A 115,343-nucleotide genomic window follows, 5' to 3' on the forward strand; every position below is an offset into this window, starting at 1 on the left:
CAGTCGTTTCCAACTGTTGTCCCCCACCTCAAGGCATGTTCCCAAGCATTACTCACCCGTCCGCCGCTCGTCAGCAAAGTAGCAAGCTACTTTCTGTTACCGCTCGACTTGCATGTGTTAGGCCTGCCGCCAGCGTTCAATCTGAGCCATGATCAAACTCTTCAATTAAAAAGTTTTATGTCTTTCGACAGCTCAATGAATTCTGAATTTATTTAATATCTTTCGATATTGAATTGACTGTGCTGAATAACTACCTAAGTAATTATTCTGTTGGTCACTCAGTTTCAATTGAGACTCTAATTTGTTTGCCTCGCTACCTAAGTAGCTTGGCTGTTAGAACTCAATCTGTACGAGTGCCCACACAGATGATTGCTTTATATTGTTAAAGAACGTTGCGATTAAAGCGTTAAACTTTATCTCGCTAGGGCTGCGCATATTACGCTTTCCTATTTTTTTGTCAATACTTAATTTTGTTAAACTTGAAAGTTTTCAGAACTAAGTTTTACTCGACTCACTAAGTGGTTTGCTTGCCTCGCTAAGCGTTGCCTGCTCTGCCGTCTCAGTGGGGTCGCATTATAGGGAGATCCGAAAACAGATCAACCCTTTTTTGAAGAAAACCTGAAATAAATGACTGTTCGCGCAATTTTACATCGAAGTGGTTACTTTTAACACTAAAAAGGCCCTTTCGGGCCTTTTATACTAGTTAACTATGAGTTTCCAACCGAGTCTACTTTGTTGTTTAGACTCTTGTTGTAGCTCACTTGCCATCAATGGATGATCTTTTAACCAATTACTTTCAAACTTAAGGTCTAAGACTTCATTTTTAGCAATTAACTCAATTTTAGGTAATACGTCGTCTTGGCGACGCATTGATAGAATTACAGCAATACGAAGTAATCGCACTAAATACTGCGCAAGTATGCTGTTAGCCCCTAGCGAATCAAAGCACCCTTTTTGGATATCTGAACGATGCGCATTAGCTACTGCTGCAATAACTTTATGCTCTGATTGTGAAAAGCCAGGCATATCTGTGTTTTCTAAAATATAGGCTGTGTGTTTATGGTACTGCTTATACTCTATTAGCAATCCAATTTCGTGAAGTTCAGCCACCGCTTTTAACAAGGGCAATCCATTTAAGCTTTCTATGGGCCAGCTTTGGTTAATTTTACCCGCTAACTGCATTGCAAGACTCGAAACACGATATGCTTGCTTTTGATCAACATGGTAACGATCCATAAAGCCATCGATAGTGCGTTTGCGAATATCGTTATTGTGAAGCTCTGGCACCATACTGTACAAAACACCTTCTCGAAGTGCTCCGCCTGCAAGGCCCATTTTTTCTATTTCAAGTGATTCAAATAACGCAATTAGAATGGCAAGCCCAGATACAAACACAAGCCTACGCTCTTCACTTAAACCTGGTAGGTCTAGTGCTGCAATAGTGCTAAACGCAATAGATTGCTCTTTAATAGTGTAAAGCTTTTCGAGAGTAAGGAGATCATCAAGATTTTGAGCGACCATAATCTCTTGGATAGCTTGCACAGTACCCGAAGCACCAGAAGCAACTTGCCATCCCGTTGCTTTATATTCATCGGCAATATCATCTATTACATCTCGCGCCGCTTTGATTGCTGCATCAAAGTTGCTAGTACTTAGCTTGCAGTCTTTAAAATAGCGCTCTAAATAAGTAACACATCCCATATTTAAGCTTTTATAGTGCAGTGCTTCAAAGCCCTTTCCTATAACCACTTCCGTACTTGCACCACCGATATCTATAACCAGCTGCTTACCATTACATGATGATGTATGGGCTACGCCCTTATAAATAGTTCTCGCCTCTAGCTCACCACTAATAACATTAATAGTGTGGCCTAGTATTTTTTCGGCTTGAGTTTTAAATACATCGGCATTAGTTGCCAAACGCAGTGTAGCGGTTGCCACTATGGTGATATTTTGCTTTGGAATGTCTTGCAGACGCTCAGCAAAAAGAGCAAGGCATTCCCAGCCTCGCTGCATTGCTTCAGTGCTTAATACGTTATCTTTATCAAGCCCTGCTGCTAATCTTACTTTGCGTTTTACGCGACCTATTGTTTGTAGGCCGCCAGCAATTGATTTGGCAATAAGCATATGAAAGCTGTTTGAGCCCAAATCAATAACTGCATACACATTTTTTTGCGGTATAAGTTGCCCCACCGTTCAAAAACCTCTAGTTACTACTACTTATAGTAACGGCCGAATTACGACCGTCCTTTTTGGTAACTATTATTTGGGCGACGTCCGTTGTTATTACTACGATTACGTGGGCCTGAAGAATAGTTGCGCTTTCTTTGAATAGTAGGCTTTGTTAAATCATCTAGCAATGCTGTTTTATCATAATGTGATAAAGGAATGCTGTGCTCTATATACTCTTCAATTTCATGCAAGTTATAAGCATATTGCTCACAAGCAAAACTAATTGCATGGCCAGAGGCACCTGCGCGACCGGTACGGCCAATTCGATGAACGTAATCTTCACAATCATCAGGTAGATCAAAGTTAAACACATGACTTACTTCAGGAATATGCAAACCACGTGCTGCAACATCAGTTGCTACTAAAAAGTCTAATTCACCTTTAGTGAATTGAGCTAAAATAGACTGACGTTTTTTCTGATTAACATCGCCAGTTAGCATACCTACGCGGTGCCCGTCAGCTTTTAGCCACGCATAAACTGTTTCACAGCTGTGCTTTGTATTAGCAAATACAATGGCTTTATCTGGCCATTCTTCCTCAATTAAGGTTAATAACAGCTTAATTTTGTCTTCTTGCGAAGGATGGAATAGCTCTTCTTTAATACGCTTGCCTGTTTTTACGTCTGGTTCAATTTGCACGTGTTCAGGGTTAGTCATATGTTCGAACGCGAGTTCTTGCACGCGATAAGAAAGCGTTGCAGAAAATAACAGGTTCAATCTTTGCGCTGTATCAGGCATACGACGGAACATATAACGAATATCTTTTATAAAGCCTAAATCGAACATACGATCGGCTTCATCTAGCACGACTACCTCAATTTCATTAAGGGTGTAACAGCCTTGCTTATACAGATCGATAAGGCGACCTGTAGTACCAATTAAAATATCAACGCCTTTTTCTAATTGTGCACGTTGTTTTTCGTAATCTTCGCCACCATATACTAAACCTAAGTTAAGATTACAGTGCGGCGCTAAAATTTTTGCATCTTTGTGTATCTGAATCGCAAGCTCCCGAGTTGGGGCCATGATCAGGGCTCTTGGATGTTTACTAGGTGCTTTGCTAGATTGTAATAACCGATGGCACGTAGCTGTTAAAAAAGCTAACGTTTTGCCTGTACCAGTTTGAGCTTGGCCCGCAATATCGCGGCCATCACAAATAAAAGGTAGGCATTTTGCTTGAATAGGTGTGCAATATTCAAACCCATTCTCGGTTAAACCGGCAACCACTTCCGGTGCGATAGCAAAGTCTGAAAACTTTTTATCGGTTAAATGTGTCTTAGTCATAGCGTTTAAGCATAACGTTTAAACTTGCAATAAGAAACAAGAGTGTTTAAATACGCACTAAATATTTCGCCTAACTAAATCGGAGAGCGCAATGAGCGAGAAAATTATCCAAATTACTGACGATAGCTTTGAAGCTGACGTATTACAATCAGACAAACCAGTACTAGTAGATTTCTGGGCTGAATGGTGTGGACCTTGTAAAATGATCGCCCCTATTCTTCATGAAGTTGCTGATGAATACGACAGCCGTGTGACTGTTGCTAAACTAAATATTGACCAAAATGCTGGTACACCACCAAAATTTGGTATTCGTGGTATCCCAACATTGCTTCTTTTTAAAGATGGCCAAGTTGCTGCAACGAAAGTTGGTGCACTTTCTAAAACTCAACTAATTGAGTTTTTAGAAAACAATATCTAGGTTAAAACCATAAAAAAGGGCTTTTTGCCCTTTTTTTGTGTTTATTTTGTATAAAGACTGGACGCTATGCCAGTGAACTGCTAGTTTATAAAGCCAACTAATCCTTAGTTATATTCAACAAACCTCACTCAACTATCAAAGCGATTTTGAGTATGACAATTGTAATAAAGAACCCACCAATATGCATTTACGCGAATTAAAAGACAAGTCTATAAAAGAACTTGTAAACTTAGCTGAGTCCATGGGGCTCGAAAACGTAGCCCGCTTAAGAAAGCAAGATATTATTTTTGCCATTCTTAAAGCCCACGCCAAAGGCGGAGAGAATATCTTCGGCGGCGGTGTATTAGAGATTTTACAAGATGGTTTCGGCTTTTTAAGATCATCAGAAGCCTCTTACTTAGCTGGCCCAGATGACATTTATGTTTCACCTAGCCAAATTCGCCGTTTCAGCATGCGTACTGGCGATTCTATCTCAGGCCTTATCCGCCCACCTAAAGATGGCGAACGTTACTTTGCTTTATTAAAAGTAAACGAAGTTAACTTTGATAAACCTGAAAACTCTCGCACTAAAATTCTTTTTGAAAACCTTACCCCACTACACGCAAACGAACGTTTTCGTATGGAACGTGGTAACGGCAGTAAAGAAGATATTACCGCCCGTGTACTTGATTTAGCATCTCCAATTGGCCGCGGCCAACGTGGTTTGTTAGTAGCACCGCCTAAAGCGGGTAAAACAATGCTACTGCAAAACATTGCACAATCAATCACTCATAATCACCCTGATGTTACATTAATGGTTTTACTTATTGATGAACGTCCGGAAGAAGTTACTGAGATGCAACGCCTAGTTAAAGGTGAAGTAATTGCATCAACATTTGATGAACCAGCTTCTCGCCACGTGCAAGTTGCCGAAATGGTTATCGAAAAAGCAAAACGTTTAGTTGAGCACAAAAAAGATGTCGTTATCTTATTGGATTCAATTACACGTTTAGCACGTGCTTATAACACAGTTATTCCTTCATCAGGTAAAGTACTTACAGGTGGTGTTGATGCTAATGCACTTCACAAACCTAAGCGCTTCTTTGGTGCTGCACGTAACGTTGAGGAAGGCGGTAGTTTAACTATTATCGCAACAGCGCTTATCGATACTGGCTCTAAAATGGATGAAGTTATCTACGAAGAGTTTAAAGGTACAGGTAATATGGAACTACACTTAAATCGTAAGATTGCTGAAAAACGTGTATTCCCTGCTATCGACTTTAACCGCTCAGGTACTCGTCGTGAAGAATTACTTACTAAACCAGATGAGCTACAAAAGCTTTGGATTTTACGTAAGATTGTTCATGAAATGTCAGAGATTGATGCGATGGAATTTTTAATCGATAAACTATCGATGAGTAAAACCAACGATGAATTCTTTGATTCAATGAGACGCCAATAAGCGTGTTTTAGTTGAATAAAAAAAGCGCCTAGGGCGCTTTTTTTATGTGTAAATTATACCGCTTATGTTTACCAGCAAGCTTATTTAAATCAGCAAAGCATTTAACTTTCATTATATTTTTTAAGCACACTTTGTAGTGCATCAACCAGTATTTTAAAGTCGTTTGCGGTGTTGCTTTTCACTTTATTTAATAATGCTCTATCTAGATCTTTAGCCGCTTGGGCAATTTCATCTAAGCCAAACATTTGTGCAGCCCCTAAAATACGGTGGCTATCTTTTTGTAATGCCTCTAAGTCTTCACTAATAAAGTGCTGAGTAATTGTTTCGCTCTCTAAAGCAAAGCTTTGTTTAAAGCTAATAACCAAATCACTCATATCAACTTCACTGTGTTTAAGTGAAGGTTGATTATTACTGTCTAAATGTGCGCTTAGCGCTTTATAGAATAAGTCTTTATCAATAGGCTTGCCTAAGTAACCAGTAAAGCCTAGTGCTAGGTACTCATCTATTTCGTGGCTCATCGCATTAGCGGTTAATGCAAATATAGGCTGCTCAAAACCGCACTTCTTAAGGAGCTGAAAAGCAGCTCGCCCATCCATTACTGGCATTTGAATATCTAACAATACTAAGTCAGGATACTCTTGTAAGCACTGCTCTACTGCTTGCTCACCATTTTCAACCGCAATCACCTGAAGCCCTAAAGAGCGTAGGTAACGACTTATAAGTCGTCTATTATCAGGATGATCTTCAGCTAGGACAATGCGACCAGATAATTGTTTTTTAACTTTAGCAGATGTGTTTGTTTCGACCATGCTTTGTGATTTATCAACTTCGGCGCACGGTAAAAAGAACGAGAACTGGCTCCCTTTTTTGTATTCGCTTTGCACACTTATATAGCCGCCCATCATTGACGCAAGTTGTTGCGATAAGCTCAAACCTAAACCCGTGCCTCCAAACCGGCGGCTAATGCTGTTATCGGCTTGACTAAAGCATTCAAAAATAAGTTTTAACTGCTTTGAACTCATACCAATACCAGTATCTTTTATAATGATAACCAGCCCTTGCTCTGTTTTATTTAAGGCGATAATAATTTGCCCAGAATGAGTAAACTTAATAGCGTTAGCACATAAATTGATAAGAATTTGCTTAACACGAATAAGATCGAGCTTAGTGTAGAACTCATTACCCACTTGGTTATCTAAAATAAGCTGTAAGCTCTTAGCTTTAGCTTGAGTATAAAACATAGCGTGTACATCGTTTATAAGCTCAACAATATCGAAGCACGAAATATTTAGCTCTAAACGGTTAGCTTCTATTTTACTTAAATCAAGTACATCGTTAATTAAGCTTTTTAAATGATCGCTATGGCGCTGGATCACTCTAAGCTCATCTTTAAGTGATTCTGGCTCGTACAACTCATTAATTAAGGCATCTGTTTGCCCTAAAATAGCCGTTAATGGTGTGCGGATCTCGTGGCTAATATTAGCTAAAAATTGGCTTTTAACATCATTAGCCTCTCTCAGCTCTTGCGCCGTAGCTTGTAGCTCTGCAGTACGCTGTGCCACTTGTTCCGTTAAGTGTTGCTTAGCACGTTTTTCAGCCCCTCGTCGTGAAAGAGCTATGCCTGTAACAACAACTAAAAGTAATAGCAAAAATATAAACAAAGTAAGCTGAGAGCGCTGCGACATTTTAAGTTCTTGTACTCTGCGATCTTGCTTAAGTTTTTCTATTTCTTGATTTAATTGGGTGGCTTTGAATTGATGCTGTAAAACAGCTAGTGCATTTATAATTGAGGTACTTCTGAGCTTACGCTGCTCACTAATATACTTTTGCTGTTGAATCATTGCACTTGAAAAATCACCTTTACTCGCATCTAGTAGGGCTTTTGTTCCATAGCTGTCTCTAATTATGCGCTCACTGCCATATTCCTGAGCGAGTAAAATAGCTCTTTCTAAGCTTACCTGCGCTTGTTCTAAATCCCCTTTTACAAATTGAATTTTGGCTAGTGCATGAAGCGCATTCAATTCTAAATTATGGTTATCTATTTTAAGCGCATAGAACTCTCCTAATTTAGCTTGCTCGTATGCCTCATCTGCTTTTTCTAAAATAAGATTAGCATTTGCTAAATTAGTGTATTGTGTAGACAGCTTATTGTAATCATTAGCTGAAATATAATAACTCAACGCTAATTGATAGTAGTGAAGCGCTAAGTCAAATTGATTACTCTCTCTATAAGCAACGCCCATATTATTATAAACTTGCGCTATTCCACTTTTATCACCCAAGCGCTTATAAACTTTAAGCACCTCTTGGTATAAACTAAATGCACTGTCATAGCGCGATAAACGAATATAAACACCCGCTATATTGAGTAAAATATCCGTCTGGTCTTGCTCGCTGCCATGCTCTTCATAAATTGCTTTAGCTTTTAAATAATACTCTAGTGTTTCACCTAATTTATTCATATTAAAATAAGCTAAACCAATGTTATTAAATAGATTAGCTTGCTCTAATAGTTGTTCGTTTTTTTCAGCTAAGGCAAGAGTGCGAGTATATTCAATAATCGCTTTTTGAAATAATCCTTGATAAAAAAGCACAACGCCTTGCATTTTAATGGCGCGAAAATGCTCTTCAGGAAAAAAAGTATCTGACGTGTACTGCTCAAGTAATTTAAAGTAACGTAAAGAGTCTTTAAAATTGTCGTTCGATAACGCAGTATTACCTAACGCAGAGTAAACAGCTACACGCTGTTTTTTAGATAGGCTTTGATCAGAAAGTAAGGTATTAGCTAGTTGTAATTTTGGCTCCCACTGCTCTTCGCTTTTGAATTGTTCAAATAGTGAGTCGGCATTTTGGGCATAGCTTGAAGCCATTAGTACACAGCATATAGTAAATAAGAGGCACTTAAACTTGCCCAGCATAATTTTAATCCTTCAAACCGTTACTTATATCAGTGTAATCTTTATTGAAGATACACCAATTACTAGGCCCTAAACAATGCTTAACCCACTGATTGATGAGATTTTTGAGCTAATATTAACAAAGCAAGTTTGGCAAGTTCATACTTTAGCCGCGCAGTTGTCCTATCAAGGAGCCGTAGCAACGCTTGATCAAAGCCCTGAGCGCGATTTATTTAAGCGTAACTTTTTAATTATGAACGCACTGTACCAACTGCAGGCACAACTAAAGCCGCAAAACCTAATTATTTCAACTTTACATATCGAGCTATTAGAAAAAGAGATTAAGCACTTACTCGTAACTAGTAATAATTTACGAGATTACTATTTAGATTGGAATAATTACGATACGAGTGAGCAGCAAGTAGAAGAGTTATTAAATAGTTTTTGGCGTCGTTTTAAAGCAACACCTAAGCAGCATGCATTAACAAATCAAAAATACAACGAGCTGATTTTAAAGTGGGATTTACCTGAGGATTTTACACTTAAGGCCTTGCAAAAGCGCTGGCGACAACTTGCGCTGCAAAACCACCCTGACAAACTAAATGGCTGTGCGGAAAAATTTAAAAAAATAAAGTTGCAATACGAGCAGCTTAAAACAGCTGCTCGTTAAACTGTTAATTTAGCCGTTTAAATTAACGCGTAAGACGACGAGCGCGAATTTTACGGCCCTTAATGTTACCTTCGGTTAGCTTACGTAACGCAGGCTTAGACGAATTACGCTCCACGGCAACAAATGCAACGTTATCAAGCACATTAATTTTACCTACTTGGCGACCTGCAATACCATCTTTACCCGTTAAGGCACCTAAAATATCACCAGCGCGCACTTTTTGTTTCTTCCCTGAGTCAATCATTAGCGTAACCATTTCAGGGCGGTACGGTGGTTTATCTAACAAGTTAAATGATGGCATTTGTTCTGGCGTGATATCACGCTCGTAATGATCGCCTATTTGCGCAACTTTAAATGCTTCAGCTTCACCATAAATAGAGCATGCTATGCCCTTTTTACCGGCACGACCAGTACGCCCTACTCGGTGTACATGAGTTTGCGTGTCGTGTGCTAAATGGTAGTTAATTACCATATCCATATCATCAATATCTAAACCACGGGCAGCTACATCCGTTGCCACTAATATAGATGCACTTTTATTAGCAAAGTGAATAAGTGTACGCTCACGATCGCGCTGCTCTAAATCACCATGAAGCGCAACTGCACTAAAGCCTTCGTCGGCTAAATCGTCACATACTTGTTGAGTTTCTACCTTGGTATTACAAAACACAACACAGCTTTGCGGTGTAAATTTAAGTAATAATAATTTAAGAGTTGGGTAACGCTGTTTATTGTTATCCATTTTGTAGAAGTATTGTTTGATAGTACTTTTTGCTTGCTCTTCTTCTACTTTAATCATTTCTGGATTTTTTAGTACACGCTTTGCTATAGCTTCTATTGCACTGGGGAACGTAGCGCTAAATAGTAAGGTTTGGCGATTTTGCGGAATACGTTCAATAATGGCATCAAGGGTATCTTGAAAACCCATGTCTAACATTTGATCGGCTTCGTCAAGTACTAGCGTTTCAACATCATCTAAACGTAACGTGCCTTTTCTAATGTGGTCATCAACACGCCCTGGCGTACCAACAATAATGTGTGCGCCATGTTCTAGCGAGCCAATTTGTGGACCAATTGATACACCACCACATAACGTTAATATTTTAATGTTATGAATACCGCGCGCAAGTTTACGCATTTCTACTGCAACTTGCTCAGCAAGCTCACGGGTTGGACACAAAACTAACGACTGAATACGAAAACGTTTAACGTTTAATTTAGCTAATACACCTAAGCTAAACGCAGCCGTTTTACCTGAACCGGTTTTTGCTTGCGCAATAATGTCTTTACCTTCAAGTACAGGTGGCAGGCTTTGCGCTTGCACAGGTGTCATTTGCGAATAGCCGAGTGTTGATAAGTTATCAACTAAACCAGCAGGTAAAGCCAAAGATGAAAATGCAGTAGAAGTCACAGTTAGTTCCAAAATAATAAAAACAACACAGGGCATAGCCCACAAATATGGTTCATATAATAGCAGAATTCATATTGGGCAACCATTAATACCCAATTTTCAGATAGCTTGTTAAACCTTGTTAATAAAGATGTTGAAAATGATACTAGTTTTCATTAAGATCCATGAAAAATTAACACAATGACATTGGATGTAACGAATGAAACTGAACTCTTTATACCTAGCACTTGTAGCTGCAAGCTCAAGCGTTTTTGCTGCCCCCGCCGATATAGAGCGAATTCAAGTTAAAGGTAGCTACTTCAACGACTACAAAGTCGATAACGCTAATGGTGCTATGAGAACATCAGCTTCATTATTAGAAACAGCCCAATCAGTAACTGTTATTAGCGATACAATAATTAGCGAGCAATTAGCAACCACGCTTGGCGAAGTGCTTACTAACGATGCAAGTTTAACGGCAGGATCACAGCAACGTAACCGCGAAGTATTTAACCTTCGTGGTTTTGAGTTAAGCTCAGGTACCGGCTATCTACGTGATGGACACCAGCATTGGTCGCACTATCAACAACCAATCGAAATCCTTCAACAAGTTGAAGTTATTAAAGGTCCTTCAAGCATCTTATATGGTCAATCAGGTCCTGGTGGCTTGGTGAATATGGTAACAAAAAAACCAACAGCGAAAACGTTACTAAACGCCTCAGCTGATGTTGACCAGCATGGTTCAACTCGCTTTATGGTTGATGCTGGCGGCGCACTAACAGAAGCTGAAGATTTACGTGCACGCGGCATATTAGTAAAGCAAGATGTAGACTACTGGCGTGAATATCAAAATGGTGAAAACCGTGAGCGAGACCGCTTTTTAGGTGCTGTAGTCGTTGATTATGATATTAGCGATAATGCACTTGTACGTGTTCATTATGACCGTACAGATGACAAAGCAGGCCTAGATACGGGTGCATGGATTGATGATAACGCCAATGTTATTGGCGACGATAAAACTATTCGTGATATGTCATGGGCATTTACTGATATCACTGTAGAAAACGTAGGTATCGATTTTAACGTATTCTTATCTGACAACTGGAAAGTAAAGCTAGGTTATAATGAGCAGACTTTTGAGCGCCAACGCTTTGAGTCATCTCCTAGTCGCAACTCTTACGACACTCAAACTAACACTTACACTTCGAACCCATACGATCGTTTTGATGATTGGCAATTCACCACTGCATTTATTGATTTTATTGGTGAATTTGAAACGGCTGGCATACAACACCAATTTCTAATTGGTGCTAATTCGCTTGACTACTATTATGGTCAACTACGCACATCTGCTGATTCATTTAGTTTTACAGCAGGCCAAAATGAACCTGCACGCCCAGATGTCAGCTATAAAACTGATCTCACTAAAAGCGAAACTGAATATGACTACTACGGTGTATACGCCCAAGATTTAATTACTTTTTCACCACAATGGCAAGTGTCTGTTGGCGGCCGCTTTGATAAGCAAACACGTGAAGGACAAAATAACGAGTCGTTTTTGCCTAAATTCGGCGTACTTTATCACCCGAATGCATCTGCAACTATTTATGCCAGTTATACAGAAGGTTTTGAGCCACAAAACGAAACCATTACTGACGAAGAAGATATCAACTTTGGTATGAAAATAGATGCTGTCACCTCTGAACAAAGAGAGCTTGGTATTAAATGGCAGCTATTTGATGAGCGTTTAATGCTTAGCGGTGCTATTTTCGATATAAGTAAAAATGGAACCTTAGTTACAGAACAACTTGAAACACCTATCGGTTCAATTACCTCTGAAACAAACCAAGTTGGTGAACAGCGCCATAAAGGTTTTGAAATGGCAGCACAAGGTGCAGCAACTGACCGCTTATTTGTTATGGCATCAACTATGTATTTAGATGCTAACTATGAAAGAGCGAACGAAAACCTACAAGGTAAACGCCCTGTAGATGCCCCTAAATGGTCAGCATCTCTGTGGACTCGTTATGAGTTAAATGATGCAATTGCTTTTAATGCGGGTGCCTTTTATGAAGGTGAACGCTTTGCTGATAGCGATAACTCTATTACCAAAGATGCCTATACACGTGTAGATGTAGGTGCAACTTATAAATTTATTATGAGTAATACTGATATAAATCTTCGCCTTAACGTTGAAAACCTATTTGATACTGATTACTTAGGTGGCGGCGGCAATGGTAATGTAACTATTGGCGAAGGCACTAACTTACGCCTAGCGGCACAATTTAATTTTTAAGATTAAATACGTTAAAAAAGCCCGCACTTTGTAAAAAAGTGTGGGCTTTTTGTATTTTGTCTCATTGTATTTTTTAGCCAAGGTATTTAATGGTTTAATAGCTATTTAGTTTCTTACAAGCCAAGGTTAACAATGAATAAAATAATTACAACAATACTGCTCGCCAGCAGTTTTTTAGCCAGTGCCGCTGAGCCCGAATTTAGCACTGAGCAATTAAAACAAGTGACGCAGGTTCGAACAACTGCTCTTAATAGCAGTTTGAGCTATGAACTGCTTGAGTCTTTGACTACTGAAGTTGGCCCGCGCTTACCCGGTACAGACAACGATAAAAAAGCAGTGGCATGGGCCAAAGCAAAATTTAACCAACTTGGTTTTGATAAAGTATGGCTTGAAGAAGCAACCTTTCCTGAGTGGCGTCGATACAGCGAAAGCGGAAAAATACTAACCCCAAGCGAGCAGCCGCTTCATTTAACTGCACTTGGTAACAGTATTAGCACACCAAAAGAGGGAATTACTGCACCCGTTGTTTTGTTTGAAACACTTGACGAACTAATCGCTGCACCGGCTAATAGCTTAAAAGGTAAAATTGCCTATATTAATTACCGAATGAATCGCGATATAGACGGTAATGGTTACGGCCCTGCGGTAAAAGCACGCGCAACGGGCGCTATAGAGGCATCTAAAAAAGGCGCTGTTGCCTACATGATGCGCTCAGTAAGCACCGGCCATCATCGTTTTGCTCATACTGGCGGTAGTTACTATAAAGACGGCGTTAAAAAAATACCTAACGTGACGATTGCCAACCCTGATGCGGATCAAATTGCCCGCTTAGTAGCCTTAGGCAAAGACGTGTCAGTAAACATTAACGTGCAAACCGAAAATTTAGGTGAAGGCACAGGCTATAACGTAATAGGCCAGTTTAACGGTACTGAAAACCCTGAACAATATGTATTAATTGGCGGCCATTTAGATTCTTGGGATTTAGGCACTGGCGCATTAGATGATGGTGCTGGCGTAGCACTAACTATGGCAGCTGCTAAACATATTAGCGATGTAAAACGCCCTAAGCGCAGTATTCGCGTTGTGCTTTTTGCAGCAGAAGAACTTGGCCTTTGGGGAGCAAAAGCTTATTTTGCAAAACATAAAAACGATTTACACAACATAGTTGCAGCTGCTGAGTCTGATTTTGGCGCAGATGTAGTATACGGGTTTGAATCGAATGTAGATGCGGCATCACTCCCTGTTGTACGTGCTATAGCAAAAGAACTGGCGTCATTAAATGTTGAGTATATTGGTAAAAATCAAGCCAATGGCGGACCTGATTTGATTCCGCTTAAAAAGGCAACATCGGCACCTATATTTGAACTTGCCCAAGATGGTACCGACTACTTTGATTACCACCACACAGCAGATGATACGCTTGATAAAGTAACGCCTGCAAAGCTGCGCCAAAATACAGCTGCTTACGCGGTATTTGCTTTAATGGCAGCAGATGCAAAAACAACAATTAAACCAAAAACTCAAAATAAGTAATAACAGACATACTTGCTTACAGTTTGCAGCTTTAATTAACACGCCCCTTGATTTACCTTTATATAAATTAATTAGGTAAAACAAGGAGTGTGTTTGTATGTTACTTTTCAATACGAGTCAATCTTTCCCTCACTTTACACAAACACAGTGCTGCCCTAGCTGTAATAGCGATGCATATCACTTGGTAAATCAAAGTCGTTTTTTACGCTTTACTATTATTCCTGTACTACCTTTAAAACTAAGCTATAAACGCGAATGTTATCAATGCGGCCATAGTGAGCCAATACAGCTAAAACAACTGCCTTTAATAGAAAAACTCAGCATACCTAAATACTTTATTGGGATTTTTTTAATAGTTTTAGTTATTTGTTTTTTTTATCAACAGTATTTAGATGCACAAACGCAAAAACTAGGGTATTTAAATAACCCAAAAGCCTTCGATACCTACTTGGTTCAAGCAGACAAATTCACACACGAACCCTTAACGCTAACCAACTTAAAAGTGGCGCAAGTTTTAAGTTTTGACGAGCAGTTTATTACTTTTCAGATAAGTAACTACAGCTATAAACGTAATAACGGCATTACTACAGCACTGCGTACCAGCCTATTAGTACAAAGAGGTTACTTCTCGAAAGACAAAATTACGTTGCCTCGTAGCGAAGTAAAAAGGCTTTATAACGACGATGTGATTTACGACGTGCTACGCCCATCAGCAAATAGTTTATATGGTGGGTTTGTTATGTTTCCGCCTAAACCAAAGCCCCTATATAAAGGTTTAAAGCTCGACAAAAATAACCAACAAGGCATTACGTATTTTAAAAACGCACAATATAAAGAGGCACTTGAGAGTTTTACTATTGCAGCAAATGCAGGCTCGCAATGGGGGCAATTAAATCTTGCACAAATGTACCGAGATGGGCAAGGCGTAACTAAAAATGTGCAAACAGCAAAGCATTGGTATGAGCAGGCAATAGCACAAGGTAATAGCAAAGCTAAATATGAGCTAGAACAGCTTTGTGAAATGGTAAAATGCTAAAAATACAGCCAGCCAATAGCTGGCTGTAAAAACTTTAAAATTTCATATGTTTTTCTAAAAAACTAACCAATTTATTATAATACTTCAATTGATGTTCAGGCTTGTAAAAACCATGCCCTTCATCTTCTAACAACTCCAACTCATAAGGGTGATTTGCTTTTTTTAAGGCTGCGATTAATGATTCTGCTTGCTCAATAGGAGCTCGCTTGTCTTCACCACCGTGCACTATAAGTACTGCGGCTTTAAGCTTGTCTATATTATAACTAGGCGAATAGCTTTTAAGTTGTACTTCATTACTACCGATCACACTTTTTAAGTAACGTTGACCGCTATTGCGCTCAGAAATATCACCCTCTTCAAACATTAGTGGTAAATCATAAATTCCAACAACGCCTACCGCACATTTAAACATATCAGGCTCTAAAATAGCGCTTTGTAAAGCGGAGTAACCTCCAAAACTTGCTCCCACAGTACAAATATTATTTTTGTCAGCGATCCCTTTTGCGATTAAATGTTTAACGCCATCTATAATATCGAACTGTATTTCAGCTCCCCACTTTTTGTGTCCAGCATGCTCAAAGTTACGTCCGAATCCACCCGAACCCCTAAAGTTAACTTTAAGTACAGCAATACCGCGACTTGCAAGTAATTGCGAGTCAGGATCAAACCCCCACCAATCTCTAGGTCCATGAGGCCCCCCATGAGGCATTACAACCAAAGGTAAGTTTTTCTCGTCTGTATCATTAGGTATGGTTAAATATCCGTATATTGTTAAGCCATCTCGAGTTTTATAATGGATAGGTTTCGTAATTGCCATTTCTTCAGGCTTCAACCAACCTCTTGAGGCAAACAAGTATTTAAGCTCATTTTTAGATGCATCATATAAGTAATAACGTCCAGGATTAGTATCGCTGGAGGCATATATAATATTTGCATTGCCGTCTGCTGTGCTACTAATTAGCTGAACTTGATCACCTTTCAACGCCTCAATTAAAGCCTTTAAACGCTCACTTTTTTTAGAACCTGTATCAATAAATGAATAATTCGGGTATTGCAGTTCTGTCTCTATAGCAAAAAGCTCTTTTGATGCTTCATCAACCCAAACCCGCTTTGGAGAAACAAACTCATCTTGAAATATTAACTTAACTTCTTTTTTCGCTATATTTAATTTATACAACCCTTCGGCTTCGCCTGATTTAGAAGCGGTCATATAGATATTATTACCGTGCTTATCAAATGCTTTTAAACTAATATCCGAATAATTCTCGTTGCCTAAAGAAAGTTCTTCCCAATCATCACCGGACTTATTTTTAATGTGTATTTCGGCGTTAATATAATTATCAGTAGATACAGCAACGCGAACATTACCCTCATGATCAGTTAGAAACTGTGCCATACGCGAAGGTGATAAAGTGACCCTTTTTCTTTTTCCTGTATAAACATCAACTTCATAAACCACTGTATGCGGCTCATTGCTAGAAGTCCAAGGAATGGTCATCACCAGCATTTTTCGTTTATTTTTAATTAGGGGATCGAGTATGAAAGAAGTCCCGTAAAGAGGTGTTTGTTTTTTTATTCTGCTTCCTATCTGTTGCTCACCTAAGTAACCAATCAAGTATTTACTTTTTTTTCCATCGACGTTTACACCATAAATTTCACCATAATATTCAGGGTGATCTTTCCAACCTCTCAAGTACTCTTTGGCAATAGCGACTCTTTCATTATTAACCCAGTGGTAATCGCCTACCTGGGCATCTCCTCTGAATGATACAGCATGAAGTGTCTTAAATGTTTGAGCATCAAGTATCACTAAAACATTTTTACCTTTTACTTTATTAACTACAGCCAAATACTCACCACTTGGTGAAATAGTAACTTGGCTGTACTCGGTGTCTTTACTAAAACTCTCTATAGGTATTCGGGCACTATTTGCATGAGTATAAGAGCTAAAAAGACTAAGCAGTAAAAGTGAAAATATAGCCAAGGGCTTGTTCATTTAAATTTCTTTTATTTATTATCAATGACTTTTAGCTTACATAGCTTTAACGTTAATAAACATCATCTTTTTTATATTTTATGTAAACAAGCGTAAACTCAAGCCCTATAATCTAATGCCTACTTTTAGTAATCTTACTCCATATAATGTGTAGTACAACAACACATAAACCAGCTATCACACCTAGCAAACCATCAAAAATTAGGGGAGCTAAAACCTCTCCAGTGCCATTAAATAAAGATTTACCAGTGCTAGTGACTTCTAGCTGCCAATGATGAAGTAACTCAATACCGTGAGATAAAATACCACCGCCCACTAAAAACATAGCAACTGTGCCAGCAAATGCTAAAAACTGCATTAACCTAGGTGCCGCTGCTAGCAAGCCTTTTCCAAGTAGCTCTTTAAACTTATTTGCCGACTCTTTAGATTGGTTAAGTAAATATAATCCCGCATCATCAAGCTTTACAATACCTGCCACTAAACCATAAACGCCTATGGTCATTATAATTGCGATTACGCAAAGTACTAATGCTTGATTAACTAAAGTAGCTCCGGCAACAGTGCCTAAAGTAATGACTATAATTTCGGCTGAAAGAATAAAGTCCGTGCGTATAGCTCCCTTTACTTTTTGTTTTTCATACTCAACTAAATCAAGTTGCTCACCTTCGTTTGTTACTTCTTCATGATGAGGTAAAAACTTAGCAAATACTTTTTCAGCACCTTCAAAACATAAAAATAATCCACCAATCATTAAAAGCGGTGTTATTAACCATGGCAACCACACGCTAATTAATAGCGCTGCGGGTACCAAAATAGCTTTATTTAAAAACGAGCCTTTAGCGACAGCCCACACTACTGGTAACTCTCGCTCTGCAGCCACGCCCGTTACTTGTTGTGCATTGAGGGCTAAGTCGTCACCTAATACACCGGCTGTTTTTTTTGTGGCAACTTTACTCATTGTTGCTATGTCATCAAGTAAGGTCGTTATATCGTCTAATAAAGTTAAAAGGTTTATACCTGCCATGTTGCTTCCTAGCTAAAAAATAATGCTATCAACATAGCTTAATCAGACATTTTCACCAACGGTTAATTTAGCTTTGTTATGCTGATAAAAAAGCAGTAATAGCTTGTGACAAACTTAAACAGGGAGATATTAATGAAAGCACTTGCGGTTATTTTAATAGGTATGTTTTTTTTATCTGCCTGTGACAACGAGTCTACGAGTACCCGCTATTTATGTAATAACCACGCTGTAGAGCTAACAACTCAAAATGAGGCTGCAACTCTCACCTTAAATAAGCAGACCTATTCGTTAACAAAAGAGCCCAGCGCTTCTGGAGTAAAGTACATTAGTGAACGCGTGTTGTTTTGGTCAAAGGCGAATGAAGCCATGTTATTTGTATCTGGCAATAAATACCGCTGCAAACTAACAAACGCTAACTTGTAATAGCGTGATGCTGCCTATAAAAGTCTTATTGTACTAATCTTTTTCTTATTAACCTGCGTAATACTAGCCGAACTTTAACCATCGCCCTTGCTAAATAACTGCGCATGCATTTGCTATTTAGTTGGGTATAATACTTTAACTTTTTGCATAATAGCGGCCCACAATGAAATACAAAGATTTACGTGATTTTATCGATTTGCTTGAAAAAAAAGGCGAGCTTAAACGTATCACCCAAGAAATCGACCCGTATCTTGAAATGACCGAAATAGCCGACCGTACTTTACGCGCTAAAGGCCCGGCTCTACTGTTCGAAAATCCTAAAGGACACAGTATTCCGGTACTTGCTAATTTATTTGGTACCCCGCAACGCGTTGCTATGGGAATGGGCCAAAAAGATGTGAGCGAATTACGTGAAGTGGGTAAGCTTTTAGCTTTTTTAAAAGAGCCTGAGCCACCAAAAGGTATTAAAGAAGCACTAGGGCAATTACCAGTATTTAAGCAAGTACTTAATATGCCAGCTAAAGAAGTTAAAAAAGCGCCTTGTCAGCAAGTGATTTTAGAGGGCGACGAGGTTGATTTAACTAAACTGCCTATTCAGCACTGTTGGCCAGGGGATGCTGCTCCACTTATTACATGGGGCCTAACCGTTACTAAAGGGCCTTATAAAAAACGCCAAAACCTAGGTATTTATCGTCAGCAGCTATTAGGTAAAAACAAAATTATTATGCGCTGGTTGTCACACCGTGGTGGCGCGCTTGATTTTCAAGAATGGTGTAAAGAATATCCAGGCGAGCCGTATCCGGTATCGGTTGCATTAGGCGCTGATCCTGCCACTATTTTAGGTGCAGTTACACCCGTGCCAGACACATTAAGCGAATATGCGTTTGCAGGCTTATTACGTGGTAGTAAAACAGAAGTAGTAAAGTCTATATCTAACGATTTACAAGTGCCCGCCAGTGCTGAAATAGTACTTGAAGGCTACATAATGCCTGGTGAAATGGCACCAGAAGGACCGTACGGCGATCACACTGGTTACTACAACGAAGTTGATGACTTTCCTGTAATGACGGTAACTCACTTAACTCACCGTAAAGATCCCATTTATCATAGTACTTTTACTGGCCGTCCGCCTGATGAACCTGCAATTTTAGGCGTGGCACTAAACGAAGTGTTCGTGCCTATATTACAAAAACAGTTCCCTGAAATAGTCGACTTTTACTTACCGCCGGAAGGATGTTCGTACCGTATGGCTGTTGTAACTATGAAAAAACAATACCCAGGCCACGCCAAACGCGTAATGATGGGTGTTTGGTCTTTCTTACGTCAATTCATGTATACAAAGTTTGTTATTGTTTGTGATGACGACGTAAATGCACGTGATTGGGAAGATGTTATTTGGGCTATTACTACTCGTATGGACCCTGCACGTGACACCACATTAATAGAAAACACCCCTATTGATTACCTCGACTTTGCATCACCGGTATCAGGGCTCGGTTCAAAAATGGGGATGGATGCTACCAATAAATGGCCTGGCGAGACCACTCGAGAATGGGGTGAGCCGATTGTTATGGATAAAGCCACTAAAGATCGTGTAGATGATATTTGGCAAAGCTTGAATATTCTGTAAACGTTTATATGTAAGTACATAACAGGCTATAAAGTAACCCTGCAGATATGCTAGAATCGATGCATTCTATTGCGTATCTGCTGTTAAAAGCGCTGCTAAAAGGTAAAAAATGCAAACATTAAAAGCTGAAGTTGTAGCTATCAGCCCACTTACAGAATTTGTACATAAAGTAATTTTAAAGCCTCAACAACCTGTTACGTTTGAAGCAGGCCAATACATGCAATTAGTATTAGGCGAAAAAGACAAACGTGCGTTTTCTATTGCTAGCCGCCCTTCACAATGTGACGAAATTGAATTACACATTGGTGCCTCAGGTGCAGACTCATATGCTATGCAATCGCTTGAACATCTTCGTAGTGCCTATACTAATAATACCCCGGTAGATATTGAAGCAGGCCTTGGTGTATCGCAATTACGCCTTCAGTGCGAACGCCCTATTATTTTACTAGCCGGTGGTACTGGTTTCTCTTACGCAAAATCAATGGCTGATCATTTAGCTGAAATTAATTGCGATCGCCCGGTATTATTCTACTGGGGTGTAAAAGAAGAATCGGCTTTATATGCACACACTGAAATGCAAACCTGGGCAGACAGTAACGAAAACTTTAAGTTTATTCCTGTTGTAGAAAACCCATCTGCTAATTGGCAAGGCCATACTGGCTACGTACATAAAGCAGTAATGCAAGATATTGTGTCGCTTGAACCTTACGATATTTACATGGCGGGTCGCTTTGACATGATAGGTATTGTTCGTGATGACTTTATTACTCATGGTGCAGTACGCGAAAACATGTTTGCTGATGCATTTGCTTTTATAAAGTAAGTAAAGCACAACACATTAAAAAACAGGCACCTAGAAGGTGCCTTTTTTATTTGTAAATTTTAGATAGTTAATTGGTTAAATCTATCAACCTTATCAATATAAACAATTTCCTAAAAACAAATCTATAAACCATACTTTGTATAGAACATCAGCGGGAGAGACCCAAATGCTAAATACAAAAGTAAAAGACTTTATGCAACGCAAGTTGCCAAACATAACACCCGATACAGAAATGACGAGTGCCATTGCAGAGCTACAAAAATTTAAATTACTTGGCGCCCCTGTATTTGACGAGCACAAATCACTGGTAGGATTTATATCTGAGCAAGAACTACTTAAACCGCTTACGCAAAGCAGCTATTTTTGTGATGGCGTAGTTAAGGTATCTCAGCTTATGCAAACTAATGTGGTCACCGTTAGTGGTGATACAAATATTATTGAACTAGCAGAGCAAATGAAAACAGGTAAACCTAAAAATTACCCTGTGGTAGACGGCTTTAAAGTGATAGGCATGATCAGCCGAGCTGATGTACTTAAAGCACTTTACGATAACTACATTAGCTGCCAAACACACTAAATAACAGTTAAAAAAATGCCGCTTTAAAGCGGCATTTTTAATATTCTTAAATTAACGTGCACAAACGAGTGCTGAGAGTGCTTTTTTATCACCGTCACTTAAAAAGGCGATTTCTAGCGCGTTTGCTTGGGCTTTTTCCATATCGGCTTGCGATAGGCCTGCTTTTGGGGCTGCTACTAAGTACTCATGCTCAATTTCAATTCCTTCAACCGCAGGATCATCGGTGTTGATACACGCTAAAATCCCATGATCTAAAAATTGTTTAAGCGGATGCTTAGTTAAATCGTCTACCGTACTTGTTTGAATATTACTTGTTAAGCACGACTCAATACCAATTCGGTTATCGCGTAAATAATCCATTAATTTAGGATCTTCGATTGCTTTAACGCCGTGGCCTATTCTGCTTGCACCTAGCTCATTAATTGCTTGCCAAATACTTGGCGCACCTAGCGCTTCACCCGCGTGTATAGTGGAAGCTAAATAAGCATCGCGAACTTGCTTAAAGTGTTCAATAAATAGCTCCCCCGGAAAACCAATTTCGTCACCCGCTAAATCGACTGCAACTAAATCGTTTTTAAACGCTAAGAGGGCATCAAGTTCATACTGGCATGTTTTTACGCCATAAGTACGCGATAAAATGCCAATTAAATTAGCTTTAATATTCTTACCATGTGTTGCTGATTTAATACCGTCAACAACAGCCTCTACAACGCCCTGAGGGTGCAGACCTTGGCTTTGTGCCATGTAGTAAGGGCTAAAGCGAAGCTCAACATAATCTAAGCCCTGTGCCTGAGCATCTTCAATGTTTTCAATTGCTATGCGTCTACATGCATCGTAATCACCTAAAACCGTAACGCCCCAATCTAGTTTTTGTAAGAAAGCCATTAAGTTTGGTTCAGGATCAATTACTTGTACGTGAGGAATAAGCGCCTCTACGTTATCGGCTGGTAACTCTATATTAAACTGGCGACCAAGCTCTAATATCGTTTGCGCACGGACATTACCATCTAAGTGGCGATGAATATCTAGCAAAGGTAGTTTTCTATTAATCATAGTAGCAACTCGGTTAGGTTAAATTTGCGCGCATGATACGCAGATACAGTTATTTTTCAAGTTTATACGATTTGCTTTAAGTTTAAGCGGTCATATGTCTGCTTTTTGTGCAAAAATCACTTAATGAGGTAAGTAATGCCAAAGTGTTTTAAAAAGTGTATTTGCATCAATAGGTTTCGTGATGTAACTATTCATTCCACAAGCTAAAGCCTTTTTAACATCATCATCGTGTGCATTTGCAGAAAGGCCAATTATGGGTAAATCAATCAACCCTAGATCATTACGTATTACTGTTGTTGCTTGTAGGCCATCCATTTTAGGCATTTGAATATCCATAATTACTATATCGTAAGTGTTAGCGGTGAGCTTTTCTATGGCTTCAAATCCATCATTAGCAATATCGGCGTTACACCCTTTTGTTTTTAAAATCGCACTGGCAACATGCTGGTTTAGCGGGTTATCTTCAACTAAAAGTAATTTATAATGTGCAAACGATAGCGTACTTACATCAATGTCGTTGTACTGCTGCAAAACCTGCTCTGCTTTTGGTAAAGGCGAGCAAAGTGGCAAGCTAAACGTAAACGTTGATCCCTTTCCTTCAAAGCTTACTAAATCAATTTCACCACCCATTAAATGCACCAGTTTACGGCATATACTCAACCCTAAACCCGTACCACCGTATTGACGAGAGGTTGAGCTATCGGCTTGTGCAAACGGCTTAAATAATTGCTTTTGCGCTTCGCTACTAATACCAATACCCGTATCGTTAATACTAAAATAAGTCATTTTTTTAGATTGCCAAATTTTTAACGTGATCTCTCCCTTAGCCGTAAACTTAACTGCGTTATTTAATAAGTTTAACAGCACTTGTTTTAAGCGAATAGGATCTGTATTAATCACTAAATTTGTCGATTGATCAAAATCGAGATTTAATTGTATTGATTTAGCATCAGCTTCAAATTGAAGTAAATTAAGCATTTCGTCAGCCAAACTGGCTACATTAATTGGCTCTTGCATTAAATCGAGCTTACCTGCTTCCATTTTCGAAAAATCGAGCACGTCGTTTAAAACCCGCAATAAAACCCCTAATGCGCCATCAGCTTGTTCGATATAGCTCCTTGCTTGTGGCCAGTCATTTTGCTGTAGCGCTAAATAATGTAGCCCTTTAATACCATTAATAGGCGTTCGTACTTCATGGCTCATATTTGCTAAAAAGTGACTTTTAATTTGGCTCGCTTCGTCTGCCTTTTGCTTTTCTAGACGAAGGCTGCGCGTTTGTTTGGCTACTTGCTCACGTATTTGTATATTGGTACCTGTAACTGAGATTAAAAAAGTAATCAGCAACCAAACAAATAACATCCCCACTATTTGTGCCAGCCAGTATGCAAACCAAGACGTTCTTACTATTGGCTCATGTAGCTCTACTTGCCACATACGCTTACCAATCAGTAATTGATATTGCTTAAACAAAGTATAAGAGGCATCTATATCAGCAGTATAAATAGGCAACTTTTTACCCGATACCGTTGTATCAAAAAAGCTCGCTGCAATTGAGTTATTATGATCAAACAATAGCGCTTGAGAAAGCCGTTTAAGGCTAACAACGGCAGCTACAAACCCTTTAAAGTCACCCTCTGTGGATGAATCACCAAATACAGGGTATAAAAATAAGACACCTTTTTCTGATGTGTTTTGTACTAAGTTGATAGGCTCACTTAACACAAGTTCATTAAGCACTTTAGCTTTAGCAAGTGCTGCGCTGCGTACTTTATTTGACGCTAAATCAAACCCAATAACATCTTCGTTGCCCTCTAAAGGGTATGCATATTTTACTGGAAAGTAATGACTACGAATGCCAACCTCTTGCCATCCACCACCTAAGGCCTTTTCTTTTACATAAATGGGTGCGCCTGATGCTAGATTTTGATTCGCTTTAAACTCGGCTAATTGGCTAGACGATACAAATGGCACCCATTCAAATGCTAATATTTCTTGGCTGTAAGTTAGTTGCTTTGAAGTAAACTGCTTAAACTCTTTAAAATTTACGTCGTCGCTACTAGCAAAATAAGTCGCTAATAACCCTAAATGAGAAGTCACTCCATCTAACTTTTGGCTAATTGCATTTTGTACTGCAAGTATTTTAGTTTCTTGTTTTTGAATGTCTTTTTCTTTTTTTACACTTGCTGCGCCATAAAAACTAACGCTAATAAGCGTATATATTAATAGTGAAGGCAAAATCACCTGTAAACGGTGGCGGACCTGCGTGTAATTAAACGCAGCGAGCATTAAAGGGGTAAATATTAAAACGCCAATACTGTCGCCAATCCACCACGCTATAAAATTATCAAAAATAGCATCTGTTGGTATCACGTTATTTAGTGCTAGTAAACTTGTACCAACACCTGCTGCAATAATGCAGCACAATGGCCCGGCTACTACTAAGCTTTGAACACTGCGTTTTAATGAAGATAGATCCAAGGGGGCTTTTATTACATTAACAATAATTTTGCAGCCAATCCAAGCCTGCAAAACAGAAGCTAAAGTGATACAAAGAGCCTGTAAAAAAACGCTAGAATTGAGAATATCTACAGCGTTATCAAGGTGAATTAAGTTAGTACAAAAAGCCCCTATAATAAGGCCAATAAAAGACTTTCGGCCCCAAATTAAAAAGCTAGCTAATGCAATACCTGAAGGCGGCCAAGAGGCGACCGCATAACCATCAACAGAAAGAAGTGAGTTACTAAAATACCCAGTGAAAAAATAAGCACAGGCCAAGCTTAGGGTTAATATTAAAAGTTTTCTCAATACTTGGCTCCAATATCATAAAAATCAATTGCTAATAGTGTAGACCTTTATTGATATAAAACGAGCGCCTTTTCTGCTTGTGCACTATTTTTATAACTTAAAACAGCCTGTTCAAAAAACTGTTTTTTATTATCGCTATTCAGGGCTTTATCAAATATTCGCGCGGCTAAATCATAATCACCTTGGGCGTTAGCAAGGCATGCCAATGCTAATAATAAAGCGTTGTTCGAGTCGTCCTTTTTAAGGCGTTCTTGAATAGTTGTTTGTAACTTAACAGCATCGGCGGCAGTGGTTTTACTTAATATATTAGCGAGCAATAAGTGCTGTTCATTATGTTTAACCATTTTAATTAAGTCGCTTTCAATCACGCTTAATTGACCAGCTTGTGCCATTTGCATTAAATATGCATTGTGGGCATGAGCCTGTAGCTTCTTAGGTAACTGTTTATACTTTCCGGTAAGTTTGTCATCATCGAGCGCACTAAAATAAGCATTAAATAATTGTGTCCATTGCGCCTCATTAAGTGCTTTTTTACGAAGTAAACGCGGTAAAAACTCTTCAAGGGCAGTAAAGTGCTGTTGCTGGACAAGTACTTCGGCATAAAGTTTAAGCTCCAGAGGTGTTGCTTTTTTAGCTTCTGCACTGGTTCGCATTTGCGATTCAATCGCGCTACTATCACCGCTTGCAAGCCACAGCTTTGCAACTTTCAGCTGGTTTTCTGGGCTTATTTCAAATAATCGCTCTAGTGCTTTATCTGCTTGGTTGTTAGTGAGCGCTGCTTTTGCAAGTAATGCTAAGCGAATATCCTCAAATTTACTTGGCACGCTATTACCAGACAATGCCTGCTCCACATGTTCGTAATCATCGTTAATAGCACTCCAAAGGGCTTGCTCTATGGCAGCGTGCTTGCGCTCTTGGCTACGCGCAAAAAAACCATGTTTAGTATTATGATAAATCGATAATAAATAGCGTACTAACTTATAAGTTAAGTACAACACAGCTGCTGTAATCGCCGCCATAATACAAAACGACACTATAGTGCCTTCAATAGTTGTATTGTTAAACGAAATCAGTACATAACCTTTTTCATCTAATACAAACGGAGTTACCGCCAGTACCACAACAATAGCTACAATTAATATAATTATCCCTATCATTGCGCCCACTCCTTAACCTTTTGTGTACTTTTTAACGTTACTTTAGGGCTAAAGTTTAGTTGCTCTTTTTCAAGATTTGCTAGTGCCTTAAGTACCGCTTTAGTAGCGTCATCATCTTGCTTAAAGTACTCAGTGACCAAACGCTTAGCTTCACTTAGAGCATTAAAATAAATACTCGCTTGCTTACTCATAAGCGCATCTTGTGCTTGAGTTAAATTAAGTTTAATACGCTGGTTAATTAAATGACGCTCTTGATCTGTTAGTAGTGGTTCAATTGCTGCGCCTTCGTGATGGCGAATAGTAATAAAACTATCAACTATTTTATTCCAGCTATTGCTTAAGTTTTGTTGCCAATCGCTTATATCTTCACTTAATACATTTTCGTCAACTTCAGTTGTGTCTGAAGGCACATTAACTGCGTTAAAAGCTAGATCATCAACACTCGTTAACACACTGCTTAGCTGCAGATAAATAGCTTCTGTTGCTATTGGCTTTAAGCTGTCGAGCATTTGTATGTCTTGCATAATGGCTTGGCGAACTTCAACAGTACCTGGATGCTCACTTAGTAACGCATCTAAACGCTTAAGTACAGCACGTGTACCTTGGTAGTCTTTTTCAGCCCACAACTTAAACTCAGCCATGCGTTGTAAGCTGGTTACTTCTTGCGGATTAAGCGAGGCTCCTTGTTGTTGAGCTTGCTGAAGGGCTGCTTTTAATTGCTGCTGATTGTTTGCAGCACTTTCGCTTAGTGCTGTTGTTACCTTTTGCTCACTATTAAACAGCGCTTGCTGCAAGTTAGATTGTGCAGATTTAAGCGCTTGTAACTCTTGAGCAAGTAGCTTATTTTGCTCATTAAGCTCGTTAACCGCTATATTTTGGGCCTTACCTGCATTTAGCTTTTGGTAAAACTCATAACCCACACCACTTGCTACAATAAGAGAAATAATAAGTGCGAGAACCGCTACTTTACTAATTTTTTGCTTAGTATTATTTGGCTTATTAGCTGTATTTACAGGATCTTTTTTACTTGAAGGCACAGCTGCTTTAGCTGGATTTTTATTATCTGCCGTTACTGGCTTTGACTGTTCGCTCATGTTGCTACCTTGCTGTTTAATACAGGAAAACATAGCGTCATCGCTTGCCCCTGCTGCAATGTGTATATTAGCCGAACTTACCTGTTGCTGCTTTAAATAAGCGGCAATGCGCTCGCTAGCAACATAAAATCGGCACTGTTGTAACCACTGTAATTGTTCTTGAATTAGGTTATTAAATATTGCATCTACTGCTGCATTACTTGTAATGACTATACCTTGTACTTTCAGGCTTTGCCAGTGGTCTGTCCAGTTGGTTTTTTCAGCGGCTATTGCCTCACGCTTATACACCACACAATTATTTAAAAAAGCGCCGCGCTCTTTAAGTGTTTTTGCAATATCGGGGCGTCCTGCTTGGCCTTTTACTAACACAATATTACTGCCATCAACTTCCGCTAACGATTTAAGTGCTAATAGGCCTTCTGAATCATATTGTTTAGGTACGGCAGCCCTAACACCAAACTGCTCATAAATAGTATCGGCAGTTTGTTGGCCAATGGCATAAAATTGCGCTTTAGTATTAATATTTGGTTTTAACTGGGCGAGTGCTGTTACTGCATCTTGAGATATAAATATTATTTTATCTGCATTTAACAGAGGGCTCAGCTCGGTACTTGAGGGCGTTAAATAGGTAATTTTTAAAACAGGAAATAGCGACGCCTGATAACCCGCTTCCTCAAGTTGCTGAGCAAGGGCTGCGCCTTTTCCTTCGGGCCGAGTTATCAGGATATGTGTCATTTATGCGTCTCTATAAACTTCAGCTAATATTTTATCTGCACCTTGAGCTAGTAGCTTTTTAGCAAGCTCAACACCAATTTTCTCTGCATCATTAATATGACCAGTAACTTCATCGTGTAAAATTTCACTACCATCAACGGCACCAACTAAACCACGTAAATGTACTTGTTCGCCATCAACTAATGCATAAGCGCCTATTGGCACTTGACAGCCGCCTTCTAAGTGACGGTTCATGGCACGTTCTGCATTTACACGAATACGTGTTTGCGTATGCTCAAGCGGTGCAAGCAACGCTTTTGTTACTTCATCATCAATACGGCATTCAATACCTACAGCACCTTGGCCATTTGCAGGTAATGATACTTCTGGCTCAATATAATCGGCAATACGCTCGCCCATTTCTAAACGAATAAGCCCTGCTGCTGCTAAAATAATAGCATCGTATTGGCCGTCATCTAATTTAGCCAAACGTGTATTGACGTTTCCGCGCAAGTCACGAATTTCTAAATCCGGACGTAGTGCTCTAATTTGACACTGACGACGTAAACTCGAAGTCCCTACAATCGCACCCTTTGGTAACTCGCTTATGTTAGCAAAGTTATTTGAAACAAATGCATCGCGCGGATCTTCTCGCTCACAAATGGTGTGCAGCGCTAAGCCTTCAGGAAAATCAACAGGTACATCTTTCATAGAATGTACGGCAATATCGGCACGTCCATCTAACATAGCTTGTTCAAGCTCTTTAACAAATAAGCCTTTACCGCCAATTTTAGCAAGTGGGGTATCTAAAATAATATCCCCTTGAGTCGACATAGGGACTAATTCTACGCGCACATCACTATGAAAATGCTCAAGCTGTGCTTTAACAAATTCAGCCTGCCAAAGCGCTAAAGCGCTTTTACGAGTGGCTATGCGTACTAGTTTTGTTTTTTCTGTCATAGGGGTATCCAATTAGTTACTGCTGAATAGCTAAGCTTAGTCAGCTAAAATTCTAAATTCTTTTTGAGCAATTAAATTACTTTTCTCATCAACAACATCAACACGCCAGTGGCCTGTTTGTGTGTCCATAATATTTTTTGTAGAGTACGTTCTATAACGAGGCGAAGTAACATTAAGCGTAATTTCAGCCATGGTTTCACCCTCATAAGACCAAACATGCTTAACTTGTTGGCCTTGTAAGTTTTTAAGCTCACTAAAAAACGATAAACCTTCATCAAACTGGCTTAACCTTATATCGGCAGCAAATACATTTGTGGGCTCACGTTTACTTACTTTACGAGTCAGTACTGCACGGCTAATTTTACCTGTATCAATTTGCGCCCCTAAGGCTACACTCGCTACATGTGCATCAGCAGAAAACCCTTCAGTACCTGTTAAAGCACCATCATCACTGTCTAATTCTACCAGTAAATCGCCAGCACTTGCTGCTTGCACCGTACTTTGCAGCTCTTCATTTTCAGGTTCTTGTTGAACTTCATTATCAAGTTCAGAGTTTAACGCTGTATTAATGCTATCGTTTTGCTGTGTATTATTATTTACCGCTAACGTATTCTTATCATCTATAAAATCGGTATCCTCAGAAGCCGCAAGTTGAGGCGCTTCATTTTGCAAACTCTGTGAGGCTAACAGCGGATCAATACTCGCTTGGGTAATGTCATCAGGCTCATCAAGTAAATCACTTTGTTGTGCTTCACTATTTATGTTTGCCTCATCATCGCTTTCGCTATTTTGCGGACTGTCATTAAAGCTTAAAAATTGCTCTTGCTCGTTAGCATGCTCACCTTGCTCGGCATTTACCGATGCAGTTAGTCCATACACCACAGCAGCAGAGGTCATTGCTACCAACATAGAAATACTCACAATACGACGCCAGTGCCACTCATAACTAACTGTAGGTACAGTATTTTGTGGTTCGCGTTTAACATTTGCTTTAATTACTATTTTTTGACTCATATTGACCTCAGCGGCTCCAAAATTAGCTTAAACGGGCAATTAACCATTGACGAATAGCTTGCAGTTCTTCTGCGCAAACCTGATGAGCCATTGGGTAATCTTGCCAGCTTACATCCATGTTATGTGCTGTTAATACTTCATACGCACTTCTTCCCGCACTATGCGGCACTACGTTATCTTGGCTACCATGCGCCATAAAAACATTTAAATCAGTATGTTTTGCTTCGTCTGTAAATTTTTGTGGCACACACATATAAGTAGAAAGCGCCATAACGCCACCAAGCTTATGCTCAAAACGTGGCGCTAAATGTAGTGAAACAACGCCACCTTGTGAAAAACCAGCCAAAATAATTTTATTAGCAGGTATACCACTTTCAATTTCTTGATTAATAAGAACTTGAACTTTGTCAGCTGAATCTCTTACGCCTTGTTCATCGGCACGCTTATCTAATTCTATAGATTTAATATCGTACCAAGAGCGCATTTCCATACCACCATTTATGGTGACCGGTTGCACTGGCGCATGCGGAAATACAAATCGTATACCTAGCTCACTGGGTAAATTAAGCTGCGGTGCTACAGGTGCAAAACCATCACCTGAATCACCTAGGCCATGTAACCAAATTACCGTTGCTTTGTGTTCTGATTGTGCCGGGTATTCTACAAATTCTAAACTCATAGTGATGATTGCCACTTAATTTCTTGGCCTGCTTGGCGAGTAGATGCTTGGTTCATAAATTCCCAAAACTCAGCGCCAGAACGATTATCAATCCATTGACCGTCACGCATTTCAAAGTGGTGGCCATTAAATTTAGTTGCCACCCATACTTGATGCAAAGGCGCTTGTTTATTAATTACAATTTTACTTTTATCAGCAAATATAATTTCTAAAATACCTTGTGCCGACTCATAATCTAAATCAGCTTCGCAATCATCAACTTGCTCTTCAATTGTGAACATAAGAGCTTCGGCTAATTGGTGATATTCGTGTTCAGTCATTGTAATTTTCCTTTGCAGGCGAGCCGCCTAATATTGGGTACATTTTAGCTTAAAATTAGCTTTAAAAGTGTGCAGCTAGTGTAACAGGAATAAAATCATCCGCGAATAGCTGCATTTTTTAGATATTCTGTTACTCTGCGATTATAAAGCCAGCAACCATATTAATCTAATGAAAGCGACACATACCTTACAATTAAAAAAACTATTAATAAGCACTGTACTGCTAAGCGCATTAGCTGGTTGCGGACAAAGTGGCCCTCTTTATTTACCAGAGCAAGAAGTTGATCAAAATCAACCTCAAGAAACAGTTGAACCAGTAACTGCTTCAGAGCAAAACAACACGCAACAAAGTCAGGAGCAATAAATGGATTATTTTAACTACCAAAACAACCAATTATTTGCCGAAGACGTGAGTGTGGCCGCTATTGCTCAGCAATATGGTACGCCTTGTTATGTGTATTCGCGCGCGACCTTTGAACGTCATTATTTAGCCTTTGCTAATGCCACTAAAAACCATAAAAGCTTGGTTTGCTATGCCGTTAAAGCAAATTCTAACATTGCAGTATTAAATATTTTAGCGCGCCTTGGCTCAGGTTTCGATATTGTATCGAAGGGTGAACTTGCACGTGTAATAAAAGCCGGTGGCGACGCCTCTAAAGTCGTTTTTTCGGGCGTGGCTAAAACAGCAGACGAAATAGCTTATGCGCTAAAACTAGGCATTAAATGCTTTAATGTTGAGTCAGCCTCTGAGCTTGAGCGTATTTCTGAGGTTGCTTGCGAGTTAAATTTAGAAGCGCCTATTTCTATACGTGTTAACCCTGATATAGACGCAAAAACGCATCCCTATATTTCTACCGGTTTAAAAGAAAATAAATTTGGCATTGATATTCAAACAGCTGTGAGTGTTTATCAACATGCAGCGTCTTTACCGGGTTTAAAAATTACCGGTGTTGACTGCCATATAGGTTCGCAACTAACAGAAGTAAGACCCTTTTTAGAAGCGTTAGATAAATTAATGGCGCTAATTGATGAGCTAAAAACATGCGGTATTGAGCTTACGCATTTAGATATTGGTGGTGGTTTAGGTGTGCCGTATAACAACGAGCAACCGCCACATCCAAGTGAATATGCAGCGCAAGTAACTGAGCGTTTAGCTAATTACAAACATCTTGAGCTTATTTTTGAGCCTGGCCGCGCTATTGCAGCCAATGCCGGCATTTTAGTAACCCAAGTTGAATTTATTAAGCAAAACCAAGATAAGTTTTTTGCCATTGTAGATGCGGGTATGAACGACATGCTGCGCCCTTCGCTTTATCAAGCATGGCAAAAAATTATTCCGATATCGGTGCGAAACGACGACACCCCAACACATAATTTCGATATTGTTGGCCCAGTATGTGAAACCGGTGACTTTTTAGGTAAAGACCGCGAACTTGCACTTAAGCAAGGCGATTTACTAGCTCAGCGTAGTGCAGGCGCATATGGCTTTACTATGAGCTCAAATTATAACTCTCGCCCACGTGTTGCAGAAATAATGGTAGATGGCGAGCAGCACCACCTTATTCGCCAACGCGAAACGATAGAAAGCCTTTATCAGGGTGAGAAAATTTTACCATAAACGTTTTTGCCAACTCGCTGCTCTGTGGCATGATTGGCACAGAGCAAAACCGAATTAGAGCGCTATGTTAGTTAATTTTTCCAAAATGCACGGCTTAGGCAACGACTTTGTTGTAATTGATAACATTACACAAAATGTGTTTTTGTCACGAGATCAAATAAAAAAACTGGCTGATCGCCACTTTGGCATTGGTTTTGACCAATTGCTAATGGTAGAAGCGCCATACTCACCCGATCTCGACTTTCATTATCGTATATTTAATGCCGATGGCACCGAAGTAGAACAATGCGGAAATGGCGCACGCTGTTTTGCCCGTTTTGTGCGAATGAAAGGCTTAACCAACAAGCATAAAATTAGCGTATCGACTAAATCGGGCAACTTAACGCTATACATAGAAAAAGATGGCCAAGTTACCGTAAACATGGGCCATCCTAATTTTGAGCCGGCCAAAATACCGCTCAAAGCCAGCAAGCGTGAACTTACCTATATTATAAGAGCACAAGAGCACACAGTATTTAGTGGCGCGGTGTCTATGGGTAACCCGCACTGCGTGTTAGAAGTTGACGATATAACGACCGCACAAGTTGATGTACTTGGCCCACTGCTGGAAAACCACGAACGTTTTCCAAATCGTGCCAACATCGGCTTTATGCAAGTAGTATCGCAAGATCATATAAAGCTAAGAGTATGGGAGCGCGGCGTTAGCGAAACCCTTGCTTGTGGTACTGGCGCATGTGCAGCTATGGTTATTGGCCATATTCAAAGCAAACTTAACACCACGGTACAAGTTGATTTACCAGGCGGTACATTGCAAGTGCGCTGGAGCGGCGAAGGCCACCCTGTACGCATGACTGGCCCAGCCGAGCATGTATTTGATGGGCAAGTAGCATTATGAGCGAGCTAACTAAAGAGCAAGTTGCTGAGTATTTAACTCATCATCCTGATTTTTTAATTGATCAACCACACTTACTTGCAAAGCTTGAGCTTCAACAAAAAGAGCAAGGTGCTACTTCACTGGTGCATATACAGCAGCGCCAGCTACGTGAACACAATACACTGTTAAAAAATCAAATAGAGAGCATGAGTAAACATGCAAAACAAAACGAGTTTGTATATAGATTATTTAGCCAGTGCCATAGCCAGCTTTGGAGCAATTACGACTTCAATACACTTGCCAGTAACTTAACCAATATAATTTGTACAAGTCCAAATATAAGCGACTGTAAGTTAATTAAATACACAGCGCAGTATAACGACCTTATTGAACATCGTCTTACACATTCTACGCATTATTTAGGGCGTATTAATCAACAAGAATGCGAGCTATTATTTAGCGATAAAACCCAATCGGCAGCTATCTATTTAATTGGTGATAGCAAAAAGCCAGTGGCTATTTTAGCCTTTGGTAGTAACGATGCTAACCACTTTGAACCCGCACAAGACAACCTCTTTGTACTGGACTTTGTACGTGCCCTACAGCTAAGGCTGTTGGAACTTGCATGAACGAAAACCCCACGCCAAATATTAGCGATTTAAGCGATAACTGGCGTACGCCTATAACTTTATTTAGCGAATATTTAAAATACGAAAAGCAATATTCCGCGCACACTGTAAATCAGTATGTAAGCCAACTTGGCTTTGCAGCGCTTTATTTTAGTAAATTATGTGATGACTGGTTTGGCGTGCAAGGCGAGCATATTCGTCGCTACAGTATGGCGCTTCGTTCAAAGCAATTAAGCGGGCGAACAATTAGTTTAAAATTAAGCTGTATTCGTAGTTTGTATAAATTTTTGAAAGCCAAAAATATTGCACAGCAATCGCATTACCATAACCCTGCACAAGGGATTAAAGGGCCTAAATTTTCAAAGCCACTTCCAAAAAACCTCGATGTAGATCAAATGGCAAGTCTGCTAGAAATAAACGACGACGACCCATTAGCTATAAGAGATAAAGCCATGATGGAACTAATGTATTCATCTGGGCTGCGCATTAGTGAGTTAGTTGGCGCCAACATGCAAGATATAAATACTAAAAACGGAGAGATTTTAGTACGTGGTAAAGGCAACAAAGAGCGCTTAATTCCGGTTGGTAGAAAAGCATTAAGTGCACTTCAAAGTTGGCTTACTATACGCGGCCAATTTGCAAAACCTGACGAAATAGCCGTGTTTTTAAGTAGTAAAAAAAACCGTATCTCGGTGCGTCAGGTTCGCCTTCGTATGCAAGAGTGGGGAATAAAACAAGGTATTAGCTCGCAGGTTCATCCGCATAAATTACGCCATTCATTCGCTTCTCATATTTTAGAGTCCTCTGGCGATTTACGCGCCGTACAAGAACTACTAGGGCACAGTAGTTTGTCGGCTACACAAGTGTATACGCATTTAGATTTTCAGCATTTAGCCAAGGTGTACGACAACACCCATCCTCGCGCTAAAAAACAAACCGATTAGGAAAATAACTATGATCCGATTTAATCGTGCTCTTCGCCCTTTTTCTGTTATGAGCTTTGATTTAGACGACACGCTGTACAACAACCACCCAATAATAAAAGCGGCGGTTAAAGCGCAGCAAGATTACTTAAGCGCACTGCCGAGCTACCTAGAACAAGGCCCTAAATATTGGCAGCAATGTCGTAACGAAGCAGTATTACAATCACCTGAGCTTGCCAATAACGTGACCAAATGGCGCCAACATACACTGCGTTTAGCGCTTTCTAAATTGAATTTAAACGCCGATGATATAGAGCACCATGCAAATGCAGCATATAACGCTTTTGCTGACGCACGTAGCAAAATAGTCGTCAGTGACGACGTACTAAAACTACTTGATAATTTAGCCGAGCATTTTACGCTTGTTGCCATCACTAATGGTAATGTGGAAATAGAACGCTTTAATTTACACAATAAATTTTCGCTCGTGTTACAAGCGGGCATGCACGGTAAAGCAAAGCCTCATAAAACATTATTTGATAAAGCCGCGACGCATTTCGATATCCCTAAAAGTGAAATTTTACACATTGGCGATAGCCTAGATACAGACGTACAAGGTGCTAATAATGCTGGCTGCCAATCGGTATGGCTAAACGATCAAGGCGCTACCTATGCCTATAAAGGACTTGCCGATGTTGAAATTGCGAATATTCATGCCTTAGCACATTTTATTAAATAACCTAAAATACAACGACGAGATTGCAATGAGCCATTATACCAAGCTAATAACCTTACTATTAATTGGCTCACTTAGCCTCAATGCTTACCTGCTATGGCCAAAACAAGTAGTGGTTGTTGGCAAACAAGAAATCCAAAAAACCTCTGAAAAACCAATTAAAGCGCCTAATAATGAGCTGCTTACTAAGGCTAAACAACAATTTGAGCAACACCAATTTGACGAGGCGTTTAATACTTACCAGCAACTAAAGCAACGCTCCCCAGCCCTTGCTCGCACACTTTACTCTTCGTGGGTTTTGCAATTAAAAACATGGCTAAATACGAACTTATTTCTTAGCGAGCCACTGTTAAACACACTATTAGATCAAGATCCTTACAATACAGAGCTACTTACATTGCAGGTCGATTACTTAATAAATAGTGGACAAATACAAAATGCAATTATTGCTTTATTTGAACTATACCCGTTGTTAAATGAGCAACAGCAAAGCACTGCAAATGTGCGGTTGGAAAATTTGACTAAAAACGAGCTTCACAGTTTAAGTGAGCAGCAAAATTGGCAAGCAATTATCGAACAAACCCAAATTTGGCTCGATTATCAAAACGACAATAGTCATTTTTTATACGCACTTGCTTATGCCTATTACCAGCAAAATGACTTTATAAGCGCATTAACCACTCTTGAGCGTATGCCACGTAATAACCCTCTTAAAACAGACATAAATACACTAAGAACACTAATAAATAAGGCTCAATCGCAAGATGACTTTATTGCGCTTACCCCCTACGGCGCACATTACTTAATTAGCACCGAGCTAAATAGCTCAATCCAAACAGAGCTAATGATAGATACCGGCGCAAGTATTACTTCTCTTTCGAGTGACGTGCTTAGCCAACTTTCACCAAGACCACTTTATTTAGGCGATGTAATCGTAAACACTGCAAATGGGCAAATTAAAGTAAAACGCTACCAAATTGAGTCGTTTAAAGTGGGGATGCAAATTATTTACGGCTTTGAAGTGCTCAGTATTGAAAACACCCGCGGCCAAGGTTTGTTAGGAATGAACTTTTTATCGCGATTTAAATTTAATATAAATCAACAAACAGATGAGTTAGAGTTGAGTGCTAAATAAACAAAAATAATAAAAGGAAGTTTATGCGTACTCTACTATTTACACTACTTTGTTTTTGGCAATGTAGTGCTCAGGCAGCAAATTATTTTGTAAAAGACAAAAGTTGTGAGGCTATTTCAGAGCAACTTACAATTAAGACTCAAATGTCATTATTTCAGTCAGATAGTGAAGTTAAAGCACAGCAAGACTTAAGAACCGAAGCTTTATTTGAGTACAAAAAAATTAAAAATTCATTAGCTGCTAACTCTCAAATCTACGTTAAAGAAAGGTTCGTAATGAATAGGGACGTTAACCAAGAATCGACCTCTTCTAACTCAATTAAAAAACGTTTATTTTATACCGCTCACTTCACACCTTCCAAACATTGCAATGAAAACCAAGCAATGTCTGAAGCTACTTTTATTGCAGGAGAACATACCTTCAGAATTTTGAAATCAAAAGAAAAAAAGATAACAATTCTTTCAAATAGTGATAACCGACCTGCATTCAAAAAATTTGATAGTAAGTTAATTACATCAAAGCACTTTTTTGACACCAAATTTGGGCAAAGCACACAAGAAGTAACTCAGCTGCTGGGGTTACACAGCCTTGAACTAAAAAATGAAAGCAAAAGAATACGTGTATATGGTAGGCACCATGCTTTTCACTTTGTTAATAATCAATTAGTAGGCTATCAGTTCCATTTAAACTTATTACCCATGCAAATTAATAATGTGCTCACGTTGGAAAATAAAGAGCTTAAAATCAAGCTTAGTAATGATGAGATTGTAGAAGCGGCCACTCCTATAGCGCCTTTACAAATAACGGCATTAAAGAAAGAGTTTGCAGATGTTGAAACCGCATATTATAAGTCATCAGACACAGAAGTTGATCAAAGGCTAATAGGGCTTTCTCAAGGGCAGCTAATAGACAAAATCGCATTCAATAAGCACTGCATTAAAAGCTTTATCGCCAAAAACGATGGTAATATTGATAAAAATATAAACACATCATTAAAGCTAACCAGTTCATCTGAAGACAATATCAGTGTTACTCCATGCAGCGAATCCTTATATGAAAAAGCTGACTTTATTGCCAAATTAAAACTTTTTGAACCTATCTCTACTAACAATATAAAGCTCTCGGCATTAGCTAATTACTTTAAACAAGGACACAGTTGGGAGTTTTCAGGTGTAAAATACAACGACCCCGTTGCAAGTCTTGCTAAGTTAGGCGATTACGACGAGTTTTTTGACTCAGCAGAATTTACTTCTCAACACTGGAATGGTTATTTTTATATTTATGACGGAAAGCTTTTAAGTGCAGAGCTTACAAGCAACGACTATTAATTTTTCTCTTTGAATCTTCTGTTAGAAAAGGACAAACATGTTATTAAACGATTTTTTACAGCAACTTGCAGACAACCCTAAAAGCATACAATTTAGCGATACCATGGCGGTAATAGAAGCTAATTACGAGTTTACCGCGTGTGGATTTAATAACCACGGCTTACTTAGCTCTGCAAGCGAGAACAACGGCTCATGTAAAATTTTTGCGTTTGCTAAATTAAACGATTTAAGCAAGCAAAATACATTGGATTGCTTTGGTAAGTTTTACCGCGAAGACGTACTACAAAACCCTAAAGGCGATGATCACATGAACATTCGCACATTTATGTTAGCGCCAGAAGCGACTCCATTTTTAGGCCTGAGCTTTGATGGTGAGCCACTAAAAGAGAAATAACACTAAGCTACTAAATTAAAGCGTTTTTTCCATAAAGTAACGCGTACCAGAGCGTGGATAATTATTAAGTTGATACTTAACCACATATCCGCGTTTTTCGTAAAAAGGCTTGGCCTGAAAATCAAGCGTATCGAGCTGTGCGGTATTAGCGCCCCGCTCAATAGCAGCAAGCTCAAGCGCATTTAGAAGCTTACCTGCTAACCCCTTGCCCCGAGCGGTATCGCTACACCAAAGCCAATTAATCATTAGCCAATTACCAAACACGTAACCACTGACACCCGCAATTAGGTTGCCTTTTTCATCTACAAATTTATAGCCTAGCGGCACTTTAGGGGCATCAAAATGTTGCCCGTTAAACTCAACTATTTTACTACGCAGTGCTGAGTTTAATGCATCGCTGTGATCGGCTTGTAATTGGTACATGCAATGCCCTTAAAGGAGCAGATATTAGCAAATTAGCTCTATCAAAACAGGTTATTTTTACCATAAGGAACTTCTAGTAAATTACTGCTTGTTTTTTCGGGTTGGCCACACATTTCATCGTAGGCACTAGTGTGTCGTAGTACCATTTCGGCGTAGGCTATTTTTTCAAAACGTTTTTGAATATGCAGCGGGCTGAGCGCTTTTAGAAATTCGCCATTTTCTTCAGTAATGTAATACTCTACGTTATTTATAATAACAGACACCTGATAGAGCGCCATTTCAAGGGAGTGCGCCACCACTTTTTGTAATGGTTCGTGTTTTTTTAGCTCAGAAAATTTCATACCCATAACAATCGCCTTTTTATAAAAAGTAACTTTATAGATACGCACCTTTGCTATAATCGCGATCAAATTATTACATCACTGTCTTTTTAAGCTTATGAGCAACAAAATTCGACTCGCTAAATATATTGCTCACGCCGGTGTGTGCTCAAGAAAACAGGCATCGCGCTTAATAGATGAAGGGGTAGTAACGGTAAATAATCGCCCTGCTAATCATATTGATCACGTTGATGAGCAAGACGTAGTAATAGTTAATGACCAAGCAGTTAAAGGCGCAGCCGATTTAGTTTATTTTGCGTACCACAAACCTGTAGGTATTGACTGCAAATTAAATAAAAATGACCCTACAAGCCTTATTCACCATTTGCCTACACTTACCCGTGTTTATCCCATTGGCCGATTAGATAAAGACTCTCGAGGCTTGCTTATTTTGACCAACGATGGGGATTTTTGTAATCAACTTATTCACCCTGACTTCCACCAGCCCAAAAGTTATTTAGTGACGGTAAATAAACCTATTAATAATGAGTTTTGTGAAAAAATGGCCGCTGGGGTACCTGTTGATAAGCAAGTAACCTTACCGTGTGAAGTAACAAAAATAGCTGACAACCAGTTTAGTATTATTTTAAAGCAAGGGCTTAACAGGCAAATACGTAAAATGGCGCATTACTGCGGCTTTAAAGTAATTGATTTATATCGGGCACAATTTAGCGAACTTGCTCTTTCAAAACTAAACCTCCCTGAAAACCACTGCATACAAATTAATAAAACTGATATTTCAAAATCTAACCTTCGTTTAAATAGCGTACAAAAAAGTTAAAAAATAACCTTGCAAAAATAGATTACAGGTGTAGTCTTAAGTTAAAGATTACATTTGTAGGCAATAAAATGATTGAGTTATCAAAAGCAGAGTTCGACGTGCTTGATGCGCTTTGGATTAATTACCCAGCAACCGCCAGCCAAATTATTGAACGCTTAAGCGATGATAAGCAATGGCACGAAAAAACTATTAAAACCTTACTGGGTCGATTAGTTAAAAAAGGCGCACTGTCGTTTGAAAAAGACGGTCGCCAATATATTTACACCCCCTGCATGGAGCGCGCCGACTACACTCTAAAAGAGAGCCAAAACTTTATTGAGCGCTTTTTTAGTGGTCGCATAGCCCCGCTGGTAAGCGGTTTTGCTAAATCGGAGCAGCTTTCTCAGCAAGATATAAATGAGCTTAAAAAAGTCATTGATGACTGGGAAAAAAACCAAAAGTAAGGGATTAACATGGTTATTCAAACTGGGTTTAATTGGTTAATTGAGCAACAACTACTATTAAGCATTTTGTTTTGTGGATTTATTTTTCTCGAGCGATTTGGTTTAAAAATCCTTGGCGCGCGGTTTGTATACAAGTTAGCGTGGTTACTGCCTGCGGCATTAGTTATCGCTAATTTACCCAATGCGATTAAACCACTGCAAAATAGCAATATTAGCCATTACTTAATTACCCCTAACCAGCCTTTTACACATGAAATGGGTATTAGCTGGGCACTTATGTATGTACTTATTACTGCGGGGTTATTAATAGCCAGCTTTATTACACATACTCGTTTTGTTAAAAGCCTGCAGCTAACTGAGCTAACACACTTTAACCATACACTTACTACAAGTGCTAAAACTTTTATCAGCCAACATGTAGCCACGCCAATGGTGGTGGGTATTTTAAACAGTAAACTAGTGTTACCGAGCAACTATAATACCCAGTTTGATAGAGCCACATTGACGCTTATTTTAGAGCACGAAAACGTACACATTAAACGCAAAGACAACTTAACAAACGCATTCATGCTGCTACCCACTATTTTACTTTGGTTTAACCCACTTGCTTGGTTTTGTTACGCAAGCATGCGCCGATTACAAGAGCTGACTTGTGATGAACGGGTACTTGCCAATAAAACCACACACCAACACATTTTATACAGCAAAGCCTTAGTTAACTGCGCGGCAACAACGCCCGCAGGCCTAATGGCTTATTCACACTACGGAGATAAAAAAACCATGTTACAACGACTTACCAATATAAAGCACAGTGGCAGTAGCTCTCGCTTTGCCAAAAGTGGCTTACTGCTAATAGCAGCAAGCATGCTTAGCGGTTTAGCCATTGCAAAACAGCCCCAAGCTGAAATAACGAAAGAGGATCATATTTCACCAACAATACGCATTGAACCTGTCTACCCTGCCCAAGCAGCTAAGCAAGGCATTAGCGGCTCGGTTGTATTAAAATACGATATTGCCACCAATGGCAGAACAAAAAACATTAGCGTAATTCAATCTAAGCCGTCAGACGTTTTTGATAAATCAGCGAAGGAAGCCTTGGCAAAGTGGGAATATAAAACGTCAAATTCAGGTTTTGAAAATGTACTAGTACAGCTAGATTTTGCCATAAACAGTGAGGTTGCTAATACCGATTTAATCGAGCGAATTAAAGTATCGCATTAATACTATTTAGTTATGCAAGAGCACAAAGCAAGCGCCCTTTTAGGCCGCTTGCTTTGTGGTTTTAACAATAAAATTAGATACTCACTACAATCATAGCAATGGCAGTGCCTAAGCCTATAAACCATACAAGCGAACGTATAATATCTAGGTTCATATAATAAAAAACACAGTATAAAATTCGCGAGATTATATGAGTAACCGCCAAGGTCTCAGTTACTGCATTTACCGAGTTAGTACCGAGTACAACAGCAATAGCAATGGCAAAAACAGTAAGTGATTCAAAACAATTTTGATGGGCAGCGAGCGCCCGAGCACCAAAGCCAGTTAGTTTTGCTTGTTGGGAACGTGGGTGTTTATTGTCGTATCGGCCGAGCTTTGCCATCGCAACTGCCACAGGTACTTTTGCAAAATAAGGCATTAATACAGCTAATAATGCACACACCACTAATGTTGTCATAGTTTATTCTCTTATTATAAATCCTGATTATTTGAGCAATACATATATCATACACACATAAAAAAAGCCGCCCAAACGTTTTATGACATACGCTGGCGGCTAAACAATAACATCACACTTACTATAGCTCAGTTTACTTACAAAGCAGTGCGGCATAATGTCGCAGGTGATGAATATTCACTATCACCCTTAATGCATCGCATTAATCACTAAAGCTTGTTAACTTTATTGCCTTACATTTTAACGATGACAATCATGACTTGGATATTTTTCACTTTTTTAGCTGCCTTTATGCAAGCCTGGCGAAATGCCCTGCAAAGTAAATTAAGTAACAATGTGAGTGTAGCTGGCGTAACCCTTTCACGTTTTATTTTAGCAGGTCCCATTGCTGCAGTTTATTTATATGGCCTTTATCAATATCAAGATACAGCCATGCCTACGTTTAATAATGCCTTTTGGGGATTTATTATTGGCGCAAGCGTTATGCAAATACTTGCCACGGGTTTAATGGTAAAGCTGTTTAAAATGAACAATTACGCCGTAGGGGCGGGGCTTGCTAAAAGTGAGGCGTTAGTAGCGGCTATTTTAGGCGTATTATTTTTTGGCTCTGCGCTTAGTGTATTTGGCTGGTTGGGGGTGTTTTTAGGGGCCATAGCAGTACTTTTACTTAGCGGTATAACCAGCGTAAAACACTTTGATGCTAAAACAGCGTTACTTGGCCTTGCCTGCGGCACAAGCTTTGCCCTTACATCCCTCTGGGTACGTGAAGCGAGTTTAAATTCAGGGTTGTTATTTCCGCACTCGGCTGCATGGGTTTTACTGTTTGTAATAAGCCTACAAACACTTATATTACTTGGCTATTTATTACTAAAAGAGCCGCATACTCTTAGTAAACTTTGGCAATATAAAGGCATTACAACAGCAATTAGTGTTTTTAGTTGTGTAGGCTCTATTGGCTGGTTTAGTGCAATGAGTTTACAGCACGTGGCGTATGTTAAAACGCTTGGGCAGGTTGAAGTATTTTTTACGATGCTAATTGCTGTACTTTGGCTAAAGCAACCACTTAAAAAACAAGACACCGCTGGCCTAATACTTATAGCCATTGCCGCTATTTTGGTGATGCTGCCAAATTGAGAACATAAAAAAGCGCAGGCTTTTAATCCTGCGCGACTATAAAGCTGCTTATAAATTTTAAAGCGAGTTTTAAGCGCTCTTTTTAAGAGCTAATTTTTAGCGTTATCACACCGCAAATAATCATGAGTACACCCGCAATACGGCCAAACGTGGCTGCATCACCGTAAAATAATATACCCACTAAAAACGTTCCTGCAGCGCCAATACCGGTCCATACTGCGTAGGAAGTGCCCATTGATATTTGCTTTTGTGCAAGCCACAACATAAAGCCACTGGCTGTTAAAAATGCCACAGCCATTGCAATACCCTGCCAGCGAGTGTCGGGTTGTTGTGAAATTTTTAAGCCAATTGGCCAACCTATCTCAAGCAGGCCTGCAATGACTAAATAAACCCATGCCATTAAACATCTCTCTTTTTCAAAATTACGTCGTATAAATCTTCGCGGCGATCTTTTAAATTGCGCACCGTACCTTCGCTATGAAGAATTTTTAGTTTATCCATATCAAGGTCGCTAAATAATAACATTTCGGTATTAGGTGTGGCTTCATTTAATGTTGCATCATGCGGAAAAGAAAAGTCAGACGGGGTCAATACTGCCGATTGCGAGTACTGTACGTCTAGGCTTTCTACCTCAGGTAAGTTACCCACTGAGCCTGCAATAACTACATAACATTCGTTTTCGATTGCGCGCGCCTGCGCACAATGGCGAACCCGTAAATAACTATTTTTAGTGTCGGTCCAAAACGGCACAAAGAGTATATCAAGCCCTTGCTTAGCTAGTATGCGCGAAAGCTCTGGGAACTCTACATCGTAACAAATTTGAATACCTACACGCCCAGCATCGGTATCAAACACGGCAATTTTGTCGCCGCCTTGAATAACCCAATCATTTTGCTCATGCGGGGTTATGTGTATTTTGCGCTGCTCGTCTATTTTACCGCTACGGTGGCATAAGTAACTTACGTTATAAATTTTATCGTCTTCGGCAAGCGGCATAGAGCCAGTAATAATATTGGCGTTGTATTCTATTGCCATACGCGACATCGCGTTTTTAAACGTTTCGGTATATTCGGCTAAATAGCGGATTGCTTCGGTTTGATTATTTTGATCGCCTAAGCCCATAAGTGGCGCGTTAAAAAACTCAGGAAATAATATAAAATCGCTTTTGTAGTCAGATACCGTATCTACAAAGTATTCAACCTGCTTTAGCATTTCTTCAACCGACTCGACACAACGCATTTGCCACTGCACCGCACCTATACGCACTATCGATTTAGTTGATTCGAGCACGGTGTCGGTTGGCTCATACATTATATTATTCCACTCTAGTAACGTGGCGTAACCTACAGACTCTTGATCCTCCGGCAGATACTTTTTTAGTAACCGCTTTACCTGAAAGTCGTTAGAAAGCTGAAAGCTTAAAATTGGGTCGTAAAGCTCTTTTTGGTCAACCTTTTCAATGTACTCCATTGGCGTCATTTCACTGCTGTGATTGTAATAACGTGGAATACGGCCACCGGCTAAAATAGCGCGTAAGTTATATTGGCGGCACAATTCTTTACGGGCATCATAAAGACGGCGCCCTAAACGCATGCCTCGGTGAGTTTCGCTAATAGCAACATCTAAGCCATATAAAGCATCGCCATCGGTATCGCTAAATACGCGATCATGGCCATCGGCTATGTCTTCGTAGGTATGTGGGTTTGAAAAACGCGTGTAGTCTACTTGCACGCTCAGCGCTAAGCCCACCAGCACGCCATCATCCACTATGCCTATTTGCCCTTCAGGGAACTGATCTATCAATCTAAAAATAGTATGGCTTGGCCATGCGCCACCTAAATCGGGATAAGCCTGGTCCATCAAGGTTTTAATTTGCGGATACTGCTCTTTTGTTAAGTTACAAATTTCTAGGTGGGTTTTTTCTGCCGACATACACAACTCCTTTGGGCATAATAAAATAAAAGCCGAATGTACGCTAAAGTACACTCAGCTTTGTATCATGTTTTTTACGTTACGCGTACTACTTTAAGCTGCGATAAAAAAGTGTAGTCACTTTCTCTTTTGGCAACCAGCCTGCGTATTCAAGGCCAAGTTCTGCCAATGGATCGGCTTTGATTACTTGCTCTAGGCTTGCGTTATTTTGCATTGCATTTAGCATTAAATCTTTGGCTTTTTTAACTAGTTTAGCATACGTTTCCAGCCCTGAACGGTCACTTACCGGCCCATGCCCGGGTATCACTATGGTGCGCTCGTCTATTTGCTTAATAACATCATTTACGGCTGCTAGTATTCCGTCAACACTGCCGCCGCTATCTACGTCAACAAATGGCAAGCTGCCAAAATTAAAATAAATATCGCCCATGTGCACTATGTTATCGTTATTAAAAAATATAACCGAGTCACCGTCGGTATGTGCATGCGCGTAATGCACTACATGCGTGTGTTCGTTATTAAAATGCAGTTTTAAATCGTGGCCAAAACTAATGCGTGGCAGGTAATCTGAGTTTGCACCGTGTTTTTCTTCTAATCGCTTATGTACGTTGTCGTGCGCAATGACATGCGCACCGGCCTTAGCAAAGTTTTCGTTACCGCCGGTGTGGTCGCCATGATGATGCGTATTAATTACAAATTCCGCGCTACCGGGTTTTAAATCACTAATGGTTTTTTTAATGTCGTCTGAGAGCTTAGCAAATTGGTCGTCAATAATATAAATACCATCGTCCCCAACACTTGCAGCAATGTTGCCGCCTTGCCCAAATAATACGTATACGTGGTCACTTAACTTTTCAGCGGTTACTGGGCTTTCATCTGCATGCGCTGCACTGCTGAGTAATAAGCCTGTGATTAATGCGGGTAGTATTTTTTTCATTATTTTTTACCTGTTATATGAATTAATAAATATAGAACGTGTTTAGTTATATTTTAGTTCATTGAGCGGGCTCTATTATTATTTGATGTATAAGCGTTTGTGGCAATAAAGGCGTGTGTTTACCTTCTATGTAATCACTAAAGCCTGCACGGTAAAACTCAGATAGCGGATGCCCCGATTGCCCACCAGGCACTGCCATTATGGCATTTTCTAAATGCCCAGGCTGGGCAATAAAGCGCTGCGATGCACCAAAGCTTTTACCTTGCACTGCGGGCATGTAGCTATCGCCAAATCCAGGCGCAATTGGCATATTTAAAAATTTAGCTAGTATTGGCATTTGTTTAGCAAACGGGTGCTCAATGTTAAGCGCATTTACTTTGCCCCACTGCCAATTTTGTAAGTTATCCCCATACTCAGCCCTAAGCGCTGTCACTGTTTGGTTAAATGCACCTGATAACTGCTCATCCCAATTTTTATACTCAGGGTTTACCCACGAATCGGGCCGTGTATTAATAAGCTGCCATATTGCCGGCTCAAGATCGCGTTTTACGTATTTAAGTGTACCGCTTTGCTCATTGAGCTTATTCTCCATGCTTGCAAAAACAGTATTTATTAATTCACTTCTATAGCGCTTAACTAAGGTATAACCTACAGAGCTTGGACATGCGCACTGCTGCCAGTTTTCAAGCTCGCTAATGTATTGCTTGTTTTTGCTTTTATCTTTTTTAAGCTGATTAAGTAGTAATGTATGCCAAGGCATTAGAAAGCGGGCTTGATTATCAAGCTGTAGCGCGTAAAAGTCGCTCTCAGCAAAGGTTTGCTTTTCAAATAATCTATCGCGTATTTGGCTTGAACGTGCTCCTAGTGCATAACCACCGTTACCAAATCGGCTGTTATCTATGGCCGATACAACACGTGAGTTACCCGTCCATAATCGCCCACTTTGCGGGTTTTTAACAAACGGGCGTTCATTTTCATTTTGCTCAAAAAGCGCAGAATATTCGTTTGTGTTTATACTTAACTCGCTTGGCATTTTACGCGCTGGTATGCCGCCCATATGCTTCCACGCTGCACTGCCCTTATTATCAACCACCATTAAGTTTTGCACCGGAATACCCACATTGCTCGCTATTGCTAATGCATCATCAACCGTATTTGCTTGTTCAAGTTTTACTAATTCCATACTAACCGCGTAAGGCTTATGTGCAGCCCAGCTAAGTGCGTAGGGTTTTTTATTAATGTATTTTACTGGGCCATATTCGCTTAACGTTAATGGGTAGTTTTCAACTTCATTATTTGGTAGCGCTATTGTTTCATTTACTTGCCATGTTTTACTGTCATCATTTAGCGCTATCCAATCAGCGGTATCTATGTAGCCATTAGTAAAGCCCCACGCAATTTTATTATTGGTACCCACCACAATAGCGGGTGCGCCAGGCAGCGATACGCCTGTTATTTGAAATTGCTTAGCATTTTGCGTGTAATTAAGCTGCGCTCTGTACCAAATAACCGGCACCGCCATCGATAAATGCATATCGTCAGAGAGCATTGCTGCGCCCGTTTGAGTATGCGCACCGGTTACGGCCCAGTTATTACTGCCACGCTCTTGGTTAGCTTGAATATTTTTAACCATGTGTTGTTCTTGCGCTGGAAGTGTAGGTATATCGCCTGTAAAAGGCATAAGTTTACTGCCATCAAGCGCCGCTTGGTATTGGCTTGGTTGCGTTAAAAACTCAACCATTTTTTGCCCGTAAGCTTGCTCAATCTGTATTAGCGTTTGGTCACGCTCAAACGTTGCACTTTGTAAATCAAGATACATACTAAATATAATCAATAAGCTGTCTTCACTTTGCCATGGTTTTTGCGCCCCGCCTGTTAGTAGGTACTCAAAGCTTGCATACCCTACTTGTGCTAATCCTTCGTTAACGCCTTGTGCGTAGCTTTTTAATAATTGCTTATCGGCTTTTGGGAGGGTTTTTAAAATAGCGCGGCTGCGTTTACGTAATTGATGAAAGCGCATTTTTTTATCAAGCCCAATGGCCGCTTTGCCAAATAACTCACTTAGCTCACCTGCGGCGTTGCGCCTTAATAAATCCATTTGAAAAAATCGGTCTTGTCCGTGCGCATAACCTAATCCATAAGCGGCATCGTTTCTATTATTGGCATTAATAACAGCCTGCCCTTGTAAGTCGCGCGATATTTTAACGTTATTACTTAGGTGACTACTTTGACCTTTGCCATCAAGTGCAGGCAGGCTCAAAGTCAACACACCATATACCACCGCTGTGCCTGCAAGCGCTAAGATCACAGTTAATAACAATAACCGTTTGATTACTTTAAACATCAACCTTCCCTATAAAAATTTATACTACGCAGTATGAGCATATAATAACCACAGTTTTATTAAATAATAATGTTCTTGCTCACAAAGGGTGAAATAAACATCAAAATCCACGATAATGTCGCTTCCACATCATGTGCAGAACTAGTTGAGATTAATATGACTGAAAAAACATTTATCAAAGGTAAAGACCGCGACCTAGAATCGTCAATCTCTACCATGCAAAACAAGCTTAAAGCCCTTAACATTAACGTTGAGGAAGCGCTTTGGCTTAACCCTGTAGCTAACTGTTATTCGGTTCATATTAAAGACAGCGACTGCGGTGTTATGTTTACCAATGGTAAAGGCGCAACCGATAAAGCATCTATTGCCTCTGCGCTAGGTGAATACTTTGAGCGTTTGAGCTGTAACTACTTTTTTGCTGACTTTTACTTAGGTGAAGAATTTGCCAACGGCGAGTTTACTCATTACCCAAGCGAAAAATGGTTTAAAGTTGAAGGTGAAGAAGTGCCTGAGGGCATAATGGACGAAAGCCTGTGGGATTACTTTGACCCAGAGCGCGAACTTAACGCATCACACCTTTTTGATTTTAACTCGGGTAATAACGAGCGCGGCATTTGCACATTGCCATACACGCGCCAACGCGATAACCAAGACGTGTACATTCCAGTAAACGTGATTGGTAATATTTTTGTATCTAACGGTATGAGCGCAGGTAACACCAAGTTTGAAGCGCGTGTACAAGGTTTATCAGAAGTATTTGAACGCGCTATAAAAAACCGCATCATCGCTGAAGGTATTTGTTTACCAATCGTGCCTGAAGACGTTGTTAAACAGTACCCACAAATTCACGAAGCATGTGAAGAACTACGCAGCCATGGTTTTCATTTACGCATTGCCGATGCATCACTAGGCGGTAAATACCCAGTAATGAGCGTAACGCTGATTAACCCAACAGATGGCTCTGTATTTGCCTCGTTTGGTGCTCACCCTTCATTTGAAGTAGCTCTTGAGCGTACTGTTACTGAGTTACTACAAGGTCGTCGCCTTGATCAGCTTGATGTGTTCCAGCCAGCCACGTTTGATAACGACGAAGTAGCAACGCCTGAAAACATTGAGCTGCACTTTATTGATTCTAGCGGTTTGATTTCGCATGATTTCTTCCGTGCCAAAGCAGATTTTGACTTTGTACATTGGGACTTTAGCGGTACAACAGAGCAAGAATACAACTTCTGTACAGATTTAATTCATAGCATGAACCACGACATTTATATTATGGATTACACGCACCTAAACGTGTATGCATGTCGTATTTTAGTACCGGGCATGTCAGATATTTACCCAGTAGATGAGCTTATTTGGCGTAACAACAACGAAGGCGCTAAATTCCGTGAAGCATTCCTATCGCTTGATCAGTACGATGCTGAGCAATGGATGGACATTTACGACAGCTTAGAAGAAGCCGGCCACAGCGATATTATTCGCGCAGCAGAGTTTATTGGCCTTGCAACCGATGCCGACACACCTTGGCATACGCTACGTATTGGTGAGCTTAAAGCGCACCTATGTTTAGCCGCAGGCAGCGAAGAAGCAATTGATTGGGTTGATTGGATACTCCATACAGGCCAAGTAAACGAAGAGGCAATGCGCCATTTCCGCTGCTTAAAAGCCATTCTTGAAATTAAATACGATGACGAGCGTGAATACGCCGACTACCAAGATGCACTTGGTTTAATGTTTGGCAGCGATAACGTAACGCTTGCAATTGAAATTGCAGAAGGCCGTAAATTATTTAATGGTTTAACCTTCCCTGGTTTATCGCTTGAAGGCTTTAAAAAGCACGCAGCTTTACTTGATGGCTACCGTAAGTTACATGTAGCAAAACAAAACTATTGGGCACGTGAAGTTACCGATAGCTAATACTAATTGTTGAGCTAATATAGCTAAACTACTAATTACAAAAATAAAAATGGCGCTAATTTATTAGCGCCATTTTTATTTACGCAATAAATTAGCTATAGTTAAATTGCCTAAAATAAAAGCACGATGTAATTAATGTCGCCACCAAGAAATAATAAAAACAAAGTTCATAACTTTAAACGAACATTTTGGTTATCACTTACTCTTATAGTATTAGTGAGTTTTATACTTGATCGTATTAATTACAATCGCGTAAAGGACGCACATAGGTTACAAACACTTTCTGAAGTAAGCACCTACCGCGCACAACTCGAGTCTATTTTAGTTTCTAATATTCAACTAGTTCGAGGTTTAGGGGTTGCAGTTGCTGCAGAGCCTGATTTACAACAAGCTCGATTTGAACAAATTGCTGGGCCACTATTTAAAACCTCTAATGAACTTCGTAATATCGGTGGCGCTCCCGATATGATCATTCAAATGACCTACCCCTTAAAAGGTAATGAAAAAGCACTCGGCTTAAATTTTTTAGAAGCAAAAAACCAACGCGCTGATGCAATTAGAGCACGTGATACCAATACGATTGTCATGGCGGGTCCACTTAAATTAATTCAAGGCGACATTGCGCTTATCGCACGTGTACCTGTGTATATACCACCGGAAAACCGCTTTTGGGGGTTACTTTCTGTTGTTTTAGATATTAACAAAGTGTATAAAAACTCAGGAATTCACGAGCTCGAAAGCGAGTATAACGTAGCGTTACAAGGTCGCCATGGGCTTGGTAAGAAAGGCGAATTTTTCTATGGTGATAAAAGCATTATTGAGCAAAACCCTCTTGAATTTACTTTAAATTTTCAAGGTGGTAATTGGCAACTTTATGTTGCACCAAAAGTAGGTTGGAACCCACCAAACTCAGCAATTTGGCCACTGCGCTCTGCTATTATAATAATTTGTGGGTTGTTGATTTGGGCTTTTTTCTTTTTTTTAAAAATGCTAAATCGCCAGCAGCAAAACGAAAAAATGCTTGAGGCAATGAGCGATCTTGCACAAATAGGTGCATGGTCATTCAATTTAGATACTAAGCAAGTTTACTGGTCAGATATGACCAAGAAAATTTTTAAATACTCGCTTGATACACAACCGGAGTGGCCTAGTGATCTGGGCTATTTTAAGCCGGGTGAAAGCCGTGAGAAAATAGCTAAATTAATTGAGCGTGCCATAAAACTTGGTGAAAGCTACGAAGTTGAACTTGAAGTGATAAACGCAGAAGGTAAAACAATATGGGTGCTTGCACACGGTGAAGTTGAGCGTAGAAATAGTCGCAGCATTCGTATTTTTGGCTCAATTCAAAATATAGATACCCGTAAAAAAATCGAACTCGAAAATAACCAAATTGCATTACATAATGAAATTTTAGCCTCACTAACTGTAAATAAACTCATATTAAGCGGGCAATTAAGCCAAGCAAAAGACGTAATTACGCAGGCAATTTGCCAGGCATTTGATGTAAAACGTGCCAGTATTTGGTTTTTTAATGACGATAAAAGCCAATTAAATCCTTTTGCGATACACAGCACTCTATCCTTGAGTGATAACAGCGACCCTATTTGGCTAAGAAAAAACACTAAAGACTTTTTTAACGCTATAGATCATCAAGCTGTATTTAGTGCACCCGATGCACTTAACCACCCTATTTTAAAACCCTTAAAAGCCCATTATTTAGACCCTTTACACATTCAGTCTATGTTATGTGTGATTATTCCTGGAGGCTCGGGGGCACTTGGTATTGTATGCGCCGAGCAATGCCAAAGCACTAAACTATGGTCTCGTAATGAGGAGAGCTTTTTAATAGCTGTTGCGGCACTTATTGGTAGCCTACATTCAAGCCAAAAACGTATTGAGACAGAAGAGCAACTCGTTACAGCTAAGGATGCTGCAGTACAGGCTGTAGAAGCTAAAAGTGAATTTTTAGCGAGTATGAGTCACGAAATTCGTACTCCCATGAATGGGGTACTGGGTATGCTTAATATTATAAAGCAAACCCAACTTAACCAGCAGCAAGAGCATCATATAGAGCTGGCTCAGTCATCGGCTCAATCACTTTTAAATATAATTAATGATATTTTAGACTTTTCTAAAATTGAAGCCGGTAAGCTCGATATTGAAAACGTGCAATTTAACCTCCCCAGACTACTAGGCGAAGTTGTTGAATCGTTTGCGTTAAAAGTTGAGCAAAACCAAAGTAAGCTTATTTTAGACGCAACCCAAATTACGGTAAGTGAAATAATTAGTGACCCTAACAGGTTACGCCAAATATTAAATAATCTACTCGGTAATGCTGTTAAGTTTACTTTAAATGGCGAAATTATTGTGACGGCCCGCGTTGAGGAAACAACAGATGGTTCGTTTTTGCAGTGTTCTGTAATTGATACCGGTATTGGTATAAAGCCTGAAAAACAAAACTCTTTGTTCGATTCATTTACTCAAGCCGATGCTTCAACCACTCGCCAATTCGGCGGCACTGGGCTTGGCCTTGCTATTGTTAAGCAGCTTTGTGAACTCATGAATGGTGAAGTAAGCGTAACAAGTATGGTTGATGAGGGCAGTACATTTTCGTTCAGCATACAAATACAACCTCGCTTGAGTAAAGAGCAAGACTTACCGAGCCACTTAATTAAAAATAAGCATATTTTAATTATTGATGAATGCACTTTAAATGCTAATACGGCGCATAAACAGCTTAATGTTTGGGGCGCCAAAGTAAAGTGCATTAACGACTACAGCCAAGTAACAGAACACTTAAATAACTCAGAAGTTAAGCTCAGTGCTATTTTAGTTGATTACTACTTTTTTGAAAAAGCACAGCAACCCCATATTACGTCCTTAAAAAACTTTATAAATTTGCATGGCTGTAAATTAGTAATTATGGCTCCGATGAGCTACTCCCAAGAAAACTCAAAGTTAGGTATGAAAGTTGATTGCATGATTTTCAAACCCCTTACTCCATCAGATTTATTTGACTCACTCACTAACGATAAATTTATAGAGCAGCAACAGCGTCAAGCTCAGCTGCAAAACAAGCTAACTAAAGCGCCAATAACCGATTCTACTGAGCCCCAATTACTATTAGTAGAAGACAATAAAATTAACCAAGTAGTTGCTTCTGCCCTGCTAAAACAAGCTGGTGTTAGTTTTGATATCGCAGAAAATGGCCTTGATGCAATAGTTAAACTTAATGCAAAACAAGGTAAGCCATACAAGCTTATTTTAATGGACTGCCAAATGCCCGAAATGGACGGCTACCAAGCCACTAAAGCAATTCGTGAAGGTGATGCCGGTAAGTGTAATCAAAATACGACTATTATTGCGTTAACTGCAAACGCCATGCAGGGCGATAAAGAAAAATGCTTAGCTGCTGGCATGAACGATTATTTAAGCAAGCCGCTTGATTTAGCCGCATTACAACCAAAACTTGAACAATGGCTTGGCACTCAATAAAGGTGTAAGCTAGTAAAATAAGCTTACTAATTTGAGATTATTTATGCAGTTATCAGCAAATCAACAACGTATTCTTGGTTGCTTATTAGAAAAACAAAGCACCACACCTGAGCATTACCCGCTGTCTTTAAACGGGCTCACCAATGCGTGTAATCAAAAATCAAACCGTGATCCAGTTCTATCCCTCACAGAAACTGACGTACAGAATGCACTCGACAAGTTAATTGAAATGCGTTTAGTCACGCTTGATGAAGGGCTATCTGGGCGAGTAAACAAGTACGATCACCGCTTTTGTAATACCGAGTTTAGTAACTTACAATTTACCGAGCAACAACGTGCCATAGTGTGTTTATTGCTACTTAGAGGCGCACAAACTCCAGGCGAGTTAAGAACGCGTAGTGCACGCTTGGCTGAATTTAATAACGTAAGTGAAGTTGAAAACGCGCTTAGCTTATTAGCTCAAAATGATTACGTTTGTAAGTTAGAGCGAGAAGCCGGAAAACGCGAAAGTCGCTATGTTCACTTGTTTGGCGATACAAACGAAGTACAGTCCGAGCAACAACCGAGCGCTATTACAGATGTAAGAAACCATGAAATTAATGAGTTACTTGCAGAAATAGACGAACTGAAAGAAGAGCTTCGTTTGATAAAAGCACATTTAGGGCTTTAATTACGCCCAGCTAAATCACATAATATAATTAAGTTTAAAACAAAATTATTTACCAACGAGGAGCTGGCCATGCGCGCCGAAATTGTGGCTGAAATGAAAGTTCAGCCAAGTATTGATGTAAACGCTGAAATAATCCGTCGAGTTAACTTTATTAAAGCACGTTTAGTGGCAGCCCATAGTGTATCGCTAGTGCTGGGCATTAGCGGTGGTGTTGACTCGTCAACCTGCGGTCGCTTGTGCCAATTAGCGGTAGATGAATTAAATACCGAGCAAAGTACCGACAAATATCAATTTATAGCGGTACGCTTGCCATACGGTATACAAGCCGATGAAGATGAAGCGCAAATGGCCGTTGATTTTATTAAGCCAAGTAAACGTATGACGGTAAATGTACAACCAGCAGCAGATGCGCTTCATGACCAAGCAATGGCAGCTATTGTAGGCAGTGGCGCGGTACTTCCTGAGCAAGCAAAAGTTGACTTTATTAAAGGTAATGTAAAAGCGCGCCAACGTATGGTTGCTCAATATGAAATTGCCGGTTTTTGCCAAGGCTTAGTAGTGGGTACCGATCATAGTGCTGAAAACATCACTGGCTTTTACACCAAATTTGGTGATGGCGCTTGCGATTTAGCGCCGTTATTTGGTTTATCAAAACGCCAAGTACGCGCTCTTGCCACGGCATTAGGCGCTCCTGATTTACTCGTTACTAAAGCACCTACTGCAGATTTAGAAAGCGACAGACCAGGCCTTACCGACGAAGAAGCATTAGGACTGAGCTATGAGCAAATAGATGACTTTTTAGAAGCTAAAGAGGTTTCAAAAGAGGTTGAGCAAAAGCTTGTAGATATATACTTGCGCACACAGCATAAGCGCCAAGCAATTCCGACTATTTACGACGATTTATAAGCTATAGCTAATAGCAACTAATGCCAATAGGCGTTAGTTGCTATTTGATCTAGCCACAACTGTATTGCGTATAAATTGCCTAATAAACGCATTCAATATTATTAACTGCCCGCCATAGAGAATACTGCATTATATGACATCGCCTATTTTAATTACCGGCGCAGGCCAACGCATTGGCCTAGCACTTGCCAAGCATTATTTAGCCCAAGGGCAAAGCGTTATTATAACTTATCGCACACGTCATCAGGCTGTTGATTTACTAGAGCAACAAGGTGCTGTGTGTATTTTTGCTGACTTTAGTAACGATACTGGCATTAGCACATTTATAAATACACTTAACACGCACACCAGTAGCTTGCGCGCTATTATTCATAATGCATCAAGTTGGGACTGCGAAGCTAATAACCCAGACTTTGCCGTGCTGTTTGATAGCATGATGCGTATTCATGCAAAAACACCTTATTTAATTAATTTATTGTGCGCTGATTTATTACTTAATTATCAAGCAAGCCATAATGTACCAGCAGATATTATTCATCTCACTGATTATGTTGTAGAAACTGGCAGCCCTAAACATTTAGCTTACGCAGCAAGTAAAGCTGCTCTAGATAATCTCACAAAGTCATTTAGTGCTAAATATGCGCCTAATATAAAAGTAAATTCAGTAGCGCCATCATTAATCATTTTTAATGAACATGACGATGAAGCTTATCGCGCCAAGACACTTAAAAAATCATTAATGGGTATTGAGCCCGGTTGCCAAGAGATTATTAACAGTATTGATTTATTACTGCAAAGCCACTACATCACAGGCCGCGCTTTGCCCGTAGATGGCGGACGCCATTTAAAGTAGAACACACTAGACTGAGAAATTTATGCATGACGAATTAAAACAAAGTTATCAAAATATTATTACCGCTGTAGGCGAAGATGCTAATCGTGAAGGTTTACTAGACACACCAAAACGCGCAGCAAAAGCGATGGAATACTTAACTAAAGGCTATCGTCAAACGCTTGATGAAATTACTAACAATGCGGTATTTACCTCTGACGCTGATGACATGGTGCTTGTGCAGGATATAGAGCTTTACTCTATGTGTGAACATCATTTATTGCCATTTATTGGTCGCTGCCATATTGCTTATATTCCAGATGGCAAAGTACTTGGTTTATCTAAATTTGCGCGTATTGTTGATATGTTTGCTCGTCGCTTTCAAATTCAAGAGCAGCTTACTCATCAAATTGCTAAAGCAGTTGAAGAAGTTACTGATGCTAAAGGCGTGGGTGTTATTGTTGAAGCTAAACACATGTGCATGATGATGCGCGGTGTAGAGAAGCAAAATTCAAGCATGCGTACCTCTGTAATGCTGGGTAACTTTAGAAGCGACTCTAAAACACGCAACGAGTTTTTACAGCTTATTAAGGGCTAATTATGGCTAACGCAATTATTAACGTAACTAACTTACGCTTGCGTACATTTATTGGCTTTAACCCTGATGAACGTGAAAAAAAGCAAGATGTGGTGATCAACTTAGAGATCCATTATCCTGCTGACGATGCGTGTAAAACTGATGAGGTAGAGCAAGCACTTAACTATAAAGTGATCACCAAAGAGGTGATTAACTTAGTAGAGCAAGGGCACTTTTTACTACTAGAAAAGCTCGTTGCGGAAATACTTGCTGTTTGCCACAAACACCCAAGCGTACATTACGCCAAAGCACGTGTAGATAAGCCACACGCACTGCGTTTTGCCGATTCGGTGTCACTTACGCTTGATTGGGTAAAATAACATTAAATTATTTTATCTATACCTATGGCAAGGGCAATAACCGCTAAGTAGCGTGCGCCTTTGCCAAGTGTTACTAGTAATAAAAACACACTAAAACGTACTTTAAATATGCCTCCAATCACCGTGAGCGGGTCGCCCACAATAGGTAGCCATGCAAACAACAAACTATACACACCGTATTTATTAAACTGATCTTGCGCCTTTTCAAGCCCCTGCGCTGATACCGGAAACCATTTTTTATTTTTAAAGCGTAATACTTGCGTACCCAACCAATAATTCACACAACTGCCCAATACATTACCAAGCGTAGCTGCACACCATAAAAGCCAAATGTTTACTTTTGCTTGGGTAATCATCGTTATTAAAACAACTTCTGAAGAGCTTGGTAATAAAGTGGCCGATATAAACGCACTAATAAACAAAGTTAAATAAAGCATAAGGCCCTTAGGCTAAACGTAAAAACCCAGCTTATAGCTGGGTTTACAGGATAATAGCTAACTCTTTATTTTATCAAATTTAAGCTAAACGGATAGTTAAACTCCCTACCTTCGTTGGCTTTAATACTTGCTAAAACAACCATTATAAAAGAAAAGATAGCCACTAAAGGTAGCAAAACTAAGCCTATTACGGCAAAGACTAGTAAAAAACATACAAAGTAAGCTATAGCCATAGTAATTTGAAAATTAAGCGATTTTTTACCGTGTAAGTCTACTATTGGCATTTCATCTTTTTTAATTAGCCATATAACTAATGGCCCAAGTATAGAGCCAAACGGGATCACAAACCCAGCTACGGCGCTTAAATGACAGAGCATAGCCCATGTTCTATCATCTTTATTAACTGGTTCAACCTGTTGATTTTCTTGCATAACACTCTCCTTTTTGTTTAATACATACTGCCTCTTTATTAAGCAGGTGTCTATAAGTGGTGTTGATATTGTTAAATATCACGGCCTAAACCTCTGTGATAAAAAAGTGATAACTTTGTGAGAGTTTCTTGAGGTGGTTATTCAATACTTAGCCTGAATCATCACTTACAGGAAATAACAATGAAAGCTTCAGCATTTACAATTGCAACTCTTTTAGCAGTAGCTAGCCAATCAACTATGGCAGCAGAACTAGACGTTAAAATTACAAACCTTACTAAAGGCCTTTACTTTACGCCGGTACTAATTACAGCACACGACAGCGAAGACAAATTATTTGAAGTAGCGACCGAAGCCTCTTCTGCATTGCAAGCAATGGCTGAAGGCGGCGATATTTCAGCACTTGTTACTCAGGCATCAGCATCAAGTAGCGATATTGCAGAAAACCCAGCAGCTGGCTTATTAGCCCCTGCAGCGTCAGCAACAGCAGAATTAACAACGACTGATGGCAACGAATACCTATCTGTAACCGCTATGCTACTTCCAACGAATGATGGCTTTGTAGGTCTTGATAGCTGGAAAGTCCCAACAGAAGCGGGTACTTATACTGTTTACCTAAACGGCTATGATGCAGGTACAGAAGCAAATAACGAACTTGTTGTAGAAGGCTCTGGCGCACCGGGTGTTTTAGGTATTCCTGCAGCACCAGGTGCAGATGCAGGTACTGCGGGTACAGGTGTAACAATGGGCGATACAAATACAATGGTGCACATTCACCCTGGTAGTTTAGGCGATGACGACCTAGAAGGTGGTAATAGTGATTTAAGTAACACTGTACACAGATGGTTAAACCCAGTTGCAAAATTAACTGTGACGGTTAAATAGGAGAGTTAATTATGTCATCTCTTTCTAATTTTAAAAAAAGTGCCCTTATTTTAATGTTAGCCAGCTCACTAGCTGCATGTGGCGACAACGACAATAGCGACCCGATTGAAGATCAAGAACCTGTAGTTGTTGTTGAACCAGAACCTGTCGTTTATGAGTTTACTATCACTTTTAGTAACTTAACGGCTGGCCAGCCGCTATCACCCCTGTCTGTGATTGCATTTGATGAAACCCCACCATGGAAATTTGGTGAGACGGCTTCTGTCGGTTTAGAAATGATTGCAGAAAGCGGCGCTAATGAAGAATACCTTAGCGACGAAAATGCACTTGCTTCAGTCTCGGCTGAAGGCGGCATTGGTCCTGGCGAAACAACCTCTGTAACTCTCTTAGTTGATGCACGAGATGTTCTTAATTTATCTTTTGCTGCAATGCTTGGGAATACAAATGACGCTTTTACCGGTCTTAGTTCTGTAGATGTATCAACACTGGAAGTAGGCAGTTCAATATCAAGAACAACGCCAGCTTACGATGCGGGTACGGAAGCGAATACAGAAACAGCTGACACTGTGCCGGGGCCCGCTGCTGGCGGCGAAGGGTTTAACGAAATACGCGACGATATTGCCGACATGATCACAATGCATCCAGGTATTGTGTCTAATCAAGATGGCTTATCAACCTCTGCACTTGGTGCTGAACTGAAGTTTGATAACCCAGTATCAAAAATCGTGATCACTCGTACACAGTAAAACAGCTTGTAATGGGGAAGTGAGGTGACATGGACGTCCCCTTTTTACGAGGTAGATCATGCGGCACGAAAAATTATTGGTAGTAGAAGACGACAGAGAAATAGGGCAATTAATCACAACACAGCTTGCTTCATTAAATTTGCATGTTGATCATGTTGTAAGCGCTGAACTCGCACTAAAAAGAATAGCAAAACAACCTTACGGGCTTATTTTACTTGATATCAACCTGCCACAAATGGACGGGTTAAGCCTGTGCCGTAAAATAAAAGAGCACTACCCTACTATTTCCGTTATTTTACTTACCGCGCTCAGTAGCGATATGGACCGTGTAATTGGTCTTGAAATGGGCGCTGATGACTATATTTGTAAACCCTTTTTTGCTCGCGAATTGCAAGCCCGTGTTAAAACACAATTACGCCACCGCTCACAGCTTCTAGCAATTCAAAATAACGAAAGTGTAAACCCGTGCAACGAAAAAACCTTAAATATAGGCTCACTCAATATTGAGTTTAACTCACACCAAGCTTATTTAGACGAACAAGCACTCAACCTCACCGCCACTGAATTTGATTTACTGGTTTATTTTGCCAGACACCCAAACCATGTTTTTAGCCGCCAGCAACTGCTCGACAAAGTATGGGGTTATCAACACAGCGGGTACGAGCATACCGTTAACTCACATATAAATAGGTTACGCGCCAAACTTGAACTACACCATCAAGCGCCTATTATCGAAACCGTTTGGGGCATTGGCTACAAACTAAACCCAAGCCAACTTACTTAAGAGCCTTATTATGAACCTATCTTTGTATCAAAAATTAGCGGTGTCGTTGGTTGTTATATTTTGTTTTATTTGCGCACTAGTTTACAGCTGGAGTAAACAACTAGAGCTCACCTCAAAGCATCATGGCGAGCAAAACCTGCACTTAGCCCTTGCTGAGCATTTAGTACAAGATAACCCATTAATAAAAGAAGGTGTATACGACTACGCAGCCCTAGAAAACCTATTTCATACCTTAATGTTATTAGGCCCCGCATTTGAGTTTTATTTTGTAGATGAAAACGGAAAAATCCTCACTTACTCAGCAGAGCCTGGTAAAGTTAAACGTACTCATATTAATTTAGCCCCCTTAAAAAAGCTGATTAACAACCCAGATGCAGCACCAATTTATGGAGATAACCCAAGAAATAAAGCGCAGCAAAAAATATTCTCCGTGGCGCCTGTATTTAATAACGATAAGTTGCAAGGATACTTATATGTAATTATTGGGGGCGAAGCTTACGACACATCTTTAAACACAATTAAAAATAATGACAATCTATGGCTAGCTGCTTTATGGCTTGGATCAGCACTTGTATTTTTACTGATTGCAATGCTTATTTTACTGCGTTTTTTTACCAACCCTATTCAACGATTGGCGCGGGATGTAAGTAAAATTGAAGCGGCTAATTACAGTATTACCGATACAAAGCTCAGTAACTATTCAACACAAAAAAGCAACGAAGTGCACAGTTTAGGCCGAAGCATTCAAGCTATGGTTACTCGTATTGACGAGCAATTTAAAGCACTTGAGCAAAGCGATAAACAGCGCAAAGAGCTTCTTACCCATTTATCGCACGACTTACGTACGCCTCTTGCCTCTTTGCAGGGATTTTTAGAAGTGCTTAATCAGTCAGGCGCACAGTTAAGCGCTAAAGAACAACATGAGTACTTGCATGTTTCACTTAATAACTGCGATCAACTTAAACAGCTTATTGAGCAAATTTTTGAGCTTGCCCATTTAGAAAATGGCGAAATAAGCATACACAAAGAAACCTTTAATTTAGGTGAGCTTATTTACGATTGCATTGCTAAGTTTTCTCTTACCGCTGAGAAAAAAGGCCTTAACTTAACAGTAGAGCCGGCAATTTGCGACTTTCCTGTTGTAGCCGATATTGCAAAACTTGAGCGTGTGTTGAGTAATTTAATTGATAATGCAATAAGGCACACACCTAAAGGCGGCAGTATAGCTGTACACGTTAAGCGCATTGATCAGAAGCAATTATTTGTGCAGGTTTCTGATACTGGTGTGGGAATTAAGCATGATGAGCTAAACGCTATTTTTAATCCGCATTATCAGGCTTCAAACTCACATAACGAAGGGCGACAACAAGGTGGCTTAGGACTTGCTATTTGTAAGGGCCTATTAAAACTTATGGACAGCGAAATAAATGTACAAAGTGAGCTGGGCAAAGGCACTATGTTTAGCTTTAACTTGCCACAAAAAATAAAGGCATAGCCGTTGGCTATACCTTTAAACATTACTTAATTTTATTGTAATTAGGGCGGGTCACCTAGTTTTTAATACCTGCTAAATCAAGAATAAAGGCATAATTAAACGCGGTATCTTCTAAGCGCTTAAAGCGACCTGATGCGCCGCCGTGCCCTGCTTCCATATCTATTTTAAACAGTAGTTTATTATCATCTGTTTTGTAATCACGCAGCTTAGCAACCCATTTAGCTGGCTCAAAGTATTGAACTTGTGAGTCATGCAAACCGGTTGTCACTAACATATTTGGATATGCTTGCTTAGATACTTGATCATAAGGCGAGTACGAAAGCATATAGTCGTAGTACTCTTTTTCATTTGGGTTACCCCACTCGCCATACTCATTGGTGGTAAGTGGAATACTGGCATCAAGCATGGTGGTAACTACATCTACAAACGGTACAGCGGCAACCATGCCTTTATAAAGCTCAGGTGCTTGGTTTGCTACCGCGCCCATTAATAAGCCACCAGCACTACCACCATAAGCAAATATTTCATCTTTAGCGCCATAGCCTTGTGCCACTAATGATTTAGTTACATCAACAAAATCGTTAAAGGTATTCTTTTTAGTTAGTAATTTACCATCTTCATACCAAGGGCGACCTAACATTTGCGAGCCGCGTACATGGGCAATAGCATATACAAAACCACGGTCTAGCAAACTTAAGCGCGAGCTAGAAAAAGTAGGATCCATGGTGGCGCCATACGAGCCATAGCCGTATTGTAGTAATGGGTTTGTGCCATCCTTTTTAAATGCATCTTTACGATAAACTAAGCTTACCGGTACTTTTATACCGTCGCGTGCCTCTACAAAAATACGCTCAGACGCATAATTATCAGCATTAAAGTCGCCTAATACAGCCTGCTGCTTCAATAATGTTTTTTCGCCAGTGGCTAAGTTAACATCGTATGATGAACCCGGTGTCGTCATACTGGTGTAATACACACGCAGTGTATCGCTGTCTAATTCGTTATTACCATATGCGTTAATTGTATACGCACTGTCGTTAAAGCTTAGTGGTAACTCTTTGCCTGATTTTAAATTACGCGCAATAAGTGTTGATTGGCCCATTTCGCGCTGTTGGTATACTAAGTAGTCGTCAAATAACTCTACACCTTCAAGTTTAATACCCTTGCGTGCAGGGATCACACTTTGCCAATTCGCTTTATCACCAGCTTTATCGATATCTACTTTCATAAGCTGAAAGTTAACGGCATTTAAATTAGTAACAATGTAATAAGTATCACCTAGTTTAGATATGCTGTATTCAAGGTTGGCTTCACGCTCAATAAAACGCTTTGGCTTGGCGTTTACATCGTTTGCACTTATCACTGATAAACCCGATGAATCAGTGCTGCTATGCCAAATATAAATTTCCGAGCCATCTTTGCTTTTGCTCATACCGGTGTAATAACTTGTGTCTGTTTCTTCGTATACAAGCTCGTCATCACTTTGTGGTTTACCAAGCGTATGTCGATAAACTTGATAACCGAGTAAGGTTTGCGCGTCTTTTTTGATGTAATACACAGTTTTATTATCGTTCGCCCACACAACATTACCGCTGGTGCCTTCAAGCGTGTCTTCTAATAATTTACCGGTGCTTAAATCTTTAATTTTTATATTGTAAATACGGCGACTCACCGTATCTTCACCATACGCCATTAAGTTGTCATTTGGGCTTACATTTAAACCACTAACCGCAAAGTAGTCATGATCTTTAGCTAATTCATTTACGTCTAAAATAACTTGCTGATCGGTCCCTGCAAAATCGCTACTACGTAAGTAAGTAGTATATTCATTATCGCCGCGAGTTTGTGACGAGTAATAGTACTGGCCGTCTTTTACTGGAACAGAATCATCATCTTTTTGGATTCGCCCTTTAAGCTCTTCAAACAAACTACTTTGCAGTGTTTTAGTATGTGCAAGCATGGTATCTGTGTAGATATTTTCAGCCTCAAGGTAACTAATAACTTCTGGCGCTTTGCGCTCGTCATCACGTAGCCAGTAGTAGTCATCAATACGCGTGTCGCCATGAATAGTCATTTCGTGAGGTACTTTTTTAGCGATAGGTGCAACTGCGCTAACTTTTTTTTCCACTTGCTGTGTTTGCACAGTGTTTGTATTTGAAGTGTCGTTAGATGTACTTTGTGGAGCCTTATTACAACCAGCTAAAACAGCTAGTGATAATGCGGCTAGTGTGAATGAAGAACGGAACATTTGTAAATCTCAGTCGTTGTTATTATTGGTAGTATTAAATATACCTAATAATAAAGCGCGGTGTGATTTAGTTTGTGAAGCTATGTAAAAAGGGAGCCGAAGCTCCCTTTTAAATAACTAATTAGTTATTAAATTACTTTTGTTTACGACGACGCATAAATGCAAACGGCGCTACTAGCAATGTAAGCCAAGCTAGTGAACCAGACGAACTCTTTTTCACTGTTTCAGGTGTAACAGTTGCTATTGGTTCAACAGCTTTAGTAATGCTTACTGAAACTGTTGCTGGTGCAGACACATTACCGCGCACATCGATTGCCACAACTTGAATTTCAGCTGTTGAATCACCTGCTAATAGTTCAGAGTTCATTACAACTACTTGTCCATCAGCATCGATACCTAAACCTTGATGAGTATTTGATTGCACATAGTACTCTGATACATCTAAGTCTAAATCTGATTCAGTAATTGTAAGCGCGCCAACAACTGTACCGTTAGCAGCATCTTCAACAACACTGAACTCGCCACCAACTAATATTGGAGCTTCGATTGCAGGAACATCAAGCTCAGAAGCTGACATTACTTTGATAATATCTAGGCCTGAATCTTGCGATAATGCAAATGGGCCACTAGCTTCAACAATTGCTTTCTCACCTGGTTTAAGTGACGTAACTTCTTCACCTGTTTCCATAGAGGTAAGCGTTACACTTGGAGACGCACCAAACGTCGCAGAACCTTCAATGCTATCTGTCTGAGTGAATACACCAGTGTAATATGATGGGTAACCCACAGATGCTTTAAAGTTCATGTTCTCACCAATTAGTGAAGCATCCACGTTTAATAGTTCACTACATGTTGAGAAAGTAATAGTGTCTTCGCCAGCAGAATGATAAAGCGGAGTAACCCATGCTAAAGCATCGTTACCTGCACCATCAGTCGCACCAATTACTGTACGGCTACGTCCTGGGAATGCAGTCTCACGACCACGGTCGTTGTAATTTTGCATTAGGTGATCGTAAACACCGTCATTATCGGTATCAATTTCTAGTCTGTAACCCGCTTGGAATACATGTGTTAATGGGTCACGTAATTGAATAGACGATGTTACAAAAATACCTGAATCACAAGAGCTGTCTGCAAACGCAGAGAAAGTAGTTGCTAAAATATTATACTCAGCTTCTTCTTGTGTTTTTTCAGTTCCCATTGCAACAATACTTTCTGCAAATGGTGTTAATTCTGTTTGGCCGCTATTTTCAACAATTAACGTCATTTCATTATCAATAATTTGAGATGAAACATTTAAGCCTGTAGCAGCTTTAGGCATTGCATGATACACAACGTGCAAGTCGTGATCTGTATCAGTGCTTGCATCATTAAAGACTAATGCACCATCAAACTCTACAGAAGTAAGTGCTGCACTTCTTGCTGCAATATCGTCTGAGCTAAACGGGTTTTCTAATTCCCATACTGGTAATTTTGTTGGATCAACAGTTAACGTCACATCAAAGTTAACTGACTGGCCTGCAGGAATTGTTACCGACTCAGGGTATTCCCAACTAATTGCACCCGTATCTTCATCATTTTGGTAGCGAGCTTCAGTGCGTAACGCGTAAGTTTTCGCTTCTGATGAAAAGTTTTTAACTGTTACTGTTTTAGTTAATGAACCAGTTTCAGCCATTGAAACAAGACCAAACGAAAGCGCAGCTTGTTTAGTTTCAAAATCAGTATTGTTTACCCAAGCAGCAACGGGTAGGTTTACAGCTTTAGTCACATCAACCAAACCTGCACCAATCATACTGATAGGAGCCAGTTCTGAATCTGGATTAACCGCTAGTGGTTCGTTAGTAACATTTAAGTCTGCAGCATTCATTATTGTTGCTTTAATTTCAAATGCATTACGCTCAGGATGAGCTTCACGAATCATTGCAACAGCACCGGCTGTAATTGGGCCAGAGAAAGAAGTTCCACTTACAGGTGCTAGTTGATCTTGCGTGCCTGCAGCAGCCACCAAGATACTTGTACCAGGTGCTGTAATTTCTGGTTTTAATAAACCATCCATTGAAGGACCACGAGAAGAGAACGTTGCTACGGCACCTGCAGTAGTTTTAATTTTAACATCAATATCAAATGTAACCGTATCACCAGCTGCTAATTGCGCCTTTAAAGCAGCACCCGCGGCAAAGTTAATACCTACATTTTTTATTGTTACAGCAGCATCACTACCGCCCATTGGCGCTGGCGTACCATCGTCTACATTATTTGCAATAAATACAAATTCAGCACCTTTTTCTTGTGCGTTTAGTACTTTGGCCGTAAATGCACATGCACCACGATCAATTAATACCGCTTTGCCTGTAAAATCAACATCATCAGCAAAGTCATTACAACCATCTTGGTTTGCGTCTGGGTATACTAACTCAATATCAGCACCAGAGATTGCAAAATCAACTTGCGGACCAAAGCCAGACGCTTGAATACTTCCTTCAACACCTGCAACAGTACCAGTAGCTACACCCACTTCGGTTGTTGGATGAGTCATAGCACCTACTGATAATGCATTTGGTGTAGTACTTGGACCACCAATACGGAATGGATGATCACCATCATTACCAGCTGAAATAACCATATTCACGCCTAAATCAACAGCTCGTTGAATAAGGTATTGTGCACCGCCACCTGTGTAAGTATCACCATACTCACCGCCTAGTGACATATTCATAACGTCTACGCGATCTGAAATGTCGCCATCACCGTTAGGATCCATTGCAGCTTCAAGCGCTGCGGCTTGTGCGGCACTAGGACAGCCACCACCACATACAGAGTAAACATATAACTCAACATCTGGTGCGATACCATTTACCGAGTTTGAAGACGATGTACCATGATCTGTTGGATCACCTGTTGCAGATGAGTTTGCAGGATCGTTTTCAATAGGGTCAGCATCTTCATGAATAAAATCATAACCGCCTTGGACAATACCTTGCGGCCAGCTAACTTCAGTAGGATCTGATTGAGCTGCTAAATATGCATCAACAGTGCCTTCACCACCAAATGCTTTGTGAGTATAATCGATACCAGTATCTAAAACAGCTACGCGCTGCCCCTTACCCGTTACAACACCATCAATAACTAAAGGTTTAGCATTAATGTAATCAGACGAGTCTGAAACATGCAGCTGGTAATCAAACATTGGTAAAACTTTCTCTACACGTGCATCTTTTGCTATTTCAGCTAAAGCTTCTGGTGTTGCTTGTACTATTAGCGTTGGTGCTAATATTTTTGTTTTACCTATTACTTTTGCATCGAAGTCTAGGCTATTAAGCTCGCTCGTCATAGTATCTTGAAGCTGCTCAACATTCGCTATAATTTCACGACTATTTGCTACTTGATAAGTCCCTGCAGCAACAGCATCAACAGATGTAGTTGCTCGTAGTACAATCATATGTGCTGATGGTTGTTTTTGATCAGATGCTAATTCTTTTACTTGTTCTGCAGCTTGAGGTGAGATCGTTGCTTTAGGTAAAGTTGCTGCGTTAACAAACGTGGCAAGAAATGCACTTGAGACTGCTGTGGCAATAGCAGTTTTTTTTATTATATTGTTAGCCATTAGTTCCCCTTGGGTAGGTTATGTATTATTGTATTTGTAATAATCAGAATGATTAAATTGTGCTAGTGAATATAAAACTTTCAGTGCAGGCCAAGCAACACCTTGGTTACAAACATATGACTGCAAATAAGTAAAAACAACCAATTACACAATAAACCAATGATTTTAAAGAACTAAAAAACCTCCTGCATTTGTGAACTAATGTAAACCAAACCCTAAATTCTCTGGAAAATTAATGAGCAATGACGTAATCAACATTTTAACTATGGCTAAAGTAATACAAACAGCTGTAGCTCCTGTATTTTTAATAACCGGAATTGCAGCCACTTTAGGGGTTCTATCTAATCGTTTGGCACGTATAACAGATCGTGCACGCCAGCTTGAGCGCAAACTAAAAATTAGTATTGATGAGGACTTTAATAAGTCTCTCGCCACTGAGCTACGTGCGCTGTTAAAACGCTCACGTTGTATCCATATAGCTTTTAGTTTAAGTGTATTAAGTGCCCTACTGGTTTGTGCCGTAGTAATGCTATTATTTCTATCACATATTCAGTCGATTAATTTAGGTGTCACGATTGCTAGCTGTTTTGTAGCTGCAATGGCATTACTAATATGCGCTTTTATGTCGCTACTTGGAGAAGTATTTTTGGCAACCCGTAGTATGCGCCGAGGGATGATATTTGCCGATATAGACATAAACGATTAACTTTTAGTTAATTTTGTCTTATTAGCTTGAATAAAAGCAGTAGCTAAGATACAAAAGCAATAGTCGAGACATAATTAACAGGGATTCCAATGATTAAATTAAAACAAGTTTTAGCAGGAGTTGCTTTAGCAACTTGCACACTTAGCGTATCAGCAAACTCAGCTTTTAAAGAGCCAAGCGATGCAATTGAATACCGCCAAGCTGCTTTTTCAATGATCTCAGTGCAAATTGGTGACATGGGCGCCATGCTAAAAGGCAAAGTGCCGTTTGATGCAGAGCAATTTAAAATGCGCGCTAATAACGCAGCCGCTCTTTCTAAAATGCCTTGGGAAGCGTTTTACGAAGGCACAGATAAAGGCGATACAGCAGCATTAGCTGCAGTTTGGTCTGAAAAGGCAACTTTCGTTGAAAAAGCCAACGCCTTTGCTGCAAATGCAGATAAGCTAGCAGTAGCAGCTCAAACAGGCGACAAAGCAGTAATAGGTAAAGCTTTTGGCGCATGGGCTAAAGGTTGTAAAGATTGTCATAAACAATTTAAAGATTAATTTTATTGCAGCGTTAAACTGCATTAAAAAAGATAATAAAAAAGCACTGAACGGTTAACCATTCAGTGCTTTTTTTATGCTTTATATTTATACCAATTCGCTTAATTAAGTGATCTATTTTGAGGCTGAAAAAACGTGTTGATAGCTAGGTCAAAAACTCGCTATTAAGTTGTTCTTGGCAATTGCTCCTGCATTGCTCTACCTTCTGCATACATGCAGTCGTAAATGAGAATTTTTTAACGCAAGTAGCAACACGTTTAGGCCCGCAAAATGATTAAGTAATATTGCGGATGAGTATTACGCAGCTTTTGCAGCTCGCCCTTTAAATGGGCGCTTAAATAACGCGCCAATGTCACCTAAAATAATATATAAGCATGGCACTAATATTAGTGTTATTAATGTTGCAAACATAACTGCAAAACCTAGCGCTACTGCCATAGGTATTACAAATTTAGCCTGTAAGCTGGTTTCAAACATAATAGGCAATACACCAGCAAAAGTAGTGATTGAGGTAAGCAATATTGCTCTAAAGCGTGCACAACCTGCTTCTATTACCGCATGTTTAACACTAACCCCTTCGCGGCGAACTTGGTTTACATAGTCGGTCATCACTAGGGAGTCGTTTATAACAACACCTGCGGCAGCAATTAAGCCAAAGCCCGACATTAAGCTCATATCTAAATCAAACCAAAAGTGTCCCCAAATAGCGCCAGTTAAGCTAAACGGAATAACTGACATTACAATAAGCGGCTGCGAGTAGCTTTTAAGCGGTACTGCTAGCAGTATGTAAACTAAAATCATACCACCGGCAAAAAATAGTAATTGCTCATTTGCTTGAGCTTGCTGCTCTTCAATTGCACCGCCAAGTTCTGATTTAACGCTTGGGTATTCTTCTTTAAGTTGTGGCAGTAAGTTTTCTTTTACCTGCTTAACTACTTCACCAGGTTCAATTTGCTCTTCATCAATATTGCCATAAACATACACAGTACGGTAACCACCTTCACGGCGAATATAACTAATACCAGGTGTTTCGGTTAGTTCTACAACATCACCAAGTAATACTTCTCGTCCTTGTGGGGTGGTCACAACAGTATGCTTAAGCGATGAAAATGCTTCACGAGTTAGTTTAGGGTAGCGCACCATTACACGCACTTCTTCACCGTTTCGTATCACGCGCTGCGCTTCACCACCATAAAAGCTGGCACCCACTTGATTAGCAATACTTGCTAAATCTAAACCCAGGTCGTAAGCGACCGGTTTTAAGCTCATTTGCACTTCTTTGCTCGCAGGATCAATTGTTGAGCTTATATCAAACAACCCTTTTTGCTGTTGAAGCAATTGAATAAAACGACGACCTGCCTGATTTAAAGTATCTATGTCAGAGCCAAACAGTAAGTAGCCAAACTCACCGCCGCCGTTGCCACCGCCGCCACCAACATCGTCTTGAATAGTTAACGACTTAATGCCGGCAATAGTTGGCATAGCTTCACGCCAGCGACGCGAAAGTTCAAATGCATTATACGGACGTGAATCTTCGTCAACTAAAGGGGCCAGCAATTGAGACTCAGTTCTGCCTTGGTTAAATACCAAAACATCACGAATAATTTTTTGGCCAAATTCACGCTCAGTTTCTTCATCGACTCTAAGTACCATGGCTTCTATTTCACGAATAGCCGCAATAGTTTGTAAGTCAGAAACGTTGTCGTTCATTTCTACTTGTATTTGTGGAAAATCGTGCGGTACTTTAGGCGTAGGTACGGTACGCACTTTGTTTGAGGTAATAAGCGAAATACTTACTATAAACATAGCAATAAAGGCGAATAATACCGTCCATCGCCAATCTACACATTTAGCAATAAAACGTTTATATGGGCCATTTACAAAACCAAAAAAGCGAGTGTTAAAGCGATCGCGCCAGCCCCCTTTTTTAATCGGTGAAAAGTGTGTGTGTGCAATATGAGCCGGTAATATAAGCTTTGACTCAACAAGGCTAAACACCAAACACAACATAACTACAACAGCTATACCATAAAAGAAAGCACTTTCTGGGCCGCTTGAAAGCGTAAACGGCGCAAACACAGCAATGGTTGTTAATACACCAAACGTTGCAGGAGTTGCTACGCGGTTTGCACCACGTACGACGTTTTCGACACCACCACCGCTTTTTTCCACCTCGGTATACGCGGCTTCGCCTATTACTATGGCGTCATCCACCACAATGCCAAGCACCATAATAAACGCGAATAACGAAATAATATTAATGCTGATACCAAATAATGGCATCATCATCATTGCCCCTAAAAAACAAACGGGCAAGCCAATCATTACCCATAATGCAAGTTTAAAGCGCAAGAATAACGACAGCATAATGGCCACTAAAATTGCACCTTGAAACAAGTTAGCCTTCATCATATCAAGGCGAGCATTTAGGTAATATGTCATATCCATTAATGGCTCTAACCTAATACCTGGCGGTAGCTGCTTATTTTTTTGATCAATAAATGCCTTAACCGAATCGGCCACAGGAATTATATTTTGCTCTTGCGTTGCTTTAACCGACATATAAACGGCATTTTCACCGTTAAATTTAAAGTAGCGCTCACCTTCTGTAAATTGGTCTTTAATAATGGCCACATCTTGCAGTAAAACTTTAGCGCCATACTCACCTATTTTTACTGGGATGTGTCTAAACTCTTCACCCGAGTAAAATTGGTTCTCTACTCGAACAGAAATAACGCCCGCATCGGTTTTTAATTGCCCTGCCGAAAAGTTAGCTGAGTAGCGACGCACCGCATCCATCACATCACTGAGTGTTAAGTTATATTGGCGCAGCGTATCTGGGTCTATTTCAATAGCTATCTCGTCAAGCGGTACATCGTTTACCACCAAAGATACGTTCGATAACTGTAATAACTCATCTTCTATTTGGTTTGCAAGAGGCTTAAGCTCTGTAAGCGGTAAATCGCCAACAAGTGTCATACCTATTACATCTTGCCTAAATTCAACCTGACTTATGGTGACCGGTTCCATACCCGCCGGAAAAGTCGCAATACCATCTACACGTAGTTTTACTTTATCAAGTACATCGGTAAGTTCAGCATCAGTGTTTATTTCAAGGCTTGCAGTGCCGCCATTTCTAAAAGCGCGGTACACACCTTTTTTAATTTCGGTTATATCTTTAAGTGACTCTTCAATTTTTATAAGAATACTTTCTTCTATTTCTTGAGGAGAGGCACCCGGGTAATTAGCTTCAACGTTAATATAATTAACTTCTATATTTGGAAACATTTGACGCTGAATAGTAAAGTAGCTAATTAAACCCATAACAATGATAAAAAACATCATTAAGTTTGCAGCAACCGAGTTATTAGCAAAGTAGGCAATGAGTCCTGTTTGTTTTTTTTGTATTGATTCGCTCATGTCTAATACACCTTACAGCTGTTGCGTGTTTGAGGTGCTCAACTCTGAGCTTTCAGGTGTAGCTACACCGGCAATTTTAACCTGCATCCCTTTTTGTGGGTATTCAGGCAAAGTAGTAACGAGTTGGTCGTCAGCATTTAAACCACTGCTGATATAAAAGTATTCACCTTCTTCACGAATAACCGTTACTTTACGTGGCTCAAGCTCTTGGTTTTCATTTACTACCCATACGGTTTGGTTATTCACTAAAGCTTGCGGTAAACGGTATATGTTATTAAGCGTAGCCCCTGCAAAATTAACTTGTACGTAGCTGCCAAACTTAATGGCAGGCTGTTTTGTTTTTAAGCCGTATGGGTCTTCAATACGTACCACTAAACTACTCATACGCGTAGCGTTATCAATAATCCCTAAGTCGCGGTCTATTACCCCTTCACGGGTAAAGCTGTTTAGTCCTTTTTGAATAATCGTTGCCGTAATACCTTTAATACGCTCTGGTAAAAACACGCTATCGAATCCTGCAATAGGAATAATCACCTCAGCGGTTTCAATATTATTTAATTCAGCAACTTGTGAGCCTACAGTAACAAACTGGCCAACACCTACATTACGACTAATCACTAAAGCATCGTATGGCGCTGTCACTTCACAATTGTCTAAATCACGTTGCGCACGCTTTAAAGCTGCTTGCGCCGATTTAACTGCAGCTTGAGCACTTAACACTTGCGGCTTACGTAAAAATAAATCGGTACGCGCTTTACTAGGAAAACGCTTTGCTTCGTCTTCGGCTACCTGTGCCTGAGCCTGTTCTTCAATAAGAGCAGCCTGTGCTCGAGCAACATCAGCCTCAGCAACAAGTACTGCAGCTTCATAATTATCTTTTTCGATAGTGAATAATGTTTCACCACGAGCAACCACACCACCGGCAACAAAGTTAGGGTGCCAGCTTAATACTTCACCCGACACTTGCGCCGAAAGCTGTGTATTTTCTAGCGGCTTTATCTCACCATAGCTATTTATAATTACTTGGTGATCGTTTGCTGCTACAGGCTCAACTTGCACCGTAGGACGCGTGTCTACCGCCTTCTTTTGCTCCGGCTCTTGCGCTATAGCATTAACACCCATAAAGCCAACAATACCTATGGCCAGCGCTACAAATGGGAAAACCCATCTAAGTGAATTTGTTTGCATATCCTAATTACCCCAAATTTCTATTAACGCCATAATAACAGAGCTAGATAAAACATTAATGTGACATTTGTAAGCAACTGTTACAAATGTACAAAAACCTTAAGTATCTATATTTAATGAAAATAAAAACCTGCAACTCATCTCATTCATTATATTTTGTTACAAACTTTTACCATTTAAAATCAACTGGTTGAAAAATTAAGCTACTATTTCATCGAGAAGCTGTGCGAAACAAAATTAATTTCCGTACAGTCCAATTAAATTAGCAACTCCAAAAAGACTACAACAATGAAACTAACATCACTTACTTTAGCGCTTAGTATCGCGCTCAGCGGCCATGCAATTGCTGCCGACAAAAAAGAAGATAAAAAGCCAAAAACACTGAGCGAAATGGTTAAAGATCAAACTGAATTTGCTGGTATTTTTAACCTTTACCAAGACGAAAAAACGGGCGAGCATTTAATGGTAATTAATGACTCTCAACTTGATACTCCGTTTGTTTACTTTGCGCATACCGTAGATGGTGTGACAGATGCAGGCCATTTTCGTGGTTCATATCGCGAAACCAAGCTTATTGAATTTAGAAAATACTTTGATCGAATTGATATAATTAGCAAAACTCCTCGTTATAAATTTGATGAAAGTAGCGCTATTTCAAAAGCAAGTGATGCCAACATAAGCGAAGCCGTACTTGCCAGCATTAAAATAGAAAAAGAAGAAGAAGGTAAAATAGCCTTTAAAGTAAATAAGCTATTCTTAAGCGAAGCACTTCATAAAGTATCACCAACGCCAAACCCAGCAGACAAAAAAGCCAAAAAGCGCTTTAAAGTAGGTAAGTTAGACGATAAAAAATCACGCATAATTAAGCAGCGTCCTTATCCTAATAACTTAGATGTGGTTGTTGATTACGTATTTACTAATGCAAGCCCTACGGTTCGTGGCACAAGCGCAGTAAGCGATCCACGTAGTGTCTCGGTAAAGGTGCAACACTCATTTGTAGCGTTACCTAAAAATAACTACCAACCACGTATGGACGATGCACGCATTGGCTATTTTACTAATCAATTTGATAAAATGACCTCTACTGACTGGGCTCCTTATCAAGATGTAATTAAGCGCTGGGACTTACAAAAGAAAGACCCAAGTGCAGCCCTTTCAGAGCCTGTAAAACCAATTACTTGGTGGATAGAAAACACCACACCTATTGAGTGGCGCGACACCGTACGCGATGCGGTATTAACCTGGAATAGCTCTTTTGAAAAAGCCGGCTTTAAAAATGCTCTAGAAGTAAAAGTACAACCAGACGATGCAGATTGGGATGCAGGCGATATTAATTACAACGTACTACGCTGGACCTCATCACCTAAACCTCCATTTGGTGGATACGGACCAGCACTTGCTAACCCATTAACAGGCGAAATACTGGGCTCAGACATTATGCTTGAGTTTGTATTTATGAAAAATCGTTGGATTTACGACACCCTGTATACGCAAGGAACAATGAGCCACGCTGAGCACCTAGACACAGGCGAGTTAAATTGCTCATTAGGGCATGAAATTCAACAAAACCTGATGTTTGCTAAAGGCCTCGCTAGCGGCGACAAAATTGAAGATAAAGAAATGCTTCGCCAAGGTTTAACCCAATTAGTACTTCATGAAGTGGGTCATACATTAGGCCTTAACCACAACATGAAATCGTCAATTTTGTGGGATGAAAAAGAAGTACACGATAAAAGCAAAACCCAAGGCATATTAACGGGTTCAGTTATGGATTATGCACCCGCTAACATTGCCCCAATTGGTGTGCAGCAAGGTGATATTTTTCAAACAAAGCCTGGTCCCTATGATGATTGGGCAATAAACTATGGCTACAGCACAGCACTTACAGACGACACTGCTGAGCAAGCTCGCCTTAATAAAATTCTTGCTCGTTCAAGCGAACACGCCCTCGCTTTTGGTAACGATGCAGACGACATGCGTGCACCGGGTCGTCATATAGATCCACGCGTAATGATTGGTGACTTATCGTCAAACCCGGCCGCTTATGGCGCGGATCGAATGGCGCTAATTAATAAATTATTTACGCAGTTAAAAGATAAAGCCACTGTAGAAGGCGAGTCTTACCAACAGCTAGTTACCTCTGCAAATAGCTTATTTGGCCAGTACCGCGCGCAAGCTGGCATTGTTTCTCGCCAAATTGGTGGGGTATATGTTGAACGTGCAGTAGTAGGTGACGTAAACGCAGATAAACCATTTACTCCTGTACCGCTTGAGCGCCAAACACAAGCGATGGACATATTAGCAAAATTTGTATTTGCGCCAGATGTTCTTAAAAGTATGCAGCCTTTGTATAACTACCTTCAACTTCAGCGCCGAGGCTTTAGCCATTATGGTAAAAACGAAGATCCTAAAGCGCATAAAATGATTTTAGGTATGCAAAAAACAGTGCTAGCACAGCTGCTTCACCCTGCCGTTTTACTGCGCATTTCCGACACCGCTCTCTACGGCAACGAATATAGCTTGAGCCAATTTATGGAAGATTTAACCGCCAGTATTTTTGTTAAAAGTGAAGAGGCAAATTCAATTAGTCATAACTTACAAATTGAATATGTAAATCAGCTAATTGCTATAGCAGGTCTAAGTAAAGCCAGCAAATACGATAACCTAGCTAAAACCGCGGCGCTATATCAGTTAACTCAAATAGCTGATACCAGTATTGGTTGGGGAGCAGATACTGCGACCAAAGCGCATAAAAAATATATTGATCGCTTAATTACCAAAGCATTAGAAGCCTAAGTAAATTTAATAATTGAGTGAACAAAGGCCACATACTGCGCGGCCTTTTTATTGCTAAATATAAATAGTGCCTTTTAAATACCTAACAGCATGGCCTGTTAATGTAACGGTAGATTCACCCACCTCACATTGTATAAAACCACCTCGGCTTGAGGCCTGATATGCATTTAATTTATTTTTACCTAATTGCTGTGCCCAATAAGGAGCAAGCCCGGTATGAATAGACCCTGTTACAAAATCTTCTTCTCCACCACTGGCTGGCCAAAAATAGCGAGATACAATATCGTATTCAGCAGAGCTTGCACTAACAACAACATCAAATGGATGTAATGTTTTTAAAAGCGCTGAGTTAGTAGTTAGTTCATGTATTTGCTGTGCATTGTCATAAATAGCAAAGTAAGCTTGGCGATTTTTAAATACCAGCACGGGTTGTATAGACAAGCCTTTCAATAGTGCATCAGGTATATCTTCAACCTTTGTGGGTGCTTGCTTAGGAAAGGTCATAGTAAAACTATCATCGCTATTTTTATTTACAATAAGCTCTCCAACGGCTTCGGCTGTAAAGCGCACTTGCGATATATTATTCTCCTCACATAATACATACGCAGCCGCTAAAGTTGCATGCCCACAAAAGTCTATTTCCATCAAAGGGGAAAACCAACGAATTGCATAACTACCATCATCTTGCAGGCAGGTGAAGGCTGTTTCGGATACGTTGTTTTCAGCGCCAATATTAAGCATTAACTCATCACTTAACCACGATTCAAGCGGGATCACCGCAGCATAATTGCCTTTAAATAACGAACTTGTAAATGCATCAATTTGATGAATAGTTAATTTCATTTCAATCCCCTGCTTACTTTATATACATGCTGAAGGTAAAATTTCTTTTGGTACTGTTGTTTTATTTTCGCCAACCACTTGCATACCGTTTATCGGTTCAACAAACCCACATAACCACGCAATTGGGCTTGTAGGACTTCCAGTTACAACTGCTGGTCTAAAGGTTAAAACTGTATTTTGCAGAGGCTGTGAAGCTTTATTACCTAAGCTAATATGAATAGCGCCGTTATCTACTGTGATGCCCGTTACTCTATTACCAATTAGAAATTTACTTGCTGGTACACCCGCTTGTTCGTTACTTACTGGAAAGCGCCTATTTTCAAGATAATAAACCGTAACGTCTTCTCGAATTACTGCAGCCATAGCAAGTGGGTCAACAAGTTCTGCTCGTTGCATATACTTACTATATTGAGGTAGCGCAACCGCAGCTAAAATACCAATGATAGAAATTACCACCATCAACTCTATTAACGTAAATCCTTTTGACTTCATAGCACTTCTCCTAGCATAAAAATTGGTTGGTAAGCCGCTCTAACAAATAAGTAAATAGATACTACAATCACTAATCCATAAAGAATAACTAGCTTATTTATAAAACTTTTAACCTGCGAATTAAACTGTTTGAACTGGTGCTCTAATAACACTTTAAATTCTTTATCGGTTTCATAGCCTAACGAATCACATTTAGCCAAATGTTTAGTCTCTGGTGAGGAGCTTTTCTCGTGTGCTTTAAAATTAAGAGCAAAGCTCAACGTCGCAACTAAAAAACGGTATTGGTTAACCAGCTTACTTGGTATTAAAACTTTAAATAAACCTGAGAAAGGCTGCGCTTCAATTAAAGTACATGCATTTTTAAGCTTTAAGGTAACTGTAAAAATAATGCTTTGCAGGAAGAGTAATAAAATAATTGGCACATACCAGTAAGAGAAGTAATCATCAAAGGTATGTTCTGAGGAGATCGTATGATTGCTATATATTTCTACGAATGTAGGTACAACAAAAAACTGATACAAAAATGAAGAGAAAACATAAATAACAAAAACAATAGTTAAGTAGCTAAGCAAGCCTTTTTGCTCAAGCTTAAATTCATTAATTAGCTGGGGCAAACATTGGTAATGTACTGCTTGTTTTTGCAAAGTAGCTTCATCTTGAAGTGCAAATTTTGCTGCAAGGTCATTAGCTAATTTACTATCTGCACGCTCATTAGCATAAACAGCTAAATGCGGTTGTGCAGTTAGCTCTGCTTTTTGTGAAGCGCTTAAGGTTTTTGAGCTATAAACACGGCAAATATAGCCAAACTGATTCCAATTCATACTTTATCCTTTTATCTGATAAAGTAACTTGCCATATATTTAGTTAAATAGGAACATTAAAGCGCTTGTTTTTTAAGCCATTACTGGGCGAATTTTATAATACTGCATACATGCAAATTGCACAGCATTGGTGAGCAATAGCATAATAAACATCAATACATGTGAAGTACTTGGCACAGCCATTGAAAGCTCAACTGTTAGGCCGCAAATTCCAGCTATAAACTGCAAGCTAAAATAACGCGCACTCAAATTACTAATATTACCGCTGCGAAGAGTTTTATAAGTTTGTGGCATTACACGTACTGAACTCATAACCAAGCCTACGTACGTTAAACCATTTAGAACTGCCGCTGTGTCTAAGTTAGGATTAAGCAGTAATGCAAAAGGCAGCAATGAAAAAGAAAGCATAGCGATTAGCTGCATTCGCTCTGTTTTTTTTGCGTTATAACGTGCGAAAAAATATAAAATTAAGCTACTTAGCGCCCCCGTCACAAAAAATGGCAGTGCTATATAAAAGCGTTCAAAATAAATATTGTACGTTATAAAGTAAAGGCTTTGCGCTAAACCAAAGGTCATCATTAGTAGTGATAAGCCAGACACACTACGGTTTTTCCTAATTTTATTTAATAGCGGTAAAAAGCTAAAAACCAAAATGAATGAAGACAATATAGGCAAATAATGCGCCAAAACACACCTCTTTCGTTACATAACTGTTAATAAAACGCCAAATAAAAACATATAATAAACATTTGTTTTTAATAGGGTTTTAATGTGAGCGCGGCATTGTAATGATGAATAAAATTTACTCAACTAATTAACGTGTTTTTATATTTGGTACTGGCAACTTGAGCATACAAAAAGCGTTGCTTTAAGTTAACAGTTATATGGTTTTTAGGAATTAAACGCATAACTATGAAATAAAACTGATAATTGTTATCATGCGCAAGTCATTAACAATTTATTACTATAGCGACTATGAGAAAAACACTATTTAAGATTCACAGCTGGGTTGCACTTATAGCGCTCATTCCACTAATTGTAATTAGTATTACAGGTAGTGTTTTAGTATTTAAAAGTGAAATAGACGGCTTGCTAATGCCCAATAGTCACTTTGTTGTTAAAGAACAAGCCCAGCGCTTGCCAATTGATACACTCATAGAAAAAACGCAAACAACTTACCCTGAGTATGTTGTTGGCAGCTGGGAAATTTTTAACGATGATACCGCTGATCGGGTTTATTTAATAAAGCGCGGTACAGAAGATTGGTATAAATTTCATTTAGATCAATATACTGGAAACATCCTTTCTGAGCCTGTGGGCACAAGCCATTATTTTACCGACTGGTTTTTAGACTTGCACTATACTTTTTTACTTAATGACTTAAAAAGCTTACCAGGGCAGACTGGCACTGTTTTAGGCTTCTTTTTTGCCGTGTTTTTCTTGGTACTAGGTATTACCGGCCTTATTATTTATCGTAAGTTTTGGCAGCGTTTATTTAGCGTGCGCTGGCGTGCAACACTGCAAATAGTACTTAGCGACATTCATAAAATGACAGGCGTGATTGGCTCGCCAATTATTATTATTTTAGCTATCACCGGTGGCTACTTCAACGGTGCGGTGTGGTACCACGAAGTAATTGAGCATGCAGAAGAAGAGCACTTTGTATTAACTAAAAACTTATACAATGAGGAAATCTCTTTTCAACATGTGCTTGATGACAGCCAAAAACAAATCCCTACTTTTAACGGTACTTTTTTAGTGATGCCCCTTGAGCCTGACGAAAACATAACGTTATTTGGTGAAGTAGATACCCATAACCCGCTTGCGAGTGAATATGCCAATACGGTTACCTACAGTAAGCTAACGGGTGAGCATATGGCTAACTGGGACATTCGTGAAGTGGGTGTGGGCTGGCAAGTAATTGATAGCTTTAGAAAGCTTCACTTTGGTTACTTTGCAGGTTTAATTAGTAAAATACTGTGGTGTGTTATTGGTTTAAGCCCTGTGTGGCTTGGTGGTACAGGTTTTTACTTGTGGTTTACCCGCCGTAAACGTAAAAAACAGTCACAAAAAAATCGTTTAAAAAAGCATAGCGCTATAAATGCTTGATTAAAAAGTCACCTCAATGTAGTGTAAAAACTCACATTGAGGTGACCTATGAAGTCTTTAATTTTAGTTTTATCATTTAGTTTTCTTTTAACTGCATGCAAAAATACACCAACTAACACTTCCCCAAATAAAACTCTATTAACGAGTGTAATAAATCATTCCCTTTTTAAACGTGTAAATACACTCAATGAGCAAAGTATTTTTGAGCTTCCCCAAGCTGAAAAAGAAAAGTTTATGGCTTACGCAAATGAAAAATTAGTTGATACACGAGCTGATCGCGTTATTTTTAATTATTTACAAAACCAGCTAACTAACTTTAAGTATCACGGCGATACACTTACTTCAGAGCAAACTATTGAGCTTTCTCAAGGTAATTGCATTAGCCTAGCAGTTCTTACACAAAGCTATGCCCAACTTTTAAACCTTGAAACAAGCTTTCAAGAAATGACTAGCGCACCTGTATACGCAAAAGAAAATAATATTATATATGTTGCCAACCATTTCAGAACAAAAGTTTACGCCCCAGAGCAGGAAAAAGACGATGATCTTATTGTGTTTATTCGCCCAGGAACCTTAATAGATTACTTCCCAACGAGAGGCAGCATTTACTCAGGCAGTGCTACCTATAACGATTTACTCTCTAAGTTTTATAGTAATTTAGCTGCCAAGGCATTAGCTAAAAAACAACTTAATATAGCTTATTCTCTTATTTTAAAAGCTAATACGTTTACGCCTAACGACCCTGAGTTATTTAATATGGCTGGAGTATTACATCGTCGTGCGGAAGATTTGCAAAGTGCAAAAGTAATTTACCAAACAGCCCTTGATAATAATGAAATAAGCGTAAACTTAATCCATAACTACCGAGCCTTAGCCAAGGACCTTGGTGATAAAACGCTTGAAGGACAACTGACAAGCCATTTAATTAATAAAGAAAAAGACCCTTACGAATTGCTCGTTATTGCGCAAAACGACCTACAAGATGGAAAAATAACTCAAGCTAAAAATCACCTTGAGTTAGCAATTGCAAAAGCACCATACATATCTGAGCTTTACCTTGAACTTGCTAAAATTCGCTATCAGCAAGGTAAAACAAAGCAAACACAAGCCTTGCTTGAAAAAGCCATGCAGCACGAGCGTGATAATAAAAAGCTAAATGTATATCAAGCAAAATTAGCATCACTTAACACACAAAAATAACAATGTTATTTCTGTGTGTTTTAAACGCCTTTACTTGAATTTTACTTTTTAAAGCGAATAATAAAAGCTTAGCCACGCTCGCATTTCATCTTCAAAACTGTCGCCTTCTACTCGCGACAGCCCCATATTAAATGTTAAATCGTTTACACCAGCAGGCCCCATTCCAAAACTAAAATCACCTTGGTACTTTAAGCCGTAACTTTGTGCATATACAACATCATCGAGTTGATGTTGTTTATAGTAAACCCATGGCATACCTTCTTTAAAGCTAAACCCACCACCATAACCTTGATAACGCTCTGCGGTTGCACTGTAAAAAGGCAGCTCCGATGAAAGTACATAATCACTACTTTGTTGCTGATTAATAAGGTTGGAACTAAAGCCACCTAATGCAAGGCTGTTTTCATTGCGGTGCTTTTGCTCAAAGTTTACATACACAGGAATATCGAATGCCTTACCAAAAATTTGGGCGGCTAAATCGTAACCTTGCCAATTATTATTTTTGGTACTGCCATCGTAGTAGCGCGCATTTATACTTTGCCCTATTGCAAAAATTTGGCGGTCGTATTGCCAACTTTGGGCTATACCAATTCGCGTCCAACTTTTATGACTTTGCTTATAGTCGGTGTAGTTATAGGCAAGTTCAGGCGTTAAATTTAATTGCCCAAATTTAAGCGGGTAACTAATTGCAGCAAAGCCACCTCGTGCCGATATATCAGCATTTAAGCTGTCTTGGTTATGAAACTGTTTAGCTGTGTTTAAATCATAATCAAACAGATTTAATCTAAGTTTGACTGGTAACGCACTGTATTTGGCATTTATAAAGCCGCCATGTAAGGCACCATTGTGTAAATCAATACTGTAACCTGCTTGTAAGTCGAGCTGCTTTAATAAATCGCTACTTTTAATACTCAAATCTAAAACGGATGTAGATGCAGAATAATACTGCGCCCCAACGGCAAAGGTTGCCCGCTGTTCGAGTACGTTATAACTACTTTGCTCGCCTACTTCATCAGTATATATCTGCGCTTTTGGTAATGTATGTTCATTAACCATTAGTCGTGGTGCGCTTTTATTTGTCGCTAAATCGCTAACCACACTGCCTTTTAGCGAGCTAGGCAATAATTTTACATTGGGGCCATCTGCGGTAATCGACAAATAAAGCAATGAACCGTCACGCATGCCAATTGGATGTGCAACCGCTTCCTGACCTTCGGTTAACTTAGTGAGTGTTTTGCTCGCTATATGATAGTTATAAATATCAGTCGCGCTATTTAAGCCTGCAACAAAATAAATCGATTCATCATTTTTACTAAAACTAGGCTGACTTAAATATTGATACCCGTTTGGCATAGGCACTGTTTGTATAAGGTCACTGCGAACATCTTGTATATACAATTGCCAATTTTCATTTAAAGACGTTGATAAGTAAGCTAACTTTGCTTCATCGTGGCTTAGGATCGGATAGTCGTACGCTGTTTTTAAACTTTTTGTAAATAATGGCGTGATCGACTCCGTGTTTAAATCTACTTTTACGAGTTCTGAGTAGCCATTTCTTATTTGCTCACCATAGAGCGTTTCGCCATTACCTGATACTGTAAATCGACGAATACCAGCAAGCTTAGTAAGCTGCTCTATATCTCCCGTTTCAGTGTTATAGCTAAATATGTCTGACACTTTATTATAAATACCCGACTCTTCATTGCTGTACGCATTAAAATATAACGTTGTGCTATTTGCCCATTGCGGGTTTGCAATACCGGCTCGGTTAATTTGATTAAGCACTTGTTTTTGTTCGCGCTTAAATACACTTGGCGCTGTATCGGGGATATCTTGAGAGTCATTTTCTAATAGCTCTTTTTGCGCTTCAGTAAACTCTTCTTGTGCTTTAATGTTGTCATCAGTGCTATAAATTATAAGCTTGGTATTACTCTTTTTGTCTCGCTCAACAATCGCAATTTTACTACCATCTTTTGAAAGTGCTGGGTTACTCGCATATAAATTAAGCTCAAGCCAAAGTTCACTATTAAGTAACGGCTCTCCTTGCTCTATTTGCATTGCTTTATAGGTATATTCAGCTATAAATCGGCGATATAGCTTGGCTGCACTTTGCCCAAACACACCGCTAAATGCCTCATCAAAATTACGCGTTTTTACGCCTTGCATTCGCGTCCATACACTATCGAGCGTTTGTTCTGAATAGTTTTTCTCTAACCAATTTAAAAAACGGCTACCCATTAAATAAGCCATTGAGCCGCCCATAAAGCCCTGCTCGCCATTTAATTGCTCATATGTAGGCAAAGCACCTTGCTGAGCAAATTCTCGCAGTATTGACTCTGAGTAGTTATCAAACAGGCGCCCACGTCCCGTCATTTTAGATTCAATTAGAGTGGCATAGCCTTCAGCAACCCATCGTGGTGTATTGCTATAGGTTAAATCGTATAAATCCCATACACCGCGCATTTTTTGCTGCCAGTCATTACGTGTAGGCTGCGCTAAGTGTACTAAGTGAATATATTCATGCAGTACAAGTAACTGCTGCCAACCTGTACTATTTGATATAACCGTATCCGATTGCGGTGGGGTTGTAAAAAGTGCCATTACAGGGTTATTTGAGGTAGGTAATGCAAAGCCATTAGCTGCATTTAGGGGATCAAACACGACTACATCAACTGTTTTATCAAGTGCTCGGTTTTGCTGCTCAAGCACTTTGGTGCGTACTATTTCAAGCTCTGCTGCAGTTGATTTAGCAAATTCAGCATGCTCAACACTGTAGTGAATATTAAAGTGTTCGGTATGAATAGTTTGCCAATCGGCTGCAAAGCTTGGTACTGCGAGCAACAAAGCCGATGTGATAAGTGTTTTTTTCATAAGCGTCCCTAAAATAATTCCTTAATACTATCTAGGGTATTATTAAATGTCCTTCAGGGGCAGTAAGAAAGTGTAATAAAGCATGTGCAAGTGTGTATTTACACATGTCTTATTACTTATATAAGGGAGGTTACATCCAGCTGCGTGTATCTGACTCAATCTGCTTAATTGTAAAATCGATAATAAAGTCAGCATCTTGCTGCTTTATGTAAGGCATAAACACAAAGCCTGAAGCAAGTTGTATATACAGGCTTTTTAAGCCTGATTTGCGCATTAAATATGTACTTATACTGCGAGCGCTTTGCGCTTTATAAAGCTCAAAAATACGATAATGCACGCCAATCATTCCTCTGCGTACAACCATGTAAAATCGACCATTATCCTCATGCATGTAATAACCATAACGCTGATACGATAAGGTTACCAAGCCAGAGAACAACACCAAAACACCAAGGCTAATCAAAGTGTTAATATCGGCAATAAAACAAAAGCCAAACACTAAAGCACTGGGTAACAGTGAATAAAAGCCTAAATTTTTATACAAAAGCGCTCGCTCTGCGCGCTTAAAGACGAGTTTTTTACTGTTAAACCACGGGTAAATCCATTGGCATACGCTATCTACTTGCTCGCTATTTAATACTGGCAACACTAAGGTTTGTTTATTTTTTTTAGCAGCTACTCCTGCCACAATGCCGCCGCTACTTGCTTGCAAGCACTCAACAGTAAATCGCTTTAGTAACCGCCCCATTAGGTTTTGCTTTATAACAATAGATTGCACCTTATCCATGCTCATAGAAAGCTGATGGCGCTCTAACAAGCCAGCAATACGTTTAAATTTTTGGCCCTTAAAATAAAGCTCAAAGTTATAAAAACGAATAAGCGACATACTCACAGAGAGCAAAACGGCCATTAAAACAAGCATTACAATAAGGGTAACCATCGCGAAGGTTGCTGCGTTTGCCAACATACCAAGCTCTTGCTGATAAAACCCCTCAACCTTAGATATTATTTTTTTCTCTAAAAAATCAACCAGTACATTAATAAATGGTGCAAGTGCAGCAATTGCTAAAATAGCCATGTTCGACATTAAACCAAACTTGGCTATTTCCTTATTGCTAATACGCAGGCTATTTTCAGCTAAGTCCGCTTCGCTTTGCTCTACGTGTTCGTCGTCGGTTTGCTGCTGCGCCTTAAATGCAAAAATTTGCTTACGGATTTGCTCTGCATAGCTTTTAGTGACCCCAGGTAACACTGCTTCTTGAGCAACGCTACCTGCGGCATCAAAAATACAGTTAACTAAATTCACCGGGGTAAAATAAAAAGGCTCGGCAATATTAACGTTTTGTACACGGCCAAATTTAAGCGTAAGTCGCTCTTTTTTAAATACCCCTTTATTTAGCAGTATTTCGTGATCGTCACTAATACAAAACTTAAAGTTTAAATAATATAAAAATGAGTAAACAAGCAGTGTAATAAGTGCCGCACCACCGGCTACCTGCGCCCAAAACAATTTGTTTTCTACCTGAGTTACAAACACCACAAGCATAGGCAGCAAGTTTAAAAGGCCGTCTTTTACAAAACGAACACTAAAATACACCACAAAATATAATAGTGCCCAAGGCGATACCTTTTGCCAATGCAGAGAGCTCTTTTGCTCCTCGCTAATTGTGTTACTCATCAACATTCTCGGTTTGAGGATTTGTTTCATCTTGACGGTAGTTTTGCACAAATTGGCGCATATTTTTACAATCACTATGCGTTAAGCCACCTATTTGTAAATCGGCACTTACGCCTCCAGCGCTAAATAATTTTAAACTAGCAAGGTCAAGCTTTCGCTCTATAGGCCCTTGATGAATTTCCATGTGCTGCACACGCGCTAACGGCAAAATAGTTACTTGCTGCCATATAACCCCTTTTTTAAAAGCTATATCATGCTCCCGAACAGCAAAACCTTGCAGCCTTACATTAACTATGTTGTACAACATAGATACGGCGACCAAAATTGGCATTCCAATTAATAAATACGTTTGCGCATTGTTAGCAAACGTTTCGTTAAAATAACAAAGAGCTATCAGCACCCCAATTAGCGGTATGTAAAACGCAAGCCAATTAAGTTGCTTATGTAGCAAAGCCCTATCAGCTAAGGGCTTAAAGTTAATGGCGCTATGCGCTGGTAAATCCATTATTTGTTGATTGTTAAACACAGTCGCTTCCTATCGAATTCAGATTAATCAGCCCAGCTAATGGTCGTTACTAATGTATGACTTTGTTTTGGCTCAAGTGTTACTTCATCTGCTAGTACATTCGCAGCTTCCAGGCAGAGCATTGTTAAATACTCATCATCGGCAAAATTAGATAAGCGTTTTGATTTTTCTATCCACGGGTTCCACAGCACACACGAGCTTGAGTTTTCTCGGCTCACATTAATAACACCTTCTGGGGTGTGTATATTTTGAGAGCTACCCGCCTCGGTGTAAACCATGTCGGTTTCGCGCGCAAACTTAACTTGCTCACCTTGAGCAAAAGGTCCTTCGCCAAACTCAATATATTGCGAGCCTTGCAGGCCATCAACAAACGTACTTTTAATATCTGAGGTAGGGAAGTAGGTATGCAGCGCTTGAGTATAACTAAACGCAGCATTACTTAAATTAGTTGTAGTTAAACGCACTTGCAGTTTATCCGTTAAAACAAACTCAACGATTAACGCCGATTGGTGCGGCCAGTACTCGGTATTTACCAATTTCATTGGTAACTTTAAGCTAATAGTAATTTGCTCGTCACTTTCGTGCACTTCGTCGGCTTGCCATAAACTCGTACGAGCGATGCCATGAGCAGGCCAACCATCATTTTTATGTGTACCAAACCAAGGCCAACAAATAGGAATACCGCCACGAATGCTTGCACCTTCTTGGTATGTTTCGTTTTTAGACACCCAAATAAGTGGTTTTTTATTTTTAGGGATAAACTCGGTAATTTGCCCACCTTGCAAAAATATCTTTGCATCACACCTTGAGCCAGCTACTTTAATAAATTCAAGACCTGTATTGCTTTGTTCAATGCTAACCGATGGCGATAATTTCATATTGTTCCCTATAATGCTGATACTAAAGATTTTTACATGTACATATAAACAATAAAGCATACTTAAAGTATACGCTATACGTATTAAATACGGGTTGCTGAATTTGTTCATTGCCGATTAATACATACACAGTTAACTTACAAACAATTACTTTGTACTAACAGCTGTGAATGAATAATACTAAAGTCTATGTAATAAGACTTGCCAATTATTCACAACATACGTAGTGTGCGCAACTTAATGCACACAAGATGCTAAGAATATTTAATAAAATTTAAACAACATAGTTGTACATTAGTTACTGCTCTAACTATTAAAAACCAATAAAAGCAGCCTAAAGTGCAATTTATTATTTGAATTCAATTTATTTGATGTGTAACATTTCGCGATTACGGCATACCACCGCCCCATCGACGAGATAAGCAAATGCAAAGATATGACGAGTTATTGGTTTCTTTACGTAAAGTAATCCGCGCGATTGATTTACATTCTAAGCAACTAAATAAAACTTCAGGTTTAACTGGGCCACAATTGCTTATAATGCAAGAAGTTTCCCAAACCGATGGAATTACGGCGAGCCGTATTGCTCAAAATGTAAATTTAAGTCCAGCAACGGTCACCAATATTCTCGACAGAATAGAAAGCAGAAACTTAGTAACACGCGTACGCAGTCAAATGGATAAACGCCGTGTGAGCTTATACCTCACCGAGCAAGGAAAAGAGTTACTTGAAAAAGCACCTCAGCCACTGCAAGAACACTTTATTGAAAAGTTTTCTGCGTTAGCTGAGTGGGAACAGAGCCTTTTACTCTCATCAATGCAGCGAGTTGCCGCTATGATGGATGCAGATAAATTAGATGCATCGCCCCTTCTTGAAGTTGGTGCACTTACTCAAGCTCCAAAAGAATAAACAATAAAAAAAAATACTATAATTTAGTTCTTACTCTAAACGTAAGGCGTTTTTCGACGCCTTGAATTTTTTATTTTTTAATCAAAATCTGAGCGGCTATCATGACTAAACTCTCAAAATTAACACTAGCACTAATCTTAGGTGGTGTTACAAGCACCTCTTATGCAGCAGAAGATCTAGACTCACTACAAAACCAACTTAAACTGCTTAAGCAACAAATGCAGCAGCTAGAAAACAAGCTAGCTGACGAAAAAACTAAACAGCAAAAAATTAATGAGCAACACGCGCAAGAAGTTGCACAAATTAGTAAAAAAGCAGATCAAAAAGAGGTTGTAGTAGCAGCCGCAGAATCTGAGAAAAAAGACGAAGGTGTTAAGGTTGGCGGCGCAGTACGTTTTAACTACAGCACTAATTCATACGATGAAGACACACAAGATCGCAGTGGCGATTTAGATTTTGAAGTATTTCGCATTAACTTGTCTGGCGAAATAAGCGATATTTCTGTAAATGGTGATTTTCGTTTTTACGACTACATGACCGTGGTAAAATACGCCTACTTAGGTTACGAATTCACTGATGGCTGGGAAGCTCAAGCAGGTATTGCACCTGTACCTTTTGGTAACGGCCCTTACAACTCACACAGCTACTTTTTTAGCACTAACTACTATGTTGGCCTAGAAGACGACTTTGATTTAGGTGTAACAGTAAACCGTAAACTTAAAGACAACTGGAAGCTAGACCTAGGCTTTTTCAAAAATGATGAAGTGGGCGGCGTTGATGGCAGCTCAGAAGTTAACGAGCGTTACTCTTTTGATATAGTTGGTAGCCGTGCAACAACCGAAAAAACCTACGATGCTCCAGGTTCTCGCCTTGGTGAATACAATACATTTGCAGCCCGCACAGTGTATCAAATTGAGCATGGCGAAAACGCTAAAACAGATGTGGGTGTATCGCTATTAAGTGGTGGCCTACATGATGGTAACGACAGCGCAGGTAACTACGGCGCATGGGCGTTCCACGTAAACAGCCAAATTAATAACTGGAATATTCAATTTCAGCACGGTGAATACGACTACGACCTAGACGACAACAGCAACCGTTTTGTTGTAGGTGCGTTTGATTACTACGATACCGTATCAAGCGAAGCGACCATGACTAACTTTAACGTAGCTTACGACCTATCGGTTGATTTAGGCCCAATAACTGGTGTGCAGTTTTACAACGATTACGGCATCATTTACGACAAATCTGACGACAGTGCAGATACATGGATGAACGTAACCGGAATGAGCGTATCGGCAGGTCCATTATTTACGTACTTTGACTTTATTCAAGCACGTAACCAGCCATTTATTGGTGGTTCAATTATTGGTGAAGGCGATACAGAGCGTCGCTTTAACATTAACGTAGGTTATTACTTCTAAATAAGTAAAACCTATTTTATAAATTTAAAAGGGCAAACTTAGTTTGCCCTTTTTTATGTTTTTACGCTTCGATTTTATAACTATTTGGCCTACAATCCAAAGTACCAGCCATTACTAAAAAGAGCCTAAGTGAATATAAAATCAGTATTTATTTGTTATAAAAACTTATGGCTAAAAGCACTTGGGTTAATGTTAGTTGCCCTTGGTATTATTGGTATAGTGCTGCCTGTTATGCCCACTACCATCTTTTTTATTTTAGCCCTTACGTGTTTTACACGCTCTTCCCCTGCACTTGAACACTGGCTGTTAAACCACCCTCGTTACGGTGTAACTCTAAAGCAATGGCAAGCTCATAAAGTAGTGCCTGTAAAAGCAAAATGCTACGCCGCTATTGGTATGTTAATTGGCTTTGTGTTTTTACTTTACTCAAGCGCCCCGGTTTGGGTAATTTACCTTGTTGCAGCTATTGAAATATCGGTAATGATCTATCTTATTTTAAGGCCTTCGCACCCGCCAAAAAGTAACTAAAACTTCCTCTTTAGTAAAATACCTCAATGCCAATAACTTTTTAATGTAAAGTTAAGTAAGTAAATTTGTAATAGTTAATGCAAATGATTATCATGTTGCAACTTTAACTTAATTACAGTTGTTATGGCGTTTATAAATAAGCGTGCTTTGTATAGCACAAGCCGCGCACTACATATTTACATATCTACCGCTTTGTTTTTTTTACTCATTCTATTTTGCGTTAGCGGCATTGTACTTAACCATGTTGACTGGCTTAAAGACGATAAAAACAACGGCCAAATAACTGCGGCTATTCCAGCAGAATTAATCACTAAAGCGAATGCGCAACTAGATACCCTGCCAACGCTTTACCCAGAAATAGAAGCCTTTCTTGCCAAACAATACTCTTTAACCAAAGTAAAAAGCATTGAGTGGGAAAAAGAAGACGCACTTGTGATGATTGACTACCCACTGCCAGCGGGTTTTGCCTACGCAGAACTTGATTTTACAACTGGCGAGCTAAACCTAGATTACCAAACCGGAGGCTTTTTAAGCCTTATTGGCGACTTACATAAAGGTCGCTACACCGGTGAAGTATGGAGCTGGGTAATAGATATTTCAGCGGTGTTGATGATTATTTTTGCCATCACCGGAATGATAATTTTATTTCAAAACAGAAAAAAACGTAACCTTGGCGTATTGATAACACTACTCGGCGTAGCCACGCCGTTGGTTATTTATTTATGTTGGGTGCCACAAATTAAAGGAGTGTCTTAATGTTAAAAGTAAGTACTGTAATAAGCGCAGCGTTATTAATGGCTGCCGCTTTATTTCAAACAACGGCGCAGGCACAAACGCCCCAGCTAGAAATTGAATTTACCCAAGCCGATCTTGACGTACAACCGTATCACCGCCCGTACGTAGCAATATGGCTAGAAACCCCAGAGCGTAAACACGTAACAACGCTTGCGCTATGGGTACAAAAAGCCGAATGGTTTAAAGATTTGCGCCAGTGGTGGCGTAAAGCGGGTAAAACCGACATTAATTTTGACGGTATCAGCGGCGCTACAAAACGCGCTGGCACCTACACCATAAAATGGCAGGGTAAAGATTTAGACGGCAATGCCGTAGCGCCAGGTAAATACCTTTTAAATATTGAAGTTGTTCGTGAAGAAGGTGGCCGTGATTACAGCCGCGTTGAGCTTGATTTAACAAAAGCAGGCAAAGTAACAATTGAAGGTAAAAAAGAATTTTCGACAAGTTTTGTCACCGTAAGCACTAAGTAACCCTAAGTTTGTATAAGTAAAATCACTTATTAAATGTATTAAACAAAGGAAATATAATGAAAATTAATTTATTAAAAACCGCATTAATTGGCGCACTTAGCTTATCGGCGCTGGTATCTACATCAGCTAGCGCACATGGCCGCTGGTTACACCCTTCGCACACGTCGTTATCTGGCGACAAAGCGCATTACGTTATGATTGATGCGAGTATCTCAAACGAAATGTTTGCACCAGATAAAGCCTTTAAGCCAAAAGAAAAAGGCGCAGAGTACGACGACACATTATTAATGGCACTTGCGCCAAGCGGTGAAAAAGTAGCTGAAACCATTCGTGCTTATTACCTAAAGCGTAAAAGCTCAGCAGCGGTAAGCCTAAAAGAAGATGGTACTTATCACATTGCTATGACGCAAAAGCCAATGTATATGACCTTCTATAAAAATGAAGAAGGCAAGCGCAAGCGTGTATTTGGTAAAAAAACAGATGCTAAATTACCAAGCAATGCTAAAGGCGTACGTACAACTAAAGTTATTTCAACTGTAGATACGTTTGTAAGCCGTAACGGTACATCTAAGCCTGCACAACTTGGTTTAGGCCTTGAGCTTAGCGGTGCAACTCATCCAAATGACTTATTTGTAGGTGAGCAAGCACGTTTCCAACTTCTACAAGATGGCAAACCTGCGGGCGAAGGCATTGAAGTAAGCATTTTAAAAGGTGACACTCGTTACCGTAACGAGCGTGGCGAAGTAAAAGTAACTACCGATAAAAATGGTATGTTCACAACTACGTGGAAAGAGCCTGGCTTATACCTAATAGAAACGTCTAACGATGTTGAAGTAAACGAAGAAGGCGTAGACGCTGGCCGTTATGCTTTATTTACAACACTTGAAGTAGCGCCTGAATAATTTTTTGCGTAATTTATAAAATAAATAAAGGCCAAGCACTCGCTTGGCCTTTTTACTTTTTAATAACTTTTACTCACACTCCCCTTGAATTCGCAACCATTCGACACAAGATTGCAACGGCAGCGATCTAAACTTCTATACTTAACGTAATCACTGCTCTTACTTATTAACAAGTTTGAATAAGTTAGATAGTTTTCATCTTTGCACTAGGGTAGCCGCTTCTATATTATGCGCTCCTTCGAAAAATCAATAGTCAGCAGCCCTTAAGGGAATCAACATCATGTTAAAGCAATTATCAGCCAAAAAAGTAGCACTTAGTCTGGCCGTTACCTCTGCGCTTAGCGCGTCTTATTCACCAGCATTTGCTGCTGAGCAAGACACTCAAGCTCAAGAAAGTATTGAAGTCATTTCGGTTACCGGTACACGTAGAAGTTTACGTAGTATTGCCGAAAGTACTGTACCTGTAGATATTATTACCAGTGGTGATATGCAAAGTACGGGTCAGCTAGAAATTAGCCAAATACTGGCAAACCAAGTACCTAGCTTTAACTACCCAAGCGCTACAATGGGTGATGGTACCGACCACGCTAAACCTGCTGTTTTACGTGGTTTAGCACCCGATCACACCCTAGTGCTTATTAATGGCAAACGCCGCCATGCAGGCGCGCTATTAAACTTAGCAGGTGTTGTTGGCCGAGGCTCTACCGCTGTTGATTTAAACATGATCCCAACATCAGCTATTAAACGTGTAGAAGTACTACGCGACGGTGCTGCAGCGCAGTATGGCTCAGACGCCATTGCTGGCGTAATTAACATTGTACTTAAAGATGCCTCAGAAGGCGGCAGCGTAAGCGTAACGTACGGCGAGTACGACACGCAAATGGCTGGTGTATCACAACTAGAAAGCACCTACGCAGATGCAAACGGCAATCTGGCATTTAATACTGGCGCCGACCGCGAAGTAAACGACGGTGCAACACGCACAATTAGCGCAAACTCAGGATTTGAGCTTTTAGATAACGGCTTTGTAAACGTATCTATTGAGTACCGCGATAACGACTCTACGCAGCGCTCAGGCTTTGACCCACGCGAGCAATACGACCGCCTAGAAGATGGCAGCCTAGACCCACGCGAATTTACCATCGACCGTTACAACCATCGCTTTGGTAAAGCCGACCTTGAAGACTACGCACTGTTTTATAACATGGGTTACGACTTTGATAACGGCTATAACCTTTACTCATTTGGTAGTTACTCAAAACGCGAAGGTAATTCAGGTGGTTTTTACCGCCGTGCAAAAGATAGCCGCAACGTGTTAGAAGTTTACCCGGACGGCTTTTTACCGCAAATTGAAACCGACGTACAAGATTACTCATTTGCACTAGGTTTAAAAGGCGAAACAGGCGATTGGACGTGGGATGTAAGTACCAACTACGGCCGTAACGACTTTGGCTTTGGCGTTGTAAATAGCATTAATACATCGCTAGGTGCCGACAGCCCAACCGAATTTGACAACGGCGCACTTGTTTACGATCAGTTTTTAATTAACGCTACGGCAAATACAGTTCTAGATTTTGGCTTACCAGATGACGTATTTTTTACTGTAGGTACAGAGTACCGCCACGAAAGTTACAAAATAGAGCAAGGCGAAGAAGCCTCTTACATTACCGCTTTAGATAGCGACGGTAACCCAATTGCAGCCGGTGGCGCACAAGTATTGGCTGGTTTTGGACCAGAAAGCGTAACCGACGAAAGCCGCCACAACGTAGCCGTGTTTGTTGAGTTTGATACTTACCTAACAGAAAACTGGAACCTTGTTTTAGCAGGTCGCTACGAAGATTACAGCGACTTCGGCGATACGTTTACCTCTAAACTTGCCTCGCGTTACAGCATTAACGAAAACTTATCTCTGCGTGGTGCAATTAGCACAGGTTTCCGTGCGCCATCACTTGCGCAAAGCTCGTACCGCCAAATCTCTACCGTGCTTGAGAACAACGAACCGTTTGAAGTGGGTTTATTCCCAACCGATTCAGCAGCAGCGCAAGCACTAGGTGCACAGCCGCTTGATGCAGAAGAATCTGTAAACGTAACAGCGGGCTTTATGTACACGCAAGGCAGCTTTAGCCTAACAGTAGATGCCTACCGCATTGATATTGATGACCGTATTGTTTTGTCTGAAAACCTAGAAGGCGATGCCGTAGTAGAAATACTGCAAAATGCTGGTGAGTTAAATACAGAAAGCGTACGTTACTTTACTAACGCAATCGACTCACGTACTCAAGGTGTTGATATTGTTGCTACTTACAACTTAGATTTAAGCGATTTAGGTGACTTACGCTTAAACGTGGCGGCAAACTTTAACGATACCGAAGTAACGCACGTAAACGACAACCCAAGCGAGCTAAACTCACTAGGTGACGACTACGTGGTATTTGCACGCCGTGAAGTAGGCCGCTTTGAAGAAGGCACGCCAGATAGCAAATGGAACCTATCAGCAGTGTGGAACTTTAACGAATGGCAAACCACCCTTCGTGCAACGCGCTACGGTGAAGTGGCTGATATTTCAACTACCGCCGATCGCGATGAGTACATTGACCCTAAATGGATCACCGACCTAGAAGTTGCCTACCGCCCAGACGAATACTGGAAATTTGCAGTAGGTGCAAACAACTTGTTCGATCAGTACCCGCAAGCAACGGTAGATAACATTGGTTACTCTGACTTTGGCCAAATATTCCCGTACACGCCATATGCACCGTACGGATTAGACGGGCGTTTCCTATACGGTAATATTACTTACAGCTTTTAATAAATAACCTAAAAGCAAACACTTAAAAAGGATGCCATGTGCATCCTTTTTTAATTACTTCTTAGTGTATTTAACCACTTATTAGTAAATCCACTTTTCACAAACACATCACAACCAATAAAATCAATGCCTTACAGTTGGTCTTGTTTTTGCTCTACTATGCTTATACAAAACAAGCATAAATAACAAACACAAAGGACTAAACATGAGTTCATCAACTGTATCTAACATTACAAAACCACTTTCACTTATTGGCGGCATTTTATTATTAAGCGGCTGTGTGTTTCATATATCGCCAAGCGTTGCCTCAGTAAAACAAACTCAGCAGTTATCACTGCCAAGCAGTAATCTAGAATACTTAAACGTATTAAGCGGTACAGGCTCTCTTGAAATTAAAGGCTCGCCCAATGCCACCAGCATAAGTGTAGATGCCACAATTTTTACCGCCGACATTGAAGACGAATACACACTCACCCTTGAGCAAAATGGCAAACAAGCTACCCTAGTTGCTAACAACAATACTGCCAGTGGTATGCGTTTTTACAGCGGCCAATCGCCACACATTGATTTAGTGGTTACCGTGCCTAGTAATTTAATGCTCGATATTGATGATGGCTCTGGCGACATTGCAATAAGCGCCATGCAAAATAATATAGATATAGAAGACGGCTCAGGCAGCTTATCTATAAACAGTGCTAAAAACCTTACTATTGAAGATGGCTCAGGCGATATAACCCTTGAAAACATCACCGGTAACTTAGCGCTTACCGATGGCTCTGGCAGCGTAAATATTAATAATGTTAGCGGCAACGCCGAAGTTGATGATGGCTCGGGCGATATGCGCATTAGTAATGTACGCGGCACATTAACTGTTGAAGACGGCTCTGGCAGCATTGCTATTAATAATATTAATGGCGCAGTAGATGTAGACGACAACTCTGGCGATTTAGTTATCGAACACGTGCAAGCAAGCGTAACCATTGAAGATGGCTCGGGCAATATTCGTGTAAACCACGCTAAAGGACTCACTATTACCGAATCGGGCTCAGGCGATGTAAGTATTGATAATATTAGCGGCCCCGTAAAAGTAGCCGATTAAATTCAATCATCGCGCTCAAATATAGCGAGTGCCCACAATTAATGGGCACTTTTATAACGAATATTTATGTGTATTAGCTTACCTATAAATATAAATCATCTAAAAAACTTCAAATATTGGTCCGCTGTTTCCTAAAATTACGTTCACTACAGTTATTTAATTTATTTTTTTGCTTTATATCTAATTTAGGTACATATTAATATTCAACTTATTAAAAGGATATTAATATTATGAAATGGAAATTATTAATTTTAGCGCCAGCTTTATTGTCATTAGTAGCATGTGGCTCTTCAGGTTCAGACTCTAAGTCAGCTGATAAACCGCTCAGCACCAACACAAAACCTGTTGCCGTTATTAGTACTACGCAATCAGAGTTTAAAGTTAATACGCCTGTCGTCTTTAGTGCAGCGCAAAGCAATGATCCCGACGGCGATACTCTTACCTACCAATGGCAGTTAACGAGTAATAATGGTCAAAATGAGATTTCACTAGCTAATAGCAATCAAAGTACAGTTGAATTTTCTGTACCCGATGCACTCGAGTATCAATTAATACTTGTTGTAAGTGATGGCAAGCTTTCAAGCACACCTGTAACGCAGCAAGTAACGGCTACTCCAGGTACTCAATTAATTGCAATGGCGGGAGGCAACCAAACCGTTAAGCAAGGTGATGTAGTAATATTAAATGCAGCACTGAGCAGTACGACAAATGGCGTTATTAATAAGTACCAATGGCAGTTTGTTACCAAGCCTTCAACAAGTAGCGCAACACTTGAAAGTAATACTCAAGTTAAAAGCCAGTTTATCGCTGATGAAGTTGGCGAGTATAAAGTTAAGCTCACTATTACTAATTCACTCGGTGAAACAGCTAGCAATACCGCGGTAATACAAAGCGAAGCCTTGAGCGTAAACTCATCACCACAAGCGCTAATTACGGTAAAAAATAAAGCCGTTACTCCTAATGAGGTTGTTACCCTTAATGGCACTCAAAGCAGTGACCCCGATACAAACGATACTCTTAGTTATGAATGGGCTATCACCTCAAAACCCGCAAATAGCACACCAGAGATTTCTAATAAATTTACCCATACAGCTGGGTTTTCGAGTCCTGATGTTGGCGACTACGTAATATCACTAACGGTAACCGACCAAGGAAATAAAAGTAATACAGCAACAGTTACTTTAACTGTAGCAACCTCTAATAAAGCACCTGTCGCCATACTAGCTGCACAAGCTAATATTACTTTAAATGAACCTACAACGCTTGAATGCCAGCAATGTAGCGACCCCGACGGCGATACATTAACATATAACTGGCAACTGCAAGCTAGGCCACAAAACAGCAATACAGTACTTTTAAATAGCACAACAGCTAGCCCCACTATTGAAGCCGATACCGAAGGTGATTATGTAGTAATGCTTGTAGTATCTGACGGTCAACTAAGTTCAGAACAAGCAACGAGTGTTTTACATGCCACTGAGAACCAAAAGCCAATTACTCAGGTTAACTATCCGTTGTCAGTAACAATAGATCAGCAGGTAACTCTTGACGCATCAGGTAGTTACGATCCTGAGGGTAAAGCGCTCAGCTACTTGTGGGAAATACTTTCATCACCCGCTCAAGTAACACTTAGCGATACAACAATAGCCAAGCCAGTATTTAGTGCATCAGCGCAAGGGCAAGTAGTTATCTCTTTAAAAACCAATGATGGCGAGCTATTCTCTGATACAAAAACACTCACTATAGATGTTATACAAAATGCCCCGCCAGTAATTAACTTTACAGGCGAACAATCTCGTTACAGTGAAGTAGGTACCAGCGTTCAATTTGACCTAAGCGAGAGTTATGATCCAGAAGGCACAGAGTTGAGTTTTTCATGGGCTATATCAGCACCAACGGGCTCAAGTGTTAGCTTAAGCAATACAACTCAAAGTACCACCAGCCTTATTCCCGACGTAATTGGCAGCTACACACTCACCGTTATAGCAACTGACGCAGACAGTTTTACACAAAGCATGCAGTTTTTTGTAACCGCAACCGACTCAGCACAGCTAACGGGAAGTATCGAAGGCCAAATTACTAATGTACAAAAAAATGCTGTAAGCAATGTCAAACTTAATATTAATGGGGTGCAATACACAACCAATGCTAGCGGCTTTTTTGACGAAAACATTAACTTAGCACAAGGCGAAAAAATCACTATCACCACTGCAGACGAAAGACTTGCAGCAGGAGAATATAACTCAGTAGCCATTACGCAAAACAACTTTAGTGTGAATATAGGTCAAAATAGTTTGCCAGTATTTCAAGCTGTTGAGGTATCGGTATTTGTGTGTGCAGATTTTACAGGCCCCGACACCATAAATTTACGCTTTAATATGGTAGATACCCTTCTAGCCTCGGATAACTTTGTGTTTAGTTATGACGAAACCAAACCACTTACCTTACAAAAAAGTGGAGATACTTACTTCGATAGCGAATTAAATATTAACTTACCTGCGACGGCCGAGTTTGAAGTAACAGTTAATGAAACTAACGTCGAAAATACAACAAGTTCAAACATAACTATTTATCACTCAGAATCAGATCAACCAAGCTTAGCAATTATAAGTATTTGTAATATTTAACCTGCACTACATCACTGTAATAAAGCATTATATTTAACGCTGTAGCCATAACGCACTATGTTATGGCTACAGATAAATAATGTATTTTCAGCCACATGACCCATTGTATTTTTAAAGTCACTAAGCCATGCTAAAAGCCTTGATACTATTAGGATATACGCGTGTTAGAAATAGCTTTAATTTACTTAGCGGCGGCCATAGTGGCTGTACCTATTGCCAAGCGAGTGGGACTTGGCTCGGTACTTGGTTATTTAATTGCGGGCATACTAATTGGCCCTTACGCCCTGGGTATTGTGGGGGATCAAACAGATGTAATGCACTTTGCCGAGTTTGGCGTAGTGATGATGCTGTTTTTGGTTGGCCTTGAGCTACAACCAGCCCGTTTATGGAAGCTTCGCCATTCAATATTAGGGCTTGGCGGCTTACAGGTCGTGCTTACCGCCGCAGCTATTTTTGCGTTTTGTTATTGGGTTTTTACCATGCATTGGCAAACCGCTTTGGCTATTGGCTTAATGCTGGCGCTGTCATCAACCGCTATTGTGCTACAAAGCCTTGAAGAAAAAGGCTGGCTGAAGCAAGAAGCCGGGCAAAATGCATTCTCGGTTTTATTATTTCAAGACATCGCCATTATTCCTATTTTAGCGCTCCTGCCACTACTGGCTTTTGCGCCGCAAAGTAGCTCAAAAGAAATTAGCGACTCCATTATTGCAAGCTGGCCGGTATGGCAGCAAGTAGGCGTATCGGTAGCGGTTATCGCCGCTATTATTGCCGGCGGAAAATATGTGTCGGCGCCGTTATTTAGATACATAGCACAAACCCACATGCGTGAAATATTTACTATTTTTGCGCTGTTTTTAGTGGTGGCTATTGCCCTTGTCATGCAAAGTATTGGTTTATCTCCAGCACTCGGTACATTTTTAGCCGGTGTGGTCCTTGCCGAAAGCGAGTTTAGACACGAGCTAGAAGCCGATATAGAGCCATTCAAAGGCCTACTGTTAGGGCTGTTTTTTATCACTGTTGGCGCATCAATCAACTTTGAATTATTAGCGGATGAATTTACAACCGTTATTGCACTCGTTGCGCTGCTTATTGTAGTAAAAGCCTGCATTTTATTTGCCCTTGCTATCACCTTTAATATTAGTAAAAAGCAGCGTTTACTGTTTGCATTAGCGCTGGCACAAGGCGGCGAATTTGCCTTTGTACTTTTAAGTGTAACCACTACTTTAAGCATATTAACGCCAGAGCAAACAAGCCTTGTGACGTTAGTGGTGGCTGTTTCAATGTTGGTTGCGCCACTGTTATTAATGGCTTACGAGCAGCTACAAAAACGCACCAGTAACAGTGCGCCCGAGTTCGACAAGCCCGAGCAAATTAGCAGTGCTAAACACGTTATAATTGCAGGCTACGGGCGCTTTGGGCAAATTATGGGGCGCTTATTACACGCCCAAGGCTACGAAATTACTGTACTTGATCACAGCCCAAGCCAAATAGAACTCCTACGCCGCTTTGGCAATACCGTATTTTATGGTGATGCTGCCCGCCAAGAGCTGCTAGAAGCCGCAGGCGCGCACACCGCGCAAATGCTAATTGTGGCAATAGACGATGCAGACAAAACCCTCGAAATTATTAAGCTTGCGCATAAAAACTACCCGCAGCTTAAAATTGTTGCCCGTGCTATCGACCGCCGCCACGCCTATCAATTACTTAATTTAAAAGTAGATGCCTTTAACCGCGAAACGGTCGACTCCGCCATTAACCTAGCGGTAGATGCATTAGAGCTATTAGGTAACAATAAAGAAGATGCCCAGCACGCCGGAAAACTATTTAGAGACCACGACCGCGCTGCCGTATTGCAACTAGCCGAACTGTGGGGCGACGACGCCAGCTACGGCGTAGCCGTGCGCCAACGTATGGAAGATTTAAAACAAGTACTGCAACAAGACAAGCAGGCACAAAGTGATTTAAATACCTGCGACAGCGGCGACTGTGAAGACGGCCTAACAGAGCTAGCTGATAGGCCTAAAAAGCCTGATGATTCTCATATTGAGTAGTGTCAGGCCTTTAGAGGGAGGTGCTGTGCTAAGAGTAATAATTTAGTCTTTCAGGTATTTACTGACCATAAAGAATAATTTTGAAAGCTTAGCAACATCCGATGGCTGAAATGCGAGAACTATTTCCCTTCAGCTGCTTTTGATAGCTTTTCGATAATAGATGGCAGCTCTTTTAAGCTATCTAGGGCACCTTTTATATCTACCGGTTTATCTGTTTCTTTTTTTCTTAGCACATCGTTATTTTGTTTTCTCTGAGGGTCAACAAGTAATTGTGAAAGTACAGATTTTATATAAAGGGTGTGTTCCTCACCCTTAGCTTCCTCTGATGAAAGCTGCTCAGAAAATCCGACTAAAGATTTAGTTAGCACCGTTTTATAAGCATAATCTTCAGCGATATTTTTCTGTTTAATATATTGGCTTGCACAAAATATAGAACCACCGATTAAGATTGGAAGAAGTGAAATACGACCTATAATTAAACTCGTTGAAATATCATGATCAATGGTAAGCCAAACACCTAGAACAACAGAAAGAAGTAAGAATATCATAGCCCCAGCTACCCAAGCTCCCATAACCCAAGGGTTTCTTGCGGCAGTATGTTGAGCCATGAAAGCTGCACTTAGGCCTTCAGCAGTTTTATATTCTAAAGCTTGCTTGGCTGTTTTTATAAGATTTTTAGCTTCAATAAGGTGAGTTTTCTGCTGAGTAGTGAAGGTAGCTAAAGTATTTTCAAATTCTGTAGATTTTGAATTTTGATTTTCAATCTGATTCTCTCTAGCAGCGATTTTCTTAATAAAGTTATCAATTATTTCTGAATGGGTTCGTGCTTCAGTTAAAAGCTCTTCTAAATCTGAGCTATTAGTCTTATCTGTTTCAAAATTATCTATTATAGAATTTCTTGTTTCTTCTGACTCTTCAATAAGATTATCTAATACCGTTTGCCGCTCTAAGAACGCTTCGCTCTGATTCTCGATTTCTTTCTTTAATGTTTGAGCTGCGCTGTTTATGTCTAATATCTCTGCGTGAAATTCTTTAGACTCGCTCAATAGCTCAGACAACGCTTGGACTTTTTTCTGTAGCTCATTTGTACGTTCTATAAATTCATCAAGCCGTTCATCAGTATAGCGAATAGCGTAACTACGAAGAATTGGCTTCAGTTCCTCAACATAATTACATGCTGACTCTAAATCTTCGTCTTCAAGATAATCATTTAAATTTGTTAATTGTTTAGTGAATGCAACCCTCTCATTATAATTTGACGATTGAAGGAAACGCCTTGGAGCTCTTATCAATCCTCCAATATCAGTTATTATTGAATCTACTCCAGCCACAATGCTTCTTGCATCATATTCGGACTAGGACCCAAAAGTTCTTCCTTCGAATTCACGAATTTTTATCGCCTTAATGCTCGCTTTTAATAAATTTCTAGTGGCTTTAAGCTTTTCTATTGAGTCGACTTCCATAATCTTCCAGTATTGATGATATTAGTGTTGATTGAATATAATAACTTTATCAAAGGACATTTTTCCTATTTCCACGTCAAAACGTCCCTATTATGCGAACCTCTATTAATATCAAATAGCATAAATTATTACCAACTATAAATAGTTTTCGACAGCTCGGTTATTTTCAGAAAATAGAGAATGTTACTCGATAGGATTGCTCAAAAAAGGTATGACTTAAATAAGTCTGCTGTGAGAATACTTGTTGTAGCCCATAGACGCCAATCCATTGAAGTGTAAACATCACTCAAAAAAGCAAACAAACTATGAGCTACAACATTTAAAAACCTAGTGGTGGTGCCCGCCTTGAATCGCTTTACCCTGCTGGTTATAAAAGCCAGTTGCGCTGTGCTCAATAAAACCAAGGTTTATCATTTTTGCTAAAAACGGGTCGTTTTCGTTATCGCCTATGTCGGCGTAGTCGGTGGTTTGAAAGCGATCCCACTTGGCAAACTGTGCGGTTATTTCTGCTTTATTACTGTTTACCTCGTTAAGGTTTAGCAAAGTATGGGTATCGCTTTTTTTATTGGTTACGCTAAAGCTTTTAACCAAGTTTGATTTGGTAAATAAAGCGAGTTTAAATTGGTTGTCGCCCTCAGTAAGTGTGTAGTTTTTTACCTCATCGCAGCCGCTGCCTTGGGTGTTAACTAGGGTCATTTTTTCAATTAAATGCGTATCCACCAGCTGATTTTTAGCACTCCAACTTTGTACACCGCGTACCTCAGATGGCTGATATTCAATACCGCGTTGCTGAGCATTAAAATAACGAATTGGGCGAATTTGCTTGTTAGCTAAGTGCTGCCAAAGCTCAGTAATTACCTCTCGTTGGTGTGCAACTTGTGAGTTGTTTCGCCAAAGCGTAAGTGATTGCGTGCTTTGCTCGTTTTTATGAGTATTGGTAATTTTATAGTCGGCTTTTAAATGCGCGCTATCAATATTACATTGCTGCGCTAGGGTGCTGGTACTGGCAAGTGTTGCCATTAAAAATAATGCTAGTTTCATTAAATTATCTCTTATTTAAACGTCACTGTAATAGGCATTACCATACCCATTTACAGTGGCATTTTTATGACATAAAAAAACAACTCGCACAGCGTACGAGTTGTTTTTAAATACCCCATTTTTTATACGTACTTTATGTGCTGAGCGTACGTATTAAATTACTTATGGCGTTACTTTTTCATCAGCGGTAGTTACTAAGTCTGCTGCAAAGTCCATTACATGGAATAAAAAGCTTTGCTCGTTAGTGCCTGTAACTAAGTGAGCGCCTGGGCCCATTGCGTAAACGCCAACATCTTCACCAGCGTGAGTTTCTGAGCCAAGAGGTACTAACGACTCTTGGTGAAAGCCCGCTGTAGTTGTATCAACATCGGTTAAATCTACACGCCCAGTTACCGGTGCAGCTAAGTAAGATGCATCGGCATTGGTTTCATCGCCTAAATCTCTATAACCTAAGCCATTAGTGTAACCAACTGTGGTGTATGGCATATCGTCGGCAGCTAGGCTTGGCTCGGTTTCGCCTACGGCAACAACTTTACCTAATATTGGGTTACCACGTTTAGGGTAGCCTGCAATAGTAAATACGTGGCTGTGATCGGCAGTTACTACTATTAGCGTTTCTTCTGGGTTAGTGTTTTCCATTGCCACTTGCACAGCTTTTGCAAACTCTACTGTGTCGTTTAGGGCATTGTAGGCATTACCCGCATGGTGTGCATGGTCAATACGCCCTGCTTCTACCGATAAGAAAAAGCCATTGTCGTTGTTATCTAGTACGTTAATTGCTTTTTCGGTCATTTCGCTAAGCGAAGGCTCGCCCGCTACATCGTTTGCGCGGTCTGCTTCGTATTGCATGTGAGATTCGTTAAATAAACCAAATACTTTAGTGGTATCGTCGCTAATAGCATCAAAACCTGTTTGGTCCATAACGTAAGTGCCGCTTGGGTAAGTTGTTTGCCACTCGGTTACTAGGTTGCGGCCATCAGTACGGTCGCCTTCTACTGCGCTTACTGCATCGGCTGAATTTGCTGCTTCATCTTTTGGTAAAAAGTGACGACGTCCGCCGCCCATTACAACATCAATGCCATCAACATCAATACCCGCATAACGCGACTCTAGGTTGGCTTCAAAGTTAACAAGTTGCGATGCAATATCTTCACAGGCTTCAGTGCCCTCTGGCATATCTGAGTTATCTTCCCAGTTACGGTCAGCCGATTTAGCATACGTTGCTGCAGGTGTTGCATGGGTAATACGTGCTGTTGAAATAAGGCCGGTTGCTTTACCGGCAATTTCAGCAAGCTCTAATGAGGTAACCAGTTCGTTGCCTGTAACCGTGGCACAGTCGCCGCGTTCAATGTCTTCATCTACACCAATTACGCCCACATCGGTTTTAACACCTGATACCATTGCCGTCATTGTGCCTGCTGAATCCGGTGTTTGTGCATCTACGTTGTAAGTTTTAACAAAACCTGAGTACGGCATTTTTTCAAAGCTTAACTGGTAATCTTCACCTAAACCGCCTTCAAGCTGGCCTGCTAAAATACGCGCAGCTGTTACGGTAGAAATACCCATGCCGTCGCCGACAAATAATATAACGTTTTTCGCTTTGCCCGACTCAGTAACCACTTCGCTATTAGCTTGCTGTGTTGCCGCAAGCTTTGTTTGTGCATCGCCGTACCATGCGTTAGTCGTTAAGGTGGCAAGTTGCTCGCTGGTAAGTGACGTAGCGGGTGCATTACACACTAAGTTAGAAGAGGTAACTTCGTCGCTATCTAGCACGCCGTTGCCGTTTGTATCTACCCCAGTTTGGGTTTCTACGCCGCCATTAACACATTGCTCAGAGCCTACTGCAATGGTGTTATCTACCGCGAGAATATTATTTTCGTCTTTGTCGTCGTCACTACAACCTGCTAGCGCGACCATTACTGCTAAAGAAAGTACTGTTAATTTGTTCATGTTAGCCGCCATTATTGCTGAGTTAGTTCAAGAGCTTGATTAATTAAATGAAATACTACGTTTTGCTCAATTACGCCTTGAGCTAGCTGTGCACCTGGGCCTTTTGCATGCAGCGAAATATCTTCACCGGCATGGGTTTCTGAGCCAAGAGGGACTGTGGTTTCTTGGTGAAAGCCAACATTGGTAGTATCAACGCCACTAAGCTCTACACGTCCAGCAACTGGGCCAGTTGTATATGCTGCATCGGCATCTGTTTCATCAACTAAGTTTCTAAACCCTAAACCATTTGCATAGCCTACTGTGGTGTATGGCATATCGTCGGCAGCAAGGCTTGGTGTGGTTTCGCCTACGGCAACTACTTGGCCTAAAATTGGGTTACCGCGTTTAGGGTAGCCAGCAATAGTAAATACGTGGCTGTGATCGGCGGTTACTAAAATAAGGGTTTCTTCTGGGTTGGTATTATCTACCGCAGCTTGCACGGCTTTAGCAAATTCTATGGTGTCGTTAAGTGCGTTGTAGGCATTACCCGCGTGGTGTGCGTGATCAATACGGCCCGACTCAACGGTTAAGAAAAAGCCGTTTTCGTTTTTACCTAATACATCAATTGCTTTGCTAGTCATTTCGCTAAGCGATGGCTCGCCGGCAATATCGTTTGCGCGGTCAGCTTCGTATTGCATGTGCGATTCGTTGAATAAGCCAAATACTTTAGTCGCATCATCAGCAATAGCATCAAAGCCTGCTTGGTCCATAACATAAGTACCTTGTGGGTATTGTGTTTGCCACTCAGTAACTAGGTTACGTTCATCAGTACGATCGCCTTCTATAGCGCTAAGTGCATCTGCTGAGTTAGCTGCTTCATCTTTTGGTAAAAAGTGACGACGCCCGCCACCCATTACAAAATCAAGACCGTCTACGTCGGTACCTACAAAACGTGCTTCTAGATTTTTTTCAAAATTAACTAGTTGCGAGGCAATGTCTTCACATGCAGTTTCGGTTTCTGGCATGTCTGAGATATCTTCCCAGTTACGGTCTGCCGATTTAGCATAGGTTGCCGCTGGCGTTGCATGGGTAATACGCGCTGTTGAAATAACACCGGTTGCTAGGCCTTTAATTTCAGCAAGTTCTGTTGCTGTTAAAAGCTCATTACCCGATACAGTTGAACACACACCGCGCTCTATATCTTCGTCTACACCAATAACGCCTACATCGGTCTTAACCCCTGAGATCATCGCGGTCATTGTGCCAGCAGAATCTGGTGTTTGTGCATCTACGTTGTATGTTTTTACTTGTGCTGAGTACGGGAACTCTTCAAAGCTTAAATAACCTTCTTCACCTAAATCGCCCGCTCTTTGTCCTTGTAAGATACGTGCTGCAGTAAGGGTAGATACACCCATACCGTCGCCTACAAACAAAATAACGTTTTTAGCTTTTGTTGTTTGCTCGCTTTGTGCAAGCGTAGTTTTTGTGGCGAGTGTGGTTTGGGCATTTGTATACCAGTCATTATCTGTTTGGCTTTGCGGTAATACATTGGCATGGCTTGCTGTGCTCAACATAAACGTTAAGCCAACTGCCGCAGCAATTTTTTTAATTTTCATCCTTTATTATTCCCATAGTGTAGTGGTTATTTTTTGCTTGAAGCGTAAACCTCAAATAAGTAACCGCAGCACTATAGAAAACAGATGTGACCTCTAAGAGTACTTTTAATTAAAAAACAATGACTAAACTATGACAAAATTAAGACACAAAAAAGCGCAGCGGTTAAACGCTGCGCTTTTTAAATAATATCAGGGATGTATTTATTAAATTAAAAACGTGCCTTAAACGATACGCCAAAGTAACGCTCTGCATCACGCGGAATTTGGTAACGGAAGTTGTCACCACTGTAAGTAGTTGCGTAGCTTTCGTCGGTCAAGTTTTTGGCAATAAGCGATACTCTAAATGCATCATCTTTAAACGATAAGCCAACGCTTGCGTTTAAAATTCCGTAATCTGGCAGTAACGACGCGGGGTTAAACTCGCCTACGTTGTCGGGTAAGTCTGAGTATTGCTCATCGGTGTAAATGTATGAGCTATTTATGTGTACGTTAAAGCCATGCTCAGTTTCAATAAAGTAATCGGCTGTTAGTGAGTATTTTAAATCTGGCGAAAATGGGACATCTAAACCAGATCGGTCAGTACATGAGCCTGCTGCTACTTCTGCCGGACAATTAAACTCGTCAATTTCGGCTTTAATATAAGCTACGCCACCGGTAAATGTAAGTGAGTCGGTTGCAGCCCACATAAAGTCAACTTCAACACCTTGCGTACTTACATCGCCCGCGTTTGTTAAGCGGGTAATACAGGTGCCGTCTGAACAGTCAAAATTGTTAGCTTGAAAGCCTTCAATTTCTGTTCTGAAAAGTGCCATGTTAAACACAAACTCGCGGCTTGCGTATTTGTAACCAAGCTCAAACGCGTCTGACTCTTCTGGCGATATTTCACGGCTGTCGTTGTCAGGGTTAAAGTTATAATAAATATTAAAACCAGGCCCTTTGTAACCTTGCGAATAAGTACCGTATACCATTTGGCCATCGCCTAAATCGTATTGCATACCTAAACGACCCGATACGTTGGTTTCTTCTGCTTTGCCTGCATCGTCAGTATTTAGTGTTGCTGGGCGTACGCCTACACCGGTTCGGCCATATACATCGTTACTTACACGGCGATGCGTGTACGACACTTCGTCGTCGGTGTAACGAATACCAAATAGTACGCGTAAATCTTCAGATAAATCGTAAGTACCGTCGGCAAAGGCTGCCCAGTTGTTAAACTCGGTGCTCATATATGCGGTTGCCGACACAATATCGTTAGCGTTACAGCTAACACCTAAACCTTGTGCGTAACCATCTAAATCGGCAAGTGCGGCATCAAGCTCTGCGCCCGATAGGTTATTTTGCGCGTAATTCGCCATTGCAGCATCTAATTGGCCACCGTTATTTTGACAACTCGCATCACGAGTAAAGTTACGTTGTGAGTCCATGTTCCAGTAAAATAAACCAGCAACATAGTTAAATGGGCCTGCTAGATTTGAGGTAACTCTAAACTCTTGGGAAAACTGATCCCATTGCTGTGCGCCTAAGTCGTGCAACTGAAACGGTGCATCGAATACAGGGTCGTTACTGTCGCCAGCAATAGAGGTAAAGTCGCCTTCGCGGTATTCTGTGTTATCCCACGAGCGCTGCGCTGTAATTGAGGTATACGTGTAATCGCCAATAGTTTTATCAACCTGCACCGAAAACGCGCTATGTTCATCAATAGTGCGCGACTCGTAATCGTGATCCACTTTGCGCTGATCTAGGTCAATATCGGCTACGCCATCAACAATGCCGTTGCTGTCTGGTACTGCTTGCGAATCTGGATTACGGCCACTTGGTAGGGCTTCTAAATCGGCACAACAGTCGTCGTCTGCATTATAAAATTCAGCAATAAATTTTACGCTTAAATCATCTTCTGGCTCGTATTTAAATACGGCGCGTGCGCCTTCACGGTCGTAACCGTTTACTTTTTCGTTGTTGTAAACGTTATCAATGTAGCCATCAAACTTACCTTTAAACACGGTTAAGCTTGCTGCTAAATCGTCGGTTAAACCACCGCTTACAACGCCTTTAAATCGGTATTCGTTATCTTGATAAAACGAGGTTTCTACGCTGCCGGTTGTGTCGTACGAAGGATCTTTTGTCGTTATGTTTACCACACCCGCAGAGGCATTTTTACCAAATAAGGTACCTTGTGGGCCGCGCAGTACTTCAATGCGGTCTACATCATATAAATCGGCAAAGGCTTGACCAGAGCGGCCAAGTACTACGCCATCAACTACAGTGGCCACACTTGGCTCAGCGGCAATACTAAACGAAATAGTACCAATACCGCGCACCGTTAGCGCTGAGTTACGGGTTGTGGTGCCTTTTCTAAAGCTCACCGAGGGCACAAGTGACTGTAAGCCTTCCATGTTATTAGCAAATGCAGAGTCAATCTGATCACCATTAAGCACTGATACCGCAAGCGGCACTTCACTTAAGCTTTGCGTTCGCTTTTGCGAGGTAACTACTATTTTTTCAAATGAATCGTTTGTAGCTTCTGCTGTTTTTTGTTGTTCTTGCTCGGCTTGCTCTTGCTGCGCGTATACTTGCGTGCTTAGTGCTAAACCGGTTGTCATTGCTAACGTGACTGCCAAGCTTAAGACGGACTTTTTAGCTCTCATGTCATTCTCCATATTGTGCGTGTGTGCTGTGTGGTACCGCGCTAGCAATTGTGTGGGTTGCTAATAAAGCGGTGTCAGTGTGTTGAAATACTTTTCTTATATGCTCTTATGTCTTATACAAGAGCTTTAAACTTAAACAAACAATCTTCTAAATGCAATCATTATGTGAATAATTTGTAATTTTAAATTTATATACAGAATATAACGGCGCGTTATACCAACTCGCTTAATTAAGTAATCTATTTTGAGGCTGGAAAAACGTGTTGATAGCTAGGCAAAAAATTCGCTATTTAGTTATTCTAAATGAGAATTTTTTAACGCAGGTAGCGACACGTTTAGCCCCGCAAAATGATTAAGTATTATTGCACATTGGTATTATGTGCCTTTAACAACGCCAATATGCGCTAAGCTATTTTCGTAACGCTTATGCCATCGGCGTACGCTCCACCAGCTAAGCACTAAGGCTGTAGACCATACAGCAGCTAAACTTGGTACAAAGTACACACTCGTTCCACCAACCAATCCGAGTGGCGAAAATAATATATATAAGCTAACAATCAAGCTTACTAATACAATTGCGCAAGGTAATGCGTATTTCCAAGGATTAAGGTCTACCTCAGCTTTACGAGTAAATTGCCATGGCGTTTTAAGTGGTTTGTAGTAACCAATACCGAGCATTATCGCCAATTCAATTAAGAACAAAATGGCGTAAATATGAATAAAGTTAATGTCTACGTCCCACACAAATTTAAGCAAAGTGTAGGCAATAATATGGAAGATAATGGCCACTTTAGCGCCCAGTGCAGGCACTTTGCGGGTAAACAAACCCACTAATACAATTGTGATGACCGGAATGTTATAAAAGCCTGTAAATACACGAATAATGTGCCATAAACCTTCTGGCGCAAACATCAGTAATGGCGCAGTAATAAACGACAATATAGCAATTACAATACTGGTAATTTTGGCCACTTTAATTAGCTTTTCATCGCTTACTTTGTCTTTTTTCATTGGTTTGTAAACATCTAAACAAAACAATGTGGCTGCACTATTTAGCAGTGAATTAAACGAGCTAAATACCGCACCTAGTAGCACCGCTAAAAAGAACCCAGATAAGTACTGAGGCAGTACATCTTTAACTAAATGTGGGTAAGCTAAATCAATGGTTTGTAAGCTTTCGTGCTTGTAAAGGTGATACGCAATTACGCCTGGGATCATCATCATAAAGGGCACTAGCACTTTAAAGTACCCTGAAAACAACACGCCCTTTTGACCTTCTACTAAGTTTTTGGCGCCCAATGTACGCTGGATCACGTACTGATTTGTGCCCCAGTAAAATAAATTAGCGAGGATCATACCGGTAAAAATGGTGCCAAATGGCACGGGATCTTCACTGCTACCGATAGCGTTAAGCTTTTCGGTATCGGTGTTTACAAGTGTACTTAGGCCATCGGCAAAATTGCCATCGCCAAGGGCAATAAGCCCAAGTGTAGGCACTAAAATACCAATAATTAATAACCCAACACCGTTAATGGTATCTGATACTGCAACTGCCTTTAAACCGCCAAATACCGCGTAAATAGCGCCCACGGAGCCTACTGTAATAATGGTTACAATTAAGCTTGCTTGGTAGCTCATATTTAATAAGGTAGGTACATCAAACAGCCTAAGAACCGCGATTGATCCTGAGTACAAAACAGAAGGGATCGTTATAAAACAATACCCTACCATAAATAAGATCACCGTCATGCGGCGTACGGTATCGTCAAAACGATCCCGTAAAAATTCAGGCAAGGTAGAAAACGCGCCGGCTAAATACCGCGGTAAAAAGATCAGCGCCATTATAATGGTTGATATCCCAGCTGTTACTTCCCACGCCATTGAACTTAGGTTGTAACCATACGCTGAGCCATTTAAGCCAATAAGCTGCTCGGCCGATAAGTTAGTGAGGATCATCGACCCCGCTATAAATGTACCTGTTAAACCACGCCCCGCTAAAAAGTAGCCGTCTTGGGTGTTAACTTCCCCTTTGGTTTTTTGGTACGAGATATATCCTACCAGCGCCATAAACGCCAAGCACGATAGCAGTGTCATGGTAATGTTCATACCTTCCATCTTGCGCCCCTTTTAGCTTACTTTACTCGGTAAAAAGTAAGCTAATATCTTTATTATTGTGTGTGTTACGTGTGTTGTGTGTGCTTGCTATTAACCGAGTTTTATTTTGGCCATGCTGTTAGCTGGCTCATGTCTTGTTCTGTGTGTTGAACATCTGGGCCTAGCATGAGCGTATCGCCTTTACGAACAAACACCGCCATTTGTGTAAGCTCAAGTGTTTCTTCGTAATATTTTCCGCCTTGGTACGTTTGTGCATCAGGGAAGCGTACCCACTCGCCCTGTGGTAAATAAAATTTAACTTTACCGTTTGGTACTACACATGGCACAACAAGGAGTTTTTCGCCGCACATAAATTGCTGATCAAAACTATGTGCCAGTACGTCATCAGGAAACGCCAGTGCCATAGCGCGCTGAATAGGCAGCCCTGTTTGCTGCGCTTGCTCTGCACACTCTTGTAAGTACGGAATTAACTGATAGCGTAATTTAAGCGCTGCAAATACTGCGTCACTTGCTTGCTCGGTGTATGACCACGGTTCGCGCGGGCCAATACCATGTAAGCGCATATGCGCACTAAATACCGACGCTTGCGCCCAGCGAACATAAAGCTCTGCATCGCGAGTGTCTTTGTAAAAACCGCCAATGTCGGTTGCAAAAAATGGCCCGCCCGACATGCCCCACGCTAAGCTGCCGCGAATGCTCGCTGCTAAACCTTGCCAATCGGCCTGTGGGTCACCACCCCATTGTGCTGGGAAGCGTTGGCTGCCAGTCCACGCTGAGCGGCTAAATAAAAATGGCCCTGTTTTACAGTATTTTTCGGCGGCTTCATAAACGCAGCGGTTGTACAGCATGCTATAAACATTATGCAGTCTAATACCGCTGTCGCCACTGTGCGATACCATGTTTTCGTCTTCTAGCTGTTCGCCAAAGTCTGCTTTTATCATATCTACGCCAAGCTCAAACAATGGCTTGTGCGACTCCAGCCAGTATTCGTAAGCATCGGGGTGAGTAAAATCTAAAATACCCGACTCTGGTAATGGTGTAAGTACTTCGCCAAAGGGGCTTAAATCCCACTCGTATTGATATGCTTTACCTGTGCGTTTGTCTTTTATTAGCCAGCCGTTTTCGGCCGCTTTAGCAAATAATGGGTTGTTTACCGAGATCATTGGGTATTCCCACACACAAATTTTAAAATCCATGGCTTTTAGTTCATCAAGCACAGGTTTTGGGTCGGCGTAACGTGTTGGGTCCCATTCAAAGGCAAAGCGAGTGTCGGTGTCTTGCCATGCACGGCCATCAAGGGTAATTACATCGCACGGCATATTTTTAGCGCGTACTTCGCGGGCTACACTTAATAGCTCGTCGGCGTCTTTGTAATATGCTTTTGATAAAATAACACCAAAACTCCACTGTGGTGGTACCGGTGCAAAACCGGTTAGTTCGCAGTAGCGATTAATACTTTGTGCAGGCGTTTGCTCTTGGTATAAAAATACATCTAGCGCGTCGTCTTCTACTAAGCACACATAAGCACGTTGCGACCAAAGCGCGTAACCTACACCATGTGTAACAGGCGCTGGTGTGTGTACAAATAAGTTCCAGCCCTCTGGGCTCCATGCGTATGGCGTATTTTTATAAGACTTTTCGGCGTTAACGCCTAGCGCATCGTGGTTGTATGAACGAATAAGTTGGCCGCGTTTATCAAGCTTGCCCCATTTTTCGCCAAGCCCGTATACGGCTTCGTCATAATTAAGCTCTAGGCTTAAAATCCAACCGTTATCGGTTTTAGCCAGTGGCGGTAAACGGTGCTGGCGCACAAAGTGGCCATCGGTTGCTGATTGCTGTACTAATTTATCGTTTTTATAAAGCTTAAAGTAAAACGGGTCGCTGTAAAATTCTAAGCGGTACTCACCGGCGGTGGCTGCAAACCCTTGGTCTAATTTATTAAGTGATAGCGGTAAGTTTGAAGGGGTGGTGGTTAATATTTTAAACGTCTCGTCATGCGTGGTGCCTGCATTTAAACGTAAACCAAACTGGCTTATTGTAACGCTAACCTCGCCAAATTGAGTCGGTAAAACTAGCACATGGCCTTGTAACTTAGGCTCTGCAGTCAAGCGTGCTGGCTCTATTGCGTTCCAGTCTGGCTCACGTAATTCAAATGCATTCATGGGAGTTCCTTAACCAATTATTAGTCTTGTATAAGACACAAGTTAAATAATTGTAATCCCCATGTCAACGTAAATAAACTCAAGTTAAGTTAATTTACATCGTTACTTTTAAAATATACCCGGTGCC

92 protein-coding genes and 1 rRNA gene (1 of these 93 running past the window's edge) are annotated in these 115,343 nt (G+C 40.2%); 49 read left to right on the top strand and 44 right to left on the bottom strand.

Translation table 11 applies throughout. The features are described 5' to 3' along the window. From ATS74_RS04075 to rhlB, 3 genes are all read right to left on the bottom strand, one after another. Window positions 1-168: ribosomal RNA gene (locus tag ATS74_RS04075) — 16S ribosomal RNA — on the bottom strand; the annotation flags it as partial. A 531-nt stretch (window positions 169-699) separates the two neighbouring features. Then, window positions 700-2,193 (bottom strand): guanosine-5'-triphosphate,3'-diphosphate diphosphatase, encoded by a 1,494-nt coding sequence (gppA, locus tag ATS74_RS04080; RefSeq protein WP_058547679.1) that lies wholly within the window; start codon window positions 2,191-2,193, stop codon window positions 700-702. A gap of 44 nt (window positions 2,194-2,237) precedes the next feature. After that, complete coding sequence (gene rhlB / locus ATS74_RS04085) at window positions 2,238-3,515, bottom strand: ATP-dependent RNA helicase RhlB (protein ID WP_058547680.1); 1,278 nt, start codon at window positions 3,513-3,515, stop codon at window positions 2,238-2,240. 91 nt (window positions 3,516-3,606) lie between these two features. Between rhlB and trxA the strand changes: the two genes are divergently transcribed. Together trxA and rho are read left to right on the top strand one after the other, a co-directional pair. Further along, window positions 3,607-3,933: a thioredoxin TrxA gene (gene trxA / locus ATS74_RS04090; protein ID WP_002960942.1), complete on the top strand. Its 327-nt coding sequence runs from the start codon at window positions 3,607-3,609 to the stop codon at window positions 3,931-3,933. Between the two features lie 181 nt (window positions 3,934-4,114). After that, window positions 4,115-5,374: a transcription termination factor Rho gene (gene rho, locus ATS74_RS04095; RefSeq protein WP_058547681.1), complete on the top strand. Its 1,260-nt coding sequence runs from the start codon at window positions 4,115-4,117 to the stop codon at window positions 5,372-5,374. 101 nt (window positions 5,375-5,475) lie between these two features. Here the strand turns inward: rho and ATS74_RS04100 are convergent, their stop codons facing one another. Further along, window positions 5,476-8,292, bottom strand: a complete 2,817-nt coding sequence (locus ATS74_RS04100) for a tetratricopeptide repeat-containing hybrid sensor histidine kinase/response regulator (protein WP_058547682.1) — start codon at window positions 8,290-8,292, stop codon at window positions 5,476-5,478. 76 nt (window positions 8,293-8,368) lie between these two features. On the opposite strand from ATS74_RS04100, the gene ATS74_RS04105 reads away from it, so the two are divergent. Then, entirely contained in the window at window positions 8,369-8,941 is a 573-nt protein-coding gene (locus ATS74_RS04105; RefSeq protein ID WP_058547683.1) for a DNA-J related domain-containing protein, read from the top strand. 22 nt (window positions 8,942-8,963) lie between these two features. Here the strand turns inward: ATS74_RS04105 and dbpA are convergent, their stop codons facing one another. Beyond that, on the bottom strand, window positions 8,964-10,352 hold the full coding sequence (gene dbpA, locus ATS74_RS04110) for an ATP-dependent RNA helicase DbpA (protein WP_058547684.1): 1,389 nt from the start codon (window positions 10,350-10,352) through the stop codon (window positions 8,964-8,966). Window positions 10,353-10,551: 199 nt separating this feature from the next. On the opposite strand from dbpA, the gene ATS74_RS04115 reads away from it, so the two are divergent. The 3 genes from ATS74_RS04115 to ATS74_RS04125 all read left to right on the top strand — a co-directional run bounded on the left by ATS74_RS04115 (window position 10,552) and on the right by ATS74_RS04125 (window position 15,196). Beyond that, window positions 10,552-12,627: a TonB-dependent siderophore receptor gene (locus ATS74_RS04115; RefSeq protein ID WP_058547685.1), complete on the top strand. Its 2,076-nt coding sequence runs from the start codon at window positions 10,552-10,554 to the stop codon at window positions 12,625-12,627. A gap of 132 nt (window positions 12,628-12,759) precedes the next feature. Further along, the gene (locus ATS74_RS04120) at window positions 12,760-14,160 is read left to right on the top strand and encodes a M20/M25/M40 family metallo-hydrolase (RefSeq protein ID WP_058547686.1); all 1,401 of its coding nucleotides are present in this window, start codon (window positions 12,760-12,762) and stop codon (window positions 14,158-14,160) included. A gap of 97 nt (window positions 14,161-14,257) precedes the next feature. Next, window positions 14,258-15,196, top strand: coding sequence for a tetratricopeptide repeat protein (locus ATS74_RS04125; protein WP_058547687.1), 939 nt, complete (start codon window positions 14,258-14,260; stop codon window positions 15,194-15,196). A gap of 34 nt (window positions 15,197-15,230) precedes the next feature. Here ATS74_RS04125 and ATS74_RS04130 read toward each other — a convergent pair whose 3' ends face one another. Both ATS74_RS04130 and ATS74_RS04135 read right to left on the bottom strand, forming a co-directional pair. After that, entirely contained in the window at window positions 15,231-17,192 is a 1,962-nt protein-coding gene (locus ATS74_RS04130; RefSeq protein WP_058547688.1) for a S9 family peptidase, read from the bottom strand. Window positions 17,193-17,304: 112 nt separating this feature from the next. Further along, complete coding sequence (locus ATS74_RS04135) at window positions 17,305-18,216, bottom strand: DUF808 domain-containing protein (protein WP_058547689.1); 912 nt, start codon at window positions 18,214-18,216, stop codon at window positions 17,305-17,307. 132 nt (window positions 18,217-18,348) lie between these two features. Between ATS74_RS04135 and ATS74_RS04140 the strand changes: the two genes are divergently transcribed. The 4 genes from ATS74_RS04140 to ATS74_RS04155 all read left to right on the top strand — a co-directional run bounded on the left by ATS74_RS04140 (window position 18,349) and on the right by ATS74_RS04155 (window position 21,669). Continuing rightward, window positions 18,349-18,639 carry an MliC family protein gene (locus ATS74_RS04140; protein WP_058547690.1) on the top strand — a complete coding sequence of 97 codons (291 nt, stop codon included), beginning with the start codon at window positions 18,349-18,351 and terminating at the stop codon, window positions 18,637-18,639. A gap of 163 nt (window positions 18,640-18,802) precedes the next feature. Beyond that, window positions 18,803-20,269 (top strand): 4-hydroxy-3-polyprenylbenzoate decarboxylase, encoded by a 1,467-nt coding sequence (gene ubiD / locus ATS74_RS04145; protein ID WP_058547691.1) that lies wholly within the window; start codon window positions 18,803-18,805, stop codon window positions 20,267-20,269. Between the two features lie 109 nt (window positions 20,270-20,378). Next, window positions 20,379-21,092 (top strand): NAD(P)H-flavin reductase, encoded by a 714-nt coding sequence (fre, locus tag ATS74_RS04150; RefSeq protein ID WP_058547692.1) that lies wholly within the window; start codon window positions 20,379-20,381, stop codon window positions 21,090-21,092. Window positions 21,093-21,258: 166 nt separating this feature from the next. Beyond that, window positions 21,259-21,669 carry a CBS domain-containing protein gene (locus ATS74_RS04155; protein WP_058547693.1) on the top strand — a complete coding sequence of 137 codons (411 nt, stop codon included), beginning with the start codon at window positions 21,259-21,261 and terminating at the stop codon, window positions 21,667-21,669. A 51-nt stretch (window positions 21,670-21,720) separates the two neighbouring features. On the opposite strand, the gene add is transcribed toward ATS74_RS04155, so the two are convergent. The 8 genes from add to cyaY all read right to left on the bottom strand — a co-directional run bounded on the left by add (window position 21,721) and on the right by cyaY (window position 31,465). Next, a complete protein-coding gene (add, locus tag ATS74_RS04160) occupies window positions 21,721-22,722 on the bottom strand; it encodes an adenosine deaminase (RefSeq protein ID WP_058547694.1) in 1,002 nt (333 codons plus the stop codon). Window positions 22,723-22,842: 120 nt separating this feature from the next. Then, window positions 22,843-25,527 (bottom strand): CHASE domain-containing protein, encoded by a 2,685-nt coding sequence (locus tag ATS74_RS04165; protein WP_058547695.1) that lies wholly within the window; start codon window positions 25,525-25,527, stop codon window positions 22,843-22,845. A 47-nt stretch (window positions 25,528-25,574) separates the two neighbouring features. Beyond that, window positions 25,575-26,684: a heme biosynthesis HemY N-terminal domain-containing protein gene (locus ATS74_RS04170; protein ID WP_058547696.1), complete on the bottom strand. Its 1,110-nt coding sequence runs from the start codon at window positions 26,682-26,684 to the stop codon at window positions 25,575-25,577. Further along, entirely contained in the window at window positions 26,681-28,513 is a 1,833-nt protein-coding gene (locus ATS74_RS04175) for a uroporphyrinogen-III synthase (RefSeq protein WP_058547697.1), read from the bottom strand. The genes ATS74_RS04170 and ATS74_RS04175 overlap by 4 nt, the downstream gene beginning before the upstream one ends. Beyond that, the gene (gene hemC / locus ATS74_RS04180) at window positions 28,514-29,452 is read right to left on the bottom strand and encodes a hydroxymethylbilane synthase (protein ID WP_058547698.1); all 939 of its coding nucleotides are present in this window, start codon (window positions 29,450-29,452) and stop codon (window positions 28,514-28,516) included. A gap of 36 nt (window positions 29,453-29,488) precedes the next feature. Next, a complete protein-coding gene (locus ATS74_RS04185; RefSeq protein WP_058547699.1) occupies window positions 29,489-30,466 on the bottom strand; it encodes a DUF2914 domain-containing protein in 978 nt (325 codons plus the stop codon). A gap of 22 nt (window positions 30,467-30,488) precedes the next feature. Continuing rightward, window positions 30,489-31,145: an alpha/beta hydrolase gene (locus tag ATS74_RS04190; protein WP_058547700.1), complete on the bottom strand. Its 657-nt coding sequence runs from the start codon at window positions 31,143-31,145 to the stop codon at window positions 30,489-30,491. Continuing rightward, window positions 31,142-31,465, bottom strand: coding sequence for an iron donor protein CyaY (cyaY, locus tag ATS74_RS04195; protein ID WP_058547701.1), 324 nt, complete (start codon window positions 31,463-31,465; stop codon window positions 31,142-31,144). The genes ATS74_RS04190 and cyaY overlap by 4 nt, the downstream gene beginning before the upstream one ends. 169 nt (window positions 31,466-31,634) lie before the next feature. Here cyaY and lptM point away from each other — a divergent pair, with 169 nt between their 5' ends. The 9 genes from lptM (at window position 31,635) to ATS74_RS04240 (ending at window position 39,102) form a co-directional block, all read left to right on the top strand. Next, complete coding sequence (gene lptM / locus ATS74_RS04200; protein WP_058547702.1) at window positions 31,635-31,829, top strand: LPS translocon maturation chaperone LptM; 195 nt, start codon at window positions 31,635-31,637, stop codon at window positions 31,827-31,829. Continuing rightward, window positions 31,830-33,083, top strand: a complete 1,254-nt coding sequence (gene lysA, locus ATS74_RS04205; protein ID WP_058547703.1) for a diaminopimelate decarboxylase — start codon at window positions 31,830-31,832, stop codon at window positions 33,081-33,083. It begins immediately after the preceding gene. A 64-nt stretch (window positions 33,084-33,147) separates the two neighbouring features. Next, window positions 33,148-33,978 carry a diaminopimelate epimerase gene (gene dapF, locus ATS74_RS04210; protein WP_058547704.1) on the top strand — a complete coding sequence of 277 codons (831 nt, stop codon included), beginning with the start codon at window positions 33,148-33,150 and terminating at the stop codon, window positions 33,976-33,978. Further along, entirely contained in the window at window positions 33,975-34,586 is a 612-nt protein-coding gene (locus ATS74_RS04215) for a DUF484 family protein (RefSeq protein WP_058547705.1), read from the top strand. Before dapF ends, ATS74_RS04215 begins: the two co-directional genes overlap by 4 nt. After that, window positions 34,583-35,530 (top strand): tyrosine recombinase XerC, encoded by a 948-nt coding sequence (locus ATS74_RS04220; RefSeq protein WP_058547706.1) that lies wholly within the window; start codon window positions 34,583-34,585, stop codon window positions 35,528-35,530. The genes ATS74_RS04215 and ATS74_RS04220 overlap by 4 nt, the downstream gene beginning before the upstream one ends. 10 nt (window positions 35,531-35,540) lie before the next feature. Then, entirely contained in the window at window positions 35,541-36,248 is a 708-nt protein-coding gene (locus ATS74_RS04225; protein ID WP_058547707.1) for an HAD-IA family hydrolase, read from the top strand. A 25-nt stretch (window positions 36,249-36,273) separates the two neighbouring features. Next, window positions 36,274-37,380 (top strand): retroviral-like aspartic protease family protein, encoded by a 1,107-nt coding sequence (locus ATS74_RS04230; protein WP_058547708.1) that lies wholly within the window; start codon window positions 36,274-36,276, stop codon window positions 37,378-37,380. A 23-nt stretch (window positions 37,381-37,403) separates the two neighbouring features. Then, entirely contained in the window at window positions 37,404-38,708 is a 1,305-nt protein-coding gene (locus ATS74_RS04235) for a hypothetical protein (RefSeq protein ID WP_058547709.1), read from the top strand. Window positions 38,709-38,745: 37 nt separating this feature from the next. Continuing rightward, window positions 38,746-39,102, top strand: coding sequence for a HopJ type III effector protein (locus tag ATS74_RS04240; protein ID WP_058547710.1), 357 nt, complete (start codon window positions 38,746-38,748; stop codon window positions 39,100-39,102). Window positions 39,103-39,117: 15 nt separating this feature from the next. Here ATS74_RS04240 and ATS74_RS04245 read toward each other — a convergent pair whose 3' ends face one another. Together ATS74_RS04245 and ATS74_RS04250 are read right to left on the bottom strand one after the other, a co-directional pair. Continuing rightward, window positions 39,118-39,525: a GNAT family N-acetyltransferase gene (locus ATS74_RS04245; RefSeq protein ID WP_058547711.1), complete on the bottom strand. Its 408-nt coding sequence runs from the start codon at window positions 39,523-39,525 to the stop codon at window positions 39,118-39,120. A gap of 41 nt (window positions 39,526-39,566) precedes the next feature. Continuing rightward, window positions 39,567-39,872 (bottom strand): DUF6482 family protein, encoded by a 306-nt coding sequence (locus ATS74_RS04250; RefSeq protein ID WP_058547712.1) that lies wholly within the window; start codon window positions 39,870-39,872, stop codon window positions 39,567-39,569. A gap of 91 nt (window positions 39,873-39,963) precedes the next feature. On the opposite strand from ATS74_RS04250, the gene ATS74_RS04255 reads away from it, so the two are divergent. The 3 genes from ATS74_RS04255 to ATS74_RS04265 all read left to right on the top strand — a co-directional run bounded on the left by ATS74_RS04255 (window position 39,964) and on the right by ATS74_RS04265 (window position 42,350). Then, complete coding sequence (locus ATS74_RS04255) at window positions 39,964-40,686, top strand: pseudouridine synthase (RefSeq protein WP_058547713.1); 723 nt, start codon at window positions 39,964-39,966, stop codon at window positions 40,684-40,686. A 68-nt stretch (window positions 40,687-40,754) separates the two neighbouring features. Further along, window positions 40,755-41,129, top strand: coding sequence for a BlaI/MecI/CopY family transcriptional regulator (locus ATS74_RS04260; RefSeq protein WP_058547714.1), 375 nt, complete (start codon window positions 40,755-40,757; stop codon window positions 41,127-41,129). A 9-nt stretch (window positions 41,130-41,138) separates the two neighbouring features. Then, entirely contained in the window at window positions 41,139-42,350 is a 1,212-nt protein-coding gene (locus ATS74_RS04265; RefSeq protein ID WP_058547715.1) for a M56 family metallopeptidase, read from the top strand. Between the two features lie 73 nt (window positions 42,351-42,423). On the opposite strand, the gene ATS74_RS04270 is transcribed toward ATS74_RS04265, so the two are convergent. After that, on the bottom strand, window positions 42,424-42,807 hold the full coding sequence (locus tag ATS74_RS04270; RefSeq protein ID WP_058547716.1) for an MAPEG family protein: 384 nt from the start codon (window positions 42,805-42,807) through the stop codon (window positions 42,424-42,426). A gap of 255 nt (window positions 42,808-43,062) precedes the next feature. On the opposite strand from ATS74_RS04270, the gene ATS74_RS04275 reads away from it, so the two are divergent. Next, on the top strand, window positions 43,063-43,941 hold the full coding sequence (locus ATS74_RS04275; RefSeq protein WP_235591991.1) for a DMT family transporter: 879 nt from the start codon (window positions 43,063-43,065) through the stop codon (window positions 43,939-43,941). Between the two features lie 82 nt (window positions 43,942-44,023). Here ATS74_RS04275 and ATS74_RS04280 read toward each other — a convergent pair whose 3' ends face one another. From ATS74_RS04280 to ATS74_RS04295, 4 genes are all read right to left on the bottom strand, one after another. After that, a complete protein-coding gene (locus tag ATS74_RS04280) occupies window positions 44,024-44,341 on the bottom strand; it encodes a DMT family transporter (RefSeq protein ID WP_058547718.1) in 318 nt (105 codons plus the stop codon). Then, entirely contained in the window at window positions 44,341-45,873 is a 1,533-nt protein-coding gene (locus tag ATS74_RS04285; protein WP_058403712.1) for a bifunctional GNAT family N-acetyltransferase/carbon-nitrogen hydrolase family protein, read from the bottom strand. Before ATS74_RS04285 ends, ATS74_RS04280 begins: the two co-directional genes overlap by 1 nt. An 88-nt stretch (window positions 45,874-45,961) precedes the next feature. Beyond that, the gene (locus ATS74_RS04290) at window positions 45,962-46,810 is read right to left on the bottom strand and encodes an MBL fold metallo-hydrolase (protein WP_058547719.1); all 849 of its coding nucleotides are present in this window, start codon (window positions 46,808-46,810) and stop codon (window positions 45,962-45,964) included. 58 nt (window positions 46,811-46,868) lie between these two features. Beyond that, entirely contained in the window at window positions 46,869-49,154 is a 2,286-nt protein-coding gene (locus ATS74_RS04295; protein WP_058547720.1) for a penicillin acylase family protein, read from the bottom strand. 156 nt (window positions 49,155-49,310) lie between these two features. Between ATS74_RS04295 and ycaO the strand changes: the two genes are divergently transcribed. The 7 genes from ycaO to folX all read left to right on the top strand — a co-directional run bounded on the left by ycaO (window position 49,311) and on the right by folX (window position 57,931). Beyond that, window positions 49,311-51,071, top strand: coding sequence for a 30S ribosomal protein S12 methylthiotransferase accessory factor YcaO (gene ycaO, locus ATS74_RS04300; RefSeq protein ID WP_058547721.1), 1,761 nt, complete (start codon window positions 49,311-49,313; stop codon window positions 51,069-51,071). 135 nt (window positions 51,072-51,206) lie between these two features. Further along, complete coding sequence (locus ATS74_RS04305) at window positions 51,207-54,566, top strand: ATP-binding protein (RefSeq protein ID WP_058547722.1); 3,360 nt, start codon at window positions 51,207-51,209, stop codon at window positions 54,564-54,566. 43 nt (window positions 54,567-54,609) lie between these two features. Next, entirely contained in the window at window positions 54,610-55,236 is a 627-nt protein-coding gene (locus ATS74_RS04310) for a YceH family protein (RefSeq protein ID WP_058547723.1), read from the top strand. 69 nt (window positions 55,237-55,305) lie between these two features. Next, entirely contained in the window at window positions 55,306-56,142 is an 837-nt protein-coding gene (nadE, locus tag ATS74_RS04315; RefSeq protein ID WP_058547724.1) for an ammonia-dependent NAD(+) synthetase, read from the top strand. A gap of 133 nt (window positions 56,143-56,275) precedes the next feature. Further along, a complete protein-coding gene (folM, locus tag ATS74_RS04320; protein ID WP_058547725.1) occupies window positions 56,276-56,995 on the top strand; it encodes a dihydromonapterin reductase in 720 nt (239 codons plus the stop codon). A 22-nt stretch (window positions 56,996-57,017) separates the two neighbouring features. Next, on the top strand, window positions 57,018-57,572 hold the full coding sequence (folE, locus tag ATS74_RS04325; RefSeq protein WP_058547726.1) for a GTP cyclohydrolase I FolE: 555 nt from the start codon (window positions 57,018-57,020) through the stop codon (window positions 57,570-57,572). 2 nt (window positions 57,573-57,574) lie between these two features. After that, the gene (gene folX, locus ATS74_RS04330; protein WP_058547727.1) at window positions 57,575-57,931 is read left to right on the top strand and encodes a dihydroneopterin triphosphate 2'-epimerase; all 357 of its coding nucleotides are present in this window, start codon (window positions 57,575-57,577) and stop codon (window positions 57,929-57,931) included. 2 nt (window positions 57,932-57,933) lie between these two features. Here folX and ATS74_RS04335 read toward each other — a convergent pair whose 3' ends face one another. Both ATS74_RS04335 and ATS74_RS04340 read right to left on the bottom strand, forming a co-directional pair. Beyond that, window positions 57,934-58,368: a YqaA family protein gene (locus tag ATS74_RS04335; protein ID WP_058547728.1), complete on the bottom strand. Its 435-nt coding sequence runs from the start codon at window positions 58,366-58,368 to the stop codon at window positions 57,934-57,936. A 65-nt stretch (window positions 58,369-58,433) separates the two neighbouring features. Continuing rightward, on the bottom strand, window positions 58,434-58,799 hold the full coding sequence (locus tag ATS74_RS04340) for a DUF4870 domain-containing protein (RefSeq protein WP_058547729.1): 366 nt from the start codon (window positions 58,797-58,799) through the stop codon (window positions 58,434-58,436). A gap of 180 nt (window positions 58,800-58,979) precedes the next feature. On the opposite strand from ATS74_RS04340, the gene ATS74_RS04345 reads away from it, so the two are divergent. From ATS74_RS04345 to ATS74_RS04360, 4 genes are read left to right on the top strand one after another with little or no spacing between them, the layout of a single operon-like run. Further along, complete coding sequence (locus ATS74_RS04345) at window positions 58,980-59,681, top strand: spondin domain-containing protein (protein WP_058547730.1); 702 nt, start codon at window positions 58,980-58,982, stop codon at window positions 59,679-59,681. Window positions 59,682-59,692: 11 nt separating this feature from the next. Further along, a complete protein-coding gene (locus ATS74_RS04350) occupies window positions 59,693-60,427 on the top strand; it encodes a spondin domain-containing protein (protein ID WP_058547731.1) in 735 nt (244 codons plus the stop codon). 58 nt (window positions 60,428-60,485) lie between these two features. Next, complete coding sequence (locus tag ATS74_RS04355) at window positions 60,486-61,211, top strand: response regulator transcription factor (protein WP_058547732.1); 726 nt, start codon at window positions 60,486-60,488, stop codon at window positions 61,209-61,211. Between the two features lie 10 nt (window positions 61,212-61,221). After that, the gene (locus tag ATS74_RS04360) at window positions 61,222-62,706 is read left to right on the top strand and encodes a sensor histidine kinase (protein WP_058547733.1); all 1,485 of its coding nucleotides are present in this window, start codon (window positions 61,222-61,224) and stop codon (window positions 62,704-62,706) included. A 55-nt stretch (window positions 62,707-62,761) separates the two neighbouring features. Here the strand turns inward: ATS74_RS04360 and ATS74_RS04365 are convergent, their stop codons facing one another. Together ATS74_RS04365 and ATS74_RS04370 are read right to left on the bottom strand one after the other, a co-directional pair. Beyond that, on the bottom strand, window positions 62,762-64,954 hold the full coding sequence (locus ATS74_RS04365) for a S9 family peptidase (RefSeq protein ID WP_058547734.1): 2,193 nt from the start codon (window positions 64,952-64,954) through the stop codon (window positions 62,762-62,764). Window positions 64,955-65,087: 133 nt separating this feature from the next. Beyond that, window positions 65,088-68,558 (bottom strand): S8 family serine peptidase, encoded by a 3,471-nt coding sequence (locus tag ATS74_RS04370; protein ID WP_058547735.1) that lies wholly within the window; start codon window positions 68,556-68,558, stop codon window positions 65,088-65,090. Window positions 68,559-68,793: 235 nt separating this feature from the next. Here ATS74_RS04370 and ATS74_RS04375 point away from each other — a divergent pair, with 235 nt between their 5' ends. Both ATS74_RS04375 and ATS74_RS04380 read left to right on the top strand, forming a co-directional pair. Then, window positions 68,794-69,264, top strand: a complete 471-nt coding sequence (locus tag ATS74_RS04375; RefSeq protein ID WP_058547736.1) for a DUF2721 domain-containing protein — start codon at window positions 68,794-68,796, stop codon at window positions 69,262-69,264. A 92-nt stretch (window positions 69,265-69,356) separates the two neighbouring features. Next, complete coding sequence (locus tag ATS74_RS04380) at window positions 69,357-69,809, top strand: c-type cytochrome (RefSeq protein WP_058547780.1); 453 nt, start codon at window positions 69,357-69,359, stop codon at window positions 69,807-69,809. Between the two features lie 297 nt (window positions 69,810-70,106). Here ATS74_RS04380 and ATS74_RS04385 read toward each other — a convergent pair whose 3' ends face one another. Then, window positions 70,107-73,229 (bottom strand): efflux RND transporter permease subunit, encoded by a 3,123-nt coding sequence (locus ATS74_RS04385; RefSeq protein ID WP_058547737.1) that lies wholly within the window; start codon window positions 73,227-73,229, stop codon window positions 70,107-70,109. Between the two features lie 12 nt (window positions 73,230-73,241). Further along, window positions 73,242-74,417 carry an efflux RND transporter periplasmic adaptor subunit gene (locus ATS74_RS04390; RefSeq protein WP_058547738.1) on the bottom strand — a complete coding sequence of 392 codons (1,176 nt, stop codon included), beginning with the start codon at window positions 74,415-74,417 and terminating at the stop codon, window positions 73,242-73,244. Between the two features lie 288 nt (window positions 74,418-74,705). On the opposite strand from ATS74_RS04390, the gene ATS74_RS04395 reads away from it, so the two are divergent. Then, window positions 74,706-77,213 carry a zinc-dependent metalloprotease gene (locus ATS74_RS04395; protein ID WP_058547739.1) on the top strand — a complete coding sequence of 836 codons (2,508 nt, stop codon included), beginning with the start codon at window positions 74,706-74,708 and terminating at the stop codon, window positions 77,211-77,213. A gap of 54 nt (window positions 77,214-77,267) precedes the next feature. Here the strand turns inward: ATS74_RS04395 and ATS74_RS04400 are convergent, their stop codons facing one another. The 4 genes from ATS74_RS04400 to ATS74_RS04415 all read right to left on the bottom strand — a co-directional run bounded on the left by ATS74_RS04400 (window position 77,268) and on the right by ATS74_RS04415 (window position 80,056). Then, window positions 77,268-78,056, bottom strand: coding sequence for a PhzF family phenazine biosynthesis protein (locus ATS74_RS04400; protein ID WP_058547740.1), 789 nt, complete (start codon window positions 78,054-78,056; stop codon window positions 77,268-77,270). An 18-nt stretch (window positions 78,057-78,074) separates the two neighbouring features. Continuing rightward, window positions 78,075-78,548 (bottom strand): pilin, encoded by a 474-nt coding sequence (locus ATS74_RS04405; protein WP_058547741.1) that lies wholly within the window; start codon window positions 78,546-78,548, stop codon window positions 78,075-78,077. Next, on the bottom strand, window positions 78,545-79,369 hold the full coding sequence (locus tag ATS74_RS04410; protein WP_058547742.1) for a hypothetical protein: 825 nt from the start codon (window positions 79,367-79,369) through the stop codon (window positions 78,545-78,547). The genes ATS74_RS04405 and ATS74_RS04410 overlap by 4 nt, the downstream gene beginning before the upstream one ends. Before the next feature lie 72 nt (window positions 79,370-79,441). After that, complete coding sequence (locus ATS74_RS04415; RefSeq protein ID WP_058547743.1) at window positions 79,442-80,056, bottom strand: SemiSWEET family transporter; 615 nt, start codon at window positions 80,054-80,056, stop codon at window positions 79,442-79,444. Between the two features lie 288 nt (window positions 80,057-80,344). Here ATS74_RS04415 and ATS74_RS04420 point away from each other — a divergent pair, with 288 nt between their 5' ends. Together ATS74_RS04420 and ATS74_RS04425 are read left to right on the top strand one after the other, a co-directional pair. Beyond that, a complete protein-coding gene (locus tag ATS74_RS04420) occupies window positions 80,345-81,478 on the top strand; it encodes a PepSY-associated TM helix domain-containing protein (protein WP_058547744.1) in 1,134 nt (377 codons plus the stop codon). Window positions 81,479-81,526: 48 nt separating this feature from the next. Further along, on the top strand, window positions 81,527-82,678 hold the full coding sequence (locus ATS74_RS04425) for a tetratricopeptide repeat protein (protein ID WP_058547745.1): 1,152 nt from the start codon (window positions 81,527-81,529) through the stop codon (window positions 82,676-82,678). Window positions 82,679-82,726: 48 nt separating this feature from the next. On the opposite strand, the gene ATS74_RS04430 is transcribed toward ATS74_RS04425, so the two are convergent. The 4 genes from ATS74_RS04430 to ATS74_RS04445 form a co-directional block, all read right to left on the bottom strand. Further along, window positions 82,727-85,549, bottom strand: coding sequence for a TolB family protein (locus tag ATS74_RS04430; protein WP_058547746.1), 2,823 nt, complete (start codon window positions 85,547-85,549; stop codon window positions 82,727-82,729). Window positions 85,550-85,679: 130 nt separating this feature from the next. Continuing rightward, window positions 85,680-87,227, bottom strand: a complete 1,548-nt coding sequence (locus tag ATS74_RS04435; protein WP_058547747.1) for a PH domain-containing protein — start codon at window positions 87,225-87,227, stop codon at window positions 85,680-85,682. Continuing rightward, window positions 87,220-87,753 carry a PH domain-containing protein gene (locus ATS74_RS04440; protein ID WP_058547748.1) on the bottom strand — a complete coding sequence of 178 codons (534 nt, stop codon included), beginning with the start codon at window positions 87,751-87,753 and terminating at the stop codon, window positions 87,220-87,222. The genes ATS74_RS04435 and ATS74_RS04440 overlap by 8 nt, the downstream gene beginning before the upstream one ends. 23 nt (window positions 87,754-87,776) lie before the next feature. Continuing rightward, entirely contained in the window at window positions 87,777-88,631 is an 855-nt protein-coding gene (locus ATS74_RS04445; protein WP_058547749.1) for a D-hexose-6-phosphate mutarotase, read from the bottom strand. A gap of 426 nt (window positions 88,632-89,057) precedes the next feature. On the opposite strand from ATS74_RS04445, the gene ATS74_RS04450 reads away from it, so the two are divergent. The 10 genes from ATS74_RS04450 to ATS74_RS04495 all read left to right on the top strand — a co-directional run bounded on the left by ATS74_RS04450 (window position 89,058) and on the right by ATS74_RS04495 (window position 102,245). Next, window positions 89,058-89,540, top strand: a complete 483-nt coding sequence (locus ATS74_RS04450; RefSeq protein ID WP_058547750.1) for a MarR family winged helix-turn-helix transcriptional regulator — start codon at window positions 89,058-89,060, stop codon at window positions 89,538-89,540. A gap of 101 nt (window positions 89,541-89,641) precedes the next feature. Beyond that, window positions 89,642-90,964: a FlxA-like family protein gene (locus ATS74_RS04455; protein WP_058547751.1), complete on the top strand. Its 1,323-nt coding sequence runs from the start codon at window positions 89,642-89,644 to the stop codon at window positions 90,962-90,964. A 129-nt stretch (window positions 90,965-91,093) separates the two neighbouring features. After that, window positions 91,094-91,492: a YbaN family protein gene (locus ATS74_RS04460; protein WP_058547752.1), complete on the top strand. Its 399-nt coding sequence runs from the start codon at window positions 91,094-91,096 to the stop codon at window positions 91,490-91,492. Between the two features lie 123 nt (window positions 91,493-91,615). Then, a complete protein-coding gene (locus ATS74_RS04465; RefSeq protein ID WP_058547753.1) occupies window positions 91,616-92,248 on the top strand; it encodes a PepSY-associated TM helix domain-containing protein in 633 nt (210 codons plus the stop codon). After that, window positions 92,248-92,757, top strand: coding sequence for a DUF2271 domain-containing protein (locus tag ATS74_RS04470; protein WP_058547754.1), 510 nt, complete (start codon window positions 92,248-92,250; stop codon window positions 92,755-92,757). The genes ATS74_RS04465 and ATS74_RS04470 overlap by 1 nt, the downstream gene beginning before the upstream one ends. 56 nt (window positions 92,758-92,813) lie before the next feature. Then, a complete protein-coding gene (locus ATS74_RS04475) occupies window positions 92,814-93,659 on the top strand; it encodes a DUF4198 domain-containing protein (RefSeq protein ID WP_058547755.1) in 846 nt (281 codons plus the stop codon). A 280-nt stretch (window positions 93,660-93,939) separates the two neighbouring features. Beyond that, window positions 93,940-96,468 (top strand): TonB-dependent receptor plug domain-containing protein, encoded by a 2,529-nt coding sequence (locus ATS74_RS04480; protein ID WP_058547756.1) that lies wholly within the window; start codon window positions 93,940-93,942, stop codon window positions 96,466-96,468. A 205-nt stretch (window positions 96,469-96,673) separates the two neighbouring features. Beyond that, window positions 96,674-97,567 carry a DUF4097 family beta strand repeat-containing protein gene (locus ATS74_RS04485; RefSeq protein WP_058547757.1) on the top strand — a complete coding sequence of 298 codons (894 nt, stop codon included), beginning with the start codon at window positions 96,674-96,676 and terminating at the stop codon, window positions 97,565-97,567. A gap of 230 nt (window positions 97,568-97,797) precedes the next feature. Beyond that, window positions 97,798-100,194 (top strand): PKD domain-containing protein, encoded by a 2,397-nt coding sequence (locus ATS74_RS04490; protein WP_058547758.1) that lies wholly within the window; start codon window positions 97,798-97,800, stop codon window positions 100,192-100,194. Window positions 100,195-100,355: 161 nt separating this feature from the next. Further along, on the top strand, window positions 100,356-102,245 hold the full coding sequence (locus tag ATS74_RS04495) for a monovalent cation:proton antiporter-2 (CPA2) family protein (RefSeq protein WP_058547759.1): 1,890 nt from the start codon (window positions 100,356-100,358) through the stop codon (window positions 102,243-102,245). Between the two features lie 119 nt (window positions 102,246-102,364). Here ATS74_RS04495 and ATS74_RS04500 read toward each other — a convergent pair whose 3' ends face one another. The 8 genes from ATS74_RS04500 to ATS74_RS04535 all read right to left on the bottom strand — a co-directional run. After that, on the bottom strand, window positions 102,365-103,576 hold the full coding sequence (locus ATS74_RS04500) for a hypothetical protein (RefSeq protein ID WP_058547760.1): 1,212 nt from the start codon (window positions 103,574-103,576) through the stop codon (window positions 102,365-102,367). A gap of 459 nt (window positions 103,577-104,035) precedes the next feature. Beyond that, window positions 104,036-104,749 (bottom strand): hypothetical protein, encoded by a 714-nt coding sequence (locus ATS74_RS04505; protein ID WP_058547761.1) that lies wholly within the window; start codon window positions 104,747-104,749, stop codon window positions 104,036-104,038. 162 nt (window positions 104,750-104,911) lie between these two features. Further along, window positions 104,912-106,699, bottom strand: coding sequence for an alkaline phosphatase (locus tag ATS74_RS04510; RefSeq protein ID WP_058547781.1), 1,788 nt, complete (start codon window positions 106,697-106,699; stop codon window positions 104,912-104,914). A gap of 11 nt (window positions 106,700-106,710) precedes the next feature. Then, window positions 106,711-108,294 (bottom strand): alkaline phosphatase, encoded by a 1,584-nt coding sequence (locus ATS74_RS04515; protein ID WP_058547762.1) that lies wholly within the window; start codon window positions 108,292-108,294, stop codon window positions 106,711-106,713. Window positions 108,295-108,503: 209 nt separating this feature from the next. Further along, entirely contained in the window at window positions 108,504-110,939 is a 2,436-nt protein-coding gene (locus ATS74_RS04520) for a TonB-dependent receptor (protein ID WP_058547763.1), read from the bottom strand. A gap of 375 nt (window positions 110,940-111,314) precedes the next feature. After that, window positions 111,315-113,054, bottom strand: a complete 1,740-nt coding sequence (locus tag ATS74_RS04525) for a solute:sodium symporter family transporter (RefSeq protein WP_201023017.1) — start codon at window positions 113,052-113,054, stop codon at window positions 111,315-111,317. Between the two features lie 101 nt (window positions 113,055-113,155). Next, a complete protein-coding gene (locus ATS74_RS04530) occupies window positions 113,156-115,216 on the bottom strand; it encodes a glycoside hydrolase family 31 protein (protein WP_058547764.1) in 2,061 nt (686 codons plus the stop codon). A gap of 108 nt (window positions 115,217-115,324) precedes the next feature. Then, window positions 115,325-115,343, bottom strand: the end of a protein-coding gene (locus ATS74_RS04535) for a sulfite exporter TauE/SafE family protein (RefSeq protein WP_235591992.1). It continues 749 nt past the right edge of the window; only the last 19 of its 768 coding nucleotides appear in the window; its start codon lies beyond the right edge, outside the window — the gene reads right to left on this strand; its stop codon occupies window positions 115,325-115,327.

This window comes from Pseudoalteromonas sp. H103, from assembly GCF_001469205.1.
GTDB lineage: Bacteria > Pseudomonadota > Gammaproteobacteria > Enterobacterales > Alteromonadaceae > Pseudoalteromonas > Pseudoalteromonas carrageenovora.

Excerpts from the sequence above, each read along its gene's own strand:
- ATS74_RS04400 (WP_058547740.1), bottom strand. The coding sequence starts at position 78,056 with ATGAAATTAACTATTCATCAAATTGATGCATTTACAAGTTCGTTATTT.
- ATS74_RS04465 (WP_058547753.1), top strand. The coding sequence starts at position 91,616 with ATGGCGTTTATAAATAAGCGTGCTTTGTATAGCACAAGCCGCGCACTA.
- ATS74_RS04485 (WP_058547757.1), top strand. The coding sequence starts at position 96,674 with ATGAGTTCATCAACTGTATCTAACATTACAAAACCACTTTCACTTATT.
- ATS74_RS04140 (WP_058547690.1), top strand. The coding sequence starts at position 18,349 with ATGAAAGCACTTGCGGTTATTTTAATAGGTATGTTTTTTTTATCTGCC.
- ATS74_RS04170 (WP_058547696.1), bottom strand. The coding sequence starts at position 26,684 with ATGATAGGGATAATTATATTAATTGTAGCTATTGTTGTGGTACTGGCG.
- ATS74_RS04340 (WP_058547729.1), bottom strand. The coding sequence starts at position 58,799 with ATGCAAGAAAATCAACAGGTTGAACCAGTTAATAAAGATGATAGAACA.
- ATS74_RS04475 (WP_058547755.1), top strand. The coding sequence starts at position 92,814 with ATGAAAATTAATTTATTAAAAACCGCATTAATTGGCGCACTTAGCTTA.
- ATS74_RS04520 (WP_058547763.1), bottom strand. The coding sequence starts at position 110,939 with ATGAGAGCTAAAAAGTCCGTCTTAAGCTTGGCAGTCACGTTAGCAATG.
- ATS74_RS04390 (WP_058547738.1), bottom strand. The coding sequence starts at position 74,417 with ATGCAAACAAATTCACTTAGATGGGTTTTCCCATTTGTAGCGCTGGCC.
- ATS74_RS04515 (WP_058547762.1), bottom strand. The coding sequence starts at position 108,294 with ATGAAAATTAAAAAAATTGCTGCGGCAGTTGGCTTAACGTTTATGTTG.
- ATS74_RS04260 (WP_058547714.1), top strand. The coding sequence starts at position 40,755 with ATGATTGAGTTATCAAAAGCAGAGTTCGACGTGCTTGATGCGCTTTGG.
- ycaO (WP_058547721.1), top strand. The coding sequence starts at position 49,311 with ATGACTGAAAAAACATTTATCAAAGGTAAAGACCGCGACCTAGAATCG.
- ATS74_RS04230 (WP_058547708.1), top strand. The coding sequence starts at position 36,274 with ATGAGCCATTATACCAAGCTAATAACCTTACTATTAATTGGCTCACTT.
- trxA (WP_002960942.1), top strand. The coding sequence starts at position 3,607 with ATGAGCGAGAAAATTATCCAAATTACTGACGATAGCTTTGAAGCTGAC.
- hemC (WP_058547698.1), bottom strand. The coding sequence starts at position 29,452 with ATGACAGAAAAAACAAAACTAGTACGCATAGCCACTCGTAAAAGCGCT.
- ATS74_RS04360 (WP_058547733.1), top strand. The coding sequence starts at position 61,222 with ATGAACCTATCTTTGTATCAAAAATTAGCGGTGTCGTTGGTTGTTATA.
- rho (WP_058547681.1), top strand. The coding sequence starts at position 4,115 with ATGCATTTACGCGAATTAAAAGACAAGTCTATAAAAGAACTTGTAAAC.
- ATS74_RS04470 (WP_058547754.1), top strand. The coding sequence starts at position 92,248 with ATGTTAAAAGTAAGTACTGTAATAAGCGCAGCGTTATTAATGGCTGCC.
- ATS74_RS04235 (WP_058547709.1), top strand. The coding sequence starts at position 37,404 with ATGCGTACTCTACTATTTACACTACTTTGTTTTTGGCAATGTAGTGCT.
- ATS74_RS04120 (WP_058547686.1), top strand. The coding sequence starts at position 12,760 with ATGAATAAAATAATTACAACAATACTGCTCGCCAGCAGTTTTTTAGCC.
- ATS74_RS04250 (WP_058547712.1), bottom strand. The coding sequence starts at position 39,872 with ATGGGTATGAAATTTTCTGAGCTAAAAAAACACGAACCATTACAAAAA.
- ubiD (WP_058547691.1), top strand. The coding sequence starts at position 18,803 with ATGAAATACAAAGATTTACGTGATTTTATCGATTTGCTTGAAAAAAAA.
- lptM (WP_058547702.1), top strand. The coding sequence starts at position 31,635 with ATGAAAGCGACACATACCTTACAATTAAAAAAACTATTAATAAGCACT.
- ATS74_RS04385 (WP_058547737.1), bottom strand. The coding sequence starts at position 73,229 with ATGAGCGAATCAATACAAAAAAAACAAACAGGACTCATTGCCTACTTT.
- ATS74_RS04155 (WP_058547693.1), top strand. The coding sequence starts at position 21,259 with ATGCTAAATACAAAAGTAAAAGACTTTATGCAACGCAAGTTGCCAAAC.
- ATS74_RS04370 (WP_058547735.1), bottom strand. The coding sequence starts at position 68,558 with ATGGCTAACAATATAATAAAAAAAACTGCTATTGCCACAGCAGTCTCA.
- ATS74_RS04405 (WP_058547741.1), bottom strand. The coding sequence starts at position 78,548 with ATGAAGTCAAAAGGATTTACGTTAATAGAGTTGATGGTGGTAATTTCT.
- folX (WP_058547727.1), top strand. The coding sequence starts at position 57,575 with ATGGCTAACGCAATTATTAACGTAACTAACTTACGCTTGCGTACATTT.
- fre (WP_058547692.1), top strand. The coding sequence starts at position 20,379 with ATGCAAACATTAAAAGCTGAAGTTGTAGCTATCAGCCCACTTACAGAA.
- ATS74_RS04510 (WP_058547781.1), bottom strand. The coding sequence starts at position 106,699 with ATGAACAAATTAACAGTACTTTCTTTAGCAGTAATGGTCGCGCTAGCA.
- ATS74_RS04425 (WP_058547745.1), top strand. The coding sequence starts at position 81,527 with ATGAAGTCTTTAATTTTAGTTTTATCATTTAGTTTTCTTTTAACTGCA.
- ATS74_RS04355 (WP_058547732.1), top strand. The coding sequence starts at position 60,486 with ATGCGGCACGAAAAATTATTGGTAGTAGAAGACGACAGAGAAATAGGG.
- ATS74_RS04335 (WP_058547728.1), bottom strand. The coding sequence starts at position 58,368 with ATGCTTTATTTAACTTTGTTTATTAGTGCGTTTATATCGGCCACTTTA.
- ATS74_RS04505 (WP_058547761.1), bottom strand. The coding sequence starts at position 104,749 with ATGAAACTAGCATTATTTTTAATGGCAACACTTGCCAGTACCAGCACC.
- ATS74_RS04275 (WP_235591991.1), top strand. The coding sequence starts at position 43,063 with ATGACTTGGATATTTTTCACTTTTTTAGCTGCCTTTATGCAAGCCTGG.
- ATS74_RS04530 (WP_058547764.1), bottom strand. The coding sequence starts at position 115,216 with ATGAATGCATTTGAATTACGTGAGCCAGACTGGAACGCAATAGAGCCA.
- ATS74_RS04185 (WP_058547699.1), bottom strand. The coding sequence starts at position 30,466 with ATGAGTCAAAAAATAGTAATTAAAGCAAATGTTAAACGCGAACCACAA.
- ATS74_RS04455 (WP_058547751.1), top strand. The coding sequence starts at position 89,642 with ATGACTAAACTCTCAAAATTAACACTAGCACTAATCTTAGGTGGTGTT.
- ATS74_RS04270 (WP_058547716.1), bottom strand. The coding sequence starts at position 42,807 with ATGACAACATTAGTGGTGTGTGCATTATTAGCTGTATTAATGCCTTAT.
- ATS74_RS04295 (WP_058547720.1), bottom strand. The coding sequence starts at position 49,154 with ATGTTTAAAGTAATCAAACGGTTATTGTTATTAACTGTGATCTTAGCG.
- ATS74_RS04265 (WP_058547715.1), top strand. The coding sequence starts at position 41,139 with ATGGTTATTCAAACTGGGTTTAATTGGTTAATTGAGCAACAACTACTA.
- ATS74_RS04115 (WP_058547685.1), top strand. The coding sequence starts at position 10,552 with ATGAAACTGAACTCTTTATACCTAGCACTTGTAGCTGCAAGCTCAAGC.
- ATS74_RS04285 (WP_058403712.1), bottom strand. The coding sequence starts at position 45,873 with ATGTCGGCAGAAAAAACCCACCTAGAAATTTGTAACTTAACAAAAGAG.
- ATS74_RS04430 (WP_058547746.1), bottom strand. The coding sequence starts at position 85,549 with ATGAAAAAAACACTTATCACATCGGCTTTGTTGCTCGCAGTACCAAGC.
- lysA (WP_058547703.1), top strand. The coding sequence starts at position 31,830 with ATGGATTATTTTAACTACCAAAACAACCAATTATTTGCCGAAGACGTG.
- ATS74_RS04125 (WP_058547687.1), top strand. The coding sequence starts at position 14,258 with ATGTTACTTTTCAATACGAGTCAATCTTTCCCTCACTTTACACAAACA.
- nadE (WP_058547724.1), top strand. The coding sequence starts at position 55,306 with ATGCGCGCCGAAATTGTGGCTGAAATGAAAGTTCAGCCAAGTATTGAT.
- ATS74_RS04290 (WP_058547719.1), bottom strand. The coding sequence starts at position 46,810 with ATGAAAAAAATACTACCCGCATTAATCACAGGCTTATTACTCAGCAGT.
- ATS74_RS04365 (WP_058547734.1), bottom strand. The coding sequence starts at position 64,954 with ATGTTCCGTTCTTCATTCACACTAGCCGCATTATCACTAGCTGTTTTA.
- ATS74_RS04135 (WP_058547689.1), bottom strand. The coding sequence starts at position 18,216 with ATGGCAGGTATAAACCTTTTAACTTTATTAGACGATATAACGACCTTA.
- folM (WP_058547725.1), top strand. The coding sequence starts at position 56,276 with ATGACATCGCCTATTTTAATTACCGGCGCAGGCCAACGCATTGGCCTA.
- ATS74_RS04345 (WP_058547730.1), top strand. The coding sequence starts at position 58,980 with ATGAAAGCTTCAGCATTTACAATTGCAACTCTTTTAGCAGTAGCTAGC.
- add (WP_058547694.1), bottom strand. The coding sequence starts at position 22,722 with ATGATTAATAGAAAACTACCTTTGCTAGATATTCATCGCCACTTAGAT.
- ATS74_RS04225 (WP_058547707.1), top strand. The coding sequence starts at position 35,541 with ATGATCCGATTTAATCGTGCTCTTCGCCCTTTTTCTGTTATGAGCTTT.
- folE (WP_058547726.1), top strand. The coding sequence starts at position 57,018 with ATGCATGACGAATTAAAACAAAGTTATCAAAATATTATTACCGCTGTA.
- ATS74_RS04350 (WP_058547731.1), top strand. The coding sequence starts at position 59,693 with ATGTCATCTCTTTCTAATTTTAAAAAAAGTGCCCTTATTTTAATGTTA.
- cyaY (WP_058547701.1), bottom strand. The coding sequence starts at position 31,465 with ATGACTGAACACGAATATCACCAATTAGCCGAAGCTCTTATGTTCACA.
- ATS74_RS04215 (WP_058547705.1), top strand. The coding sequence starts at position 33,975 with ATGAGCGAGCTAACTAAAGAGCAAGTTGCTGAGTATTTAACTCATCAT.
- ATS74_RS04450 (WP_058547750.1), top strand. The coding sequence starts at position 89,058 with ATGCAAAGATATGACGAGTTATTGGTTTCTTTACGTAAAGTAATCCGC.
- ATS74_RS04100 (WP_058547682.1), bottom strand. The coding sequence starts at position 8,292 with ATGCTGGGCAAGTTTAAGTGCCTCTTATTTACTATATGCTGTGTACTA.
- ATS74_RS04375 (WP_058547736.1), top strand. The coding sequence starts at position 68,794 with ATGAGCAATGACGTAATCAACATTTTAACTATGGCTAAAGTAATACAA.
- ATS74_RS04395 (WP_058547739.1), top strand. The coding sequence starts at position 74,706 with ATGAAACTAACATCACTTACTTTAGCGCTTAGTATCGCGCTCAGCGGC.
- ATS74_RS04280 (WP_058547718.1), bottom strand. The coding sequence starts at position 44,341 with ATGGCATGGGTTTATTTAGTCATTGCAGGCCTGCTTGAGATAGGTTGG.
- ATS74_RS04525 (WP_201023017.1), bottom strand. The coding sequence starts at position 113,054 with ATGGAAGGTATGAACATTACCATGACACTGCTATCGTGCTTGGCGTTT.
- ATS74_RS04480 (WP_058547756.1), top strand. The coding sequence starts at position 93,940 with ATGTTAAAGCAATTATCAGCCAAAAAAGTAGCACTTAGTCTGGCCGTT.
- ATS74_RS04420 (WP_058547744.1), top strand. The coding sequence starts at position 80,345 with ATGAGAAAAACACTATTTAAGATTCACAGCTGGGTTGCACTTATAGCG.
- ATS74_RS04190 (WP_058547700.1), bottom strand. The coding sequence starts at position 31,145 with ATGAGTTTAGAATTTGTAGAATACCCGGCACAATCAGAACACAAAGCA.
- ATS74_RS04305 (WP_058547722.1), top strand. The coding sequence starts at position 51,207 with ATGTCGCCACCAAGAAATAATAAAAACAAAGTTCATAACTTTAAACGA.
- dapF (WP_058547704.1), top strand. The coding sequence starts at position 33,148 with ATGTTAGTTAATTTTTCCAAAATGCACGGCTTAGGCAACGACTTTGTT.
- ATS74_RS04310 (WP_058547723.1), top strand. The coding sequence starts at position 54,610 with ATGCAGTTATCAGCAAATCAACAACGTATTCTTGGTTGCTTATTAGAA.
- ATS74_RS04445 (WP_058547749.1), bottom strand. The coding sequence starts at position 88,631 with ATGAAATTATCGCCATCGGTTAGCATTGAACAAAGCAATACAGGTCTT.
- ATS74_RS04105 (WP_058547683.1), top strand. The coding sequence starts at position 8,369 with ATGCTTAACCCACTGATTGATGAGATTTTTGAGCTAATATTAACAAAG.
- ATS74_RS04410 (WP_058547742.1), bottom strand. The coding sequence starts at position 79,369 with ATGAATTGGAATCAGTTTGGCTATATTTGCCGTGTTTATAGCTCAAAA.
- rhlB (WP_058547680.1), bottom strand. The coding sequence starts at position 3,515 with ATGACTAAGACACATTTAACCGATAAAAAGTTTTCAGACTTTGCTATC.
- ATS74_RS04240 (WP_058547710.1), top strand. The coding sequence starts at position 38,746 with ATGTTATTAAACGATTTTTTACAGCAACTTGCAGACAACCCTAAAAGC.
- ATS74_RS04255 (WP_058547713.1), top strand. The coding sequence starts at position 39,964 with ATGAGCAACAAAATTCGACTCGCTAAATATATTGCTCACGCCGGTGTG.
- ATS74_RS04435 (WP_058547747.1), bottom strand. The coding sequence starts at position 87,227 with ATGAGTAACACAATTAGCGAGGAGCAAAAGAGCTCTCTGCATTGGCAA.
- ATS74_RS04220 (WP_058547706.1), top strand. The coding sequence starts at position 34,583 with ATGAACGAAAACCCCACGCCAAATATTAGCGATTTAAGCGATAACTGG.
- ATS74_RS04245 (WP_058547711.1), bottom strand. The coding sequence starts at position 39,525 with ATGTACCAATTACAAGCCGATCACAGCGATGCATTAAACTCAGCACTG.
- ATS74_RS04175 (WP_058547697.1), bottom strand. The coding sequence starts at position 28,513 with ATGACACATATCCTGATAACTCGGCCCGAAGGAAAAGGCGCAGCCCTT.
- ATS74_RS04490 (WP_058547758.1), top strand. The coding sequence starts at position 97,798 with ATGAAATGGAAATTATTAATTTTAGCGCCAGCTTTATTGTCATTAGTA.
- ATS74_RS04130 (WP_058547688.1), bottom strand. The coding sequence starts at position 17,192 with ATGAACAAGCCCTTGGCTATATTTTCACTTTTACTGCTTAGTCTTTTT.